Origin of the sequence: Pseudomonas sp. RIT-PI-AD (assembly GCF_025642785.1) — a bacterium.
Lineage (GTDB): Bacteria > Pseudomonadota > Gammaproteobacteria > Pseudomonadales > Pseudomonadaceae > Pseudomonas_T.
This window is the reverse complement of record NZ_JANZKU010000006.1, coordinates 1-114,167: the sequence shown is the minus strand read 5'-3', so window position 1 is coordinate 114,167 and position 114,167 is coordinate 1. Positions and strand designations below refer to the sequence as shown.

The following is a 114,167-nucleotide window of genomic DNA, read 5'->3' as shown; positions in this document are numbered from 1 at the left end:
CCGGCGTGCCCTCCCCGGGCAACGCTGGCATCTCGCCACGGCGCGAGGCCAGGCGATCCGCCAGGCGCGTCGGCTCCGGCAGGCGGTAGCCCCTGCCACAGGCCAGGACCAGCTCCGCCGCGGTTTCCAGGCTGACCCGGTGACCGGGCGAAACGATCAATGGATTGACCTTGTCCCTGCTGCGCAACACCCAGCCGATGGTTTCGCCGTTGTGCACCAAGGGCACCCGCGCGCCTCGCTGCAAGGGCAATTCGGCATGCTCGCCGACGAGGATTTTCTTCGCCACGCCGATGGTGGGCAGGCCGGTGACCACGCCCAGGTGCGACGCGATGCCGAGGCGCCGCGGGTGGGCGATGCCTTGGCCGTCGCAATAGATCAGGTCGGGCACCTGGGGCAGCTCGCGCACTACCTGCAGCAGCGCGGGCAGTTCGCGAAACGATAGGAGGCCCGGGACGTAGGGCATGCTGGTGGGAATGCGCGCCACGCTATGGGCCAGTGGCGCCAGGGTGACGGCGTCGAGCAACACCGCGGCCGCCAGGGTCACCTGGCCGCCCTCCTCGAAGCCGACATCGACGCCCGCCACCACGCGCAGTGGCGGGAAATCGTCCAGCAGGCTCACCCGCTTCGCCAGCGTGCGTTGCAGTTGGCGCGCCTGGGACACGGAGCCGTCCCAATCCTCGAATGGGCTATCAGCCATCGGTCCGTCCTTTTCCATGCAGGGAACAGGTAGACCGACAGCGTGGAAGCAAGGTTCGCCCCGCTGGACGTCGCGCGATGGCGGAGCGATACCCTCGACCCCGACAGGCGTGACGGCGCCTGATCGCCGGCGCGCCCTATCCCGGCGCCCGTCGAGTGCGCCAGGGCGGCTCCGAGAAACGATGGATGGCCCGGGCGCGACGGTTCCGAGCGGATGCGCTCCGGTACGTCGACCTAGATCAGCGAACGCGCGATGATTTCCTTCATGATCTCGTTGGTGCCGGCGTAGATGCGCTGCACCCGTGCATCCGCCCAGGCGCGCGCCACCGGGTACTCCCACATGAAGCCGTAGCCGCCATGCAGTTGCACGCACTCGTCGAGGACCTTGCATTGCAGGTCGGTGCTCCAGTACTTGAGCATCGCGGCGGTGGGCACGTCGAGCTGGCCCTGGACGTGCAGCTCGAGGCAACGGTCGATGAATACCCGGCCGATCTGCACCTCGCTGGCGATCTCGGCCAGCTTGAAACGGGTGTTCTGGAACTCCGCGATGGCCTTGCCGAAGGCCTTGCGTTCGCGGGTGTAGTCCAGGGTCCAGCGCAGGGCCGCCTCGGCCGAAGCCAAGGCGCCGATGCCGACGGTGAGGCGCTCCTGCGGCAGCTCCTGCATCAGGTAAGCGAAGCCGGCACCGGCCTGGCCGAGCAGGTTCTCCTTGGGTACGCGCACGTCCTGGAAAAACAGTTCGGCGGTGTCCTGGGCCTTCATGCCGACCTTTTCCAATCGCTTGCCCTTGGCGAACCCGGGGGTGCCGGCCTCCACCAGGAACAGGCTGGTGCCCTTGGCGCCCGCCTTGGGGTCGGTCTTGGCGACCACGATCACCAGGTTGGCGAGCAGGCCGTTGGTGATGAAGGTCTTGGAACCGTTGATCACGTAGTGATCGCCATCCAGCACGGCCGTGGTCTTCACGCCTTGCAGATCAGAACCGGCGCCCGGTTCGGTCATCGCGATGGCGGTGATCGCATCGCCACTGGCCATGCGCGGCAGGTAGCGCCGCTTCTGCGCCTCCGAGCCGTAGTGGAGGATATAGGGCGCAACGATGTCCGAATGCAGCGAGAAGCCGATGCCGGTCAATCCCAGGCGGCCGATCTCCTCGATCACCACCGCGCTGTAGAGGAAGTCGGCCCCCATGCCGCCGTACGCCTCGGGCACGTGAGAACAGAGCAGACCCGCCTCGCCGGCCTTGCGCCACAGCTCGCGATCCACATGACCGTCCTTTTCCCACTGGGCGTGATGAGGAACCGCTTCCTGCTCGAGGAATTTCCGCACGCTGTCGCGAAAGAGTTCATGGTCGGAGCCGAACACCGTTCTGGGGATCATGGTTTCACCTGGGTCTGGGGAGCGAGTGGGAGGCGGGTTTCGACTGTAGGCCAGAACCCCGCCGCCCCACACTGGACAGTCAGGACAAAAAATAAGACGATCCCGCCACGGATTGACCGCTTTCCCCTATAAGAACAAGACATGACTCTTCAGATAGCCCCGCTCCGCCGGGTCAGCATCCTCGCCACCGAGGGCGTGTTCGCCTCCACGCTGATGCAGGCCAAGGACTTCTTCCACATGGCCAGCCTGCGCCACGGGAAACTCCAGGGCCTCGGCCTGACGCCTTCGTTCGTGACCCGCCTGGTCAGCCCGGACGGCGAACCGGTGCGCAGCTTCAGCGACGTCCGCATCCCCGTGGACGGCGCGCTGGACGAAGCCGACGTGATCATCCTGCCGGCCTTCTGGGACGACTTCGACGCGCTGAGCGCGCGCCACCCGCAGGTGTTCGACTGGCTGCGCGCCCACCACGCCGCCGGCGGCACCATCTGCGGCGAGGCCACCGGGGTCTTCTGGATGGCCGGCGCCGGGCTGCTGGACGGCAAGGAGGCGACCACCTATTGGCGCTTCTTCCGCGAGTTCGCCGAGCGCTTCCCGCAGGTCCTGCTGAACACCGAGAAGCACCTGTCGGACGCCGACAACCTGTACTGCGCGGGCGGCGTCACCTCGGCCTGCGACCTGTACATCTACCTGATCGAACGCTTCTGCGGCGCCGACGTCGCCCAGGCGGTGGCCAGGGACATCCTCCACGAGGTGCAGCGCAGCTACACGCCGGGGCGCATCGGCTTCGGTGGGCAGAAACTGCACCGGGACCTGACCATCCTGCAGATCCAACACTGGCTCGAAGAACATTTCGCCGAAAAATTCCGCTTCGAGGACGTGGCCCGCGACCACGGCATGAGCATCCGCAACTTCATGCGCCGCTTCCAGGCGGCCACCGGCGACAAGCCGTTGCACTACCTGCAACGGCTGCGCATCGAGACCGCCAAGGGACTGCTCTCTGCGACCCGCAAGAGCATCAAGACCATCAGCTACGAGGTCGGCTACGACGATGCGAGTTTCTTCGCACGGCTGTTCCGCCAGCACACCGGCCTGTCGCCGAACCCCTATCGGCACCAGTTCCAGCACAAGGTCGAGTGAGGGCAGGAACGCCACGGCCTGAGGGGCGGGGTCGCCACGGCGCGGAAGACGCGCCGGCACCGGGCCGGATGTCGCGGCGCGGGACGCGTAAAGTCCCGCGGGGCGTTTCGATCAGGGACGATGGGCGCGCGAGAGGAATTCGTGGGACTGCATTTCCAGCAGGCGGCTGAGGGTGCGCTGGAACTCGAACTCCAGGCGACCGCCGGTATAGAGATCCTTCAGTTCCACCTCGGCGGACAGGATCAGCTTGACGTTACGGTCGTAGAACTCATCCACCAGGTTGATGAAACGCCGCGCCATGTCGTCCTTGGAGGCGTTCATCTGCTCGACGCCGGAAATCAGCACCGCGTGGAAGATCTTCGCCAGCTCGATGTAGTCGTTCTGGCTGCGCGGGCCGTCGCAGAGCTCGCGGAATTCGAACCAGGCGACGTCGTCGCAGGTGCGGCGGGCACGGATTTCGCGGTTCTCGATGGTCAGCACATCGTTTTCCGACGCCTGGGTGCAGTCCGGGGTCAGCGCCTTGAAACTCTTGCGCAGGCTGTCCTCGGCGTTCTGGTCGAGCGGCCAGTGGTACAACTGCGCCTGCTCCAAGTGGCGCAAGCGGTAGTCGACGCCGCTGTCGACGTTGACCACCTCGGTGTGTTCCTTGAGCAGGGCGATCGCCGGCAGGAAGCGCGCGCGTTGCAGGCCGTCCTTGTACAGGCCGTCGGGAACGATGTTGGAGGTGGCCACCAGGCTCACGCCGTTGGCGAACAGTTCCTCCAGCAGGGTGGCGAGGATCATCGCGTCGGTGATGTCGGAGACGAAGAATTCGTCGAAGCAGATCACCCGCGCCTCGTCGGCGAAACGTTTGCCGATGATGGTCAGGGGGTTCTTCTCGCCCTTGAGGGTTTTCATTTCCTCGTGGACGCGCTTCATGAAGCGGTGGAAGTGGGTACGGACCTTTTCCTTGATGGGCAAGGATTCGAAGAAGGTGTCCACCAAGTAGGTCTTGCCGCGGCCGACCCCACCCCAGAAATACAGGCCCTTGACCGGTCGCTGCGGCTTGCCGCCGAACAGCTTGCCGAACAGGCCGGGCTTGTGCCGGTCATTGTGAACCAGGTCGTCGTACAAGCGTTGCAGATGGCGGACGGCGTTCTCTTGCGCGGCATCGCGGAAGAAGTCCGGGCGTTGAAGATCGGCCTGATAGCGTTCTAGGGGGGTCATATCGATAGCAAGGCAACGAAAACGGGGCGGTCACTTTAGCGACGGCCCCGCAGATTGGCAATCGACCCGCAGGCCGGGAGGCGGCGGCGAAGGCCCTCGCCCGCCGCCGCATCAGGTACAGCGCCTCAGGCGCCCAAGGCGTCGCGCAAGCGCTGGATGGCCGACTCGCGGCTTTCGGCGTCGGCGAACTCCGGGCTCCGGGCGACGCATTCGTCGTCCAGCCACAGGCCGAAACTCTGGCCCTGCTCGCGCAGGTCGAGGCTCTCGCCACTCTGCAGGCGCTTGCTCGCCTGGCCGGCCGCCTTGCCGTCGGCGAAGCCCTTGGAGAGCAGCAATTGCTCGCCCGCTGCATCCAGCAGGCGGAAACGGAAGCTGCCGTCGTCCTCGCGGAAGCTGACGAAACGTGCGGTTTTCGCGGCCTTTTTCTTGTCCGTCGCGCCGGCCTGGACCTGGGCGCGGAAGGTGCGCAGGCCGACCGCCTCGCGTAGCTCGCCGAGGAAGGGCGTGGCGATGCGCCGGGCCTTTTCCGCACCGGCCAGGAGAATGTCCTCAAGGTCGGCGGGCTTTTCGATCAGGGCGTGATAGCGCTCGCGGGCCTCGCCCAATTCCGCGTCGAGCAACTCGAACAGGCGCTGCTTGGCCTCGCCCCAGCCGAGGCCGGCGAGCAGGTCGGCACGGAAGGTGGCCAGGTCGGCCGGGGTGGCGAAGGCCTGGTAGAGGGTGAACAGGTGCGACGCGTCCGGGTCCTTCGCCTCGCCGGGCAGCCTGGAGTCGGTGACGATACGGGCGACCGCGTCCTTGAGCTGCTTGGCGCTGCCGAACAGCGGAATGGTGTTGTCGTAGCTCTTCGACATCTTGCGGCCGTCCAGGCCCGGCAAAGTGGCGACATCCGCCTCGACCACCGCCTCGGGCAGGGTGAACAGTTCCCGACCCTGGCCGAACAGGTGGTTGAAGCGCTGGCCGATGTCGCGGGCCATTTCCACGTGCTGGATCTGGTCGCGCCCCACCGGCACCTTGTGGGCGTTGAACATGAGAATGTCCGCGGCCATCAGCACCGGGTAGCTGAACAGCCCCATGGTCACTCCGGCGTCCGGGTCCTCGCCGGCCTCGACGTTCTTGTCCACCGAGGCCTTGTAGGCGTGGGCGCGGTTGAGCAGCCCCTTGCCCGCCACGCAGGTGAGCAACCAGGTCAGCTCGGGGATTTCCGGAATGTCGGACTGCCGGTAGAAGGTCGCCTTGTTCACGTCCAACCCGCAGGCCAGCCAGGTGGCGGCGATTTCCAGCCGCGAACGCTGGATCCGCGCCGGGTCGTCGCATTTGATCAGGGCGTGGTAGTCGGCGAGGAAGTAGAACGAATCGGTGTCGGCGTTGCGGCTCGCGAGGATCGCCGGGCGGATCGCCCCCGCGTAGTTGCCGAGGTGGGGAGTGCCCGTGGTGGTGATGCCGGTGAGAATGCGCGTGGTCATGGTCTTCGCTTGTGGAAACGGTCAGAGACGGGGCAGGACCAGCTCTTTCAGGTCGGTCAGCTTGCCGTGAAAAAAGTGGCCGCATTCTGCCACTTTCAGCAGGGTATGGGGACGTTCGAGCGCCTCGGACCAGGCGAACACCTGGTTCGGGTCGATCACCTCGTCGTCCTCGGGCTGGATCAGCGTCAGCGGGCAACCTTCCGGCAGCGGGTGCTCGGCGCCCAGCCGCATGACCGCCGGCGCCACCATGAACAGTTGCGCGAGCGGAACACCCTGGCGCTCCAGGCGACCGCCGAGGCTGGCGGCGACGAACCCGCCGAAGGAAAAACCGAAAAGGGTCAGGGGCCGCTCGGGCCGCTGCCCGTGCAGCCAGCCGGCGACGGCTTCGGCGTCGTCGATTTCGCCGCTGCCCATGTCGCTGCTACCGGCGCTGGCGCCGACTCCCCGGTAGTTGAAGCGCAGCGTCGAGTAGCCGGCGTCGCGGGCGCAACGCTGCAGCATGGAGACCACTTTGTTCAGCATGGTGCCGCCCTGCACCGGGTTGGGATGGCAGATCAACGCCAGGCCACGGGGCTCGGGCGCCTCCAGGTAGAGGGCTTCCAGGGGACCGCTCGGGCCTTCCAGCATCAGGGGGGATTCGCGGGTGGACAACGGGAACTCCGTGACCTCGTACAGGGTCGACTCGTCTAGGTTGGGTGCGAGCGCTACCATTCGGGTTCGCTCGACGGATACCGCTTCCCACACGGGCGGAAAGGGTTGGCAGCGGGTTCGCCGCCTGGCGATTCCATCGCCGACCATCGAGGCTTGCATCGCGGTATACAGCGCGGTTTCGAGCCGTTAACGTAAAGCAAAGCCGCTTATAGAGGAAGGATTCGTGGAAGAGTCGCTCACGGCCTGGTTGTTACCGGCCCTCGCCCTGCTCGCCGGTCTCGCGATCGGTTTCCTGTTCGCCCGCCTGGTGCCCAAGGCCGCCCCGGGCCGCACCCAGCGCCAGCTGGACGACCTGCAGGAGCGCTTCGATAGCTACCAGAGCGAGGTGGTCACCCACTTCAACACCACCGCCAATCTGGTGAAGAAACTCACCCAAAGTTACCAGGACGTGCAGGAACACCTGTCCAGCGGCGTCGACCGCCTGGCCCTCGACGAACTGACCCGCCAGCGCCTGCTCGCCGCGCTGCATACCGAGGAGACTGGCAACGGCGTTCGCGAACGCCTGACCCCGCCGAAAGACCAGGAAGCCCCCAAAGACTACGCGCCGAAGGCCCCCAACGCCCCCGGCACCCTGGACAAGAGCTACGGCCTGAAAGGCAAGTACTGATCGGTCGCCGCTCCCCGCTATGAAAAAGCCCCGCCATGCGGGGCTTTTTCGTTTGCGGCCGATGCGCCTAGATCAACCCGCGACCGCGCAGCAGCTCCAGCACCTGCTTGACGCCCTCCTCCAGGCTGCCGGTCTGGGTGTCCACTACCAGGTCGGCATCCAGCGGCACGTCGTAGGGGAAGGACTCGCCGGGAATGTTATCGCCATTCGCCGCGTACAGCCCCTGGGGGTCACGTTCGCGGCATACCTGCGGCGACGCCTGCACGTAGACGGTGAGCATGCGTTCCTTGCCGATCAGCGCCTTGGCCTGCTGGCGTCCCTCCGCATCCGGGGCGACGAAGGCGGCCAGGGTGATGAGGCCGGCTTCGTTGAACTGGCGCGCCACCTGGGCGGCGCGGCGCCAGTTCTCGGTACGGCCGGCACGGTCCTGGGCCAGGCCCTTGTTCAGGTCGTGGCGCAGGTTCTGTCCGTCGAGCACATAGACCGCGCGGCCCATGTCGAACAGCTTGCGCTCCACCGCATAGGCCAGGGTGCTCTTGCCGGCCCCGGACAGGCCGCTGAACAGCACGGTCGCCGGTCGCTGGCCGAAGCGCGCCGCGCGCTCCTCGGTGGTGAGGTGGGCCGAGGCACCCGGCTGGCGCAGCGCCGCCGTCGCCGGCTCGGCGATGATCATCCCGGCGCCGACGGTGCCGTTGGTCAACCGGTCGACTACGATGAAGGCGCCGGTGGTGCGGTTGCTGTCGTAGCCGTCGAGCGCGATGGGTGCGTCCAGGCTCACCTTCACCCGGGCGATCTCGTTGAGCTGCAAGGCACTGGCGCTGGCATGCTCCAGGGTGTTCACGTCCACCTTGTGCAGGATGCTCGCGACGGTTCCCGGGATGTAGCTGGTGGCGCGCTTGATGTCGTATTTCTTGCCGGGCAGCAAGGGCTCCTCGGCCATCCAGACCAGCATCGCCTCGAAGGTGTCGTGGATCTGCGGACGGTTGCCGGCGTGGACCAGCATGTCGCCACGGGACACGTCGATTTCGTCTTCCAGGGTCAGGGTGATGGCCTGGCCGGGGCCGGCCTGCTCCAGCTCGCCCTCGAAGGTGACGATCGACTTGACCCGGCTGCCCTTGCCGGAGGGCAGGACCACCACCTCGTCGCCCTTGTGCACGACGCCACTGGCCAGGGTGCCGGCGAAGCCGCGGAAGTTCAGGTTCGGTCGGTTGACATACTGCACCGGGAAGCGCAGGTCGACCAGGTTGCGGTCGCCGGCGATTTCCACGGTCTCGAGGATCTCCATCAGCGACTGTCCGTGGTACCAGGGCGAGCGCTCGCTCTTGTTCACCACATTGTCGCCCTTGAGCGCGGACATGGGGACGAAGCGGATCGCGGCCGGATCGAGCGCGATCCGCTCGGCGAACTGCAGGTAGTCGGCCTTGATCGCCTCGAACACGCCTTGGTCGAAGTCCTTCAGGTCCATCTTGTTGACCGCGACGACGATGTGCTTGATGCCCAGCAGCGAGGCGATGAAGCTGTGCCGGCGGGTCTGGGTCTGCACACCGTAGCGGGCGTCGATCAGGATGATCGCCAGGTCGCAGGTGGACGCCCCAGTGGCCATGTTGCGGGTGTACTGCTCGTGGCCGGGGGTGTCGGCGATGATGAACTTGCGTTTGGCGGTGCTGAAATAGCGGTAGGCCACGTCGATGGTGATGCCCTGCTCCCGCTCGGCCTGCAGGCCGTCCACCAGCAGCGCCAGGTCGACGTCCTCGCCGGTGGTGCCGACCTTCTTCGAGTCGCGGGTGATGGCTTCGAGGTGATCCTCATAGATCATCTTCGAGTCGTGCAGCAGGCGCCCGATCAGGGTGCTCTTACCGTCATCGACGTTGCCGCAGGTAAGGAAGCGCAGCAGCTCTTTACGTTCGTGCTGGGCCAGGTAGGCGAGGATATCCTCGCTGATCAGTTCGGATTGGTGGCTCATGATGCGGAATCCTCAGAAATAGCCCTGGCGTTTCTTCTCTTCCATGGAGCCGGCGCCGTCGTGATCGATCACGCGACCCTGGCGCTCGGACGTCCGGGTCAGGAGCATTTCCTGGATGATGTCGGTGAGGCTGGTCGCCTCGGACTCCACCGCGCCGGTCAGCGGGTAACAGCCGAGGGTACGGAAGCGCACCGTTCTCTTCTGGATGCGGGCCTTCTCCTCGTCCGACAGGTGCTCGAGGATGCGCTCGTCGTCGATCATGATCAGCGTGCCGTTCTTCTCGATGACGTCGCGCTCGGCGGCGAAGTACAGCGGCACGATGGGGATCTGCTCCAGGTAGATGTATTGCCAGATGTCCAGCTCGGTCCAGTTGGAAAGGGGGAACACGCGGATCGACTCGCCCTTCTTCACCTTGCCGTTATAGAGGTTCCAGAGTTCCGGGCGCTGGTTCTTCGGGTCCCAGCGGTGCTTGCTGTCGCGGAAGGAATAGACCCGCTCCTTGGCCCGCGACTTCTCCTCGTCGCGCCGCGCGCCGCCGAAGGCGGCGTCGAAACCGTACTTGTCCAGGGCCTGCTTGAGGCCCTCGGTCTTCATGATGTCCGTGTGTTTGGCGCTGCCGTGGGTGAAGGGGTTGATGCCCTGGGCCACGCCGTCCGGATTGACGTGGACGATCAGGTCGAGGCCCAGCTCGGCGACCATCTTGTCGCGGAAGCGGTACATTTCCTGGAATTTCCACTGGGTATCCACGTGCATCACCGGAAACGGCAGCTTGCCCGGGAAGAAGGCCTTGCGCGCCAGGTGCAGCATCACGGCAGAGTCCTTGCCGATCGAGTAGAGCATCACCGGGTTGTCGAACTCGGCGGCCACCTCGCGGATGATGTGGATGCTTTCCGCCTCCAGCTGTTTCAGGTGGGTCATTTTATCGAGCATGGCGACTCACGTATTTCTCGTATCGAGAGCGTAGTGGACGGCCGGCGGGCCGTGGACGAACCGGCACTCTAGCACAGCGTCCTATTCTAATCAGGAAGCGGCTTAGATCGAAACGATCTAGATTTATAGCCCGTCATCGGCGCGATTCCGCTCAGATCGGATTCGGGCAATCGATGAACAAATGCTCGACGGCGAAGCGCCGCGCCAGGTAATCGCCCAGGGCCTGCACGCCATAGCGCTCGGTAGCGTGGTGGCCGGCGGCGATGAAGCTGATGCCGTTTTCCCGCGCGCTGTGGAAGGTCTGCTCGGAGGCCTCGCCGGTCAGGTACAGGTCCACCCCGGCCGCGATGGCGGTGTCGATGTAGCCCTGGCCGCCGCCGGTGCACCAGCCGATCCGCCGGATCAGCCCATCGCCCTCCACCAGCAATGGCTCGCGCCCCAATACGTCTTGCACGCGACGGGCGAAATCCCGCGGGCTGAGGGGCTCGGCGAGGGAGCCGATCAAGCCCACCGTGCGCGGGTCCCCGGGGTCAAGCGGCCCCTCGATGTCGATGTCCAACTGCCGCGCCAATTGCACGTTGTTGCCCACCTCGGGGTGCAGGTCCAGCGGCAGGTGATAGGCGAGCAGGCTGATGTCGTGGGTGAGCAATGTCCTCAGGCGCTTCTGCTTCATACCCAGGATGCAGGGGTTCTCGCCCTTCCAGAAATAGCCGTGGTGCACCAGCACCGCGTCGGCGTCCGCCTCCACCGCGGCATCCAGCAATGCCTGGCTGGCGGTGACCCCGCTGACGATGCGCCGTACCTGGGGCCGCCCCTCCACCTGCAACCCGTTCGGGCAGTAATCGGCGATGCGCGCGGCGTTCAGGTAGCGCTCGGCTTCTTCCACCAGGGTGGTCAGGGCAATGGCCATTTCGATCCTCACAAGCTGCTGTGGGCGGCTCCTTTATTGGACGGCGCCCTCGTATAATGGCGCACCTTAAGGGGCCTCCCGCGCCCCGGCAACCCTCCAGGATTTTCCAGAATGTTCAAGGCCCTGCGTTTCTTCGGCTGGCCCCTGCTGGTCGGCGTGCTGATCGCGCTGCTGATTATCGAACGCTTTCCCCAATGGGTCGGCCTGCCCCGCCAGGACGTCAACCTGAAGGTGGCACCGGACTACGACCAGGCCCGCCAGGGCCCCGCTTCCTATGCCGACGCGGTGAACCACGCCTCGCCGGCGGTGGCCAATCTCTATACCACCAAGGTGGTGAGCAAGCCGTCGCATCCGCTCTTCGAAGACCCGCAGTTCCGCAAGTTCTTCGGCGACAACCTGCCGCGCCAGCGCCGCATGGAGTCCAGCCTGGGGTCGGCGGTGATCATGAGCCCCGAAGGCTACCTGCTGACCAACAACCACGTGACCTCCGGCGCGGACCAGATCGTGGTGGCGCTCAAGGACGGCCGGGAAACCCTGGCGCGCCTGGTGGGCAGCGATCCGGAGACCGACCTGGCGGTGCTGAAGATCGACCTCGACAACCTGCCGGCCATCACCCTGGGCCACTCCGAGACCATCCAGATCGGCGACGTCGCCCTGGCCATCGGCAACCCTTTCGGGCTGCAGCAGACGGTGACCATGGGCATCATCAGCGCCACCGGGCGCAACCAACTCGGCCTCAATACCTACGAGGACTTCATCCAGACCGACGCGGCGATCAACCCGGGCAACTCGGGCGGCGCCCTGGTGGACGCCTACGGCAACCTGATCGGAATCAACACGGCGATCTTCTCCAAGTCGGGCGGCTCCCAGGGCATCGGCTTCGCCATCCCGACCAAGCTGGCCATGGACGTGATGAAGGCGATCATCGAGCACGGCCAGGTGATCCGCGGCTGGCTGGGCATCGAAGTGCAGCCGATGACCGCCGAACTGGCCGAATCCTTCGGGCTGCGCGATCGTGCCGGCATCGTGGTGGCCGGCATCTACCGCGACGGCCCCGCGCAACGCGCCGGGCTGCAACCGGGCGACATCATCCTGAACATCGCCGGCGAACAGGCGGGCGACGGCCGCCGCTCGATGAACCAGGTGGCGCGCACCAAGCCCGGCGAAAAGATCGATATCGAAATCCTGCGCAACGGCGAAAAACTCAAGTTGAGCGCCGAAGTGGGGATGCGCCCGCCCCCCAGCACCACGCCCAACTGAGCGCAGCGCCCGGCGCGCCGGGACGAACCGGAAGAAAAGAGGGAAGGGTCGGGTTCAGAGAGCCGGGCATCGCCGCTGACCAGGGGACGCCGCCCCGCAATCGGGCGGCCTCCGCCGGTGCTACTTGGCGCCGGAAGCCCGGGCGGCGCCTCCGGCAGGGCTTCCACCGCGTGCTAGCCCAGGTGAAATCCTTGCAGCGCGTCGAGTAGTGCCCGGTTCTGTTCGGGCAGGCCGACCGATATCCGCAGGAACTGGGCGATGCGCGCCTGCTTGAAGTGCCGCACGACCACGCCTTGCTCGCGCAGCGCCGCCGCCAGCTCGCCGGCATCGCGCCGCGGGTGGCGGGCGAAGACGAAGTTGGCCGCCGACGGCAGCACCTCGAAGCCCAGCCCCTGCAACTCGCCCACCAGGTGTTCGCGGTGGGCGATCACCGCCTGGCAGGTCCGCTCGAAGTGCACCCGGTCCTCGAAGGACGCGGCCGCGCCGGCCAGGGCGATACGATCGAGCGGATAGGAGTTGAAGCTGTTCTTGATCCGCTCCAGCGCCTCGATCAAGTCGGGTTGCCCGATCGCCAGGCCGACCCGTAGGCCGGCCAGGGAGCGCGACTTGGACAGCGTCTGGGTCACCAGCAGGTTCGGATAGCGGTCCACCAGCGTCACCGCGCTTTCGCCGCCGAAGTCGATGTAGGCCTCGTCCACCACCACCACCGAGTCCGGGCTGCCCTGCAACAGGCGCTCGATCTCCGCCAGGCTCAGCAGGCAGCCGGTCGGCGCGTTGGGGTTGGCGAGGATGATGCCGCCGTTCGGCCGTGCGTAGTCCTCCACGCGGATCCTGAAGCGCTCGTCGAGCGCCACGGTCTCGTGGGGAATGCCATAGAGCCCGCAGTAGACCGGATAGAAGCTGTAGCTGATGTCCGGGAACAGCAGCGGTCTGCCGTTCTTGAAGAAACCGTAGAAGGCGTGGGCCAGCACTTCGTCGGAGCCGTTGCCGACGAACACCTGTTCCGGCCGTACGCCGTAGTAAGCCGCGGCGGCCCGTTTCAGGCGCTCGCCGGTGGGATCGGGATACAGGCGCAGGCTGTCGCCGATCTCGTCGCGCATCGCCGCGACCGCCAGCGGCGAAGGCCCATAGGGGTTTTCGTTGGTGTTCAGTTTCACCAGCCGGCTCAGCTTCGGCTGTTCGCCCGGTACGTAGGGCACCAGGTCTTTGACGAAGGGACTCCAGAATTTGCTCATTGCCCTTCTCTCCTCGAATTCGTGGGTGTGCGTCGGGCGGAGGCCGTGAAGCTCCCGCCGGACAAAGCGGTGGGCAGCGGTGCCCACCCTGCGAGACAGCCGTCAGTTCTTGATCCGGTACTCGGCGCTGCGCGCATGGGCGGTCAGCGACTCGCCGCGCGCCAGCACCGAGGCGCTCTTGCCCAGTTCGGAAGCGCCTTCCGCCGAGCAGAAGATGATCGAGGAGCGCTTCTGGAAGTCGTACACCCCCAGGGGCGACGAGAAACGCGCCGTGCCGGAGGTGGGCAGGACGTGGTTCGGCCCGGCGCAATAATCGCCCAGCGCCTCGGCGGTGTAGCGGCCCATGAAGATCGCGCCGGCGTGGCGGATCCGCGGCAGCCAGGCCTCCGGGTCGGCGACGGACAGCTCCAGGTGCTCCGGGGCGATGCGGTTGGCCACGTCGATGGCCTGATCCATGTCGGCGACCTGGATCAACGCACCGCGGCCCTCCAGGGAGGCCCCGATGATCTCGGCGCGCTCCAGGGTCGGCAGTAGGCGGGCGATGCTCTCGGCGACCCGATCGAGGAAGGCGGCGTCCGGGCTGACCAGGATCGATTGCGCGTCCTCGTCGTGCTCGGCCTGGGAGAACAGGTCCATGGCGATCCAGTCCGGGTCGGTCTGGCCGTCGCAGACCACCAGGATCTCCGAAGGCCCGGCGATCATGTCGATGCCGACTTTGCCGAACACGTGACGCTTGGCGGTGGCGACATAAATGTTGCCCGGGCCGACGATCTTGTCCACCGGCGGCACGCTTTCGGTGCCGTAGGCCAGCGCCGCCACGGCCTGGGCGCCGCCGATAGTGAAGACCCGGTCGACCCCGGCGATGGCGGCGGCCGCCAGTACCAGTTCGTTGATCTCGCCGCGCGGGGTCGGAACCACCATCACCACTTCGGCGACACCGGCAACCTTGGCGGGAATGGCGTTCATCAGCACGGACGAGGGATAGGAAGCCTTGCCGCCCGGCACGTAGAGGCCGGCGCGATCCAGCGGCACCACCTGCTGGCCGAGCACCGTGCCGTCGGCCTCGGTGTAGCGCCAGGAATCCTGCTTCTGTTTCTCGTGGTAGCGACGCACGCGGCTGGCGGCGACCTCCAGGGCCTCGCGCTGCACCTCGCTGATGCGCGTGAGGGCCAGCTCCAGGCGTTCGCGCGGCAGGATCAGGTCGGCCATGCCGGCGACGTCCAGGCCATCGAAGCGCCGGGTGAACTCCACCAGCGCCGCGTCGCCCCGCTCGCGCACCGCCGCGATGATGTCCAGCACGCGCTGGTTGACCGAGTCGTCGGACACGCTTTCCCAGCTCAACAGATGATCCAGATGGCGCGCGAATTGCGGATCGGCGGCATTGAGTCGGCGGATGGCGATGGGACGGGTCATGGCGGGCCTCTCGTAGGGCAGGTGCTCGGGCGTCGCTAGCCTATCAAAGCCCGCCCTGCGGACACCCGAGAAAATTGGCCAGGGCAAGCATCGGCGGCGCGGCGAAAGCCGCGCCTCACGGATTCAGAGGCGGTGCGGGGATGCGCCGGGCGGCGAGCCGCGGCGCGAGACGGAAAGGCGACTGCCGCGCTCATCGGGCGGCGACCGCCTGGCGCAGGGTCTCGATCAGCGCCTGGACGCGGTCGTGCTGCATCTTCATCGAGGCCTTGTTGACGATCAGCCGCGAGCTGACGTGGGCGATCAACTCCTGGGGTTCCAGGCCGTTGGCGCGCAGGGTGTTGCCGGTATCCACCACGTCGATGATCTTGTCCGCCAAGCCGACCAGGGGAGCCAGTTCCATGGACCCGTACAGCTTGATCACGTCCACCTGGCGGCCCTGCTCGGCGTAGTAGCGCTTGGCGACGTTGACGAACTTGGTGGCCACGCGCAAACGGCCCTTGGGCTCCGGCACGCCAATGGCGCCGGCGGTCATCAGCTTGCAATTGGCGATTTTCAGGTCGAGCGGCTCGTAGAGCCCCTGGCCGCCGTACTCCATCAGCACGTCCTTGCCGGCGACGCCGAGGTCGGCGGCGCCATGCTCGACGTAGGTCGGCACGTCGGTGGCCCGTACGATCAGCAGGCGTACGTCGTCCTGGCTGGTGGGAATGATCAGTTTGCGGCTCTTGTCCGGATTCTCGCTGGGGACGATCCCGGCCGCGGCGAGCAGCGGCAGGGTGTCGTCGAGAATACGACCTTTGGACAGCGCGATGGTGAGCATGAACGGGAATCCTTCGATACGTGCCTGGCGGGCGGTCGAACGCGGGAGCGCCAGGCTCCCGCGGTGAACGCCCTAGCCCGGGACCCGGCGGATCTTGGCGCCGAGCAACTGCAGTTTTTCCTCGATGCACTCGTAGCCACGGTCGATGTGGTAGATGCGGTCGATCAGGGTCTCGCCTTCCGCCACCAGCGCGGCGATCACCAGGCTGGCGGAGGCGCGCAGGTCGGTGGCCATCACCGGGGCGCCCTTCAGGCTCGGCACGCCGGTGACGATCGCGGTGTTGCCCTCGACGAGGATCTGCGCGCCCATGCGATTCATTTCATAGACGTGCATGAAGCGGTTCTCGAACACCGTTTCGATCACCGTGCCGGTGCCCTCGGCGACCGCGTTCATCGAGATGAACTGGGCCTGCATGTCGGTGGGGAACGCCGGATACGGCGCGGTGCGCACGTTGACCGCCTTCGGTCGCCGGCCCTTCATGTCCAGCTCGATCCAGTCGATGCCGGTGGCGATCTCGGCGCCGGCTTCCTGCAGCTTGGCCAGCACCGCCTCGAGGATGCTCGGATCGGTGTCCTTGAGCTTGATCCGCCCACCGGTGGCCGCGGCGGCCACCAGATAGGTGCCGGTCTCGATGCGGTCGGGCATCACGCTGTAGCGGCCGCCGCCCAGGCGCTTCACGCCGTCGATGACGATGGTGTCGGTGCCTGCGCCCTGGATGCGCGCACCCATGGCGTTGAGGAAGTTGGCCAGGTCGACCACCTCGGGCTCGCGGGCGGCGTTTTCCAGTACGGTGCGGCCGTTGGCCAGGGAGGCCGCCATCATGATGTTCTCGGTACCGGTGACGCTGACGATATCGAAGAAGAAATGCGCGCCGCGCAAGCCACCGGCCGGGGCACGGGCCTTGATGTAGCCACCGTCCACGTCGATCTGCGCGCCCATGGCTTCGAGGCCGCGGATGTGCAGGTCGACCGGGCGCGAGCCGATGGCGCAGCCGCCGGGCAGCGCCACTTCGGCTTCGCCGAAGCGCGCGACCATCGGCCCGAGCACCAGGATCGAAGCGCGCATGGTCTTGACCAGCTCATAGGGCGCCACCAGCGTCTTGATGCTGCTGGCGTCCACCTCGACGCTGAGCTTCTCGTCGATCACCGGCTGGACGCCCATGCGGCCGAACAGCTCGATCATGGTGGTGATGTCATGCAGGTGCGGCAGGTTGCACACGGTGACCGGGGTGTCCGCCAGCAGGGTGGCGGCGAGGATCGGCAGCGCGGAGTTCTTCGCCCCGGAAATGCGGATTTCGCCGTTGAGGCGATGACCGCCGGTGATGATCAGTTTGTCCATAGCTGTCTCGTTGCCCGTCGACGCAGGGGTCGCCCGGGTCATGATTCGTGAGTCGGAGCGCCGCCAACGGCGGCGCCCGCCTTGGTCGCCCCGGCGGGGCGCGATACCTTCAGACGCGCTCGGCCCAGGCGGCGCGGCTGTAGAACTTCATCGTCACTGCATGGATGCTGCCGTCGGCGATCCAGGGGTTCAGGTGGGCATACACCTGCTGCTGACGCTTGACCGGGCTGAGGGCGGCCAGCTCGTCGCTGATCAGGTTCAATTGAAAGTTGCAGCCTTCGCCTTCCACCTCGACCCGGGTGTCGGGCAGATGGCTTTCCAGGAGGTTCTTCACTTCTACGGCCTGCATGCTCGACCTCGCTCGGGGTATTCGTGGGGGCTCCCGGATGACTCGCCGCGGTGGCCACATTCGCACCGGGGCGCCGGATGGGCGAAGGGAAAAGGGCGGGCATGTCCGGAAGAGGAATCAAATGTAAGAGGAGCCCTGGGCTCGCGGGCCGGTCATCATACAAAAAAGCTCTCCGCCTGCGAACCCCGCAGGACAGAGGGCCTTCGCCGCGATCCGCTCAGGGCTGCAACGGCAACAGCTCGACCAGGCCGGACACCTGGGCGATGTCGTGCATTTCCGCGGGTAGTCCGCGGATGCTCAGGGTCTTGCCGGCGCGATTGGCATCGCGCATGAACGCCAGCAGCAGGGACAGGCCGACGCTGCTGGATTTCTCCACCCCACTGCAATCCAGCACCAGCGCTTGCTCCGCGCTGGCCCGGATCAGTTCGCGACCGTCCTCGCGCAACTGCGGGCCACTGCGGTAATCGAGCACCCCGCGCAACGCCAGGGCGCCGCCCGCGCCAGCGACCACACTGGCCTCGGTCATTTCGCGCCGGCCTCCTCGGCCTGCGCGGTTTCCTTGGCCTTGGCGACTACACCGGCCCAGTTGGCGATGGTCTTCTCCAGATCGTTGCCATTCTTCTGCATGGTGTCGGCGAACTGGTCGCGGAACAGCTTGCCGAGGTTGATGCCGTTGATGATCACGTTACGCACTTTCCAGGCGCCGTCGATGTTGACCATGGTGTAGGACACCGGATAGAGGGTGCCCTTCTTGTCCTTGATCTCCATGCTGACGCTGGTGCGGTCGGGGTCCTGCTGCTTGCCGGCACCCGGCAGGACGCGGACGTTCTGGTTGTCGTATTCCAGCAGGGCGTTGCCGTAGAACTGCATCAAGCTGCGCTTGAATTCTTCCTCGAAACGCTTCACCTGCTCGGGGGTGGCCTTGCGGCTGTATTTCACCGTCATCACGCCACGGGCGATACCCTCGCCGTCCACCGCCGGCCCGAGGATCCGGTTCAGTGCGTCGTAGAAGGCGTTGGGGTCGGCCTGGTATTGGGCCTTATGGGCCTGCAGGTCGGCGAGCAATTCGTCGGTGGCTTGCTGCACCACCTGCTGCGCGCTAGGTGCCGCTGTCGCGACCAGGGGAAGGGCGGCCAGCAAAACCAGCAGGCCGCGTCGCAGGGCTTGGATCATGGTGACTCTCCTCATTTGGACTCCTTGCTCACCGAATTGAGCAGGAATTTGCCGATCAGGTCTTCCAGCACCAGCGACGACTGCGTATCGCGAATGGTGCCGCCCTCTTTCAACAGTTCTTCGTCGCCGCCGACGCTGATCCCGATGTACTTCTCGCCCAGCAGGCCCGCGGTGAGGATGGAGGCGGTGGAGTCGACGGGCAGGTTATCCACCTGTTTCTCCAGCTCCAGGGTCACCCGGCCGGTGTAGCTGTCGCGGTCCAGGTCGATGGCGGTGACCTTGCCGATGGTCACCCCGGCCATGGTCACCTTGGCTCTGACCGTGAGCCCGGCGATATTGTCGAAATGCGCGTACAGCTTGTAGGTCTCGCCCGTCCCGCTGAAGGACAGACCGCTGACACGCAGTGCCAGCAGCATCAGGGCGAGCAGCCCGGCCAGGAGAAACAGGCCGACGCCGATTTCCAGGGTGCGGATTTGCATCAGAAATCTCCAAACATCAAAGCGGTCAGAATGAAATCGAGGCCCAGAACGGCCAGTGAGGCGTAGACGACGGTACGGGTGGTGGCGCGACCTATGCCTTCCGAGGTGGGATCGCAATCGTAGCCCTGGAATACCGCGATCCAGGTCACCACGAAGGCGAACACCAGGCTCTTGATCACGCCGTTGAGCACGTCACTGGTGAATTCGACGCTGTTCTGCATGTTGGCCCAGAACGAGCCGTCGTAGACGCCGAGCCAATCCACCGCGACCATCGCCCCGCCCCAGATGCCCACCACGCTGAAAATCGTGGCGAGGATCGGCAGCGAGATGAAACCCGCCCACAGGCGAGGCGCGACGATGTACTTCAGCGGGTCCACGCCGATCATCTCCAGGCTGGAGAGCTGCTCGGTGGATTTCATGTTGCCGATCTCGGCGGTCAGCGCGGAACCGGCGCGACCGGCGAACAGCAGCGCGGTGACCACCGGACCCAACTCACGCAGCAGGGTGAGCGCGACCATCTGCCCGACGGCCTGCTCGGAACCGTATTGATTGAGGATGCTGTAGCCCTGCAGCGACAGCACCATGCCGATGAACACGCCGGACACGACGATGATCGGCAAGGACAGCACCCCCACCGAATAGAGCTGGCGGGTCAGCAGGTGCATGCCGTTGCCCAGGGCGCTGCGGCCGAACAACGCGCGTAGCAGGAAAATCGTCGAACGGCCCAACGCGGCCACCACGCCGATCCCGGAAGCGCCGAGCAGGCGAATGCGTTCGAGCAGGGACTTCTTGCGCATCAGCGCTCTCCCAGGAGATCGGCGCGATAATCCGGCGCGGGGTAATGGAAAGGTACCGGGCCATCGGGGATGCCCTTCATGAATTGCCGAATGCGTGGATTATCGGAGTCCATCAGTTCCGCCGGCGTTCCCTGGCCGAGCACCTGGCTATCGCCCACGACATAGAGGTAATCGGCGATGCTGGCGGTCTCCGCGAGGTCATGGGATACCACGATGCTGGTGATGCCCAGGGCGTCGTTGAGCAAACGGATCAGCCGTACCAGCATGCCCATGGAAATCGGGTCCTGGCCGACGAAGGGTTCGTCGTACATCAGGATCTGCGGATCGAGGGCGATGGCCCGGGCCAGGGCGACGCGGCGTTTCATCCCGCCGGACAGCTCGTCCGGCATCAGCTCGATGGCGCCACGCAGGCCGACCGCCTGCAACTTCATCAGCACGATGTCGCGGATCATTTCGTCGGGCAGCTTGGTGTGCACGCGCAACGGGAAGGCCACGTTCTCGAACACGTCCAGGTCGGTGAACAGCGCGCCGCTCTGGAACAGCACGCCGAACTCCTTGCGCATGTCGAACAGCTCGGAGCGCGACAGGGTCGGCAGATTGCGGCCGTTAACCCACACCTCGCCGCGATCGGGCTTCAACTGAGCGGCGATCAGGCGCAACAGGGTGGTCTTGCCGGAGCCGGAAGGTCCCATGATGCCGGTGACCTTGCCACGGGGAATGCGGATATCGACGTTGTTGAAGATGCTCCGCGCGCCGCGCTTGAAGGTCACCCCCTTCAGCTCGACCGCGTAGGCGTTTTCGGCGCTCATCTGGACTCCTTGCATACAGCGATTCCCGGCAGACGACGCCCCTTGCGACGGGGACACTGCGGCGATCGGGGGCGGGTCGAACGGGGCGCGCAATATAGCATCGACCGCTTGCGGCGCCCAAGGTTGCCCACGGTTTCGTTCAGCCGGATGACAGCTTTGCCGCCTCGCTCACATTGTCCATGGGTGAGCAGTGCCCGCTTTCTGTCTATAATCTCCCCCTTTTAGCCCAGCGACCGCCCCATTGCCCATGACGTCGACAAGCCATCCGATCCAGTCCGCCCAACGCACCATCCGCCTGGAAATCGAAGCCATCGAGGCCCTCCTCGGGCGCATCGGCGACGACTTCGTGAAGGCCTGCGAGTTGATCCTGCGCGGCCAGGGCCGTGTCGTGGTGGTGGGGATGGGCAAATCGGGGCATATCGGCAACAAGATCGCCGCGACCCTCGCCAGCACCGGGACGCCGTCTTTCTTCGTGCACCCGGCGGAAGCCAGCCACGGCGACATGGGCATGATCACCCGCGACGACGTGGTACTGGCCCTGTCCAACTCCGGCGCGACGGCGGAAATCGTCACCCTGCTGCCGCTGATCAAGCGCCTGGGCATCACCCTCATCAGCATGACCGGCAATCCCGACTCCCCCCTGGCCAAGGCCGCCGAGGTCAATCTCGACGCCCGCGTGGCCCAGGAAGCCTGCCCGCTCAACCTCGCCCCGACTTCCTCCACCACCGCCTCGCTGGTGCTGGGCGACGCGCTGGCCATCGCCCTGCTCGAAGCCCGCGGCTTCACCGCCGAGGACTTCGCCTTTTCCCACCCGGGCGGCGCCCTCGGTCGGCGGCTGCTGCTCAAGGTCGAACACATCATGCACGCGGGCAGCCAGTTGCCTCAGGTGAAGCGTGGCACGCCGCTCAAGGACGCCCTGCTGGAGATGACCCGCAAGGGCCTCGGCATGACCGTGGTGCTGGAGGACGACGGCCGCCTGGCCGGCGTTTTCACCGATGGCGACCTGCGCCGCACCCTGGATCGCGGGATCGACGTCCGCAATGCCAGCATCGACGAGGTGATGACCCGCCATGGCAAGACGGCCCGCGCCGACATGCTGGCCGCCGAGGCCCTGAAGATCATGGACGATCACAAGATTAATGCCCTGGTGGTGATCGATAGCGAGGATCGCCCGATAGGCGCCCTGCACATCCACGACCTCACCCGCGCCGGAGTGCTCTGAATGAACGAAGAAGACCTGCTGCACCGTGCCCGGGCGATCCGCCTGGCGATCTTCGACGTGGATGGCGTCCTGACCGACGGCAAGCTGTACTTCCTCGTCGACGGCAGCGAATTCAAGACCTTCAATACCCTCGACGGCCACGGCATCAAGATGCTGATCAACAGTGGCGTGCGCACCGCGATCATCAGCGGGCGGGAAACCCCGGTGGTCGAGCGGCGCGCCCGCAACCTGGGGATCCAGCATCTCTACCAAGGCCGCGAGGACAAGCTCGCGGTGCTCGACGAACTGCTCGGGCAACTCGGGCTGAACCACGCCCAGGTCGCCTACCTGGGCGACGACCTGCCCGATCTGCCGGTGATCCGCCGCGTGGGCCTGGGCATGGCGGTGGCCAGCGCCGACGGGTTCGTCCGCGAGCACGCCCATGGCGTGACCCGGGCACGGGGCGGCGAAGGCGCGGCCCGTGAGTTCTGCGAGTTGATCCTGCGCGCCCAGGGCAACCTGGACGCCGCCCAAGCCGCTTACCTATAGGCCATCGCATGCCGAAGAACCTGCGTCTCGCCCTGATCTTCCTGCCCATCGCCGCGCTGCTGATCGCGCTCGGCTACTGGAACATCCGCCCCGAAAGCTTCATGGATTCGACCCCGGCGACCACCGACGACAATGCCATCGACTACTACATCATCAACGGCAAGAGCGTTCAGTACCTGGCCGACGGCAAGATGCAGTACGAAATGACCACGGACAAACTGGAACACATCCAGGCCAGCGACGTCACATTGCTGACCAAGCCGGACCTGCTGATGTATCGCGGAACCGAGTATCCCTGGCACGTGCAGAGCGCACGCGGCGAAGTCGGGCCGAAAGGCAAGCAGGTGGAGCTGATCGACGATGTGCGGGTCGCCCGCACCGATGCGCGCAACCGCCCGGTCATCCTCAATACCACACGCCTGACGGTATTCCCTGACCAGGAATATGCGCAAACCGAGCAAGCCGTTAGAATCGACGCCGCCAACGGAGTCACGACGGCCACAGGAATGAAAGCGTACTTGAATGACAGCCGGATGCTCCTGCTGTCCAACGTAAGAGGCCAGCATGAGGTTCGTTAACTTTTTCTCCCTCCGGACCCTTTCCCTGTTGCTCAGCCTGGGAACGGCGCTGGGCAGTACCGGCGCCTGGGCCCTGCCCTCGGACCGCGACCAGCCGATTCGCGTGCAGGCCGACAGCGCCGAGCTCGACGACAAGCAAGGCGTCGCGGTCTACCACGGCGGCGTGGTGATCACCCAAGGCACCATGAAGATCACTGGCGACACCGTCACCATCACGCAGAACGCCCAGGGTGAAATCGAGATGTTCACCTCTCAGGGCAAGCCGGCCTACTACGAGCAGAAGCCTTCGCCGGACAAGCAGATCGTCCAAGCCTACGGCCTGACCATCCAATACTTCGCGTCCAAGGACCGTATCGTCCTGATCGACCAGGCTAAGGTGATCCAGGAAGGCAACACCTTCGAGGGCGAGAAGATCGTCTACGACACCAAGCGTCAGATCGTCAACGCCGGCCGCGCCAAGGGCTCCTCGGTGACCACCCCGAGACCGCGTATCGACATGGTCATCCAGCCGAAGAAAAAAGAAGGATCGGCGCAGTAATGGCGACTCTGAAAGCCCAGCATCTGGCGAAAAGCTACAAGGGTCGCCAGGTCGTCCGCGACGTCAGCCTGTCCATCGACAGCGGTCAGATCGTCGGCCTGCTTGGCCCCAACGGGGCGGGCAAGACCACCTGCTTCTACATGATCGTCGGGCTGGTGGCGGCGGATCAGGGCCGGGTGCTGATCGACGAGCTGGACGTCAGCTACCAGCCGATGCATGGGCGCGCGCGCGCCGGCATCGGCTATTTGCCGCAGGAAGCGTCGATCTTCCGCAAGCTCAGCGTCGCCGACAACATCATGGCCATCCTCGAGACCCGCAAGGACCTCGACAAGGCCGGCCGCGGCAAGGAACTGGAAAGCCTGCTCCAGGAATTCCACATCAGCCACATCCGCGACAACCTCGGCATGAGCCTTTCCGGCGGCGAGCGGCGCCGGGTGGAGATCGCCCGCGCCCTGGCCACCTCCCCGAAATTCATCCTGCTCGACGAGCCCTTCGCCGGGGTTGACCCGATCTCGGTGGGCGACATCAAGCAAATCATCCATCACCTCAAGGACAAGGGCATCGGCGTCCTGATCACCGACCACAATGTCCGCGAGACGCTGGATATCTGCGAGACCGCCTACATCGTCAGCGACGGACGCCTGATCGCCGAAGGCGATTCCGCCGCCATCCTGTCCAATGAACTGGTGAAAGAGGTCTACCTGGGGCACGAGTTTCGCCTGTAGGCGGACGACCTCTCTCGTGGAGGTTGCGTGCGCTGGAAAAATAAGCCAAATTCAGGCATATAATTTGCTTCCTGGTGGCGCTTCGGCGTCCTGTTGTGGATGGCGCGTGTGCGCCGGCGAATCAAGGTGCTAAGCCCTCTGCCATGAAACCATCGCTAGTCCTCAAGATGGGCCAGCAGCTGACGATGACCCCGCAGCTGCAACAGGCCATCCGCCTTCTCCAATTGTCGACCCTGGACCTGCAACAGGAAATCCAGGAGGCGCTGGAGTCCAACCCGATGCTGGAACGCCAGGAAGAAGGGGAAGACTTCGACAACTCGGACCCGATGGCGGACGGCGAGGAGCAAAGCGCTCCGAGCAATACGCCGATCCAGGAAACCCCGTACCAGGAAAGCACGCCGAACGCCGATACCATGGAAGACGGCGAGTGGAATGATCGCATCCCCAGCGAACTGCCGGTGGACACCGCCTGGGAAGATGTCTACCAGACCAGCGCCAGCAGCCTGCCGAGCAATGACGACGACGAGTGGGACTTCACCTCCCGCACCTCGGTCGGCGAGAGCCTGCAAAGCCATCTGCTGTGGCAGCTCAACCTGGCCCCCATGTCCGATACCGATCGGCTGATCGCCGTCACCCTCATCGACTGCATCAACAACCAGGGCTATCTGGAAGAGTCGCTGGAGGAGATCGTCGAGGCCTTCGATCCCGAACTGGACGTCGAGCTGGACGAGGTGGAAGCGGTGCTGCATCGCATCCAGCAGTTCGAGCCGGCCGGAATCGCCGCCCGCGACTTGCGCGAGTGTCTGCTGCTGCAACTGCGCCAGTTGCCCGTGTCGACACCCTGGCTGAGCGAAGCGCAGAAGCTGGTGAGCGATCATCTGGAGCTGCTGGGCAGCCGCGACTACGGCCAGTTGATTCGACGCATGCGTCTCAAGGAAGACGACCTGCGGCAGATCATCGAACTGATCCAGAGCCTCAACCCGCGACCCGGCTCGCAGATCGAGTCGAGCGAGCCGGAATACGTGGTCCCGGACGTGATCGTGCGCAAGCACAACGAACGCTGGCTGGTGGAATTGAACCAGGAATCGGTGCCGCGCCTGCGGGTCAATCCCCACTACGCCGGCTTCGTCAAGCGTGCCGATTCCAGTGCCGACAACACCTTCATGCGCAATCAGTTGCAGGAAGCACGCTGGTTCATCAAGAGCCTGCAAAGCCGCAACGAAACCCTGATGAAGGTCGCGACCCAGATCGTCGAACACCAGCGCGGTTTCCTCGATTACGGCGACGAAGCGATGAAACCGCTGGTTCTGCACGACATCGCCGAAGCGGTGGGCATGCACGAATCGACCATCTCGCGCGTCACCACGCAGAAGTACATGCATACGCCGCGTGGCATCTACGAGCTGAAATACTTCTTCTCCAGCCACGTCAGTACGTCCGAAGGCGGCGAATGCTCGTCCACCGCGATCCGCGCCATCATCAAAAAACTGGTGGCGGCGGAAAATCCGAAAAAGCCGTTGAGCGACAGCAAGATCGCTGGTTTACTGGAAGCACAAGGCATTCAAGTGGCCCGTCGCACAGTCGCTAAGTACCGGGAATCTCTGGGTATAGCGCCCTCCAGCGAACGCAAGCGACTGATGTGAGGCGCACGTAGTGTTCCAGTGACAGGTTCATGCCTGTTTCTAATACACGGGCAACAAGGAGAAAGCGGTATGCAAGTCAACATCAGTGGACACCAGCTGGATGTGACCGACGCCCTGCGCGAGTACATCGCCGAGAAACTCGGCCGATTGGAGCGCCATTTCGACCGGATCACCAACGTGCAGGTGATCATGGAGGTCGAGAAACTCAAACAGAAAATCGAGGCCACCCTGCATATCTCCGGCGGCGAAATCGTGGCCAATGCCGAACACGAGGACATGTATGCCGCCATCGACCTGCTCACCGACAAGCTGGACCGCCAATTGATCAAGCACAAAGAAAAACAACTCAATCGCCAGCAGGGCGCGACCGCTCGCTGACCACTCCCCTATGATCCGACTTGAGCAAATCCTGACCCCCGGCCGTTCCTTGGTGAACGTGCCGGGAGGCAGCAAGAAACGTGTCCTCGAACAGATCGCCCATCTGATCGCTCGCGAACTTCCTGGCCTCGACGCCCAGGATATCTTCGAAAGCCTCATCGCCCGCGAAAAACTCGGCTCGACCGGGTTCGGCAACGGGATCGCCATTCCCCACTGCCGGTTGCCTGGCTGCGACTCGCCGATCAGCGCGGTTCTGCGCCTGGACGCTCCGGTGGACTTCGATGCCATCGACGGAGCGCCTGTCGATTTGCTGTTCGTGCTTCTAGTGCCCCCGGCAGCGACGGACGAGCACCTGGAACTGCTCAGACAGATCGCCAGCATGCTCGACCGCAGCGATGTGCGTGAACGCCTGCGCCGTGCGCCCGATAACGAAGCGCTCTACGCAGTGGTCGTGGACGTGCAGAACAGTCGATAATCATGCGCCTCATCATCGTCAGCGGACGTTCCGGCTCGGGAAAAAGTACCGCCCTCGATGTGCTTGAGGACAACGGCTTCTATTGCATCGATAACCTGCCCGCCGGCCTGCTTCCCGAGCTCGCCGAAAGGACCCTGTTGCAAACCGAAATGATGCAGCCCCAGGTCGCGGTATCCATCGACGCGCGCAACCTGCCCAGCCAACTGGTGCGTTTCCCCCAGCTACTGAACGAAGTGCGCGCACGGCACATTCAATGCGACGTGCTTTACCTGGATGCCGACGAGGAAACGCTGCTGAAGCGGTTTTCCGAAACCCGTCGGCGCCATCCGCTCACCAACGAACATCGCTCGCTGGCCGAGGCCATCAAAGACGAGGCCGCCCTGCTCGGCCCCATCGCCGACCTCGCGGACCTGAAGATAGACACCGCGCGCCTCAATCTTCATCAATTGCGCGACACCCTGAAACTGCGCCTGCTCGACAAGCCCGAACCCGGCACCGCATTTCTGATTCAGTCCTTCGGGTTCAAGCGGGGCATACCGGTGGACGCCGATATGGTCTTCGACGTGCGCTGCCTGCCGAACCCCTATTGGAAGCCGGAACTACGCGACCATTCGGGAAAGACCGACCAGGTGATCGCCTACCTCGCGGCGCAACCCGAGGTGGACGACATGTACCAGGATATCTTCGCCTACCTGAACAAATGGTTGCCGCGCTTCGCCGCGAGCAACCGCGCCTATGTCACCATAGCCATCGGCTGCACCGGCGGACATCATCGTTCGGTGTACCTCGCCGAGCGCCTGGGCGAGGCGCTGAAAATCAACTTGAAGAATGTCCAGGTCCGCCACCGCGACCTCGGCTAGAAGGATTGACGCCGCAATGCCTGCCTGCGAAATCGTGATCATCAATAAGCTGGGATTGCATGCCCGCGCCGCTGCCAAATTCGTCGGCGTGGCCGGGCGTTATCCCTGTCAGGTGCGGGTCGGTCGGTCACCGGAAAGCCTGGTGGACGGCAAGAGCATCATGGCTGTCATGATGCTGGCCGCCGGTAAAGGCACGACCATCCACCTGCAAACCGAAGGCGAGCAAGGCGACGACGCCCTGGCCGCCCTGGTCGAGTTGATCAACAACCGCTTCGACGAAGGCGAGTGACCGCCTCCCGCGCTTGTCGTTTGCGACCTCATCCCAGCGCGGTATCCAGCACCATCATCAGACAGAACCCCACCGCCAGCCCCATGCTCGCCTCGGTGCCGTGCCCCTTGCGGTGGGATTCCGGTATGAGCTCGTGAGTCACGGCGAACAGCATCGCGCCGGCCGCGAATGCAAGGCCCCAGGGCAACAGCAGCGCCGACACGCCCATCAGCCAGGCGCAGACCACCGCGGCCAGAGGCTCCACCAGACCCGAGGCGGCTCCGATCAGCAAGGCCCTGCCGCGCGACATGCCCGCACCGGCGAGCACCAGCGAAATGATCAAGCCTTCCGGCAGATCCTGCAGCGCGATGCCCATCGCCAGGCTTTCCGAACCGGGCAACCCGGCACCGGCCGATACCCCGACAGCCATGCCTTCGGGAATGTTATGCAGGACGATCGCGACGACGAACAGCAGGATGCGTGGCGCCAGGACATGGGCATCGGGCCCACTGCCTATTTCCAGGGACTGCTGCGGCAGCAATCGGCCCAGGCCGAACAGGGCGCTGGCACCGATCAGCAGGCCGAGGCTCGCCAGGAACCCCGCGCCCCACGCGGAAAAACCCAGGTCACGGGCCGCCCCCAGCGCAGGCATCAACAAGGAAAAGACGGTCGCCGCCAGCATCACGCCGCCGCCGAAGCCCAGCAAGGCATCGGATACGCGTTCGGAAATCCGGTGCAGGCAGAGGACCGGCAATGCCCCCAGGGCGGTGCCCAAGGCACACAGCCCCCCGCCGCGAAGCGCATTCCAGATTCGTGGATCGAGCGCCTGGGACACGGTATGAGTGGCCTGCATCAGCAGCAGGGAAAACCCCAGCAGCACCAGGCAGAGACCGAATGCATAACGTCCGGTACGACTATTCGAGGAACGGAGTGATGTCAGGTTACGCATGGGGCCCTTCTATGCAGCGGCCGGCATGGAGCCGGCACGCGGGCTAATGGATCGCGACCTCAGGTCAGCGCCTGACGATAACGCTTGTTCACTTCTTCCCAGTCGATGACGTTGTAGAAGGCGCCAATGTATTCCGGCCGACGGTTCTGGTACCTCAGATAATAGGCGTGTTCCCACACGTCCAGGCCAAGAATCGGCACGTTGCCTTGCATCAGCGGGCTGTCCTGGTTACCGCTGCTTTCGACCACGAGTTTCTTCGCGGGCGTCACGCTGAGCCAGGCCCAGCCACTGCCGAAACGTGTCAGCGCGGCCTTGGTGAATAACTCTTTGAAGGTGGCGAAGCCTCCGAGTTCGGTCGCGATGGCGGCCGCCACCTCGCCGACCGGCTCGCCGCCGCCCGTGGGCGACATGACGGTCCAGAACAGAGAATGGTTGGCATGCCCGCCGCCGTTGTTGATCACCGCACCACGCTGGGCCTCGGGCACCTCGTTCAGGCGGGTGAGCAGCACCTCGACCGGCAGTTCGGCCAGGGCCTGGCCTTCCAGCGCCGCGTTGAGGTTGTTGACGTAGGTCTGGTGATGCTTGCTGTGGTGGATTTCCATGGTCTGCGCATCGATGTGCGGTTCCAGGGCGTCGTAGGCGTAGGGCAATGCAGGCAAGACGTAAGGCATGTTGGTGTCCTCAGTGATGGCGGTCGGCCAGGGCGGGCGACCGGGGGTGGCGCGGCTGATCATCGGCGGCATGACCCAGCAGCCGGTCGGTGCGGGGATACGCCCCGTGCTCGCTGATGAAATGCAAAAGCTCCATGTAGGTGGCACGGCTGTGGCGCAAGGCCGCGTCACGCAATGGCTGGGGCAAGGTCTCGTCGGCCATGGCCTGCAAAAGTCGCTCGTGACCGGCACACAGGTTTTCTGCGGTTTCCTCGGGCTGACCAAGCATCAGGTGCAGATCGGCCAGGTTGTGATGGGAAATGACGAACGCCGCGACGGCGGCGTCGGCATCCATCCAACGCTGGAACAGGACCTGGGCCAGGGCCAGCGCCTGCAGGTAATGTTCGCGGGCCTCCACCCAATCCCCAGCTTTGAAACAACGGTTTCCCGCTTCGATGGTGCGTTTCCACTGCTCCATATTCGAGCTCCTGCCCTGACGGGCTTCATGGAAAGATCGCCGGGCCAGAACCTGCCCGGCGCAAAATGCGATCGTTAAAGCCCGCCCGCGGTCAGGGCTTCCGGATTAAGCAGACGCTCGAGCTCCTCACGGCTCAGCGAGGTGTTCTCGGCAGCCACGTCGATGATCGGACGCCCTTCCCGATAGGCCTGCTTGGCGATTTCCGCAGCCTTCAGGTAGCCGATGATCGGGTTGAGAGCGGTCACCAGAATCGGGTTGCGTTCGAGTGCCTCCTGCAATTTGGGGCCATTGACCTTGAAGCCGGCGATGGCCCGGTCGGCGAGCAGGCGGCTGGATGTGCTGAGCAGCCCGATGCTGCCCAGCAGGTTGTCGGCGATCACCGGCAGCATCACGTTCAGCTCGAAATTGCCGGACTGGCCGGCAATGGCGATGGTGGCGTCGTTGCCGATCACTTGGGCGGCGACCATGGCGGTGGCCTCGGGGATCACCGGATTGACCTTGCCCGGCATGATCGAAGAGCCCGGCTGCAGGGCCTCCAGCTCGATCTCGGCGAGCCCGGCCAGAGGCCCGGAGTTCATCCAGCGCAGGTCGTTGGCGATCTTCATCAGCGAGACGGCGACGGTCTTCAACTGGCCGGAAAGAGCCACGGCGGTGTCCTGCGAGCCGATCAGGGCGAAGAAATTCGCCCCCGGCACGAAGCGCAACCCGGTGAGCCCGTTCAGCTCGACGCAGAACCGTTCGGCGAAGCGCGGATGGGCATTGATCCCCGTGCCGACCGCCGTACCGCCCTGGGCCAGGGCCTGCAAGCTGGGCAGCAGCGCCCGGAGGTGCTCGATATTCGCCTGGATCTGCTGCGCCCAACCGTCCAGCACCTGGCTCATGCGCACGGGCATGGCATCCATCAGGTGGGTGCGGCCGGTCTTCACGTAAGGCTGCACCTCCAGGGACTTCTCGCAGAGCACGGTCAGCAGGTGCCCGAGCGCCGGTAACAGGCGCTCGCTGACCTCGAGGGCCGCGCTGACATGGATGGTGGTGGGAATGATGTCGTTGCTGCTCTGCCCGCAATTCACATGGTCGTTGGGGCTGACGGCGTCGCCAAGGATCCGGCTGGCCAGGGTGGCGATCACTTCGTTGGCATTCATGTTGGAACTGGTGCCGGACCCGGTCTGGAACACGTCGACCGGGAAGTGCGCCATGAAATCTTCGGCGAGCAATTGCTGGCAGGCCGCGACGATGGCGTCGCCGACGGCCGGCGCGATTTGCTCCAGGTCGACGTTGGCTCGCGCCGCGGCTGCCTTCGCCAGCAGCAGGGAGCGAATGAAGGGGGTCGGCATGCGCTGCCCGCTGATCGGGAAGTTGTCCACCGCGCGTTGCGTCTGGGCGCCGTAGAGCGCCTCCGCCGGCACCGCCAGCTCGCCCATGCTGTCGCGCTCGATACGGGTCGAGGTCATGAGATGTTCCTTTCGAGGTAGGTGTAGGAAGGCGCCAGCTCGGTCATCGCCAACTGGCGGCTCAACAGGCCCAGGCGCATGCGCCGCTCGGGCGCGTCGGCGATACGCTCCAGATCGTTCAGCGGTCGGTAGGCGTGATCCAGGCACAGGCAGCGCCAGTGCCAGGGCAGCGCGCGGTCGTTGGCCGTATCCATCAGCAGGCGGAAGGTCGTCTCGCCCGCGCGCCAGGACGGCAACAGGCCGCAATGCACCATGGCTTCGCTCTCCACCATGAACCGGCGAATCAGGCGCGGTTCATCGGCGGCGAGGGCGCAGCGTATTTTGGCTTTCAGCCAATGCCAGTGGTCGAGCGAAGGTAGCTTGCGCATGAGAAAACTCCCGAAGCCGGAAACTGATAATTATTAGCATATAGAAATGATAATCAAGAATCGATTCGTCATTTCGCGTTCCGATGACGACGCGCGACTGCAGCGACCGCACCTAACGATCGCTGGCTAGGCATGTTCGGGAGAATGGCCGTGATCGTGATCGCTGAGCGCACGCAATTCGGGCAGCCGGACACTCGGCGACGGGCATTCGCCAGAGGAATAGAAGGAAAATTCAGAGGGGTGGGCCCGAGCGGTCACCCAGGATCGACAGGCTCGTTGCGAGCGCTCATGTCATCCATGTCCAATCGCGGCGGCAGGATCGCCATGGCCGCTTCACCATGGCGAATCCCGCCTTTCATCCGGGGTGCAAACCGCTCGTTACGGGCGGCTCGCCGGTCAGCGGCCCGCCACGGTCATGCGCTCGATCAGGATCGAGCCGGTGCGGATGTTGCTGCGCACCTCCAGGTCGCGGCCCACCGCGACGATCTGCCGGAACATGTCCCGCAGGTTGCCCGCGATGGTGACTTCCTGCACGGGGAACTGGATTTCGCCGTTCTCGACCCAGTACCCCCCGGCCCCGCGGGAATAATCCCCGGTCACCAGGTTGAGGCCGTGCCCCATCAGTTCGGTGACCAGCAGACCACGCCCCATGCGCTTGAGCAGGGCGGCCTGATCGTCGTCGCCGTGGCTAACGAACAGGTTGTGCACGCCTCCGGAGTTGGCGGTGCTGGGCATGCCGAGCTTGCGTCCCGAATAGGTGCCGAGGATATAGGAAACCAACTCGCCCTTATCGACGAAAGGCTTGGCGTAGGTTGCCAGGCCGTCGCCGTCGAACGCCGCGCTCCCGAGCGCCCGGGGAAGATGCGGGCGTTCGTCGATGCTCATCCAGTCGGGGAACAGCTGCTGGCCCAGAGAGCCTTCGAGGAACGAAGACTTGCGGTACAGGCTGCCGCCGGACACCGCGGTGAGGAAATGCCCGATCAGCCCGGTGGCCAGTTCCGCGGCGAACAGCACCGGTACCTCGCAGGTGGGCACCGGTCGGGCGCCGAGGCGGCTGACGCTGCGCTGCGCCGCATGGCGGCCGATGCTCGCCGCGTCGGCCAGCGCCTCGCCCTGGCGGCTGATGTCGTACCAGTAGTCTCGCTGCATCTGGCCGTCCTGCTCGGCGATCATCACGCAACTGAGGCTGTGCCGGGTACTGGCATAACCGGCAATGAAGCCGTGGCTGTTGCCGTACACGCGGCACCCCTGGTGGGTGCTCAGGCTGGTGCCGTCCGCCTTGGTGATGCGCGGGTCGGTGGCGAAAGCCGCCGCCTCGCACTCCAGCGCCTTCTCGATGGCGCCCTCCGGCGAAATCGCCCAAGGATGGTAGAGGTCCAGTTCCGGCAATTCGCGCGCCATCAAGGCGGCGTCCGCCAGGCCGGCGCAATCGTCCTCGGAGGTGTGCCGGGCGATCGCCAGGGCGGCGGCGACCGTCTCGCGGATGGCCGCTTCGCCGCTGGCCGACGTGCTGGCTGAACCCTTGCGTTGACCGAGGTACAGGGTGATGCCAAAACCCTCGTCGCGATTGAACTCCACCGTTTCCACTTCGCGCTGGCGCACCGTGGTGGACAGACCCTGCTCCAGCGATACCGCCACTTCGCAGGCACTGGCGCCCTGGCGGGCGGCTTCAGCGATGATCCGTTCCACCTGTTCCTGCAACGCCGGTAACGCCTGCGGCCCGATACTTTCGACTGAACTCATACGAACTCCCGTGTGCGGCCACGTCGGCGGGGCGTCTGCGCCTCCTGCGGTCCGTGACCTGCTGCTATCATGGCGGCGTTTTCCATTGGACCGCCCCCATGTCTGATTACCTCGACGACGACTTCTCCGGCGAGAAGAGCAAATCCCAGGTCAAGCGCGAGCTGCACGCCTTGCAGGACCTCGGTGAACGCCTGACCACCCTCAAGCCGGATCTCCTGGCCAAATTGCCGCTGAGCGACGCCTTGCGCCGGGCGCTGGCCGACGCCCCGAAACACACCGCGCACATCGCGCGGAAACGCCATATCCAATACATCGGCAAGCTGATGCGCGACCAGGACATCGAGGGCATCCTCGCCCTGGTCGACCAGCTCGATGCCTCGACCCGGCAATACAACGAGCGCTTCCATGCCCTGGAACGTTGGCGCGACCGCCTGCTCGACAGCGGCGATGCCGCCCTGGACGCCTTCTGCGTCGAGTATCCCGAAGCGGATCGCCAGCACCTGCGGCAACTGTCGCGCCAGGCGCAACACGAAGCCGCCCAGGAAAAACCGCCCACCGCCTCGCGCAAAATCTTCAAGTACATCCGCGAACTGGACGAAGCCAAACGCGGCCTGCGCTGATCCCTTTTCCTCTACAGCCGGGCGACGCACGCCCTGGCCCTGGACGGCGACCGATGACGCGCCGTTCCAGCGGCAGCGGGTGAGGCGCTCGCCGCCTCAGGCGCCGGTGCCGCCGACGGTGATGGCGTCGATCTTCAGGGTCGGCTGACCCACGCCCACCGGGACCGACTGGCCGTCCTTGCCGCAGGTGCCCACGCCGCTGTCCAGCGCCAGGTCGTTGCCGACCATGGACACCTGGCTCATCGCCTCGGGACCGTTGCCGATCAGAGTCGCGCCCTTGACCGGCGCGGTGATCTTGCCGTTCTCGATCAGGTAGGCCTCGCTGGTGGAGAACACGAACTTGCCGCTGGTGATGTCCACCTGACCGCCGCCGAGGTTGGCGCAGTAGATGCCGCGCTGCACCGAGGCGATGATCTCTTCGGGGTCGCTCTCGCCCGCGAGCATGTAGGTATTGGTCATCCTCGGCATCGGCAGGTGCGCATAGGACTCGCGACGACCGTTGCCGGTGGGGGCCACGCCCATCAGGCGCGCGTTCAGCTTGTCCTGCATGTAGCCCTTGAGCACACCCTTCTCGATCAGGGTGGTGCACTGGGTGGGCGTGCCTTCGTCGTCCATGCTCAGCGAACCGCGGCGGCCCGCGAGGGTGCCGTCGTCGACGATGGTGCACAGGCTGGACGCCACCTGCTGGCCGACGCGCCCGCTGTAGGCCGAACTGCCCTTGCGGTTGAAGTCGCCTTCCAGGCCATGGCCCACCGCTTCGTGCAGCAGTACGCCGGACCAGCCCGCCCCCATTACCACCGGCAGGGTGCCGGCCGGCGCCGGGATGGCTTCGAGGTTGACCAGGGCCTGGCGCAGCGCCTCGCGGGCGTAGCCCATGGCGCGTTCCTCGCCCTGGCCGTCGGTCTCCAGGAAATAGCGATAGTCGGTTCGCGCGCCGCCGCCGTGGCCGCCGCGTTCGCGACGACCGTTCTGCTCGACGATCACGCTGACGTTGAAGCGCACCAAGGGACGAATGTCGGCGCCCAGGCTACCGTCTACCGCCGCGACCAGAATCCGTTCCCAGACCCCGGCGAGGCTCACGGTGACCTGCTGGATGCGGGCATCCAGGGCTCGGGTGGCGGCGTCGATCCGCTTGAGCAGCTCGACCTTTTCCGCGCGCTCGAGCACCTCCAGCGGATTGCCCGGTGCATACAGGGCGGTGAACGAAGGGCTGACGAACGCCTGCACGCGGCCACGCTGGCCCGAGCGGGCGATGGAGCGCGCGGCCCGCGCCGCCTGGCTCAGGGCTTCCGCGGTGATCGCATTGCTGTAGGCGAAGCCGGTCTTTTCACCCGACTGCGCACGCACGCCCACCCCTTGGTCGAGATTGAAACTGCCTTCCTTGACGATGCCGTCCTCGAGCACCCAGGTTTCGGATACGTGGCTCTGGAAATACAGGTCGGCGGCGTCGATGCCGGGACCGGCCAGTTCGCCGAGCACCGCGGGTAACCGCTCGATGCTCAGGTCGCCGGGGGTCAGCAGATGCTCGCCGACGGTTAACAACAGATCGCTCATGACTAATCCAGATCCTGTCTCGTTACCATCGGCCGGGGATCGGCCGATGCCAGAAATCGTCGGTGACTGGCGATCGGCATGCGCTGCCGGATCGCCGCCAGTTCCGTCGCGTCGACGGTGGCCAGCAGCACCGCTTCGCCTTGCTCGCGCTCGGCGAGCACCCGGCCCCAGGGATCGACGATCGCCGAATGGCCGAAGGTCTCGCGCCCGCCGGGATGTCGCCCGCCCTGCCCGGCCGCCAGCAGGTAGCACTGGGTTTCGATGGCCCGGGCACGCACCAGGACGTGCCAGTGCGCCGCGCCGGTGACCGCGGTGAACGCCGAAGGGGCGGTGATCAGCTCGGCGCCGGCCTCGCGCAATGCCGTGTAGAGCTCGGGGAAACGCAAGTCGTAGCAGACCGACAACCCGAGGTTCCCCACTGGGGTCGGCGCCACCACCACCCGGCTACCGAAAGCATAGTCGTCGGATTCGCGGTAGCGCCCACGGTTGTCGGCCACGTCCACGTCGAACAGATGCAGCTTGTCGTAGCGCGCCACGCATTCGCCTTGGTCATCGATCAGCAGCGAACAGGCGCATGCGCGGCCGTCCGGCTGCCCATCCGGGGGCAGCGGCAGCGTGCCGGCGACTATCCATAATCTGAGGTCGCGGGCACGCCGTTTCAACCAGGGCAGGATGGGCCCCTCGCCGCGGGCCTCGGCGCGACCCACCGCCGCCAGGTCGCGGCGACCCATGGCGGCGAAGTTCTCCGGCAACACCGCGAGGCGCGCGCCCTGCGCCGCGGCCTGCTCCAGCAGGCGCCCGGCGCTGGCGAGGTTGGCGGCGATATCGTCCTGGCTGACCATTTGGATCACGGCAATGGACATGGCTGCTCTCCGAGGGAAAGGGGCGGCCGCGACGCGGCGCCGGCGGTTCGACGGCGACCGCTCAATCGGCGCTTTCGAAGGGTTTGGCGAACTTGATCTGCGGGCTCTGCCACGGCCCTTCGACACGGTACTGCACGCTGGCGAAACGAGCCACCTTGTCGCCCAGCAACTTATCCACCACGAACAGCGCACCGCCGATGGCCGGTGCCCCGACGATCAGCGCCGCGATCGGCAGGTTGTTGGTCACCGGCAGGCTCACCCGCAGCCGCGCATCGATGCGATCGTTGGCCATGTCCAGGGTGCCCTCCAGTTCGAGTCCGCTGGAGGGCCCTTCGAGCACGATGGGCTTGCGGGTGACGTAGACGCCTTCGCTCCCCACCAGCAGCCCCTTGACCCGATCATAGGCCAGGCCCTTGCTCAGCAGGTCGGAGAAGTCCAGGCGCAGGCGACGGCCGATGGAATTGAAGTTCAGCAGGCCGAACACCCTCAGCGCCTGGGCGCCACCCTCCACCTCGACGAAACGCCCGTTGTGCAGGCTGGCGTCCAGGGAGCCGGAAAACCGCTTCAGGCTCACCCAGGCGGGCGAACCCGGCCAGCGGCCGTCAAGGTCCAGGCGGAAACGCTCGCTGGTCGCGGTGGGTGCGAACTTCCAGGCCAGCAGCACATCGGCGAGGTTGTCGCCCTCCATGCGCCCCTGGAACCAGGAAGAACCGGCGGCCGGTGTGGCTTCCCAGCCGGCGCTGCCGGTCAGGGTGACACCTTTCAGCGCCAGGCTGATGTCGCTGAACAGGCTGCCCTTGGCCACCGGCCGCGCCTTGAAGGACCAGGCGCCAAGGGGCTCGTCGCCCAGCGATACCTGGCCGATGCGCACATTCAACGGCGGCAGGCTGCGCGGGTCGAAGTGGGCCAGCGGATCGGGCGCCGCGTCGGCCGTCGCGTCGTCGCTGGGCGGTTTCGGCAGGCGCAGGCGGCTGAGGTCGAGATCGACGGGCGCGTCGCGGGCATCCGGGATGAGCACGCGCCCTTGCAGGAACGCGCTGTCGATGCCCAGGCGCCAGCCGGCCTGGGCGCGGGTCAGGTCGATGCCGAGGTTCTCCAGGTCCTCGCCGAAGCCTTCGAAGCGGGCCACCTGCACCTGCACGCCTGCCAGGGATTGCGCGCCGCCATCGCCTTCGCCACCGCCCAGGTAGCGTTGGCGCGCCTCTTGCCAGGCATCCAGATCGAATTCGCTGAGCTGGCCGCGCAGCCATATGCCCTGGCCCGAACTCGGCAGACGCGCGGGATCGCCGCCCAGGCGCAGCTCGCCTCGGGCAGCGGCGAAGTCGTTGCCCGGCACGGCCAGAGCCAGGCTGGCGAGCCCCTGGTAGGTGGCGGCGTAATGCGCCTCGGAACCACCGAGGCTCATGCGCCACTGGCTACCGCGACGCTCTTGCGCGCTCTTGCCATAGGGGGCCGGCAGGTCGATCGCCACACCGTTCAGGTCGGAGTCGACTTGCAGTTGGCTGTTGGCGCCGATGGCGAGGTCCAGCCGGTAAGGCAGCTCGCCGGACACCGGCAGGGCGCGCTTCGGATCGACGCCCAGCCAGGCGCCGAGGGTGCTGACCGGCACCGAGCCGTCCGCCTGTATCCGGGTGACCGCTTGCCCGTTGCGACCTTCCGCCAGGGCCTTGCCGCGCACGTCGCGGCCGAACACCTTGGCGCGGATGTCCGCGGCGCTCAGCCCGGTGGCCAGGTCGTAGCGGAAGGCGCCTTTCACCTGGCGCAGGTCCAGGTCCGGCTTGTCCAGCTTGAGGTGGGCGTCCTGGGCCTTGAAGTCCACCACCACGCTCGGGGCCTCGCCCTTGCCCAACGGGATGTCCAGACGCAGGCGGCCGTCGAGCGCCCCCTCGCCCTGCCAGCCGCCGAAGGTCTCGGCGAGGCCCAGCGGGGCACCCTGGAGGATTTTCAAACCATCGCCGACGCTGCTGTCCAGGCCGGCGTCCAGCAGCAGGTGCGGCGTGGCGCCGACCGCGACGTGGGGCACATCGGCACGTCCCTCGCGGACCCGGCTGTCGAGAATCCGCCCGTCGCTGAGGCGCACCCGCACGCCGCTGTCTTCGACGAACACTTCGCCACGACCTTCCTGCAATGCAGGCCAGCCGGGCTGATAGGCCAGCTCGGCATCGTGCACCTTGAAGAACAGGCTCAGGCTGCGCGCGGTCTCGGCGGCGCCCTTGTTCAGCGACCCCTGGTACTGGAAGAACCCCTGCTCCACCACGCCGCCCTTGATGGCCCCCTTGAGCCAGTCGGCCAGGGCCGGGCTGAGGGCGCCGGACACCGTCGGCAGGTATTTTTCCGTATAGCGCGCATCGCCTTCGCGCAGACCGACCCGCAGGTCCATGTAGTCCTCCGCCTGAGGATCGAACATCAGCCGGATGAGAAAATCGCCGGCGACCTTGCCCTCGTCGCCGACCACCTGCAGGTAGGGGCTGACCAGGGTGACGGCCTCCGAGTCGAGCCGCCAGCCCAACCGGGCGTGGGCCTCCCGGTAGCGCCAGAGGCCCGGGAACAATTGGTCCAGGTGCAGGCCGAAATCCCGGGTGTCGAGGCGCAGCTCGCCCTGGCCAAGGTCGCCCGCGACGCTGCCACTGACGTTTTCCGCCGCCGGCGCGCCGTGGTAGGCGGCAAAGGCGACCCGCTCCAGATTGGCGGAGAAGGTCAGCCGTTGATCGCCTTCGCGCTGCGGCCGGAAGCCGAGGTTGAGGTTACGCACGGCGCCGCGCGGACGCAGCGCGACCAGCGCCTCTTCCGCCGCCTTGGGCAAGGGCGCCCAGGCCCGGACCAGGGTCGCCAGGGGGTGCAGGTCGAGGCGATCGGCGGCCACCCGCCACTCGCCCTGGACGTCGTCGGTTTCGCGCTGTCGATACACCGAGAGCTTCACCGGCCCCCAGCGGGTGTCGCCCACCGTCGCGGCCAGGGAGTCGAGCAGCAGCCGGTAATCATCGCCCTCGCGGCTCAGGTACGCGGTCACCGCCAGGTCCTGTAGCCCTTCCGCGGGCCGTTCGGCATAAGCACCGCGGATTTCCGGCGCGTGCAGACGCCCCACGCCCCGCTGCACCGCGCCCTGCGCCCAGGACAACCAGAATTCGCCGCCCAGGCGCAAACGCTCGACGTGCCAGTCGCGGGTCAGGCTGGCCGGCAACAGCGTCGCCCAGTCGCTCTGCGGCAGGCTCAGGTAGAGCTCGGCCTCGCTGTCGCGCCAGGCCTGCGCGTGCAACCGCGTTTGCAGGCGCAGCGCCAGCGGCTGTCCGTCGGGCAGGGTCAGACGCCCGTCCAGGCGCTGGCGGTCGGCGCCGCCCCGCAGGGTCAGGTCGATGTAGTTGAGGGCGACGGGATCGCCGCCGAAGGGCTGCAGAGTCACCTGGCTATCCAGCAGCGACGCCTCGCCCACCTGCCCCATTAGTTCGATCGCCCGGGCCGGGTCCAGGGGCGGACGGTCGGCGTGCAGCGGCCAGCCTTCCAGCGCCCAATGGCCCTCGGCGTCCTCGCGCAGGATCAGGCGCAGGCCTTCGACCTCGACCGAAGCCAGGCGCGGGGCGCGCGCTAGCAGGCTGTCCCACAGCGCCGGCACCAGGCGCACCCGGTCCAGATGGATGGCGCTGTCGCCTTCGCCGACCTCGATGTCACGGGCGATCACCCGCGGGGCGAAGCCGCTCCATTCGCCCTCCAGGCGGCCGACGGACACCGGCTGGCCGATAGCCTCGCGTACCCGCGCCTCCAACTCGCCGCGGTACTCCGCCACCAGGGGCACCAGTTCGCGGCCGACGGCGACGTAGAGCGCGAGCAGGACCAACGCCAATGCGCCCAGCTCGATACCCAGGCGAAAGACGCGCAGCGACAGCGTGGCGAAGCGGCCCATCAGCTCCGACCCCGGCGCCGAGGCGCGGCGCCGGCGTCAGAGCAGAACGACGTCATACTGCTCCTGGGAATACATGCCCTCGACCTGGAACTTGATGGTGCGGCCGATGAAGGCCTCGAGGTCGGCGACGTTGCCCGACTCTTCGTCGAGCAGGCGGTCGATCACCTTCTGGTTGGCCAGCACCAGGTAGCCCAGCGCCTGGTAGGCGCGCGCCTCGCGGAGAATCTCGCGGAAGATTTCGTAGCACACGGTTTCGGCGGTCTTCAGCATGCCGCGGCCCTGGCAGCTCGGGCAGGGCTCGCAGAGGTTCTGCATCAAGCTTTCGCGGGTACGCTTGCGGGTCATCTGCACCAGGCCGAGCTCGGTGATGCCGATGATGTTGGTTTTCGCGTGGTCGCGCTCCAACTGCTTTTCCAGGGTGCGCAGGACCTGCCGCTGGTGCTCCTCGTCCTCCATGTCGATGAAGTCGATGATGATGATGCCGCCGAGGTTGCGCAGGCGCAGCTGGCGGGCAATGGAGGTGGCCGCCTCGAGGTTGGTCTTGAAGATGGTTTCCTCGAGGTTGCGGTGCCCGACGAAGGCACCGGTGTTGACGTCGATGGTGGTCATCGCCTCGGTCGGGTCGATGATCAGGTAGCCGCCGGACTTCAGCAGCACCTTGCGCTCCAGCGCTTTCTGGATTTCGTCCTCGACGCCATAGAGGTCGAAGATCGGCCGCTCGCCGGGATAGTGTTCCAGGCGATCGGCGATCTCCGGCATCAGTTCGTCGACGAACTGCGTGACCTTCTGGAAGGTTTCCCGGGAATCGATGCGGATCTTCTCGATCTTCGGATGCACCAGGTCGCGCAGGGTGCGCAGGGCCAGGAACAGGTCCTCGTAGATCACCGAAGGCGCGCCGGCGGTCTGCATCTGCGCGGCGATCTGATCCCAGAGGCGGCGCAGGTAGCGGATGTCGGCAAGAATCTCCTCCGCCCGCGCGCCATCGGCGGCGGTGCGCAGGATGAAACCGCCGGATTCGACGATGCCCTCGGCGACGATGCAATCGGCGACCACCTTCTTCAGACGCTCGCGCTCGGCTTCGTCCTCGATCTTCAGGGAAATCCCCACGTGGGCGGTGCGCGGCATGTACACCAGGTAGCGCGAGGGAATCGATAACTGGGTGGTCAAGCGCGCGCCCTTGCTGCCGATCGGGTCCTTGGTCACCTGCACCACCAGGGCCTGGCCCTCGTGGACCAGGGCGCCGATGCTTTCCACCGCGCTGCCTTCGCGGCTGGAGATTTCCGATGCGTGGATGAAGGCGGCACGCTCCAGGCCGATATCGACGAAGGCCGCCTGCATCCCCGGCAGTACCCGCACCACCTTGCCCTTATAGATGTTGCCGACGATGCCGCGGCGCTGGGTGCGCTCGACGTGGACCTCCTGCAACACCCCGTTTTCCACCACCGCCACACGCGATTCCATCGGCGTGATATTGATCAGGATTTCTTCGCTCATGGTTTTTCCCTGGGTACGGCTGGAGGGGACGGGCGGCTCATGCCGGGCCCGCCGACCCGGCGTCCCAACAACGGATGCCGAAGTCCGCGAGCAGTTCCGCCGTTTCGCACAACGGCAGGCCCACCACCGAAGAATAACTGCCCAGGAGGCGCTCGACGAAAATCGCGGCGAAACCCTGGATGCCGTAGCCGCCGGCCTTGTCGCAGGGCTCGCCGGTGGCCCAGTAGGCCTCGGCCTCGCCGGGACGCAGGGGGCGGAAGGTCACCCGGCTGCTCACCACCCGCGCCACGCAGCGCCTGCCGTCCGCCAGCGCCACGGCGGTGAGCACCTCGTGCTCGCGACCGGACAATGCGGCCAGCATCGCCAGGCCGTCGCTGCGGTCGAGGGGCTTGCCGAGGATGCGCCCATCCAGCACCACCGCCGTGTCGGCGCCGAGCACGCAGGCCAGGACCGGCTCGGCGAGCGCCTCGAGGCCGGCCAGGGCCTTGCCACGGGCCAGCCGCTCGACGTACACCGCGGGAGCCTCACCGGGCAGGGGCGTTTCGTCGATGGCGGCGGACACCCGGGTGCAGGGGACGCCGATCTGCGCCAATAACTCGCGTCGGCGCGGTGAAGCAGAGGCCAGATAGAGCGTGGCCATGCGGACATCTCCCTGTCGAGGTCGCAGGCCGGCGGCGCGCCGCCACCCGCTCAGTTGACGTTCAGGCGCAGCCGGATGCTGCGCAATACCGCGAAGACCCACGGCCAGAGCAAGGCGCTCACCAGGGCCGGGAGGAGGAATACCAGGGTGGGCGGACGATTGCCGGTCAGCGCGTTGAGCCACAGTTGCACCAACTGGGCGATGCCGAACACCACCATCAGCACCAGACATTGCTGCCAGATCGGGAACAGACGCAAGCGCTGATGCAGGGCCAGGACCAGAAAGGTGATGAGGGTCAGCACGATCGCGTTCTGGCCCAGCAGCGAACCGTAGAGCACGTCCTCGGCGAGCCCCAGCAGCCAGGCGCCGGTCATGCCGATGCGTTGCGGCAGGGCCAGGACCCAGTAGGTGAGGATCAGCGCCGGCCACAGCGGCCGGCCGATTTCCATGAAGCTCGGCAGCGGCGCCACGCTCAACAACAGGGCGAGGACCAGGGTGAACCAGATGACCCAGGCATTGCGCGGACGAAAACCGACCATCAGCGGCTCCCCGGTTTCTTCGCCGGCGCGGCGGCGGGAGTGGGCTTGGGTGTGGGCGTTGGCGCCGGAGTCGGAGTCGGCGCGGCCGGCGGGCTGGCAGGGGTCGCGGCGGCAGGCTCCGGCGCGGCCTGCCCGGCGGCCTGGCGATCGGCTTCTTCCTGGGCCTGGGCGGCATCGTTGGCGCGCTGCTCCGGCGAGCGGCTGTCGCTGAACACCAGCAACAGGTAACGGCTGCGGTTCAGTGCCGCGGTGGGCACCGCGCGGACGATGGCGAAGGGCTGGCCGGAATCGTGGATCACTTCCTTCACCGTGGCCACCGGATAGCCCGCGGGGAAGCGCTGACCGAGGCCGGAGCTGACCAGCAGGTCGCCCTCCTTGATGTCGGCGGTGTCGGCGACGTGCCGCAATTCGAGGCGCTCGGGGTTGCCGGTGCCGCTGGCGATGGCGCGCAGGCCGTTGCGGTTGACCTGCACCGGAATGCTGTGGGTGGTGTCGGTGAGCAACAGGACGCGGGAGGTATAGGGCATGACTTCGACCACCTGGCCCATCAGGCCACGGGCATCGAGCACCGGCTGGCCGAGGAACACCCCATCCTTGCCGCCCTTGTCGATCAGGATACGGTGGGTGAAGGGGTTGGGGTCGACGCCGATCAGCTCACCCACCAGCACCTTCTCGTCCACCAGCGCCGAGGAATTGAGCAGCTCGCGCAAGCGCACGTTCTGTTCGGTGAGGGTCGCGAGCTTCTGCAGGCGGCGTTGCAGCAGCAGTGCCTCGGCCTTGAGCTTCTCGTTCTCGGCGATCAGCACGCTGCGGCTGTTGAACTGATCGCTGATCCCCTCCCAGGCGCGGACCGGCAAGTCCGCCAGCCAATAGAAGGGGGTCAGCACCAGGCCCATCTGGCTGCGCACCGGCTTGAGGGTCTCGAAACGCGCGTCCACGACCATCAGCACGACCGACAATACGGTCAGCACCAGCAGACGGACGCTGAGCGAGGGGCCTTTGGTGAAGAGCGGTTTGATGGTGGGTTCCTCACGGCTGCAAGCCGGGGACTTCGAGCCGCGCGCACGGCGAGCCGGGCGCGGCGGTCATCCCATGATCGAAGCCTAAGCGGCTCTTATTCCGTCGACAGCAGGTCCATCGCGTGACGGTCCATCATTTCCAGGGCACGGCCACCGCCGCGCGCCACGCAGGTGAGCGGGTCTTCGGCGACGATCACCGGCAGGCCGGTTTCCTGAGACAGCAGCTTATCGAGGTCGCGCAGCAGTGCGCCACCGCCGGTCAGCACCAGGCCGCGCTCGGCGATGTCCGAAGCCAGTTCGGGGGGGGATTGCTCCAGGCAGCTCTTCACCGCCTGAACGATGGTCGCCAGGGACTCCTGCAGCGCCTCGAGCACCTCGTTGGAGCTGAGGGTGAAGCTGCGCGGTACGCCCTCGGCCAGGTTGCGGCCGCGCACGTCGATCTCGCGCACTTCGCCGCCGGGGAAGGCGGTGCCGATTTCCTGCTTGATGCGCTCGGCGGTGGATTCGCCGATCAGGCTGCCGTAGTTGCGGCGCACGTAGGTCACGATGGATTCGTCGAAACGGTCGCCGCCGACCCGGACCGACTCGGCGTAGACCACGCCGTTGAGGGAGATCAGCGCGATCTCGGTGGTGCCGCCGCCGATGTCGACGACCATCGAGCCACGGGCTTCCTCGACCGGCAGGCCGGCGCCGATGGCGGCCGCCATCGGCTCTTCGATCAGGAACACTTCGCGGGCACCGGCGCCTAGGGCCGACTCGCGGATCGCCCGGCGCTCCACCTGGGTCGATTTGCAGGGCACGCAGATCAGCACGCGGGGGCTGGGCTGCAGGAAGCTGTTTTCGTGAACCTTGTTGATGAAGTACTGCAACATCTTCTCGCATACGCTGAAGTCGGCGATCACGCCATCCTTCATCGGGCGGATGGCGGCGATGTTGCCAGGGGTCCGGCCGAGCATGCGCTTGGCTTCGGTACCGACCGCGACGACACTCTTCTGGGTGCCGTGGGTACGAATGGCGACCACGGAGGGCTCGTTCAGCACTATGCCGCGCTCGCGCACATAAATCAGGGTATTGGCAGTACCCAGGTCGATCGACAGATCGCTGGAGAACATGCCACGCAGTTTCTTGAACATGGGGAAAAAAACCCTAGGACAGAGCGTGGGGAAAAACGCTGGGTAAAAAGTGCGGCAAACTCTAACAACGACGGTGCCTTTGGGCAAGGCAAAGGGCGGCTTTCCCGGTGGATGGCGCCCGCCCGCCTGGGCCGCGTCGCGCCCGCGCCCCGTGCGCCGGGCCGTCGGGGCGGATGCGCCGCGGGACATGGCCCACGGCCATCTACCGAGAGCGGCCGCCGGCGTGCTAAATTGCCGGTTTTCCCGGGCCCCAGGGCCTTTCGTCGCGGACCTCACGACTCGCTGCCCCGGCGCCTTCCGGACCGCCTTCCGCCCAGCCGGGGCGGCCGTCCCAGGTAACCCGCGCACCGTCGCGTCGCGGCCAGTCATCCGCCCCGCTATCCGCAGGAGAATCCCGATGGCGCTTGAACGCTCCGACGTGGAGAAGATCGCCCATCTGGCCCGCCTGGGCCTGAATGAAGCCGACATTCCCCGCACCACCGACACCCTCAACAGCATCCTCGGCCTGGTCGACGCGATGCAGGCGCTGGACACCGACGGCATCGAGCCGCTGGCCCACCCGCTGGAGGCCACCCAGCGCCTGCGCGCGGACGTGGTCACCGAGGAAAACCGCCGCGACGCCTACCAGGCCATCGCCCCGGCGGTGGAAAACGGCCTCTACCTCGTGCCGAAAGTAATCGAATAAGGAAAGGGTTCCCCATGCATCGACTGACCCTGGCCGAGATCGCCCGCGGCCTCGCCGCCAAAGAATTCTCCGCCGAAGAGCTGACCGGCGCCTTGCTGGCGCGCATCCAGCGCCTCGATCCGCAATTGAACAGCTTCATCAGCGTGACGCCGGAGCTGGCGCTGAGCCAGGCCAAGGCCGCCGACGCCCGCCGCGCGGCGGGCGAGACCGGCGCGCTGCTCGGCGCGCCCATCGGCCACAAGGACCTGTTCTGCACCGAGGGCGTGCTGACCAGCTGCGGCTCGAAGATCCTGCACAACTTCAAGGCGCCCTACGACGCCACCGTGGTCGCGCGTCTCAAGGCGGCCGGCACGGTCACCCTCGGCAAGCTGAACATGGACGAGTTCGCCATGGGCTCATCCAACGAATCCAGCCACTACGGCGCGGTGAAGAACCCCTGGGACCCGCAGCGGGTGCCAGGCGGATCGTCCGGCGGTTCCGCCGCGGCGGTGGCCGCGCGCCTGCTGCCGGCCGCCACCGGCACCGACACGGGCGGCTCCATCCGCCAGCCGGCGGCCTTCACCAACCTCACCGGGATCAAGCCCACCTACGGCCGCGTCTCGCGCTGGGGCATGATCGCCTACGCCTCCAGCCTCGACCAGGGCGGACCCCTGGCGCGCAGCGCGGAAGACTGCGCCCTGCTGCTGGGCGGCATGGCCGGCTTCGATCCCAAGGACTCCACCTGCGTCGACCAGCCGGTGGACGACTACCTGGCCGCCTTGCAGCGGCCGCTGAGCGGGCTGCGCGTCGGCCTGCCGAAGGAGTACTTCGGCGCCGGCCTGGATGCGCGCATCGCCGATGCCACCCTGGCGGTCGTCGAGGTCCTGAAGACCCTCGGCGCCACGGTCAAGGACATCAGCCTGCCGAACATGCAGCACGCGATCCCCGCCTATTACGTGATCGCCCCGGCCGAGGCCTCCTCCAACCTGTCGCGCTTCGACGGCGTGCGCTTCGGCTACCGCTGCGAGAACCCGCATAACCTCGAGGACCTGTACAAGCGTTCGCGCAGCGAGGGGTTCGGCGCGGAAGTGCAGCGGCGCATCATGGTCGGCACCTATGCCCTGTCGGCCGGCTACTACGACGCCTACTACTTGAAGGCGCAGAAGATCCGCCGGCTGATCAAGAACGACTTCGTCGCCGCCTTCGCCGAGGTGGACGTGATCCTCGGCCCGACCACGCCCAACCCGGCCTGGAAACTCGGCGAGAAGAACGACGACCCGGTTGCCCAGTACCTGGAAGACATCTACACCATCACCGCCAACCTCGCCGGCATCCCGGGCCTGTCGATGCCGGCCGGTTTCGTCGACGGCCTGCCGGTCGGCGTGCAACTGCTCGCGCCTTATTTCCAGGAAGGCCGCCTGCTCAACGTCGCGCACCAGTACCAACTGGCCAGCGACTGGCACACCCAAGCTCCGGCTGGTTTCTGAGGACGATGCGCATGCAATGGGAAACCGTGATCGGGCTGGAAATCCACGCCCAGCTCGCCACCCGCTCGAAGATTTTCTCCGCCAGCGCCACCACCTTCGGCGCCGAACCCAACACCCAGGCGAGCCTGGTCGACCTGGGCATGCCCGGGGTGCTGCCGGTGCTCAACGAGGAAGCGGTGCGCATGGCGGTCAAGTTCGGCCTGGCCATCGACGCCGAGATCGCCGACCGCAACGTCTTCGCGCGCAAGAACTACTTCTACCCCGACCTGCCGAAGGGCTACCAGACCAGCCAGATGGACCTGCCCATCGTCGGCAAGGGCTACCTGGACATCGCCCTCGACGACGGCAGCGTCAAGCGCGTGGGCATCACCCGCGCACACCTGGAAGAGGACGCCGGCAAGAGCCTGCACGAAGACTTCCACGGCATGAGCGGGATCGACCTGAACCGCGCCGGCACGCCGCTGCTGGAGATCGTCTCGGAACCGGACATCCGCAGCGCCAAGGAAGCCGTCGCCTACGTCAAGGCGATCCACGCCCTGGTGCGCTACCTGGGCATCTGCGACGGCAACATGGCCGAGGGTTCGCTGCGCTGCGACTGCAACGTTTCGGTGCGGCCCAAGGGCCAGGCCGAATTCGGCACCCGCGCGGAGATCAAGAACGTCAACTCCTTCCGCTTCATCGAGAAGGCGATCAACCACGAGGTGCAGCGGCAGATCGAGCTGATCGAGGACGGCGGCAAGGTGGTGCAGGAAACCCGCCTGTACGACCCGAACAAGGACGAGACCCGTTCCATGCGCAGCAAGGAAGAAGCCAACGACTACCGCTACTTCCCCTGCCCCGACCTGCTGCCGGTGGTGATCGAGCCGGCTTTCCTCGATCAGGTCCGCGCCAGCCTGCCGGAACTGCCGCCACAGAAGCGCGAGCGCTTCGAGCGGCAGTTCGGCCTCTCCGCCTACGACGCCGGCGTGCTCTCGTCCAGCCGTGAGCTGGCCGACTACTTCGAGGCGGTGCAGCAGGTCAGCGGCGACGCCAAGCTGGCCGCCAACTGGGTGATGGGCGAGCTGTCGAGCCTGCTCAACAAGGACAACCTGGACATCGAACAGTCGCCGGTATCCGCCGAGCAACTGGGCGGGATGATCCTGCGGATCAAGGACGACACCATCTCCGGCAAGATCGCCAAGATGGTCTTCGAGGCCCTGGCCGCCGGCGAAGGCGCCAGCGCCGACGAGATCATCGAGAAGAAAGGCCTCAAACAGGTCACCGACTCCGGCGCCATCGAGTCGATGCTCGACGAAGTGCTGGCGGCCAACGCCGAGCAGGTCGAACAGTATCGCGCCGCCGACGAAGCCAAGCGCGGCAAGATGTTCGGCTTCTTCGTCGGCCAGGCGATGAAGGCCTCGAAAGGCAAGGCCAACCCCGGCCAGGTCAACCAGTTGCTGAAGAAGAAACTGGAAGGCTAGAAACCTGCGCACCCCGCCGTGGCGCCCTCGGCGTCCCGCGCGGCGGTGCGAGGCCCGCTCGCCGCGAAAGCGGCCCTGGCCCAAGGCGAATGGCCCGGCCATTAGGCCGCTCTCGCCCCGCCACGGCGTACCTCCTGCTCCAAACGCCTCCGCACCCGTGCCTGACGGCGATGCGCAGGCCTTCGCGTCAGATCAACCCCGTCGACTTCAGCACGAACAGCCCCAGGTTGGTGGTGACCACCGCCGCCAGGGTGGTGAGCACGATGATGGTGGCGGCCAACTGGTGGTTGCCGTTGACCGCCCGCGCCATGACGAAGCTGGCGGCGGCGGTGGGGCTGCCGAAGTAGAGGAAGAGGATCGCCAGCTCGGCGTTGCGGAACCCGCAGAGCCAGGCGCCGAAGGTACACAGCAGCGGCAGCCAGACCATTTTCATCAGGCTGGCGCTGATCGCCAGGCCGCTGCTCTCGCGCAGGGAGGACAGCGACAGGGTGCCGCCGATGCAGATCAACGCCAGCGGCAGGCTCATCTGGGCGAAATATTCGCCGGAGGTGTTCAGCCAGGCCGGCAGGCCGATCTGCCAATAGGCGAAGGGGATCGCGCTCACCACGCCGATGATCAGCGGATTCTTCACCACACTCTTGAAGATGCTCCAGACGTCGGACTTCACGCTCGGGCTGTAGATCGCCAGGACGATGGAGGACAGCGTGTTGTAGGCGAGGATCACCACGCCGGCGAGGACCCCGCCGAGGGACAGGCCATAGTCGCCGTACATGCTGGTGGCCAGCGCCAGCCCGATGATGCCGTTGTTGCCGCGGAAAGCGCCCTGGGTGTAGATGCCGCGATCGGCATGGGGGCAGCGCCAGATCGCCCAACCCCAGACCAGCAGGAAGCCCGCCAGGGTGGCCAGCGCGAAGTAGCCGATCACCGCCGGCTGCAAGGCCGCGTTCAGGTCGGCGTGGACGATGCCGAGGAACAGCATGGTCGGCATGGTGGCATTGAACACCAGGGCCGAGGCGGTGTTGATGAAGGCGGTGTCGATCCAGCCGACCCGCTTGAGGGCGACGCCGAGGAACAGCATGGCGAAGACCGGCGCGGTGATATCCAGGCTTTGCAGGAAGAGAGGGAACATGCCACCGCCGCCGTTATGCGTAGGAGGCTAATGATAACCAGGTCGCCTCCCCGCTGGGTATGCCCGCGCGAATCTTCGAGGTCGACCGGGTCATCGGGGCCCGGAGAACCGCCTCGACCTGAAGGACGCTCGCCAGGCGGGAGGGGCGAGGTCGCCGCGTCCAAGGGACACCTGGCCTCGCCGATCCCAGAGAGACGCGGCCCTTTCCGGGCTATCCGGCGTCCCGGGGCGAGGCCCTGGGCGTCAGCGGCGTACCGGGCGCTTCTGCAGCTTGCGCTGCAAGGTGCGCCGGTGCATGCCCAGCGCCCGCGCGGTGGCGGAGATGTTGCCGTCGTGCTCAGCCAGCACGCGCTGGATGTGCTCCCATTGCAGGCGATCCACCGACATGGGGTTTTCCGGGACCAGGCTGTCCAGGTCGGCATGCTCGGAGAGCAATGCGGTGAGAACGTCATCGGCGTCCGCCGGCTTGCACAGGTAGTTGCAGGCGCCGCGCTTGATCGCCTCCACCGCGGTGGCGATGCTCGAGTAGCCGGTGAGGATCACCACGCGCATTTCCGCATCCAGCTCCAGCAGCTTGGGCAGCAGCACCAAGCCGGAATCGCCGTCCATCTTCAGGTCGACCACCGCATAGTCCGGCAGGTCTTCCTTGGCCAGGCGCAGGCCTTCGTCCGCCGAGCCGGCGACCGACACGCGCAGGCCGCGGCGGCTCATGGCGCGCGCCATGACACGGGTGAAGGTGGCGTCGTCGTCCACCAGCAACAGGTGGGGATGCTCTTCGCCTTCGAACAGCGGCTCTTCGCTCATAGGGACTCCTTGCGGGGCGAACGCATCAACGCACGCCGTAGGCTCGCGGCAGGCGCAGCTCGGTGAGCGTGCCGCCGTCTTCGTGGTTATACAGCTTAACCGTACCGCCGGCACGGGTGACGCTGGCCTGGCTGAGGAACAGGCCGAGGCCGAAGCCCTTGCCCTTGGTGGTGAAGAACGGCCGGCCGAGCTGCTCGGCGATAGCCAGCGGCACCCCGGCGCCATGGTCGCGGATGCTCAGGATCAGCCACTGATGATCCCAGTCGAGGCGGATGTCCAGTTCGTCCGGGCAGGCATCGGCGGCGTTGTTCAACAGGTTGAGCAGCGCCTGGGTCAGGTCCGCCGGCGGCATCAGCCGCGGCGGCGCGCCACGGCCCAGGCACTGGTAGCGATAGGTGGCCTCGGGGCGCATCAGGTGCCAGCGGTTGAGGGTGATCTCCAGCCACTCCACCGAGGTCTGCTCCTCCACCGCCTGGCGCCGGTCGGCCTCGGCGGCGCGCACCAGTTGCTGCAAGGTGTCCTTGCACAACTTGACCTGTTCCTGGAGCAGCGCCAGGTCGTCCTGCAGCGCGGGTGTTTCCCGGTATTCCTGGCGCAGTTCCTTGAGCAGCACGCTCATGGTCGCCAGCGGCGTCCCCAGTTCGTGGGCGGCGCCGGCGGCCTGGGTGGCCACGGCCAGCAGTTGCTGGTCGCGCATGTCTTCCTCGCGGCGCTGGGCCCGCAACTGTTCCTGGCGCCGCAGTTCCTCGGCCATTTTCGCGGCGAAGAAGGTGATCAGCGCGGCGGCCATGGCGAAGCTCAGCCACATGCCGTAGATCAGCAGGGTCTCGCGCGGCCGGGTATGCATTTCCAGGGGATGGAACCACACCAGCAGCAAGGTGTAGCTGGCCAGGGCGAGCCCGGACAGGATCATCGAGTAGAACCACGGCAGGGTCGCCGCGGCGATGGTCAGCGGCACCAGGTAATAGGACACGAAGGGGTTGGTGGAGCCGCCGGAGTAGTACAGCAGGGCGCTGTGGATGATCAGGTCGCAGCCCAGTTGCGCCGCGTACTCCAGTTCGGTGACCGGCCAGGGCCCGCGCAGGCGCAAGGCCGTCAGCAGGCAGAACACCGCGGAAATGCCGAGGGTGACGCTTAGTTGCAGCCACGGCAGCGGCAGCAGATCGGCGCGGTAGGCGATCCCCACCGAGCCGGCCTGGGCGGCCAGGACCAGCACGCGGATCAGGGTCAGGCGCCAGAGGTTCTGCCGGCTCGCCGAGAGCAATTGGACGGGTGTGTGCATAGGACTCCGAAGACGCCACCGCAGCGCCCGGCGAGTATAACCAGAGGCCGCCGGTGCCAGTGCCGCTGCGGCAACTCGCCGCACGGTGCGCGGGCCGCGATTGCGCGCCGGGCTGAACAGGCGGCCCGCCCCGAGGGTCAGATACGCAGGTAATCCGCCGCCTCCGGGCCGGCCCGAACCGCCCCTCCGTCACCCACAGGAGTTCCCATGCGCCCCTCCCTCCGTCTCGCCACCGCCCTCACCCTCGTCGCCACCGCCCTCGGCGGCATGCGCGCCATGGCCGACGAACAGCGCTACAACCAGATCGCGCTGAACGCCAAGGTCAGCCAGGACGTCGCCCACGACCTGATGAACGTCACCCTCTACAGCGAGGACCAGGACAGCGATCCGGCCAAGCTGGCCGCCCGCATCACCACCACCCTGAACGCCGCCATCGAGCGCGCGCGCAAGGCCGAAGGCGTCAAGGTCAGCCAGGGCAGCCGCAACAGCTATCCGATCTACGACGACAAGGGCCAGCGCATCTCCGGCTGGCGCGAGCGTGCGGAATTGCGCCTGGAAAGCGCCGACTTCGCCAGCCTCTCGCAGCTCACGGCGGAGCTTCTTCAGCAGATGAAGATGGGCGGGATGAACTTCGAGGTATCCGACCCCGCGCGCAAGCAAACCGAGGACGCGCTGATCAAGGACGCCGTGGCCGCCTTCAAGGCCCGCGCGCAACTGACCACGGAAGCCCTGGGCGGCAGCGGCTACCGCCTGGTTAGCCTGAACCTCAACAGCAGCGGGTTCGAACCGCCGATTCGCATGCGGATGATGGCGATGAAGGCCATGGGGGGCGCCGATGCCGCGCCTTCGCCGGAAATCGAGGCCGGTACCAGCCAGGTTTCGGTGAACGCCGACGGCATCATCGAGGTGCAGATGCCCTGACACAGGGCAGCGCCGTCATGCTCCTGTGGCGGCGCTTTGCCAGCTTTTAGAAACATTTTTTCATAAATGCGACACGCTCGTACAACATCCCCACAGTCGCCCGGCCCGGCATCGCATATCGCTTGCGCGCGGCATATGGCCTGCATAGTTTCTCGCAAGGCACCCCCACGAGGGGGCCCCTCAAGATGACAACCACAACAAAACTGAGGTCCACATGCGAAAGAACGCCGTCATCCAGATCCTGCTGGCTGCGGGGCTGATCGCCAGCACCCCGCTCGCCCACGCCGCTACCAACCTCGTTTACTGTTCAGAAGGCAGCCCTGCGGGCTTCGATCCGGGCCAATACACCACCGGCACCGACTTCGATGCCTCGGCGGAGACCCTGTTCAATCGCCTGACTCAGTTCGAACGCGGCGGCACCGCAGTGATTCCGGGCCTGGCGGAGCGCTGGGACGTTTCGGAAGACGGCCTCACCTACACCTTCCACCTGCGCGACGGCGTCAAGTTCCACACCACCGAATACTTCAAGCCCACCCGCGACTTCAATGCCGACGACGTGCTGTTCACCTTCCAGCGCATGCTGGATAAGCAGCACCCGTTCCGCAAAGCCTACCCCACCGAATTCCCCTACTTCACCGACATGAGCATGGACAGCAACATCGCCAAGGTGGAGAAGATCGACGCGAAGACCGTGCGCTTCGTGCTCAATGAAGTGGACGCCGCGTTCATCCAGAACCTGGCCATGAGCTTCGCCTCGATCCAGTCGGCCGAGTACGCCGACGAGCTGCTGAAGAAAGGCAAGCCGCAGGAAATCAACCAGAAGCCGATCGGCACCGGCCCCTTCGTCTTCAGCCGCTACCAGAAGGACTCGCAGATCCGCTTCAAGGGCAACAAGGACTACTGGAAGCCCGAGGACGTGAAGATCGACAACCTGATCTTCTCGATCAACGCCGACGCCTCGGTGCGCATGCAGAAGCTCAAGGCCGGCGAGTGCCAGGTCACCCTCTTCCCGCGCCCGGCCGACCTGGAGTCGCTGAAGAAGGACGCCAACCTGAACATGCCGTCCCAGGCCGGCTTCAACCTCGGCTACATCGCCTACAACGTCACCCACAAGCCGTTCGACAAGCTGGAAGTGCGCCAGGCGCTGGACATGGCGGTGAACAAGCAGGCGATCATCGACGCCGTCTACCAAGGCGCCGGCCAGCTGGCGGTGAACGCCATGCCGCCGACCGAGTGGTCCTACGACGACACCATCAAAGGCACCGAGTACGACCCGGAGAAAGCCAAGGCCCTGCTCAAGGCCGCCGGCATCGCCGAAGGCACCGAGATCACCCTGTGGGCCATGCCGGTGCAACGCCCGTACAACCCCAACGCCAAGCTGATGGCCGAGATGCTGCAGAGCGACTGGGCGAAGATCGGCATCAAGGCGAAGATCGTCAGCTACGAATGGGGCGAGTACATGAAGCGCTCCAAGGCCGGCGAACACGACGCCATGCTGATCGGCTGGAGCGGCGACAACGGCGACCCGGACAACTGGCTGGGCACCCTGTACGGCTGCGACGCGGTCAACGGCAACAACTTCTCCAAGTGGTGCGACAAGCCCTACGACAAGCTGATCAAGGCCGCCAAGCGCACCACCGATCAGGCGCAACGCACCGAGCTGTACAAGCAGGCGCAGCAGATCATCAAGCGTGAAGTGCCGATCACCCCGATCGCCCACTCCACCGTCTACCAACCGATGCGCAAGAACGTGCAGGACTTCAAGATCAGTCCCTTCGCGCTCAACTCGTTCTACGGCGTGGGCATCGGCCAGTAACCGCTTTTACCGCTTGAAGCCACAGAGCGCCGGACGTGACCCGTCCGGCTCGGTCTGCGGCTACCTGTATCCGCGTGCCGCCGGGCCACGAACCCGGCGAGCGCGCGAAACCGGATGCGGTGACACCCACCGCCTCCACGGCATGAAGGGATGCAATCGTGCGAGCACATACACCACCCTACCTCCCGTATTCCCCGCAGGCTCCAGCCGGAGCCAGCGAATGCGCCGGCATGCCTGACGACCGCCCGAGCCACCCGGCGTAGCGGCCTCTCCCGACACACACAATCCCTAACAACCCGTCCGATGAGCAGTCGCGCCTCCATGTGCGGCCTTGGGCCTGGATCGCAGCCGGACATAACCAAGGAAGGAGCAACAATGAGAAAAACCAGCCTGACCCTCGCCATTGCGCTCGCCAACCTCGCGCTGGGCGTCTGCGCCCATGCCGAAGACGCGCCGACCCCGTCGCCGCAGGCCGATGATCCGAACTACACCAATCAGTTGCAGAGCATTCCCAGCGTGGAGAAACCGGTGACCGGCCAGGACGGCGCCAAGGGGTTCTTCGAGGACGATCACCTCACCTTCACCACGCGCAACTTCTTCGCTCGCGAGACCGGCTACCGGGGCAATGGCTTCAAGATCAGGAAGGACGGCGGCGTCATCGAACCGACGCGCCGTCGCTACACCTGGGTCGAGGGTAACGTGCTCAAGTACAGCTCGGGCTACACCCAGGGCCCGGTCGGCTTCGGCGTGGACATCGCCGGCTTCGCCGAGGTCGCCTTGGAGCGCGGCCATGGCCGGATCGCCGGCGGCGGCAACCGGACCCTGGCCGACAGCGACGGCGACGCCATCCCGACCTGGTCCAAGCTGGGCGTCGCCGACGTGCGTCTGCGCGTCTCCAACACCGAGCTCAAGGCCGGCCGCTTCCTGGTCGATACGCCGGTGTTCAGCTACTTCGACAACCGCGCCATGCCCTCCAGCTTCACCGGTTTCGGCCTGACCAGCGAGGAACTCAAGGACCTGCAGGTGCAGGCCGGGACCTTCACCCGGGCCAGCCCGCGGACCGGCGCCGGCGACGAACACTTCACCACCGAGTACGGCACGCGCGAGGTCGACGCCGACCGCCTCAGCTACCTGGGGGGGAACTACCGCTTCCTCGACAGCCTGCAGGCCAGCGCCTACTACTCGCGTTTCGAGGACGTCTGGAACCAGTACTACCTGAGCCTCTCCCACGAGGCCGGCGACGCCAAGACCCTGGCGTTCAAGACCAGCGCCAACTACTACCACACCGACGACGAGGGCAGCCGCAAGTCTGGCTACATCGACAACGATGCCTGGAGCCTGGCGCTCACCGCCACCCACGACGCCCATAGCCTGACCCTGGCCTGGCAGCAGATCGACGGCAACGAATACTTCGACTACGTCCACGAGACCGCGGCCATCTACCTGGCCAACTCGTTGTTCTCCGACTACAACGGTCCCAACGAGAAGTCCTGGCAGATCCGCTACGAAACCGACTGGAGCCAGTTCGGCGTGCCGGGCCTTTCCACGTCGCTGTGGTACGCGCGCGGCTGGGACATCGACGGGACCCATTACGACGGCGGGCGCAACGGCAAGTACGCGAACTACGCCGAAGTGCTGCAACAGGATGGCGAAAAGCACCACGAGTACGCGCTCGTGACGGTCTACAAGGTCCCCGAGGGCACCTTGAAGAACAGCCAGTTCAAGGTGGGCTACTTCTCCCACCGGGCGACGCAGAACCAGGTCGACGGCAGCTTCGACGAGATCCGCCTGACCACCACGCTGCCCTTCGAACTGCTGTGAAGCCCGATCACGCCGCCCCGCGCGGCCGACCAAGGAGGTCATCCATGCAATCCGGATTTCTGCGCAACGCCTTGAGCGTGGCCCTGCTCGCCGGCACCGCCTGCGTCGCCCAGGCCAAGCCCCTGGTGGTCTGCACCGAAGCCTCGCCTGACGGCTTCGACATCGTCCAATCCACCACCGCGGTGACCGCTGACGCCTCGGCGGAAACCCTCTACGACCGCCTGGTACGCTTCAACCGCGGCACCACCCAGGTGGAACCGGCCCTGGCCGAAAGCTGGGAGATCAGCCCGGACGGGCTGACCTATACCTTTCACCTGCGCAAGGGCGTGAAGTTCCACAGCACCGACTGGTTCAAGCCGACCCGCGAGTTGAACGCCGACGACGTGCTGTGGAGCTTCGAGCGCCAGCGCGATCCCAAGCACCCCTGGCACGACAAGAGCAGCCGGGGCTTCCCCTACTTCGAGGCCATGGAGTTCAGCACGCTGATCGGCAACATCGAGAAGCTCGACCCCTATACCCTGCGCTTCACCCTGACCAAGCCGCAGGCGCCGTTCCTCGCCGACCTGGCGATGGGCTTCACCTCGATCTATTCCGCCGAGTACGCCGACCAGCTGCTCAAGGCGGGCACCACCGAGAAGCTCAACAGCCAGCCCATCGGCACCGGTCCGTTCGTCTTCCAGCGCTATGCCAAGGACGCGCAGATCCGCTTCAAGAGCAACCCGGACTACTGGGACGGCGAGCCGCCGAGCGAGAAGTTGCTGTTCTCGATCACCCCGGACTCCAACGTGCGCCTGCAGCAGCTGCGCGCCGGCGCCTGCCAGATCGCGCTCTACCCACGGCCGTTCGACGTGCCGGCGCTGAAGGCCGACGCCAAGCTGAAGGTCCTGGAAATGGACTCGCTGCTCACCTCCTACGTCGCCCTCAACACCCGCCACGCGCCCCTGGACGACGTGCGGGTGCGCCAGGCGATCAACCTGGCGGTGGACAACAACGCCTACATCCAGGCGGTCTTCGGCCCCGACGCGGCGAGCCAGGCGATCAACCCCTACCCGTCCACTCTGCTGGGCTACGACGAGAGCATCGCCGCCTGGCCCCACGATCCCGCGCGGGCACGGAAACTGCTGGAGGAAGCGGGCCACAAGGACGACATCAAATTGACCATCTTCACCCGCCCCGGCGGCGGCCCGACCAACCCCAACCCGGCCCTCGGCGCGCAGCTCCTGCAAGCCGACCTCGCGGCGGTGGGCATCCAGTCGGAAATCCGCGTGTTCGAGTGGGGCGAGATGATCAAGCGGGCGAAGAACGGCGAGCACGACCTGGTGTTCATGGGCTGGGCCGGCGACAACGGCGACCCGGACAACTTCATTTCGCCCAACCTGACCTGCGCCGCGGCGAAGAGCGGCGAGAACCAGGCCGGCTGGTGCGACAAGGCGTTCGATGAACTGATCATCCAGGCCCGCGAGAACAACGACCCGGAGCAGCGCGCCGCGCTCTATCGCAAGGCACTGGCGATCTTCCACGAGCAGGCGCCCTGGATTCCCCAGGCGCATCCCAAGCAGTTCACCGCCATGAGCAAGGACGTCGAAGGCTTCGTGCAGAGCCCGCTGGGTTCGAACAACTTCGCCAAGACGACGCGCAAACCATAAGAAGAGTACGCCCCCCCGGCGGGGGCGCCAGGCCGCGACGCCTGGCGCCCTTCCCGGGACGCCATGAAACCGATGATGCGGAGTACCCCTAAGCAATGTTGTCCTTTATCGCTCGACGCCTCGGATTGCTGATCCCGACGTTCTTCGGCGTCACCCTGCTGACCTTCGCGCTGATCCGCCTGATCCCCGGCGACCCGGTGGAAGTCATGATGGGCGAACGCCGCGTGGACCCCCAGATGCACGCCGAAGCCATGCACCGCCTGGGCCTGGATAAACCCCTGACCCAACAATACCTGGACTACATCGGCAAGCTCGCCCACGGCGACCTCGGCGAATCGCTGCGCACCCGCGAAAGCGTCTGGCACGAGTTCCTCACCCTCTTCCCGGCCACCCTCGAACTGTCCCTGGCGGCGCTGCTGTTCGCCGGCACCCTCGGCCTGCTGGCCGGGGTGATCGCCGCGCTCAAGCGCGGCTCGCTGTTCGATCACGGCGTGATGGGCCTGTCCCTGGCCGGCTACTCCATGCCGATCTTCTGGTGGGGGCTGATCCTCATCATGTTCTTCTCGGTCAACCTCGCCTGGACCCCGGTGTCGGGCCGCATCGACCTGCTCTACGACATCCAGCCGGTGACCGGCTTCATGCTGGTCGACACCCTGCTCGGCGACGAGGAAGGCGCCTTCCTCGATGCCCTGCGCCACCTGATCCTGCCGGCTATCGTGCTCGGCACCATTCCACTGGCGGTGATCGCCCGGATGACCCGCTCGGCGATGCTCGAAGTGCTGCGCGAGGATTACGTGCGCACCGCGCGGGCCAAGGGCCTGTCGCCGGCGCGGGTGGTCTTCGTCCACGGCCTGCGCAATGCGCTGATCCCGGTGCTCACGGTGTTCGGCCTGCAGGTCGGCACGCTGCTGGCCGGCGCGGTGCTCACCGAGACGATCTTCTCCTGGCCCGGCGTGGGCAAATGGCTGATCGAGTCGATCGGCGCCCGGGACTACCCGGTGGTGCAGAACGGCATCCTGCTGATCGCCTGCCTGGTGATCCTGGTCAACTTCGCGGTGGACATCCTCTATGGATTGGCCAACCCGCGCATCCGCCACCAGCGCTGAGGACCCCGCCCATGAGCCTGCCTCTTCAGCCCCGGCCGCATCCGGCCATCGTCATCAGCGTTTTCCGCGAGGTCCGTCCATGACCAGCCTGACCACACCCCTACCCCTCGACCAGAGCCTGCTCTACCCGTCCCCGCTGAAGGAATTCTGGCGCGCCTTCGCCCATAACAAGGGTGCCGTCTGCGGCCTGCTGTTCATGATCCTGGTGGTGATCTGCGCGCTGTTCGCCCCCTGGGTGGCGCCCTACAACCCCAGCGAACAGTTCCGCGAGTTCCTGCTGACGCCTCCCTCCTGGCTCGACGGCGGTCAGGCGCGCTTCCTCCTCGGCACCGACGAGCTGGGCCGCGACCTGCTCTCGCGACTGATCCATGGCGCGCGCCTGTCGCTGATCATCGGCATGTCCTCGGTGGTGATGTCGTTGATCCCGGGGGTCGTGCTGGGCCTGCTCGCCGGGTTCTTCCCGCGCCTGGTGGGCTCCGCGATCATGCGCCTGATGGACATCATGCTGGCGCTGCCGTCGCTGCTGCTGGCGGTGGCCATCGTCGCCATCCTCGGCCCAGGCCTGATCAACACCGTGATCGCCATCGCCATCGTCTCGCTGCCGTCCTACGTGCGGCTGACCCGCGCCGCGGTGATGGGCGAATTGAACCGCGACTACGTCACCGCCGCGCGCCTGGCCGGCGCCGGCCTGCCGCGGCTGATGTTCATCACCGTGCTGCCCAACTGCATGGCGCCGCTGATCGTCCAGGCCACCCTGAGCTTCTCCTCGGCGATCCTCGACGCTGCGGCGCTGGGCTTCCTCGGCCTCGGCGTGCAACCGCCGACCCCCGAGTGGGGCACCATGCTCGCGTCGGCCCGCGACTACATCGAGCGCGCCTGGTGGGTGGTCTCGCTGCCCGGCCTGACCATCCTGCTCAGCGTGGTGGCGATCAACCTGATGGGCGACGGCTTGCGCGATGCCCTCGACCCCAAACTCAAGAACGCCGTTTAAGGAGACGCCGATGAACAGTCCCGCAACCGTGCTCGCCCGTCCCCACGCGGCGGAACGCCACCCCCTGCCCGGCACTCAACCGGATGACGCCACCCGCAAGGAGCCCGGCATGAGCCTGCTCGACATCAAGAACCTGTCCGTCCGCTTCGGCGACGCCCATGCCGTGCCGGTGGTCGACGGCCTCGACCTGTCGGTGAACGAGGGCGAAGTGCTGGCCATCGTCGGCGAATCCGGCTCCGGCAAATCGGTGACCATGATGGCCCTGATGGGCCTGGTCGAGGCGCCCGGCATCGTCACCGCGGACCGCCTGTGCTTCGACGGCACCGACATGCTGCGCCTGAAGGGCCGCCAGCGCCGGCACATCGTCGGCAAGGACCTGGCGATGATCTTCCAGGACCCGATGACTGCCCTCAACCCGAGCTTCACCGTCGGTTACCAGATCGAGGAAGTGCTGCACCAGCATCTCGGCCTGCGCGGCCGGGCCGCCCGCCAGCGCGCCCTGGAGCTGCTCGAGCGGGTGGAAATCCCCGGCGCCGCGAGCCGCCTCAACGCCTACCCGCACCAGCTCTCCGGCGGCATGAGCCAGCGGGTGGCGATCGCCATGGCCATCGCCGCCGAACCCAAGCTGCTGATCGCCGACGAGCCCACCACCGCCCTCGACGTGACCATCCAGGCGCAGATCATGGACCTGCTGCTGGACCTCCAGCGCGACCACAACATGGGCCTGGTGCTGATCACCCACGACCTCGCGGTGGTCGCCGAAACCGCCAACCGGGTCTGCGTGATGTACGCCGGCGAAGCGGTGGAACTGGGCGAGGTGCCGCGGCTGTTCGACGCGCCCACCCACCCCTACACCGAGGCGCTGCTCAAGGCGATCCCCGAGCACAGCCAGGGCGCGCGCCGCCTGGCGACCCTGCCGGGCATCGTGCCGGGGCGCTACGACCGGCCCCAGGGCTGCCTGCTGTCACCGCGCTGCCCCTACGCCACCGACCATTGCCGCGCCCAGCGTCCGAGCCTGGACCCGCATCCCTTCGGCGCCGTGCGCTGCTTCTATCCGCTGAACCTGCCGGAGGTGGCGTGATGAGTACCGTCCTCAATGCCCGCGACTTGACCCGCCACTACTACGTGTCCCAGGGCCTGTTCAAGAGCCCCGCCACGGTGCAGGCGCTGAACGGAGTGTCCTTCGAGCTGGAGGCCGGCAAGACCCTCGCCGTGGTCGGCGAGTCCGGCTGCGGCAAGTCGACCCTGGCGCGTGCCCTGACCCTGATCGAGGAGCCCACCACCGGCTCCCTGCAGATCGCCGGCCAGGAAGTCACCGGCGCCGACCGCCGCGAACGCAAGCAACTGCGCCGCGACGTGCAGATGGTGTTCCAGAACCCCTACGCGTCGCTCAACCCGCGGCAGAAGATCGGCGACCAACTGGCCGAGCCGCTGACCATCAACACCTCGCTGTCCCGCGGCGAACGCCGGGAGAAGGTACAGGCGATGATGCAGCAGGTGGGCCTGCGTCCCGAGCACTACCAGCGCTATCCGCATATGTTTTCCGGCGGCCAGCGGCAACGCATCGCCCTCGCCCGGGCGATGATGCTCAACCCCAAGGTGCTGGTGGCGGACGAACCCACCTCGGCGCTGGACGTGTCGATCCAGGCGCAGGTGCTCAACCTGTTCATGGACCTGCAGGAAACCTTCAACACCGGCTACGTGTTCATCTCCCACAACCTGGCGGTGGTCCAGCACGTGGCCGACGACGTCCTGGTGATGTACCTCGGGCGGCCCGCCGAGATGGGCCCGAGCGAGCTGATCTACGAGCGTCCGCTGCATCCCTACACCAAGGCCTTGCTTTCCGCGACGCCGACCATCCGCCCGAACCCGGCCAAGCCGAAGATCAAGATCGCCGGCGAGCTGCCCAACCCCCTCAACCCACCCAGCGGCTGCGCCTTCCACAAGCGCTGCCCCTACGCCACCGAACGCTGCGCCGTGGAAATCCCCCTCCTGCGTGCCCTGGATGGCCGCCAGGTCGCCTGCCACCACGCGGAACAGATCAACGCCTGACCCTCTCGGGGCGGTTCCAGCCGCCCCGCGTGACGCCCCCGTGGCGTAGCGGTGGCGCCCGCGACGTCCAGCATGGGCGCCGCGCGGGCCGCCCACCCTTCGATCCTCGCAAACCAGGGTTCCCCGAAGCCTCCGCTTCGGGGCGTCCTCGGCTCGCCCGAAGAGACGCATCCCGCCACCCCGTGAATCGACCGTCCCTCCGGATACCCACGAAAACTATCAGAAATGACAGGCACGACCGGTCGAGGGCCTATCTAGTCTGTTCTCGTGCAGGCCGCTGCAAGGTCGCGCGCCCTATTTGGAAGGCAGCTTCCAGCATCCGGCATGCCGACGACCGCACTGAGTCCGCCCGGGTACGCCGGAACGGCCCCCCGGGGGAGTGATGTTCGGAGATGGACTTGTCTTTCGCGCGAAGTCCATCTCCGAACATGAAGCGCGAGTCCCTTCCCGGTTCGTCCTTTCACGCTTCGGCGCGCAGGGGCCTACCGGGAAGCGATGAAACGGTCGTGTTCCGACAGATACCCACTCAAGGAGTAATACCCATGACCCAGGCCAAGAAAACCATCACCAAAGAAGAGATCCTCGATCAGCTCAAGAAAGAGGGCGTGACCGATCTGAATCAGTTCGCCGAATTCCTGATCAAGAAAGTCCACCGCGATGGCGATCCGAGCCAACCCATCGTGGCCAGCGCCATCGTCTATGGGCACGGCTTCGTTTCCCACTGATTAGTTCCAACGCTTGAGCGTCCGTAAGGAGTGGCGGTATCGAACGCGCAATCGCTCTTTGCGGATAACCATGGACATCCTCTCAGGCCCTCCCATGCAAAGCGTATTTCGTAGTGCCGATGACCGGAATCAGATCGCGCAGCGGCTCCTCGCGTGGCTGACGGACAATCTCTCGTTCTTCGATCCGCCCCAGGAGGACCTGCTGTTCGATCAATTGCCCGAGCAGATCGAAGGCGGGCGCGTGCGCAAGGCCTTCGGCGAACTGGGCGTGGCGCTGCGTATCGTGCAGCGTGTCCCGCAGTTGCGGGCCATGGAGGACGCCGTTCGCCTGCGCAGCTTCTGGCTGGAAAAGGTGAAGCAACGCAACATCTTCTTCGACGCCCGCCGCCGGGTGCAGTTGTTCCCCCTGCTGGCCGTCGCCCTGGCCGTGCTGGAAGACCTCGGCGACGAACCGGTCGAGGCGAAACGCGTGCTGCAGAACGTGTTGGACCGCGGCATGCTGGACCGCATCGAACGCAGCCCCTGGCACAAACTGGACCTCAAGTACTACTTCGACGTCGCCCGCCTGCGCTACCGGATGCCCGACGACGCCGCGCTCTATGCCCAGAGCAGCCTCCGCCATCCGCCGTCCCTGTCCTACGCCAGCACCATGGACCTCTACGGCATCACCCACCTGATCTTCCATTTCTCCGATTTCGGCCGCAGCGACCTCGCGCGCCTGGCCGGCGACCCGCTCGACGCCATCCGCGACTACGTGTCCCTGGCGCTCCGGGTCTGCCTGTTCGAGCGGGACTTCGACCTCTCCGCCGAACTGCTGATGAACCTCATCTGCCTGCGCTCCCACGACCGGGACCTGCACTGGGCGGTGACCGACGAACTGCAGAAGATCCAGCAGCCCGGCGGCTTCATCCCCGACCGCATGTGGCTGAACGAGGCCCAGGCCGAGGGCAAGCGCCCATCGCGGGAAGACGAGTTCTTCGCCGTCTACCACCCCACCCTAGTGATGCTGCTGCTCGTGGCCTGCGACATCGACACCTCGAGCCAGGCCGTCCTTGGCCATGGCTGACGCACCGATCACCTCCAGCACGAACGAGCTCAAGGAAGGACCTATGGATGTTCATGCCGGCGAGAGCCCCCTGACCGAAACGATGGTTTTCGGCACCTTCCAGGCGACGCGCGAGGCCGCCGCGCGCGCGCTCGACTGGCTGGCCGCGGCGGCGGGCGCCGGGCGCCTCGACAGCGATCGCCTCGCCATCGACGGGCTGGCCATCGCCCGGGTCTGCTCGCTGATCAACGACGACCTGACGGACGCCGCGCAGGCCGTCATACCGCGCATCCTGAAGGGGCGCACCGCGCTGAACTGGGCCGCCTCCGACCTGTTCGCCGCCCTGCTGGCGATCTCCGGCGTCATCCGTGGCGAGGCTGCCATCGGCGGCGACGCGGCGAACTACCTGGCCCTGTTGCGGGAAGTGAACGCCGAACGTCAGGGCCGGCGGGACGCCCTGCTGAACCAGGCGCTGGATGGAACCGCCGGTGCATTCGATTCCAGCCAGCCGGTGGCGCTGGAGCAGGCCCTGCCGCTGCGCTTCGATCGCCTGGACGCGCTCAAGGGCGTGCTGTCCTTCATCGAGCAATGGTCCGCCTTCGGCCTCCGGGCCTGGCCGACCGACTCGCTGCATTTCGCCCGGTTGCTCGAGGGGGCGGCGGTGGCCACCTTGCGCGGTTATGAGCTGCCCTTCGGCATGCGTCTGCTGCGCGCGGTCCGCTACCTGGACAAGGGCCACTCCGCGGGCCTGGCCACCGGGTTCGAATTCCTCCGCCTGAGCCAGGGCGAAGAGGGCGGGTTCGGCGACTACGACGCGGTCATTGCGCGAATGGCCGCGCAAACGCCGGGCCAGGATGTCGACCTCCCCTTGAGACTGCCGGTGACCCTTCAGGCGTTGTGGACCATGGCCGAGCTGGAACGCCCCGCGCTCCACCTGCTGAGCCGCGCGTTCGGAACCGCCGGCCTGCTGCGGGAAGGAGGCCGGCCAGGATGCTGACCCCGGGACAGATCGAACGCTTCAAAGCCGACGGGGTGCTGATCCTGCGGGACTTCTTCGACCGCGAGGAAATCCTTCGCGGTCGCGAAGAGGTGCTGGCCTACTTCGGCCGCCCCGACTCCGGCGACGACTGGCAACTCGCCCTGGGCCGGCACAGCAGCAGCCAGTTCCACTTCCAGGTCCCGCTGTCGCCAGGGGTCCACCCCCGGCTCACCGCGCTCTACCGGTCGCTCCACGCGGGCCTCGAGTGGCACGGCGAGGACGACCTGATGATCCGCCCGGGGGAGCGCAGCCCCTATGGCCTGGGCATGCCCGCACACCTCGACTTCCCCGTGGCGAGCCCGCTGCGCACCCTGGCGAACAACGTCATCTACTACACCGACGTGCGCCAGGGCGGCGGCGAGTTCCTCTACTGGCCGGGCAGCCATCGCAACGCCTGGGACTACTTCCGCCGCAATCCCCGTGACTACATGGCACGGGGCGAGCGCAGCCAGGACCAGACCTTCGCCCTGCTTCTGCGGGAACTGCCAAGCGAGCCCACGGCCTTCCTGGGCAAGGCCGGCGACCTGCTGATCTGGCATTCGCTGCTGATGCATTCCGGCTCGGTCAATTCGCGGCGGGAAACCCGCATCGCCACCGTCGGGCGTTGGGGCATGCCGCTGGACGAAGCCGCCACCTACGACTTCGAGCGTGACATGTGGGAGCACTGGCAGTTCGCCCCGCGACCCGAGGCCATCGCGAAAACCAGCCGGGTGGCGCACGGCGAAATGGCCGGAGAGGAAGGGCCGGGCTGACCGGCCGTCGCAGCCGGCACTTTCGTATGGGCCCTAGTACACGTCCCGGCGGTAACGCCCGCTCTCGCTGAGGCTGTCCACCGCCGCGGCGCCCAGCAGTTCCACCAGGACCTGGTCGACGCCCTCGGCCATGCCGACCAGGCTGCCGCAGACGTACAGGGCGGCGCCGTCGTGCAGCCAGCGACGCAGTTCCCCGGCAGCCTCGCGCAAGCGATCCTGCACGTAGACCCTGGTCGCCTGGTCGCGCGAGAACGCCAGGTCCAGGCGCGCCAGTTCGCCGCGGGCGAGGCAACCCTCCAGTTCGTCCCGGTAATAGAAGTCACGGGCGGCGTTGCGCTCGCCGAACAGCAGCCAATTGCGGGTTTCGCCGGCGGCGATCCGCGCCCTGAGCAGGCTGCGCAAACCGGCGAGGCCGGTGCCGCTGCCGATCAGGATCAACGGCACCGGCTGTTCCGGCAGATGAAAGGCACTGTTGCGCCGCACCCGCGCCAGCAGCCGCCCCTCCAGCGGCGCGTGGGCAGTCAGCCAGCCGGAGCCGATACCCAGGGAGCCGTCGGGCAGGATGGCCTGGCGGACGATCAGCTCCAGCACCCCGTCCTGGGGCAGCGAGGCGATGGAGTATTCGCGGGTGCCCAACGGCGCCAGGGCGTCGAACAGCGCCTGGGCGTGCAGGCCGACCAGGTGGGCGAATCCGTCCGGCAACTGGCGGCTGGTCAGGGCCTGGTGCAGCGGCTGCGCCAGTTCGCCGACCTGTACCCACAGGGAAGGCTCGAGCCCCAGGCGTTGCAGCCAGGCCCGGACCCGGCCCTCGTCCTGGCGGGGCAACACCTCGAGGATGTCGCCGGCGCTCCAGTCGACGGCTTCGCCGGGTTCCAGGGCGACCCGGTAGGTGGGTTCGCCCTGACTGCCCGGATTGAGGCAGAGCCGTTCGGCCAGACGCCAGGCGAGGAACGGCGCCTCGGCCTGGTGCAGCGGCTGTGCACCGGTGAGGTCGGCCAACTGGTGCTGCCAGCGGGTCAACGCCAACTCGTCGCCGTTATCCACCTCCACCGGTTCGAACAGGCTGCGGGCGCCGCTGCTGCCGAGCCAGTCGTGCAGGCGCCGGGCGAAGGCACAGAACTGCTCGTATTGGCGGTCGCCGAGGGCCAGCACGGCGTAGCGCAGATGGCCGAGGTCGAGGCGTTGGGCGAGCAACCGACGTTCGAAGCCGCGCGCGCTGTCGGGGGCCTCGCCCTCGCCGAAGGTACTGACCACGAACAGGGCCCGCTGGACGTCGCGCAGGCGCTGGGCGTCCAGCCCAGAGAGCGCCTGCACGCGCACCGGCAGGCCGGCCGCCTGCAGTTGCCGCGCCGTTTGCCAGGCCAGTTGCTCGGCGAAGCCGCTCTGGCTGGCGAAGCCCACCAGCCAGGCCTCGCCGTCGCCCTGGCCGAAGCCATCCTCCGAGCCGCGGGCCAGGCGCACCGCCCGCTGCTTGCGGCGGCGGTCGAGATAGAGCAGCCAGCCGGTGACGAAGAACAGTGGCATGCCCAGGCTCGCCAGCATGTACAGGAGCCGCCCCGGCAGGCCGAAGTACTCGCCGGTGTGCAGCGCATAGACGCTGGCCAGCCATTGTGCCGGCAGGGACTTCTCGACGTAGCGCGCCTGATGCCGCACCTTGCCGTCCGCCGGGTCCAGTTCGAGTTCGTTGAAGGCCCGCGGATGCGCGGCATCACGCAGCAGATAGAAGGCTTCCGCCGACTCCCCGGCCACGGCGGGCAGGCGCAGGCTGTAGAACTTCAGGTCCGCGCCGGCGACCTCCCGCAGGCTACGCCAGAGCGCATCGAAATCCACCTGGGGCGGTCCGCCGCCCGGCGCGGATTCGCCGCCCCCGGCCTGCGCCTGGCGCACCTCCGGTTCGTCGCCCAGCCACCGGGTGAGGCCCTCGCGGTACCAGCCATAGGACCAATACAGGCCGGTGAGCGCCGCCAGCAGGTAGATCGCCAGGCACCAGGTCCCGGCCACCGCGTGCAGGTCCCAGTTGAAACCCCGGCCGGTCTTCGACCAGTCCAGGGTCAGCCAGGTCCGCCAGTTCAGCGCCCGTCGCGGCCAGCGCAGGTAAAGCCCGGACAGGCAGAAGAAGATCAGTGCCAGGGTACTCGCCGCGGTGAGCTGCTTGCCGGTCTCGCCCAGGGCGAGTGTCCGGTGCAGCAGCAGCACGAACTCGAAGAACGCCGTGCCGCGCCATTCGGCGACGCGCTCGCCGGTATAAGGGTCCATCAGCAACAGCGCGCCACGCCGCTGGCCCGGTGGCGGGGTGAGGTACACCCGCGCCGGGTTGCCGCTGCCGATTTCCACCCAGAGGATGGCGACGCCCTTGCCTTCCAGTGCCGTGGCCTTGGCCACCAGTTGAGCGGGCGGCAGCACCTCGGCGTCGCGGCGCTCGATGCGGCTTTGCGGATTGAGTGCCTGGAGGATTTCCGCCTGGAACGCGTAAAGCGCGCCGGTCACGCCCATCAGCGCCAGCACCAGGCCGGCGCTGATCCCGAAGAACCAGTGCAACTGGAAGATCGTTTTCTTGAACACCACGTTTTCCCATCGCTGGAGCGCGCCCGCAGGGTTGCGCTCCGGTTTCAACCGCGGCCGTTGTGCGGCCATGAATCCGAAAGCCTCCGGCCTGGCGTCGGCGTCCCAAGGTCCGCAGGTAGCGTTCGGAAGTGACCTGGAAGGTCCTGGGCGGGGGCGAATGCCCGCCAGTCGCGCTGAACGAGCCGGCCCTGAAAAAGCCGGGAAGGCTCTGGCTCGGCACTCCGGGACCGGCGGGCAGGCTGTCGCGAGTACCGACTGTAACCGATTCTGCTTCGCATCGCGAAGCGAAGGGTCCTCGTCGGGGAAAGACTCCGTTGCGGCGAACCCGCGCCGATCGCCGCCTGCTCCGCGGCCCTATGGGCCCCTATGGAGGCATGGGCTCGCCGTCGACGGCCGCTTGCGGTTTCCCGCGCCCATGAAAAAGCCCCGCCTGGGCGGGGCTTCGAAACGCGGGAAAGGCTTACAGATAGAACGCCTTCAGCGGCGGAAACCCATTGAACTCCACCGCGCTGTAGCTGGTGGTGTAGGCCCCGGTGGACAACCAGTACAGGCGGTCGCCGATGGCCAGGTTCAGCGGCAGGCCGTACTTGTAGTTCTCGTACATGATGTCGGCGCTGTCGCAGGTGGGGCCGGCGATGACCACTTCCTCCATCTCGCCTTTCTTCTCGGTCCAGATCGGGAACTTGATGGCTTCGTCCATGGTTTCGATCAGGCCGGAGAACTTGCCCACGTCGGTGTACACCCAGCGCTCGACGGCGGTGCGCGACTTGCGCGCCACCAGCACCACTTCGCTGACCAGGATGCCGGCGTTGGCGATCAGCGAGCGGCCCGGCTCGAGGATGATTTCCGGCAGTTCGTCGCCGAAATCTTCCTTGAGGAAGCGGATGATTTCCTCCGCATAGGTTTCCAGGCTGTTGGTGCGGGTGATGTAGTTGGCCGGGAAGCCGCCGCCCATGTTGATCAGCTTGAGGTGGATGCCGTCCTCTTCCTTCAGGCGCTCGAAGATCACCTTGACCTTGGCGATGGCCGCGTCCCACACGCTGATGTCGCGCTGTTGCGAACCGACGTGGAAGGAAATGCCGTAGGGCACCAGGCCCAGGTCGCGGGCGAGGATCAGCAGGTCCATGGCCATGTCGGTCTGGCAGCCGAACTTGCGCGACAGCGGCCAGTCGGCGGTGGTGGAACCTTCGGTGAGGATGCGCACGTAGACCTTGGAGCCCGGCGCGGCCTTGGCGATGTTGCGCAGGTCGGCTTCGGAATCGGTGGCGTAGAGGCGCACGCCCTTGTCGTAGAAGTAGCGGATGTCGCGGGATTTCTTGATGGTATTGCCGTAGCTGATGCGCTCGGGACCGACGCCCTGGTTCATCACCTTGTCCAGCTCGTAGATCGAGGCGATGTCGAAGTTCGAGCCCTTATCGCGCAGCAGGTCGATGATCTCCACGGCCGGGTTGGCCTTGACCGCGTAGTACACCTTGGCGAATTCGAAACCGGCGCGCAGGTCGTCGTAGGCCTTGCCGATCATCGCGGTATCGATGAGCACGAACGGGGTTTCTTGCTGATCGGCGAACGCCTTCATGCGTTGGAAGGTTTCGCGCGCGAAATAGTCTTCTACCTGGATCGGCATGCGGGGAACTCCATATGGCAAAACAAAGGAAATGAAAGGGGTGAAAGTGAACGTCTAATCCGTTTCCCCACTTTGGTTCGCCTACTTCCCAAGGCATGTCGCCGAGGATTACCGGGGGCAACCTCTCGTCGTCAGTACTTGAGCCGGATGGATCGTTTCCAGCATGGACGTTCGGGCGCGAACTGTAGGACCAAGGGGAGCGCAGATCAATCAAAAATTTGCCGACGATCCACCCCGTTTTTCCACGGGCGTTCGCTCAACCTCTGGATAACCGACCGGCATGACAAATCAACGTTCCCGAACCAGGCCGACGGCCTGATCGAAGGCGCTCCAATACCCTCACTTTTAGTATTGCAATTGGCTTGGCGACTGCTTAAATCCAGGCATAAGGAAGTTCTCACCCACGCAAGGACGTCGACATGCGCACTCCCTCTGCCGCACTCCAGGCGGGCCTGCTGGCCTGCGCCATTTCCACCGGACTCCGGGCCGCGCCACCCGAACCCATCCAGGTCGACCAGGGTTCCCATTGGGGCGAGCACAATCGCCAGGAGTACTACACCTACGACCAGGGTGCGCGGATCATGCCGGCGAGCTGGATCATCGCCCTCAAGCAAGCCGACGGCACGCCCTTCACCGCCGACAACCTGAGCCGCTACGGCTATCTGCCCAACCCGAACGGACCGGTGGAGAACCTGCCGGTCGGGTTCACCCTGACCAACGACCACACCGGGCAGAACATCGGCATGAACTGCTCGGCCTGCCACACCCGGCAGATCGAAGTGGGCGGCCAGGCCTACCGCATCGACGGCGGGCCGGCGATCGTCGACTTCCAGCACCTGCTCTCCGACCTGGACGCCGCCATGGGCCGGGTAGTCAACCAGGACGAGGTGTTCGACGCCTTCGCCCTGAACGTCCTCGGCTCCGGCGCCACCCAGATGCAACGCCTGCAACTGCAACAAGAGGTGAAGGACTGGTACCTGCCCTATCACACCCTGATGCAGCGCGCGCTGCCCGACCCGCCCTGGGGTCCGGCGCGCCTGGACGCGGTGTCGATGATCTTCAACCGGCTGGCCGGACTGGACATCGGGCCTCCGCCACACTTCATGATTCCCGACAACATCCAGCCGGCCGATGCCCCGGTGCGCTATCCCTTCCTGTGGAACGCCTCGAAACAGGACTACACCCAATGGCCGGGCTTTTCCCAGAACGGCAACGAAGTGTTTTCCCTGGCGCGCAATCTGGGCGAGGTGTACGGCGTCTTCGCCATCTTCCATCCGAAGAAGGACAAATCCCTGCTGAAGATCAACTACCTGGGCGACAACTCGGCGAATTTCCATGGCCTGGAGAAATTCGAGGAACTGATCCGCCGCATCGGCCCGCCGAAGTGGCCGTGGAAGGTGGACCTCGGCCTCGCCGAACAGGGCAAGGCCATCTACAACCGCAGCACCGCCGACGGCGGCTGCGTCGAATGCCACGGCATCCGCAAGGGCGAATTCCGCGGCATCGGCGACGAGACCTGGGCCACCAAGCTGGTGGACGTCGGCACGGATAGCCGGGAATACAGCATCCTCAAGCGCGAGGTGAACACCGGCGTGCTGTCCGGCGCCAAGGTCCTGATCAAGCCGGCGCTGAAACCGCAGGACACCGCGTTCAACACCCTCGCCACGGCGGTGCTGGGCTCGATCCTGCAGCACACCTTCAAACCCTCCTCCCAGGGCCAGAAGGCCTTCGCCCAGTTGAACGTCGCCCATACCGCGCAGTTGAAGGATGCCTACCGCACCGAGGCCGTGGCCGCGGAACCCCAGTTCCCCTACGAGTCCCGCGTGCTGGAAGGCATCTGGGCGGCGGCGCCCTACCTGCACAACGGCTCGGTACCGACGCTGGCCGAGTTGCTCAAGCCGGCTTCCGAGCGGGTCGCATCCTTCGCCGTGGGTCCCGCCTACGACATCGACGCGATCGGCCTGGCGGCGAAGCAGGATCGCTTCGGCTACAGCCTGCAAACCACCGATTGCAGCCAACGCGATTCCGGCAACAGCCGCTGCGGCCATGAGTTCGGCACCCAGTTGCCGGCCGCCGAGAAAACCGCGCTGCTGGAATACCTGAAGCTGCTCTGACCTAACCGGCCCGACCACGGCGATCCCTCGCCGTGGTCGGTTTCCCGCGACCCCCTCCCCCCGATCGCCACAGGCACGTCAGTCCCGAGCCCTTCATTTCAAAACACACGCGACATCTAATATGTCAGTTGAATGTTGACAATCTTTTACCGCTGTACGAAGGTAGGTCCATAACGACAAGCACGAGTGACACCCCCCATGAGCGCTCCCCTTCCGCATCCCAGCGATGCACGGCCGGTGACCCTGCTGCATACCGATGTCCTGATCGTCGGGGGCGGCGCCGCCGGCGTCGCCACGGCGATCACCGCCGCGCGCCGTGGCTGCGCGGTGACCCTGGTGGAAAAGTACGGGTTCTGCGGCGGAGGCGCCGTCGCGGGGCTCTCCGGCACCCTCTGCGGCTTGTACGAGGCCGCCGAAGGCGACGCCCCGCCGCGGCAACTGGTGCACGGCTTCGTCGACGAGTTCGTCGCCGCCCTGGAGCGCCGCCAGGGCCTCACCGAGCCGCTCAGGTACGGCAAGACCTATACCCGCGTGCACGACCCGCTGGTCTGGCGCGAGGTCGCCGACGCCCTGTTGCGCGAGGCCGGCGTGCGCATCCTCTACCACGCCCTGGTGACCGAGGTGATCCGCGAGGGCGAGCGCACCCTGGGCGCCCAGGTCTACACCAAGCAAGGCAAGCTGCGCATCCTGGCGCCGGTGACGGTGGACGCCAGCGGCGATGCCGACCTGATCGCCATGGCGGGGCTGCCCGACACCATCGGCGACCACGGCCGGGTGCAGAACCCGACCATGATCTTCAAGCTCTCCGGGGTCGACGTCGCGCGCTTCTCGCGCACCTATGGCGCGGACACCATCATGCCGCCGGCGGTCTCGGCGATGATCGCCGAGGCCAACGGCCAGGGCTATCGCCTACCACGCAGCAAGATCTGGCTGTTCCCCACGCCGCGCCCGGACGAACTGCTGTGCAACTGCACGCGGGTCACCGGGGCCGACGGCCGCGAACTCAATCCGCTGAACTATCAGGATTTCACCGAGGCCGAGCTGGAAGGCCGCCTGCAGGTCCGCGAATACGCGCGCTTCTTCAAGGCCTACATCGCCGGCTGCGAAGCCAGTTGGGTGAACGACACCGCGCCCCAGGTCGGGGTGCGCCAGACCCGGCAGCTCGTCGGCCGCGACACCCTGAGCAACGCCGCCATCCTCGCCGGGCGCAAGTCCGCCGACGGCATCGCCCGCAGCCCCTGGCCGATCGAGCTGCACAGCGGCGAACGGCCGAAGGTGGAGTGGTTGCTCAACGACTTCTACGAAATCCCCCTGGGGTGTTTCATCCCGCGCCAGGGCGAAGGCCTGCTGGCCGCCGGCCGCTGCCTGTCGGCCGAGCACGAGGCGGTGGCCTCGGCGCGGGTCACCGCCCAATGCTTTTCCTACGGCCATGCGCTCGGCCACGCCGCAGCGCTGATGGCCCGGGAAGGGCTCGACGCAGGCGACCTGCAAGGCAGCGCCATCCGCGCGCTGCTCAACCGTGACGGCGCCCGGCTCGATTGAGCCGGAGAACGAGGAAAACCCGATGACACGCAAACTGCGCAGTAACTTCACCCCCGGCACCACCCGCTGGGCGGTCCGCCGCTCGCAATGGATCGCCATGGGCATCCCGGAAGCGGATTTCGAGAAGCCGAAGATCGCGGTGGTCAACTCGTCGAGCAAGCTGTCGGTCTGCTACCAGCACCTCGACGACGTCTCGCAACGGGTGCAGGCGGCGATCCGTGCCGCCGGCGCGCTGCCCTTCGAGATCCGCACGGTGGCACCCTCGGACTTCGTCACCAGCGCCGGCAAGCAGGGCCGCTACCTGATGCCGACCCGCGACCTGCTGGTCAACGACGTCGAGGTGCAGGTGGAAGGTGCCGAACTCGACGGCATGATCCTGCTGGCCTCCTGCGACAAGACCACGCCCGCGCAACTGATGGCCGCCGGCCGCCTCGACGTGCCCAGCCTGGTGCTTACCTGCGGCTACCAACTGGGCTCCCAGTGCGGCGGCCGCGACGTGGACATCGAGGAAGTCTACAAGGCGGTCGGCGCGCTGAAGGCCAACCGCATCGAACTGGCCAACCTCACCGAAATGACCCGCCATGCGATCAAGGGCCCGGGCGTATGCGCCGGCATGGCCACCGCCAACTCCATGCACTGCATGGCCGAGGCGCTGGGCATGAGCCTGACCGGCAACGCGCCGATCCGCGCCGGCAGCGACGCCCTCTACGCCCTCGCCGAACGCGCCGGCCAGGCCATCGTCAGGCTGGTGGAGGACGACCTGCGCCCGCGCCGGATCATGACCCCCGCGGCGTTCCGCAACGCGGTGCGTACCGCGGTGGCCATCGGCGCCTCGGTGAACGTGGTGCGCCATCTCACCGCTATCGCCCTGGAAAGCGAGTGCGCGGTGGACATCATCGGCGAGTTCGAGGCCGCCGCCCGGCAACTCGGGCAGATCACCCAGGTGCGCCCCAACGGCCCCGACCGGATCGAAGACTTCGCCGCCGCCGGCGGCTGCGCCGGGGCGATGAAGCGCCTGTTACCGGTGCTGGACGCCGAGGTGCTGACCGTTTCCGGGCGCACCCTCGGCGAGAACCTCGCCGAATGCGCCGAACCCGACCCGGCGGTGATCGCGCCGCTGGACCGTCCCCTGCGCCCGGAGCCGGGGTTGATCGTGATCCGCGGCAACCTCGCCCCCGACGGGGCGGTGGTGAAACTCTCCGCGGTGCCGGCCCACGTGCGCCAGTTCAGCGGTCGCGCGGTGGTCTTCGAGGACGAGAACCTGGCCATCGCCGGCCTGGAGAACGACGGCATCCGCAACGGCGACGTGGTGGTATTGCGCATGCTCGGGCCGAAGGGCGGGCCGGGTACGGTGTTCGCCGCCAGCTTCATGGCGGCCCTGGTCGGCGCCGGCTTCGGCAGCGAAGTGGCGGTGGTGACCGACGGCGAGCTGTCCGGGCTGAACAGCGGCATCACCATCGGCCAGGTGATGCCGGAAGCGGCGGAAGGCGGCCCGCTGGCGGCGGTGCGCAACGGCGATCGCATCCTCATCGACCTGGAGCGCCGGCAGATCGCCCTGGACCTTCCGCCCGGAGAACTGGAGGTTCGCTTGGCAGCCCTTCCGCCGCGCCCGCCGACCACGGAGAAAGGCTGGCTGGCGATGTACCAGCAACTCGTGCAACCTTTGTCCCAGGGCGCGGTTCTGGGTGCGCGCTCATTCAATCAGGACGGATGACACACACATGAGTTCTCTCGCCTCCCCTCCCCGCCAACTCCTTCCGGCCGAGGAAAGCCTGGTGGATCAGGCCTACGCGCAGATCGAAGAGCGCATCGTGACCCTGCAATTGGCGCCGGGTCAGGTGGTCTCGGAGAACATGCTCTCGGCGCTGCTCGGCCTCGGCCGCACGCCGGTGCGCGAGGCCCTGCAACAGCTGGCCCGGGAGGGTCTGGTGGTGATCATGCCGAAGCGCGGGATCATCGTCTCCGAGATCGACGTGCGCAAGCAGCTCAAACTGCTGGAAGTGCGCCGCGAGATCGAGCGTTACCTGGTCGGGTCGGCGGCGCGGCGCGCCGAGGCGGAAGAACGCCAAGCCTTCGACGACCTCGCCGAGCGCCTCGACGCCGCCGGCGCCAGCAGCGACGGCGAAGCCTTCCTGGCCCTCGACCGAAGCTTCAACCGTCTGTTGCTGCAAGCCGGGCGCAACGACTACGCGACGGCGGTGATGAAGCTGATGCAAGGGTTGTCGCGGCGTTTCTGGTTCGCCCACTACAAGCAGTCGGCCAACCTGCCGGAAGCGGCACAGTTGCACGCGCGGATCGCCCGGCACATCGCCGCCAACCAACCCGAGCTGGCCATGCAGGACCTCGATCGGCTGATCGACAACGTGGAGACCTTCACCCGCGCCACCCTGGACTGAAGCACCCGGCCAGGCACGCCGCCCGACCCGCCAGGGAGACGTGGGCGGGTCTTGCCCGAATGACTGATATGTCAGACGCATATCCTTGATATTCATAAACAAGAACAATAACGGAGATCGATGATGAAAGCGCTCATGCCCTACCGTTGGTGGATCGCCATCGTGCTGTTCGCCGCCTACAGCATCCAATACCTCGACCGCGTGAAGAGCAGCGTGCTGATGCCTTCGATGGCCCACGACATCGGCCTGACGACATCCGATATCGGCACCGGCGCCTTCCTCATGCTGCTGTTCTACGGCCCGTCCCAGTACGTGTCCGGCTTGCTCACCGACCGCTTCGGCGCCAGGCGCATCCTGATCTTCTCGGTGATCGCCTGGTCGGTCATGACGGTCTGGATGGGCCACATCCAAACCCGCGAGGAATACCTCTGGCGGATGGCCCTGTTCGGCATGATGGTGGGCACCGAATACGTACCCTCCGCGCGCATCCTGATGCGCTGGTTCAACAAGCAAGGGCGCGCCCGCGCCCAGGCTCTGCTGTCCTGGGCCTGGATCCTGACGCCGGCCTGGGCCAGCGTGCTGGCCACGCAACTGGCGGCCCATGCCGAAAGCTGGCGCCTGGTGTTCTACGTCACCGGCGCCCTGGGGATTCTCCCGCTGCTGATGATCCTGCGCTGGGTCTACGACCGTCCGGAACAGTACGCGCGGGTCACCGAGGCCGACCTGGACTACGCCTACCGCGACGAAATCGAGGCCGGCACCCTGAACCGGGGCGAATACGCCAACGCCCAGGGCGATATCCTCCGCCAGAGCAGCCTGCGCTTTCGCGACTTCTTCAAGAACCGCTCCTACGTGGCCGTGGTGTTCGTCGACATCGTCATGCAAATCACCCTCTACGGGGCGCTGACCTGGATTCCGCTGTACCTGTCCGACGTATTCGGCTTCAGCCTGGTGCAGATGGGCATGTGGAGCGCCGCTTATTTCATCGCCGGCGCGGTGGGCAGCTTCACCTCGTCCTACCTGTCCGACAAGGTGTTCCATGGCAACCGACGGGTGATGATCCTGGCCTGTTTCATCGGCCTGGTGCCCTTCATCGCGCTGCTGGCCAGCCTGCAGCACGCCGACCACAACTTGCTGCTGCTCGCACTGTGCGGCATGGGGTTCTTCGGCAACATGGCCTGGGGCCCGTTCCTCGCCGTGCCGGCGGAAATCTTCACCCCGGAGGTGTACGGCAAGGCAATGGGCTTCGTGAACGGCGTCGGCTACACCGTGGCAGCCTTCTCGGCGAAGATCTTCGCCGCCCTGGTGGTGGTCGACGGCGCCGGGCTCAAGGATTACTCCTATGGCTGGTACTTCATCGCCGCCTGCGTGATGCTCGGCATCGTCGCCGCCAGCCAGATCCGCCCCACTCCCGGCGCGGGCCAGAACGAAACCCGGATTCCGGCGCGGCCGCGCCTGAGCACCTGAACGCCGGGCGCCGCCGCTCGTTCGGCGGCGCCTGTCTCTCGCGTCGCCGGTGCTACACCTGCACCGAATAACCGAAATCGATATCGCAGGCCGCGATACCGCCGCGCATGCCCCAGTTTTCCGCGGGATGCTCGTCCAGCAGCACCAGGATGGCGGTGGTCGGCACGCCCAACTGTCGGGACAGGCGCTCGCTGAGCACCCGGTAGAGCCTGCGCTTGGTGGGCAGGGTACGCCCCTGGAACAGGGTGATGTGCACGTGCAGGTAATGCTCGCGGTCTCCCGGTGCGCGGAAGTCCTCGGCGGCGAAGCTCTGGTAGCGGGCCTGGAGTTCCTCGTCGCTGACGCCGAACACCTCCTTCAGGGCGGCATAGACGGTTTCGACGATGGCGCGCTTCTGCTCCGGCTCGCGCGGGCCGGACTCCTCGATACGAACGATGGGCATTGGGGCTTCCCTATGGGGTGACGGAGGACGGGGCGGTGAAATCCTTTAGCAGCTCCAGCAGGTCGCGGAGATCGTCGCGCCGCTTGTCGAGGAGCCAGTCGAGGGCCGAGGCGCTGTCTTCGCTGCGCTTGTCCTGGGACAGCTTGAAGCGCCCCTCGATGCTCGACGGGGTGATCGTCAGCCCGAGGATGTGCGGCAGGTTGGCGACCACCCGCGGGTCTTCCTCCTCCACCTGGAACGTCGAGCCGCAGTGCGCCAGCTGCTCGGCAGTGCGCTGCAGGATGGTCAGGACCTCGGGCCCGCTGTCGATCACCTCGACTCGCGCGTCCAGGTGCACCGCCAGGTAATTCCAGGTGGGCAGTTGCCGGTGCCGGTAGGCCTCCGGCGGGATGTAGCTCGACGGTCCGACGAACACGATGTGCGCATCGAAACCGGCGCCCGCCTCGAACTGCGGATTGCGCCGGTCCACGTGGCCGTAGAGGGTGCCGTCCGGGTTGCGCAGCAGGGGGATATGGCTGCTGTGGTAGCGCCCCTCGACGTAAGAGGTGATCAGCGCCAGCGGGAAGGCATCGATGAAACGGTCGATCAGATCCCGGCGCGTGCAGCGGTAGTCGCTGTAATGGAAGGGGCAGTGATTCATGGGGAGAGAACTCTCAGCGAACGAAAGTGGGAGTGACGGCCGGCGCCAGGCCGCGGCGGCGCCGGCGGCGGTCCAAGGCGATCGCCAGGCGCCCGAGCCAGCCCAACAGGGCGGTGCCCTGCCAGGGCTCGCGTGCGCTGGGCGGCAGCCCCAGGGCCGGGCCATCGAGCAGGCGCTCCACCAGCAGGCGCCCCATCAGGCTCGACAGGGCCAACCCGCGACCATTGCAACCGCTCCAGTGGATCAGCCGCTCGCCGCGGACATCCACCCGCGGCAGGCCGTTCAAGGTCAGGCCGACCCAGCCCGCCCAGAGGTGTTCGAGCGCGTCCGGCTCGACGCCGTATAGATGGCGGATGCGCTGGCCCAGCAAGGCCTCGCACTGGCGGCGCCCGCGCAGCGCGGGCAAGGCGAAGCAACCGGTCAGCAACCGCTGACCGGGCAGCGTGCGGAAGAACCACATGTCCTTGCGGTTATCCGAGAATGGCATGCGCGCGTCGCCAGGCGCCTGCGCCGGCATGCGGAAGGTCGCCAGGACCAGCGCCAGGGGGCTGATGGAACGCCGGGTACCGGCGCTGGCATCGGTCCCGTAGGCGTTGCCGGCCACCAACACCCGCGAGGCATGGACATCGCCTTGGGCCGTGCGCACGCGGTAGCCCGCCCCTTCGGCGCGGATGTCCAGGACCGCACAGCCTTCCCGCACCACTCCGCCGGCGGTCTCGACGCGCGCCGCCATGGCTTGCACCAGGGCATAGGGATCGACCTGCCCACCCTGCTCGAAGCACAGCCCGCCGGCATAGCACTCGGTGCCCAGCTCGCGGTGCAGCCGCTGCCGGTCGGCGACCTCCACCTCGACGCCCAACCGGCACCAGTCCCGCGCCAGGGTGTCCAGGGCGCGCGGGTCGTAGGGCGAGTCCCAGGGTTGCATCCAGCCGCGCAGCGGCGAGGCTCCGGGCAGGGCCAGCAGGCGCTCGCTGGCCTGTTGCAGGCCACGGGCGAACGGGCCGGCGGCCTCGCCCAGATGCCGCGCCAGGCTGTCGGGGGTATGCCGCGACGGCGCCGGCACGACGAACCCGGAATTACGCCCGCTGGCGCCGGCGCCGACGTGGCGCGCCTCCAGCAGGGTGACCGAGCAGCCGGCGTCGAGCCCGTGCAGGGCGGCCGACAGGCCGCCGAGGCCGGCGCCGACGATCAGCAGGTCGCTGTGTGCCGGCAGCGCGGGCACCCGCAAGGGCCGCTCCGTGGCCTGCAGTTGCCAGATCGACAGAGCCGCGAGCCACTCTTTCAACCCCGCCTCAGGCATAACGCGGGCACTCGAGCTTGTGCGTCACCTGTTGCACCAGGGAGTCGACGATGTGCTGCGAACGCAGCGCCAACAGGCTGAACGAGCCGGCATCGCCCATGCCGTGGCTCGACTCGCAGAGGCCATTGAAATAGACCGGCGCGGCGCTGCCCAGCTCGACCCGATAGTCGCGGGCGATGCTCAGGGGCAAGTCGCCGAGGCGCGCCGCTAGCGGCGCCAGCAGCGGCGGCCAGGGCTCCTGGCGCTCGCCGTTGCCCAGGTCGAGGAAGCCGGTGGCGAGGATCACCAGGTCGTAGCGCTCGCAACTCACCTCGCCGGTCAGGAAATGCCGGCTATGCAGCTCGATCCCGGCCTCCTCCGGACGGCAGTCGAGGATTTCCTGGCAGGTGCGCAGCTCGATCCGCTGCTGCTGGCGCAGCCCTTCCTCGTAGCGCCGGACATAGAGCTGGTTGAGCACGTCGATGTCGGAGGCGGAGTAGTTGGTGTAGACCAGTTCGCGGCGCAGCCGCGCCTTGTTCTCTTCGCTGGCGCCGTGGAAGGCGTCGACGAATCCCGGGAAATACACCTCGTCGGAGAACGGGCTGGTGTCCTTCTGCCGATAACCGAAGTTACGCGTATAGCCGACCAGCTTGGCCACGCCCGCCTGCTCGCTGGCATGCAGCAGGATCTCCACCGCGCTCTGGCTGCCGCCGATCACCGCCACGCGGCGTTCCCCGCCATCCTCCAGGGTCTTGGCCAGGCTTGGCAGGTAATGGTTCAGGTGCTGCACTCGGGGGTCGCGGATAGCCGCGAAGGGCGTCGGAACGTGCGGCGTCCGGCCCGGCGCGAACACCAGGCTGCGGGCGCGGTAGAGCCGGCCATCGGCGGTGCGTACCCGGTAGTGCGCCACCGGCGCGTCGACACCGGCCTCCACCGCCTCGATCGCGCTGGCTTCGCTGTGATAGTCGACCTGGCCGGCGAAGAACTGCGCGACCCATTTGACGTACTGCGCGTACTCCAGCCGCAAGGGGTAGTGCAGCGGCAGGTTCAGGTGTTCGTAGAGGCGCTTATTCTCGAACAGGAAGTTGGTGAAGCTGTAGCGGCTGCGCGGGTTGCGCGGGGTCACCAGGTCGCGCAGCGGGTGATTCTGGATATCCGAGCCGGGCAACAGCATCCCCGGTTGCCAATGGGGACCGTCGCGCCGCTCGATGAAGCGCACGCTCAATTCCGGCGCGAGTTCCTCCAGGGCGATGGCCAGGGCGATGTTGGCGGGGCCGAAGCCGACCCCCAGCACATCCAGCAAAGGTGTCGGTTTCATGCGGGCATCTCCCCGGCCGCGACCCGCGACACGGCACGCAACGCCGGCTGGTGGCAGGCGATGGCGTTGCCCAGGCGTTCGACCACCGCGTCGATTTCGGCGTCGGTGATCACCAGGGGCGGCAGGAAGCGCAGCACGGCGCCCTGGCGGCCACCGCTCTCGATGATCAGCCCTTCGTTCAGGCAGCTTTTCTTGATCGCCCGGGCCAGGTCGCCGGCCGCCGGGAGATGGCCCAGGGCGTCGCGCGGGCCGTCCGGCTCGATCAGTTCCATGCCCAGCATCAGGCCCCGGCCGCGCACGTCGCCGATGCAGCGGAAGCGCCGTTGCAGGTCGAGCAAGCCCTGGCGCAGGCGTTCGCCCTTGCGCCGCACCTGCTCCAGCAGGTTTTCCTGGCGCATGAACTCCAGGGTCGCCGCGCCGCTGACCAGGGCGATCTGGTTGCCGCGGAAGGTGCCGGCGTGGGCGCCGGGCTGCCAGCGGTCGTATTCCTCGCGGTAGACCAGCAGGGACAGCGGGTAGCCGCCGCCGATGGCCTTGGACAGCAGGACCGCGTCCGGAAGGATGCCGGCACGTTCGAAGGCGAACATGTCGCCGCTGCGGCCGATGCCGCTCTGCACTTCGTCGAGCACCATGGGCACGCCATGGCGCGCGGTGATTTCCCGCACGCCGCGCAGCCACTCGTCGCTGGCGGGTATGCAGCCGCCCTCGCCCTGGATCGGCTCCACCAGCAGCATCGCCGGCTTGTTCACCCCGCTTTCCGGGTCGCTCAGCAGGTTTTCCAGGCAAGCCAGGCTGAGCCGCTCGGTTTCGCGGGCATCTACCTGGGCGCCGAAGGGGCTGCGGTAGGTATAGGGATAGGGCAGGAAATGCACCTCGGCGGGCATGCCGCTGATGGCCTGTTTCGGCGCCAGGTTGCCCATCATGCCCAGGGTCGCGTGGGTCATGCCGTGATAGGCGCCCTGGAACACCACGACCGGGCGCCGCCCGGTGGCGGTCTTGAACAGCTTCAGCGCCGCCTCCACCGCGTCGGCGCCGGAAGGGCCGCAGAACTGCACCTTGGCCTGGGCGGCCAGGTTCTCCGGGAGGATCGCGAACAGCGCCTCCATGAAACGCAGCTTGGCCGGGGTCGCTAGGTCCAGCGCCTGCTGCAACTGGCCGGATTGGAGGAAATCGATCACCTGGCGCTGGACGAACGGGTGGTTGTGCCCCAGGGGCAGCGCACCGGCGCAGGCCAGGCAGTCGATGTAATGGCGCCCCTCGTCGTCCCGGACCTGGGCCAGGGAGCCCCAGTTGAGAACCCGCTGGACGTTCCGCGAATAGGTACGCGCGTTGGATTCCCGCCGATTGAGATACTCGAACTTCTCGCTGTTCATCGTTTACCTTCCTGGCTACAGGGATAGCGTGCGGATCGAATCGAGGCCGGCCAGGTCCTGGCGCTGCCGTTCCTCGCCCAGGGTGCGCAACCAGCGGCGGTACTCGAAGCCCATGCGGTCGCTGCTCACGTGCATTTCCGCCTTGGGATCGAGGGGCAGGCGCGCCGGGCGCTGGGATTCGACGATGTGCCGGTCCTGCTCGAACACCAGGTTCTGCCGCGACAGAATCTGCTCCAGGGTCAGCTCCGGACCGAAGTTGATCGCCACGATCAGCCAGATCACGCATTCGGCTTCGTCCACCGGGGTGGCATTGAAGAAGGTGCAGAAGCGCTCGGTCTCGCCGGTCTTCTTCTTGAAGTAGGCGGTGGTGGGGTTCAGCACCGAGTAGGTGTAGCGCGCGTTGACCGGAATGCCGCGGTGATCGCCGTAGGGCTGGAACACGCAGATTTCCGAGGAATGCAGGCCGCGCTCGTTCTCCTCGACCCGGTATTTCGGCAGCGGCTCGGGGGCGTCCGGCAGGCCGTTGAGGTTGGCGTGGACGAAGGGGAAGTGCGAGGCGTCGATGAAGTTTTCCAGGGCGCGCAGGGCATTCGCCTTGTAGCGGTAGGGCCCCGCGTGCACCTTGCGATAGCTGCCGTCGTCCCATTGCGGCAAGTGCGGGATCGGCCGCTGCGGCGCCTCCAGGCTGACCCAGATCAGCCCGTAGCGCTCTTCGGCGTAGTGCTTGAAGATCAACCGCTTCGACGAAGGCCGGGCGCGATCGGGATGCGCCGGCACCAGGGTGCACTCGCCCTCGGCGTCGTAGCGCCAGCCGTGGTAGGGGCATTCGATCTCGCCCTTCTTCACGCAGCCGAGCGACAGCCGCGCGCCGCGGTGACCGCAGTAGTCCTTCCAGGCCTGGATGCGGCCCTGGCCATCGCGCCAGAGCACCAGGTCCTCGCCCAGCAAGCGGACCGCCTTGGGCTGAGTGGGTTCGACCTCCTCGCTGGAGGCCACGACGTGCCACTGATTGACCAACGCCCGGTAGTCGAGCGCGTCACGATTCCATTCACCGTTGTATAACATCGGTCTCTCCCATTCTTCAGGCAAAGGGCAACGGGACGGCGGGTTCGCCGTCCTCTTGCGGGGATGACGTCGTCAGCGGGTTTCCGATTGGCCCGGCTCGAAGCGCCAGCCCGGATTCGCCCAGCCCTGCAGGTCGTAGTCGGCCAGGCACTGGTCCACCAGGCCGGTGCACTGCGCCAGTACCCCGGCGCTCTCGCAATGGCGCAGCATGTCCAGGCGTACCTGCTCGTTGTTACCGGCGTAGTTGTGCTCGTAGAGTTCGTGACGGCCGGCGAACTCGCTGCCGAGGGCATCCCAGAGCAGCTTGATCAGCTTCATGCGGTCCACCGCGCTCTGGTCGGTGCCCTGGTAATAGCAGTCGATCAGCGGGCGGACTTCGGGGTTTTCCATGTCCAGCCAGCTGGCCACCTGCATGATCGGCGAGCCGCCGAGGATGGTGTTGAACACCGGTTTGAGCTGACTCATCATCTGCGTGCCGAAATAACGCACGGTGGCGGCCGCCTCGAGGCGCGGCACCACCGAGCCGTCGCCGCGCACCTGCGGGTCCAGGCAGAGGTTCTCGGTCAGCGACCACATCAGGTTGCGCAGCGCGACGATGTCCGCCAGGCGCGTGCGGATCCCGCGGAATTCGGCCGAGCCGTTGGACTCGAGCACCTTGGCCAACAGGCCGCAGATGAAGTCCATCTTCACCGCCAGGCGGGTGCCCGACTGCAACGGATAGCGGTTGAGGAAGCCCGAGGCCGCATAGAAGCTGCGGGCGCGCTCGATGTCGCGGTAGATCAGCACGTTTTCCCAGGGCACCAGCACGCCGTCGAAGATCAGCACCGAATCGTTCTCGTCGAAGCGGCTCGACAGCGGGTGATCGAAGGGGCTCAGGGCGGACGCTTCAAAGGAGCGGCGGCACATGATCTTCAGGTTGGGTGCGTTCATCGGCAGGATGAAGCACAGGGCGAAGTCTTCCTCGGCGCCGGCCTGGTAGTGGGTGGCGCTGTTCTGCGCGACGAAGGTGGCGTTGGACAGGGCCGCGCTGGTGGCCACCATCTTCACGCCGCGCACGATGATCCCGGCGTCGGTCTCCTTCTCCACGTGCAGGTAGATGTCGCGCATGTCGGCGATCTGCCGGGCCTTGCCCACCGGCGGGTTGACCAGCACGTGGTTGAGGAACAGCACCTTGCGCGCACTCTTCTGGTACCAGGACATCGCGTTGTCGTGGTAAGGCGCGTAGAGGTTCGGGTCGGAACGCAAGGTGGCGGTGAAGCCGGCCTTGTAGTCGGGCGTGCGGCCCATGAAGCCATAGGACAGGCGCGACCAGTGGGCGATGGCGTCGCGGGCCTTGAGCAAGTCATCGGCCGAGCGCGCCGGAGTGAAATAACGGTGAGTGCGATAACCGTCGGGGTCCACGCAGGTCATCAGCTCCTGAGTCTCGGGCGCGTGCAACGCGTCATATAACCGCGATACCGAATACGCACTATTACGCAATGCGGGATGAGAAGTGACGTCCGCCACGCGCTCGCCATAAATATAAACTTCGCGTCCGTCGTTCAAACTTTCCAGGTATTCACGGCCGGTCATCATCTCATTGCGAGGTAAGTCGTTCATAAATCATCCCTGCTTTATTGTAGTTACGGGTGGATCAGGAGAAATAACGCACCAACACCATCACGCCCGAGCCCAGGACCACCACGTTGATCACCTTGAGGAATTGCTCACGGGACATGTTCAGCGTGATCCGGCGCCCCAGCGCGATGCCCAGCAACATGCCCGGCGCGAGGAACAGCGCCAGCCACAGGAGGCCGCTGTCCAGGTACACCCCCGCCAGGGCGAAGAGCACCACGCGGGTCAGGGTACTGAGGCCGATGAGGGTGGTCTGGGTGATGCGCATCGACTCCTTGTCCTGGATGCGGCCGCTGAGATAGATGGCGTAGATGAATCCGCCGCTGCCGAACAATGCGCTGAAAATACCGCCTATGGAGCCGAACGGAACCGAAGTCGCGGCGGAGAAGCGGCGATTCGGACGAAGCCCGCTGAGCGAGTAGAGGGCGTAGCCGGTGACGAACAGCCCCAGGGCCAGCAACAGGCTCTCGGGGCGGGTCTTGAGCAGGATGGCGGCGCCGACCAGGCTGCCGAGGATCATCAGCGGCACCAATCGGCGCAATTCGCGCCAGTCGGCCTTGCGCCCGTCGCGACTGACGTTGACCAGGGCCGCGCACATGTCCATCAACGCCAGCAGCGGAACGATCTTGGCGAGGGGTACGTAGAGGGCGAGGACGGGGCTGGCGACGAGCGCGGTGCCGAAGCCGGCGATACCGAAAATGACGTAGGCGAACAGCAGCGTGGCGAAAACGACTGCGTAGCCGGACAGGCCAAAAGCGAATACTTCGTTCATTACTGTCGAGTCCGTTCTTATTAATATCAGGCCTTACTTGGCCTGCTTCACACGCCGGATCACTGTATGAGATATCCAGCGCATTACAAATATACGAAGGTCGTATATACGCTCAGGAATCCGATGCGGCAAGCAAGTTTTCGCTGACATGTATTTGTCGTAATTGCGACAACCGGCTTCGTGTCCGGGATATATCGGCAACTTCGGCATGGTTCAGCGCCTGCTCCAAGGGCAGCGCGCTGATCAGGAACAACTGGCAACGCCTGTCGTAGAGCACGTCGATCAAGTTGATGAAGCGCTGCTGGGCCGCCGAGGACGCGCTGGAGATTCTCGGTAAATCTTCGAGTATCCAGCGGTCGTAGGTGGCGACCAGCGCCAGGTAATCCATGGTCGCGGTGGGCCCCTCGCAGAGGTGCTTGAAGGAAAACTGCAGGGTTTTGTCCTCCACGCTCAGCACCCGCAACAGCCGATTGCCGACCTTCAGGTCCTGCGCCGTGCCCGGACGCCTGGGCAACCCCAGCTTGCGGCGCTGCTCGTCGCTGCCCGGGCACAGGTAGGCGCCGGCGTGGAAAGGGTCCGGTTCGGCGTCGTCCAGGCCACGGTAATCGACGTCGCCGGCGATGGACAGGATGTCCATGCGCTCCTTGATCAGGGCAATGGTCGGCAGGAAGCGCTCGTGGAAGAGCGGGTTGGGCAGCAGGCCGTCGGGCGGATAGTTGGAGGTGGTGAGCAAGACCACCTGCCGCTCGAAAATGGCCTTGAACAGACGGCTGATGAGCATGGCGTCGCCGATGTCGTGCAGGTGGAACTCGTCGAAGCAAAGCAGGCGGCAGTCCCCGAGCATCAGCTCCAGGGCCGCCTCCATGGCGCGGCCGGTGTCGGCCTGCTCGAACATGCGCTGGTGGAGTTCGCGGAAGAATGCGTGGAAGTGCACCCGGCGCTTCTGCCTCAGGGGGATGGCGTCGAAGAAGCCGTCCAGCAGGAAGCTCTTGCCGCGCCCCACCGGCCCCCACAGATAGAGGCTTCGCGGCGCCCCGCGCGCGCGCCGGGCGCCGAGCAGTTCGTCGGTCAGCACCGCCAGCCGGTCGATGGCTGCGCGCTGGAAGGTGTCCAGGGTGTAGCCGCGGCTGGCGGCGTTGTGTTGCATCGCGGCGCTGACGGCCGCGCCCGGGGCGGGAATATTCATAGGCATTCGTTCCTTGGAGGCCTGCGGCGCACATCCTAGGGGCTAATGGCCGCCAGGGGAATCCCGTGATCGGCGCAGGGACATCGCGGCGTCGCGCGAGCGCCAGGGCGACGGCCCTGGCCGCCGCACTGGCTCAGGCCGCCGGCGCCGGGCTCGGCTGCGCCGGCGAGACGATGCCGCCCTTGCCCCGCGAACGGCCGGAGCTGAGGTAGTCGGCGATGGATTCCTGGGTCACCTCGCCGAGGAAAGTGCCTTCCGGGCTGAGCACCGGCAACCAGGAACTGTTGAACTCGTACATGCGCGACAGCAGGATGCGCAAATTCTCGTCGTGGGCCGAGGTGACGCGGAATTCCTGGAGGAAACGCGCGCAGGTGCCGTCCTGCTTGCGCAGGTCGCGGCGGCGCACGTAGCCGAGCGCCTTGTTGTCGCCATCGGTGACCACGATGTAGCGCCGGTCCTGATCCTCCAGGGCGTCCAGGGCCTGCTCCACCGGCGTCTCCGGGGCGATGGAGGGCGCGTTGTCGGCGGCGTCCTCGGCGCGGATCAGCAACAGCCGCTTCAGCGTGCTGTCCTGGCCGACGAACTGGCTGACGAAGTCGTCCGCCGGGTGCGCCAGCAGCGTGTCGGGATGGTCGAACTGGACCAGCCGCCCGCCGCGGAACACCGCGATCTTGTCGCCCAGCTTCAGCGCCTCGTCGATGTCGTGGCTGACCATGATCACCGTCTTGTTCAGCGCGCGCTGCATCTGGAAGAACTCGTTCTGGATGGCGTCGCGGTTGATCGGGTCGACCGCGCCGAAGGGCTCGTCCATCAGCAGCAGCGGCGCGTCGGCCGCCAGTGCGCGGATCACCCCGATGCGCTGCTGCTGGCCGCCGGACAGCTCGCGCGGGTAGCGCGACAGGTATTGCTTGGGATCGAGCTGGACCATGCTCATCAGCTCGGTGGCGCGCTCGCGGCACCGCTTCTTGTCCCAGCCGAGCAGCTTCGGCACCACGGTGATGTTTTCCTCGATGGTCATGTTGGGGAACAGGCCGATCTGCTGGATCACGTAGCCGATGCGCCGCCGCAGGGTCACCTCGTCGAGGTCGGCGGTGTCCTCGCCGTTGATCAGCACGCGTCCCGAGGTGGGCTGGATGAGCCGGTTGATCATCTTCAGCGTGGTGGTCTTGCCGCAGCCGGAGGGACCGAGGAAGACGCAGATCTGCCCCTCCTCCACGGTCAGGCTCACGGCGTCCACGGCGGTCACGTCCTTGCCGTTCTGCTTGAAGGTCTTGCTCAGTCTGTCGAGTTCGATCATCGGGGAATCCTTAGGGAATGCGCAGGCCGCGCGGCGTGAGAACGCGTTGCAGCCACTGCAGCCACAGGTCGGCGACGATGGCCAGCAGGCTGACCAGCAGGGCGCCGACGATCAGCGTGGCCATGTCGCTGCGGCTGATGGAGGTGAGGATGAGCACGCCGAGGCCGCCGGCGCCGATGGTCGCGGCGATGGTCATCACGCCGATGTTCATCACCACCGCGGTGCGCACGCCGGCGAGGATCACCGGCACCGCGAGGGGCAGGTCGACCATCCGCAGGCGCTGCCAGAAGGTCATGCCGATGCCGCTGCCGGCCTCGCGGATGCCCGGTTCGACGCTGCTCAGCGCCAGGTAGGTGTTGCGCAGGATCGGCAACAGCGAATAGAGGAACACCGCGGTAATCGCCGGCAGCGGCCCCAGGCCCTGGCCGAAACGCGAGTAGAACGGCATCAGCAGACCGAACAGGGCGATCGACGGGACCGTCAGCAGCACCGTGGCAACGCCCTGCAAGGGCCCGGCGAGCCAGCGGAAACGGGTCATCAGGATGCCCAGGGGCACGCCGAAGAGGATCGCCAGCCCGACGGCGACGCCCACCAGCAGGACGTGCTGCCCGGTGAGGTGGAGGATGTTCAGCCAGTTCAGGTGGGTGAAGGCGCTCATGAAATCCATGTCAGTGCCCTCCCGCCAGCAAGCCCTGCCGCTTCAGGTAATCCGCCGCCACCGCCGAGGCCGGCTCATGGCCGACGTCCACCCGCGCGTTGAGGCGACGCATGGTGTCGTCGTCCAGGCCCTGGGCCAGGGGCGCCAACAGGGCTTCGAGCTCGGGGTGGGCATCCAGGTAGGCCCGGTTGGCCACCGGCGCCGCGGTGTAGTCGGGAAAATAGCGGCGGTCGTCCTCCAGCAATTTCAGCTTGAAGGCCTCCAGGCGGCCGTCGGTGGTGTACACCAGGCCGGCGAACACCTGGCCGTTGCGCAGCGCGGTATAGACCAGCCCCGGGTCCATTTGCCGTACTTCGTCGCGGGATAGGTGCAGGCCGTAGGTTTGCGCCAGGCCGGCGAGGCCGTCTGAGCGATTGGCGAACTCGATGTCCAGGGCCAGCAGGTGGTTGCCGTCCGAGGACGCCTCGAGGGCCTTCGCCAGGTCGCTGATGCTGTCGATCTGCGGGTATTCGGCGACGACCTGCTCCGGCAGGGCCAGGGCATAGGTGGTGCTGAACCGGCTCGGCGTCAGCCAGACCAGGCCCTTTTCCCCATCCAGTTGCTTGACCCGTTGGTAGGAAGCCTGCCGGTCGAGCTTCTCGCTGACGTGGTTGTAGGCCACCAGCGAGGTCCCGGTGTACTCCCACATCAGGTCGAGTTGCGCGGTGCGCACCGCGTTCCAGGCGATGGTGCTGCCGAGGTTGCCGGTGATCCGCGCGTCGTAGCCATGCCCGCGCAGGTATTGCGCGGTGAGCTGGGCGAGGATCGCCTGTTCGGTGAAGACCTTGGCGCCGATGCGGATCGTGCCCTTGTCGGCCGCGCCGGCCACGGCGCAGGCCGCCAGGGCGAGAATGCCCAGTAGTATTCGAATCGATTTCACGGTCTCTCCTTAGCGGGCCGGGGCCAGCCCGCGTTCCAGCCAGCAGCGGCTGAACAGCAGCACCAGGGCATCGAGGGACAGCGCCAGCAAGGCGGTGCAGGACGCGCCGAGCAGCAGTTGCGGTTGGTTGTCCAGGGCGATGGCGGGGAAGATCAGGCTGCCCAGGCTGTTCGCGCCGATGAGGAACGCCAGGGGCGCGGTGCCGACGTTGATCGCCAGCGCCACCCGTACCCCGCCGACGATGATCGGCACCGCATTGGGCAACTCCACCCGCAGCAGCGTCTGCGCCGGAGTCATGCCGATGCCGGTGGCGGCTTCCTTGAGGGCGGCCGGTACGTTCTTCAGCCCCTCGTAGGTGTTGCGCACGATGGGCAGCAACGAGGTGAGGAACAACGCGAGCAGCGCCGGCCCGTTGCCGATGCCGACGATACCCAGGGCGATGGCCAGCACCGCCAGGGGCGGCACGGTGTTGCCGACGTTGAACGCCTGCATGAAGCGTTCGGCGCGCCCGGCCATGCGCGGCCGGCTGAGCAGGATGCCGGCGGGCAGGCCGACGAGCAGCGCCGCGAGCATGGACACCAGGACCAGGAACAGATGCGCTTGCAGGTAGAACAGCAGGTCGGCGCGGTAGTGACGGATGACAGGCGGACCTATCCAGTGGATCAGCAGGGCCAGAAGCACGGCGACGGCCAGCGTCGCGAGCAGGCCCTTGCCATAGCGTTGGGCCATGGTGGACTCCCTTCGTACAGCGGCGAAGCCGACCCCGAGGGGCACGGCGTTCGCGAATGAACGACCCGCGCGCCGGCCGAACAGGCGTGGCGGAGGCGGATCATGAGCGCGGCATCGGCATGCCGACCAGCGGTGTGAAACCGTCCCTGGCGATACGATGGCACAGGGGTGTGGACGTCTCCACGGCGACCAAGGTTCCCGCAAAAGCAGGCCAAAGGCCAGCCGCGCGTGCCGCCATCGGCCGGATCGGCGCTCATTCGGCGGGCACCTTGGGCTATAATCGCCGGCTTTTTCCGGATCGCCATTCCAGCAGGACCCCCATGACCAACCAGGCCGCCGAAGTCGCGAAACGCCGCACGTTCGCCATCATTTCCCACCCCGATGCGGGCAAGACCACCATCACCGAAAAGCTGTTGCTGATGGGCAAGGCCATCGCCGTGGCGGGCACGGTGAAATCGCGCAAGTCCGACCGCCACGCGACCTCGGACTGGATGGAAATGGAGAAGCAGCGCGGCATCTCCATCACCACCTCGGTGATGCAGTTCCCCTACCGCGAGCACATGATCAACCTGCTCGACACCCCCGGCCACGAAGACTTCTCGGAAGACACCTACCGCACCCTGACCGCGGTGGACTCGGCGCTGATGGTGCTCGACGGCGGCAAGGGCGTCGAACCCCGCACCATCGCCCTGATGGATGTCTGCCGGCTGCGCGACACGCCCATCGTCAGCTTCATCAACAAGCTCGACCGCGACATCCGCGATCCCATCGAGCTGCTCGACGAGATCGAGGCGGTGCTGAAGATCAAGGCCGCGCCCATCACCTGGCCGATCGGCTGCTACCGCGACTTCAAGGGCGTGTACCACCTGGCCGACGACTACATCATCGTTTACACCCCGGGCCACGGCCACGAACGCACCGCGGTGAAGATCATCGAGAAGCTCGACTCCGACGAAGCCCGCGCCCACCTGGGCGACGAGTACGCACGCTTCGTCGAGCAACTGGAACTGGTGCAGGGCGCCTGCCACGTCTTCGACCGGCAGGAATTCCTCGACGGCAAGCTGACCCCGGTGTTCTTCGGTACCGCGCTGGGCAACTTCGGCGTCGATCACGTGCTGGACGCCGTCGTCGACTGGGCGCCGAAGCCGCTGGCGCGGGTCGCCAACGAACGCAGCGTGGAACCGGTCGAGGAGAAATTCAGCGGCTTCGTGTTCAAGATCCAGGCGAACATGGACCCCAAGCACCGCGATCGCATCGCCTTCATGCGCATCTGCTCGGGCAAGTACGAACAGGGCATGAAGCTGCGCCACGTGCGGATCAAGAAAGACCTGCGGATCGCCGACGCGCTGACCTTCTTCTCCTCCGAGCGGGAAATGCTCGAAGAAGCCTACGCCGGCGACATCATCGGCCTGCACAACCACGGCACCATCCAGATCGGCGACACCTTCAGCGAGGGCGAGGCCCTGTCCTTCACCGGCATCCCTCACTTCGCCCCGGAACTGTTCCGCCGCGTGCGCCTGAAGGACCCGCTGAAATCCAAGCAGTTGCGCCAGGGCCTGCAGGAACTGGCCGAGGAAGGCGCGACCCAGGTGTTCTTCCCCGAGCGCAACAACGACATCATCCTCGGCGCGGTGGGTGTGCTGCAGTTCGACGTGGTGGCCAGCCGGCTGAAGGAGGAATACAAGGTCGAGTGCGCCTACGAGGCGATCACCGTCTGGTCGGCGCGCTGGATCGAGTGCGACGACAAGAAGAAGCTGGAAGACTTCAAGGCCAAGGCCCACGAGAACCTGGCGATCGACGGCGGCGGGCACCTCACCTACCTAGCGCCGACCCGGGTCAACCTGTCGTTGATGGAAGAGCGCTGGCCCGAAGTGAAATTCCGCGCCACCCGCGAACACCACTGATCGACGCACGAAGAAAAACCGCCGGGACCCGTCCCGGCGGTTTCGTTTCGAGCCGGCGCCCGGGCTCGCGCGCCGGAAGAGCCGCCCGGGCGGGCGAGGGACCAGGGCCGCTGCGCGACTCTCGGGCGGCGCGGCCTCAGGGCCGCGCGAGGTCCAGCCCCACCACCAGGGGATCGTGGTCCGACGCGCGGAACGGATCGGCGTTGTACAGCGTGTCCCGCTGGCGCGCCGTCTTGAACTCCAGGTTGTAGTCCAGCACTCGCGGCTCGTCGGCGTTGATGTGCCATTCCGCGGCACCGCTGACCTGGCCGAGCAGGCTGGCGCTGGCCAGGGCATGGTCGAGGGCGCCGGACTGGCCGCCGAACACGAAGGAATAGGCCTTGCCCACGCCGACGAAACGGGACGCCAGGTCGGCGTAGCCGGCGGCGCGGATCTGGCTCACCGGGTCCTCCTGGGTGTAGGCGTTGAGATCGCCGAGGATCAGGTAATCCGGGTCGCCGGAGGCGGTGGGGTCGCGGCCCAACCAGTCCACCAGGGCCTGGGCGGCGCGGGCGCGGGTCAGGTTGCAATTGCCCTGGCCGTCACCGGTGTCCGGATCGCCATCGCAGGCCGAGCCTTTCGACTTCAGGTGGTTGATCGCCAGGGTGAGCACTTCGCCGCTGTCCAGCTCGCGGAAGCTCTGCGCCAGGCTCGGCCGATTCTTGCTGTCGTCGAAACGCGGATCGACGCGTGCGTCGAGAATCGCCGCCGCCTTCACCGGCTGCACCAGGTCGCTGCGATACACCAGGCCGACGGCGATGGCGTCGCCACCCAGCTTGGCCACCCCCGGGTCGACGAAGGCGTAGCGTTCGCCGCGCGCCGCACCGGCATTCAGGCCTTTGACCAGGTCGGCGATGGCGCTGTCCGCCCCGTAGCCGTCGTTCTCGATTTCCATCAGGCCGACGATCGCCGCGCGCGAGGCGAGGATCGCTGCCAGCACCTTGGCGCGCTGGCGCTGGAATTCTTCGGCGGTACTGGCGCCGCGGGCGGTGGGGAAACCGGCCCCGCGCCCATCGCCGTTGAAGTAATTGAGCACGTTGAAACTGGCCACCCGCAGACGCCCCTCCACCTGCGGCTGGGCCGGCCGGGGGTTGACCGCCTCGATGCGCGGGGTGGCGCCCGGTTGCACCCGGTAGCCCTCGCTGGACTGGTCGAGCACGCCTTCCACGCCGGTGACCCGGTCGCCGACGCGCAAGCTGGAGAAAGCGCTCAACTCCGGCGCCGGATAGCGGATCGGATCCGGGTTCTGCTGGCTGCGGCCGTCGTCGAGGAGGATGCGGTCGCGATCGTTGCGGGCCTGCAACTTCTGCGCCGGCGCGCCGGGCGCCGCCACTTCGGTCGGTATCATCAGCCGCGCCGAGGACAACAACACTTCGCCGTAACGGCCGAGGTCGTATACCTCACTCACGGTCAGCGCCTGGGGCAGACGCACGCGCATGCCCTCGTAGCGCTCCAGGTCGGCGCCGGCCGCCAGCGGCAGGCGCAGGGTGACCGCCTTGGGCAGCGGCGCGCCGCTGCCGAGCAGGGTCACCCGCAGCGGCGCCACCAGCTCGGTCAGCCCGTTGTATTCGCGCACCACGCCGGCCACCCGCACGCGATCGCCCGCCTTCACCGCCGTGCCGGAGCCGCCGTCGTAGACGAACAGGCCCTCGGAGGTCAGCGGGTCCTTATCCACGCTGTCGTCGCTCTGCTGGAGGAAGAACCCCTTGAGCCCGCCTGCGCCCTGGTAGTCGCCCACCACGATGCCTTCGACGGTGACGCTCTGCCCCAGCAGGGGGCTGCTGGGACCGCTGCCCTGGACTTCATGGATGGCCCGCAGCCCCGCGTCGGCGGCCGGCGTGGCCAGCGGCGCGGCCAGGGTTTGCAAGGTGAACAGCGTGGCGGCACCGAACAGGGCGACGGCGGACGAAGCGGCAGCGGAAAAACGGAAACGACGGTAGGTACAGGTCATCGGACTCTCCTGTCTCGACCGGAGCGCGAGGCGCTCCGGGGCCTGTGGATGCGAAGGTGGGAGATGCGCGGGACAACGCCGGGAGGCGACGGCAGTCTTCGACGAGGCGCGCGGCGAAACCGCTGCGCTCGTGCAGGCAAACTCACGGGGAACCGGTTTAACCGGCGCAGTTGACAGGTTGATGACAGACCCGCCGCGCGCGCCGGACGGTGGCGACGGGGGATGCCGGCGCGGCGGCTTCACGCGTCCATCGGCGCCGCCGCACGGGCGCGGCGGCGGACAGCGTGCACGACCGCTGACGCCGCCCGCCCCTGGTCGCCCGGCTAGGTCATTTGCGCTTGGCCGGCTGCGCCTGGGCGCGCTCGCGGTTGGATGCCTGCATCTGCTTGAGCAGCGGCTCGCACTGGCTGGCCTGTTCCTCGCTGGGCGCGACCAGCGCCAGCAGCCCGGCGGCCGGCGCGACGAAAGCGCCCAAGGCCAGCAGGCCGGCGCCACGGGCCAGCAACGGACCGGTCTTCACCCCGGCGTCGGGCTTCTTGAAGGTACCGCGCACGTACAGCGGCGAGCGCAGCGAGAACACCCGGAACCCCTTGGATTCGGGGTCGATGTCCAGGTCCATCTGCTCGTTGGCGAAGTTGACCTTGCCGTCGATGCGCACGATGGCGTTCTCGGTGTCGAAGACCACCAGCCGCGTGCCCAGCAGGCCATTGGTGATACCCACGTCGGCGGCCGCGCAATTGATCTTCACGTCCTTGTCGCCGAACAGTTCGCCGATCAGGTAGTTGCCCACGTTGAGGCCGGCGATCTCCATCAGCTTGCGGCTCACCGCGCCGTCGTTGACCAGCATTTTCACCTGGCCGTTGGCGCTGCCCAGCAATGCCGCCACCGAGTTGCCGGCACCGCGGATATCGGCGTCGCCGTTCAGTTCGCCGAAGCTGGTCTGCATCGGCGCGAAGCCGGGGAACAGTTGCTTGAGCTTCAACCCCCGGGCGCTGATCTGCGCGCGCCCGAGCAAGGGCGTGACCCGCCCGTTGAGGCCGAGATGGGTCTCCAGGGCGCCGCCGGCGACACCGAAGCGCAGCGGCTCCAGGGTGAGATCGCCGTCGTTGAGCACCACGTGGGTGAACAGGTCGTTGATCGGCAGCTTGTCGCTCTGCACGATGCGCTTGCCGGTGAAACTGACGTCGGCGTCCATGCTGCGCCAGCGCTCGGTGCGGAATGCCTCCACCGGCAAGGCCTTGTCCGCCGGCTGGTTGCTCGGCGCGCCGCGGGCCTTCTTCTCCGCGTTGGAGTCCGCGCCGATCAACGGCGCGAGGTCGGCGAAGAGCAACTGCTCGGAAGTCAGCGAGCCGGACAGTTTAGGCCGCGGTTGGCGGGCGACGAAGGTCAGTTCGCCGTGGATGTCGCTGTCGCCGATGCGGCCGTTGAAGTCTTCGTAGCGATAGGTGGCGCCGTCCGGGTCATGGAGGCGCGCCACCAGCCGACCGTCGGTGGAGTAGGCCGGCGTGTCCGGCAGGGTCACGCCGGTGAGCGGATAGAGGTTGCCCAGGCTGCTGCCGGCCAGGCGCAGGCGCAGGTCGAGGGCGCCAAGGTTCTTCGGGTCGGTCAGGGTGCCGGCGACGGCGACGCGGGTGCTGCCGACACTGACCTCGGCCTGCACCGGGAACGGCCGCTGGGCGTCCTGCAAGGCCAGCAGCCCACCGACCTTGCCGCTGCCCGTGAGGCGTTGCTCGCGGTAGACGCCTTTCAGGCGCCAGCCGAAGGCGTAGTCCTGGGGCGCGGCCTTGGGCTCCGCGCCAGTCTCCGGGGCCGGCTTGCCGACGATTTCGTTGAAGGGAATGGGCTTGCCCAGGGGATCCACCTGCAACTCCAGGTGGGTCTTCAGGCTCTGGTCGTCGAGCACCACCTGGCCCTGGTCGAAGCCGATGGCGCCGATCTCCAGCTTCCACGGCGAGGGCTCGTCCTGGTCCGTGGACTGCTCGCCGAGGTCGAAGGTCCAGTTGTTGCGGCCATCGGCCAAGCGCTCCAGGCCGGCGCTCGGCCCGGTCAACTGGATGTGCGGGATCACCACGCGCTTCCACAGCAGCGGCAACGGCGACAGGCTGGCTTCCACCTTGTCCAGGCCGACGAACCGCGGCCCCTTGGCCCAGTCGGGGTTGCCCAGCGTGAGGCGTTCGGCGGACACATGGGGCCAGGGTACCCAGGCCCGCCATCCGGGTTCGTCGGTCTGGCGTTGCCAGGCCACCGCCAGGTTGCCTTCGATGGCGAAGGGCCGGTTCAGGGCGGCGGACACCTTTTCGTTGAGGGTGGGCTTGATGCGATTCCAGTCGAAGGTGGCGACGAACACCACCAGGGCCAGGATCGCCAGCAGCAGGCAGGCGAGAATCCAGATGAATAGTTTTCGTCCGCGTGTCATGGGCATCCGCACTCTCCTCCGCAGCGGCTTTTCCGCACCGGCCTGGACCGGCGATCGGGTGCCGCATTGATATCGTTTCGCATCGATCGCGTTCGTCGACCTGTCTCTATCGACTGGCAAAAGGCCGCGATGACTCCCCTGGTCGCTCCCGCGGGGTGGAAAGCGTCGGCGAAAAGGCCGATTCTGCGAGGGTTTCCGCGCCTGACTACCCCCTTGTCGAGACCTCGCCATGCACCTGGTGGATACCCACACGCATCTGGATTTCCCGGACTTCGACGCCGACCGCCCGCAGGTCTTCGCCCGCTGCGAGGCGCTGGGCGTGCGGCGGCTGGTGGTGCTCGGGGTATACCGGGAGAACTGGCAACGGGTGTGGGACCTGGCCTGCGCGCAGCCGCGAGTGAGCGCCGCCCTGGGGTTGCACCCGCTGTACCTCGATAGGCACCAGCCCGAACACCTGGAGGCGCTGCGCGCGTGGCTGGAGCGGCTGCGCGGCGATCCGCGGCTCTGCGCCCTCGGCGAATTCGGCCTGGATTACTTCGTCCCGCACCTCGACCCGCAACGTCAGCAGGGCCTGTTCGAGGCGCAGCTGCGTCTCGCCGCGGAATTCCATCTGCCGCCCTTGCTGCACGTGCGCCGCGCCCACGCCGCCTGCATCGCCACCCTGAAACGCCTGCGCCTGGAGCGTCCGGGTATCGTCCACGCCTTCGCCGGCAGCTACGAGGAAGCCCGCGAGTACCTCAAGCTAGGGTTCAAGCTGGGCCTGGGCGGCGCGCCCACCTGGCCGCAGGCCAACCGCCTGCGCGCGGTCGTCGCACGCCTGCCGCTGGAAGCGCTGGTGCTGGAAACCGACGCCCCGGACATGGCGCCCTCGATGTACCCGAAGCAACGCAACAGCCCGGAACACCTGCCGGACATCTGCGCCCACCTCGCCGCGCTCAAGGGCATCGATGCCGAGGCGCTGGCCGCCGCCAGCACCGCCAACGCTTGTGCGGTGTTCGGCTGGGACCCGCCGGCCGATCCGCGCTGAGCCGGTCAGGGCCGTCGCGCCCGGCGAAGCCGCGACCCGCGCGCCTTCAGAAAGCGTCCAGCAGGGCCCGCACCTCGACCGCGCTGCCCAGGGCCAGGGCGCGCTCCACCAGGGCCCGCGCGGCCTGCATGTCCAGCTCGCGTATTCCCGCCTTGACCTGGGCGACGCTGCGCACCGACACGCTCATTTCATCCACCTCCAGGCCCACCAGCAGAGGCAACGCCTGGGGGTCGGCCGCCAGCTCGCCGCAGACGCCGACCCATTTGCCCTGGGCGTGGGCCGCGCGCACGGTCATGTCGATCAGCCGCAAGATCGCCGGGTGCAGCCCGTCGGCCTGGGCCGAAAGGGTCGGATGATCGCGGTCGATGGCCAACACGTACTGGGTCAGGTCGTTGGTGCCGATGCTGAAGAAATCCACCTCCCGCGCCAGCACCGGGGCGATCAGGGCCGCAGACGGCACCTCCACCATGATGCCCAGGCTCAGGTCGCCATGGGCGATCTCCGCGCTCACCCGCAGCGTCATGTCCCGCGCCGCGCGCCATTCCTCCAGGGTGCCGACCATGGGAAACATGATCCGCAGGGGACGGCCGGCGGCGGCCAGCAGCAACGCGCGCAACTGGGTCTCCATGACCTCCGGGCGTTGCAGGCTGAGGCGGATACCGCGCAGGCCGAGGCCGGGATTGTCCTCGGCCGGCACCGGCCAGTAGGGCAACGGCTTGTCGCCGCCCACGTCCAGGGTGCGCACCACCAAAGGCCGGCCTGCGAGGTCGTCCATCACCTGCCGGTACGCCGTCGCCTGGGTGTCCAGATCCGGCAGGCGTGGATGGGCCATGAACACCAGTTCGGTGCGCAGCAGGCCGACCCCTTCGGCGCCCTGCTCCACCGCCGCCGCGCCACCCGCGGTATCGCCCAGGTTGGCGTGCACCGCCACGGCGTGGCCGTCGCGGGTCAGCGCCGGCTGGTGGCGCTGGGCCTCCGCCAGGCGCCGGCGAGCGGCGCGGCGGTCCCGTTCGCGCTCGGCGCTGGCGCAGGTATCCGGCGCCGGCGTCACATGCAATTGGCCGCGCTCGCCATCGAGCAGCAGCGCTGTGCCCGGCTTCAAGGCCAGGACCCCGGCACCGGCGCCGGCCAACGCCGGAATGCCCAGGGCCCGCGCGATGATGGCGCTGTGGGCGGTGGCGCCGCCCCGCGCGGTGAGGATGCCCAAAACCCGCGCGGGGTCGAGGCGCGCCACCTCGGAGGGGGTCACCTCGTCCATCACCAGAATGTAGGGCTCGTCGGGTTCGCGCTCCAGCGCCACCCCGCACAGGCAGGCGAGGACCCGGCGGCCGACATCGCGCAAATCCACCGCGCGCTCCGCCAGCAGCGCGTCGCGCAGGCTCTCCAGTTGCCGCGCGCCCTCCTCGATGGCCTCGTGCCAGGCCGCCTCGGCGCTTTCGCCGCGCGCCAGGCGGACTTCCACGGTTTCGATCAGGCCGGGATCGGCGAGCATCTCCCGGTGGGTGGCGAAGATTTCACGGATCGCCGGCGAACGGCTGTCGCCGACCAGGCCGTCGAGATCGCCGTGGGCCTCGGCCAGGGCGGCTTGCAGCCGCTCGCGCTCGCGGGCCGGAGAGTCGGCCCGTGGCGGATAGTCGAAGCGCAGCGGCGCGCGGACATGCGCGGGACCGCTGGCCAGCCCGGGCGCGGCGGCGATCGCCTTGAGCAGGCTGCCCGGGGCGGGCGGCTCCGCCTGCGTGGCGTCCGGCTCGCGCTCCCGCAGCGCGTCCTGGAGCAGCACCAGGACCGTCGCGGCGTCGGTGGCTCCGCGCAGCGCCGCTTCCAGGCAGTCACCCTCGAAGGCGCCGCTCAGGGAGCGCAACCGTTGCGCATGTTCGTCCGACGCGGCCACGGCGCCGATGATCAGATAGACCTGCCGCCCGCTTTCCCACTCGATGCCGCCGGGGAATTGCAACACCCGCAAACCAGGGCTGAGCACCCGTGGCTGGATTTCGGGTACGCCCTGGAAGAGTGCGATGCCACGGCCCAGGTGGGCGGCGTCCAGGGCTTCGTGGGCGAGCAGCGCATCGAGATAATCCCCGGCGACCAGGCCTTCCTCCACCAGCACCCGGGCCAGGGCTTGCAGGGCCGTGCGCTTGTCGGTCGCTGCCTGGCCCATGCGGATGTGGCTCTCGTCGAACTCGAGCATAAGCTTCTCCCGGCAGGCGATCGGACGCACACCCGCTGAATGGGGTGATGTACAGCTTAGGTGGCGGCCGGGAGCGGGAGTGCCCGCCGCGCGTCGAACGGTCGCAGCGGGCCTATCGGGCGCGCAGGATTCGCCGCCCCCGGCGGCCTGCGCCGATGAAGCCCGGCAGGCCGCGGCGGCGCCGGCTAGACGCGGAAGGTGCCGATAAGTTGCTTCAGGCGCAGCACTAGGGTCGAAAGTTCGCGGCTGGCCTGCTCGGTCTGCTCGGCGCCGCTGGCGGTGCGTTCGCCGGCTTCGTTGATCGCCACGATGTTGCGGTCGATGTCCTGGGCGACCGCGGTCTGCTGCTCCGCCGCAGCGGCGATCTGCTGGTTCTGGTCGACGATGGTGCCGACCGCCGCAAGGATGTTCTCCAAGGCCTGCTGCACCTGGGCGGACTGACCGACGGTGGCGTCGGCCATCTGGTGGCTGAGGCTCATGGTCTTCACCGCCGCCCCGACCCCGCCCTGCAGCTTGGCGATCATCTGCTCGATTTCCTCGGTGGACTGCTGGGTGCGCTTGGCCAGGGTGCGCACCTCATCGGCCACCACGGCGAAGCCGCGCCCCTGTTCGCCGGCGCGCGCAGCCTCGATGGCGGCGTTCAGGGCGAGCAGGTTGGTCTGCTCGGCGATCCCCTTGATCACCTCCAGCACGCGGCTGATGGACGCGCTGTCGGTCGCCAACTGGTCGATGACCCGCACTGACTCGTTGAGCTCCCCGGCCAGCCGCTCGATGCCGCTCACCTGCGACGCCACCAGGGAGCGCCCGCTGGCGCTCTCGCGGTTCACGCTCTGCGCCCCGTCCACCGCCGCTGCGGCGCTGCGCGCCACCTCCTGGGCAGTCGCCGCCATCTGGTTCATCGCCGTGGCGACCTGCTCGATCTGGCTGCGCTGCCCGGCGACCGAGCGGTTGCTCTCGGCGGACACCGCCTCGACCTGCTGCGCCTGGGCCTCCACCTCCACCACGGTCTGACCGACTCGCTCAATGAGGTGATGGATCTTCTGCACCGTTTCATTGAAGGCCCGGCCCAGTTCGCCGACTTCGTCGCGGCTGGCTATTTCCACGCTGGCGGTCATGTCGCCCGCCGCCACCCGGCCCATCACTTCGCCGAGACGCTGCAGGGTGGCGCGGGTGGACACGTAGAAGCCGCCGTAGAGATAGACGATGGCGAGGAAGATCGCCAGCAGCGACACCACCAGCAGCGCGGTCTGCGTGCGCTTCTCGCCCAGGCGTTTCTCCAGGCGGCCCTTGACGAAGCCCAGCGCGGCATCGTCCAGCGCATAGGTCTTGCCCATGTCGTCGCTGAGCTGCCCGTAGAACTGCGCCCATGGGGTGTCGAGGGTATCGGCGACGATGACCTTTTCTTCCAGCAGCGCGGCGGCGGACTTCAACGTCTCGCGACTGGCATCGGCCGGGGCCTGCAACGCCTGCTGGGCACCCGGGCTGCCTTCCAGCGCGTCCTGGATGCGCAGCGCATATTCCGCCTGGAGTTTCTCCAGTTCCAGCAACAGGTCGTCGAGCTGGTTGCTCGACGCCGAGTTGAGAAAACCCTGACCCAGGGAATAACTGCCGATGGCACGTGCGCGGCTGAGGCCCGCGGTGACCTGGGCCGTAGCCGTGGTGATCAGGTCGGTGAGCTGGCGTACGTCGCGCTGGCCGTCCTGGCTCAGGCCGGCCTGGGTGGCGATGAAGCGGCTGAATATCTGCGCGTCGCCCACCAGCTTCGCCACCCGTGGACTCTTGCCCTGCAACGAGGTGTCCGCCTGGGTCGCCTTCAACGCGGCGAGCAGTTCGTCGCGCTTGGCGACGAATTCCTGCACCGCCTGGGGATCGCTGGCCACCGGCGCCATCTCGGCCAGGGAGGCGATCAGGCGCTCCTCCAGGGCCGTGGCCTGCCGCTCCAAGTCCGCCGCCTGGCCGGACTGGCCGAGCACCGAGTTGATCAGCACCAGGTCGTTGAGCGTCTCGATGTCCCGACGCTGGTGCAGGCTCGCGCCAAGCAGATCGATGCTCTCCAGCTCGGTGCGGGTGTCGAGGAATTGTCGGTACGAATCGCGCACCAGGTAATAGTCGGTGACGATCATCGGCAGGAAAAACAAGACGCTGATCAAGCTGAACTTCATGCCGAAGCTCAGGCGGTTCATCAGCGCGATGGCTGGATACAGCATGGTCTTCACGAGACGCCTCCGTTCCTACTTATTGTTATGTATGCGTAGGCGGCGCGATGACGCCCCGCCCGTCCCATCCCTAGCGAGCGCGAGCCGTCGCATGGACGGCCCATCGGTGATTGGCACAAGGCCATCTCCGACGATCTATGTAACCGATCTCGTCGAAGCGTTCTGTAAATTAAGGTTAAGACGCGTGGCGGCGCACGCCGGCGTGACGGATGGCCAGGCGGCCAATAACAAGGGAAACGGCTTCGGAGCCCTGCCTCAGAGCAGCAGGACCCAGACGGCGAAGGCCACGTACCAGAGCAGAGCCGCGCGGACCAGCAGTTGCCAGAGCGCATCCAGCCCCGCGACGCCGCTTTCCCCCAGCACCGGCTGCGCCACGTCGGCCGCAGCCCGCCCGGAAAGGGTCACGAACCGCGCGGCGGGAACGTCCCAGGCCAGGACGTCATGAAGCAGCACCCGACTCACCGCGACGAAATCCCCGACCAGGGCGAAGCTGGCCGCCAGCACCCGCACCGGCAGCCAGTCGAGGGCATGCCGCCATTGCTGGGCGCGCGCCTGCAAGGCCGGCTCCGTGGCATGTTCGACGGTGAGGGCGAGCAACCGATAGCCGAGGGCGACCGTCGGCCCGAGCAGCGCATACCAGAAGATCACCGCGAAGAACCGCTGGTAACCGTGCCAAAGCAGGTAAGCCTGGGCGCCGCCGAGCAGGTCGGCCTGATCCTCGGCCTGCAACCCCAGGTCGCGCTCGGCCACCCGGTAGGCCGCCTCGCCGTCGCCACGGCGCCAGGCGTCGCGAAAGGCGCCAAGTTCGGCGAGCACGTCGCCGCGCCCCAGGCTGTAGATCATCACCAGCAGGTGCACCGGTAGCGCCAGCCAGCCGTAGGCCAAGGGTTGCAGGACCAGCAGCAATGCAGCCAGCAGCAAGACCGGTAGCAGGACCGATACCGCGAGGATCAGGCCGGGCCGGGCGGCCAAGCGTGGCCGGGCCTGAAGCCCGGCCAATTGGCGCAGCCAGGGCCCATCGTTCTGGACGCGGCGGCGCCAGGCGGAAAACTTCTCCACCCAGACCAGCAGCAACAGGACCAGAAAGCTCATGAAGGTTCTCCTCGTTCGCGCAGCCCTTCCAGTAGGCGCGGCCAGTCGAAAGCGGGACCCGGATCGGTCTTGCGTCCGGGCGCGATGTCGCTGTGCCCGCGGATACGGTTTGCTCCGATCGCTGGGTAGGCACGCAACAACCGACGGCTCAATCCGATGAGCGCGGTGTACTGCGCGTCACTGTAAGGCAAGGTATCGGTGCCTTCCAGTTCGATGCCCAGGGAAAAGTCGTTGCAGTTCTCCCGCCCTTCGAAGCACGACTGCCCGGCGTGCCAGGCGCGGTCGCGGCAGGAAACGAATTGCACGATGCCGCCGTCCCGCTCGATGAGGAAATGCGCCGAGACCCTCAGGTCGGCGATACCGGCGAAGTAAGGATGAGCCGTGGGGTCCAGGCGATTCTCGAACAGCGCCTGCACCTGGCCGGTGCCGAACTGGCCCGGTGGCAGGCTGATGTTGTGGATCACCAGCAGGGATATTTCAGCGCTGGGACGGGCATTGAAGTTCGGCGAGGGGCAATGACGGATGCCGTCGAACCAGCCATTGGAATCCAGCAACATGCGCGCTCCTGAGGTGTACGTCAGGACGGATCGATGAACGTCCGTCATGAAAGTCGGCCCGGCGAAAGGTCGTTCATCCGATTGGAACGAATTCGCCGGGGCTGTTTTAACACGACGTGACGGTAGGGCCCATCGCGCCGGCGGCAAAGCCCCGAACGAAAACGCCCGGCATCGGCCGGGCGTTTCGAGTGTCGCTTGCGAGGATCAGGCGCCTTTCAGACGCCGCAGATTGCCGATCACCGACTCCAGTGCCCGGTCGAACAGCAATGCGTCGTCCAGCAGGCGTACCGCTCCACGGCGGAACTCCACGGCCAGCCCCATGCGGGTCTTCTCCAGCACCTTCATACCGGTGCGATTGACGAAGATGTACTTCCCGGTGGGCTTGATCACCGCGGCCAGCTTGCAGCGCAGCTTGTGCTCGTCGTCCTCCTGGAACTCCACCCAGCTCCCGACCCGCAGGCTATCCACCTGTTCGAAGGCCGCATCGCCTTCCGGCACGCCGGTTTCGGCCTCCTGTATGCGGCTCTCGCCGGGGGCCAGCAGGACGATTTCCTCGACCACCTCGACCATCGCGGGCGGCTCGGCGGGAAGATCCAGGCTCAGAGGCAGGTCGAGAATCGGCAAACCGTTACCGGCAGCCGCGTCCTCGCTTTCCTGGACGTCGGGCTCCGCAGCGACAGTCTCGTCCAAGGGCCGTTTGAAGCGCTGGAAGGCCTGCACGTGCAGAGCTTCCAGTTGGCTGAAGAACTCGCCGGTGGAGAACGGATCGAAGGCGGCGCTGGCCAACCCCTCGCGCAGGGCCTTGAGCAGGCCCGGCACCAGTTCCAGCAGGCGCAGGCGGTCTTCCGGCTCGTCGTGGGATTCGGCGCTCCAGATCAGATCGTCCATCGTGGCCAGGGCAGCGCGCCACTCCTCGGACTGCACGCCGTGCTTCAGGCAGGTCAGCAGCAGGACCTTGCTCCAGGCTTCCTCCAGGAGCCGTACCACCACCTCGGGCATGGTCTTGCCGAGCAGGCGCTGGTTCAGCGCGTGCTCCACCTGCTGGCGGGCGAGAATGGCCTTGGCGCGCCCCTCTTCGGCATCGCGGGTGCGCTGCTCCAGCAGGTCGCTGCGGCGACGCTCGTCGCCGGTGAAGGCGAGGAAATCGGCGAGCAGCTCGGAGAAGATCGCCGGATCGTCGACGAAATCGTTGAGCAGCCGTTGAACCACTTGCTCGATCTTCTGATACAGGCTGTCGCGCTGCGCGTCATCCTGATCGCCCCAGCCCAGAGCCGCGGAGGCGATTTCGTTGAGCAGTCGGCGGGCCGGATGACTGCCGCGGCTGAAGAAGGTCTTGTCCAGCACCGCCACTTTCAGCATCGGAATCTGCAGGCGGCCGATCAACGCTTTCAGCGAATCCGGCAGGGTGCGGTCGTCGAGGATGAACTCGAAGAGCATCGATACCAGGTTGATGACGTCGTCATCAACCTGGCCGACCACCCGCGATTTGCCGCTCTTGGCGCTGGCACGTACCAGCAGGGTCTCCAGCTTATCGCGCACGTCGAACTCATCGAAGTTCTGCACCGGCAGATGCTGCTGGAGGTGGGAGAGCAGGCGCATCAGGTCATTGCTGGAAATCGGAATGGCGTCGGCGGGCAGCTCACGGCGCGGCAAGCCGCTCCCACGCACCTGGGACAGCAGGTCCTGAAGGGCACCGAACACTTCCTGCATACCTTCGTCCACATACCCCGGCGCCAAGCCGCCCTCGACGCCGGCCGCCGTGGAAGTACCCTGCCGGGTGGCGGGGCCGCGCGGCGAGGGCCGGCGAGCGGGCGCGGCGGATTTCAGTTCGGGCAGGACACCAGCGGCGATCAAGACCTGATTGGCTTCGGCATAGAGTTGCTCGAACTCGCCCAGCACGTATTTTTCGAACAGTTTGAGGATGATCAGCTTGACCCGGATCTCCACCCCGAGGCTGCGGCAGGCGTCGAGGAAGGACTCGCAGAGCGCCCGGGGTCCGAGGGGATTGCTGCGGTCCTCGACCTTCTTGCTGACGAGGGTATTCAAGCGCGTGGTGAGGTAACCGAGCGCGAGGCCATCGCGGCTCATCACCTTGGCGACCATGGCATCCACCGCCACCGACTCTTCCAACTCGTCGTTCTGAACCAACGACAGATTGTCGAAGGAGACGGCATCCAGTTGCGGAGGCTTGCCGATCTCGTATTGATTGAGTACGGCGAAGGCTTCGAACACCTTCTGCAGGAAGGTGCGCTCGATGCTCTTTCGCTTCAGGCGCAGATCGCGCATCGCCTCGAAGAACGTATTCTGCTCGGCGTTGCTGGTCGCGCGGTCGGCCATCTCGAACAGGGTATCATCCGCGTTGTCGAACAGCGCCTGCAGCGCCTGTTTCAGCTGCTGAGCAGCCTTGTCGCGCACCTGAATAAGCGCCACGGGCAGCCTTCCTACCGGCGAAGTTGGCGTTTGCTCTTGGGTGCCCGTATTGAGGTGCACCACATTCGCGTCGGTCATTGCGAGTCTCCCGCAGACGGTCTGATACAACCCTCGTTCTACAGCAATCCGCGAGGCATCACCCGTAGCGTCAGCCTTCTGGCGTCAAATTAGAAATTTCCACATCCATTATAGGGACAGTGCCGCGCTTACAAAGTTGGCATGTCTCCAGACATGACGTGCGTCACAGATTGGTGAAGGCCGCTGTGGGGACAAACGGACTGTATCAGTTCGGCGAATCGCTGCCAGCAGGATTCCACGTCGATGTGTCATCCGTATAATCGCAGTTCTCTTCCTGGAGCCGACCATGCCGAACCTCAGCCTCGCCGATCTCACCGCCGAAATCGAATCCAACGTCCGCCGCGCCCTGGCCGAAGACGTCGGCAGCGGAGACATCACCGCGCAGCTCATACCGGCGGAGCGCCTGGCCCACGCCAGCGTGATCACCCGGGAAGACGCGGTGATCTGCGGAACGGCCTGGGTCGATGCGGTATTCCGCCAGGTCGATCCGCGGGTCGCGGTGCACTGGCAGGTGAAGGATGGCGAGCGGGTGTCGGCCAATCAGACGCTCTTTCATCTCGAAGGCCCCGCGCGAGCGCTGTTGACCGGCGAACGCACCGCGCTCAACTTCCTCCAATCGTTATCCGGCGTCGCCACCCGCTGCCGTCACTACGCCGATCTGGTGGCGGATACTCAGGTGAAACTGCTGGACACCCGCAAAACGCTTCCGGGCCTTCGCCTGGCCCAAAAATATGCAGTCACCTGCGGCGGTTGCCACAATCACCGCATCGGCCTGTACGACGCCTTCCTCATCAAGGAAAACCACATCGCCGCCTGTGGCGGAATCGCCCAGGCCATCGCCACCGCCCATACCGTCGCCCCTGGCAAGCCGGTGGAGGTGGAAGTGGAGAACCTGGAAGAACTCGAGGAAGCGCTGGAAGCGGGAGCGGATATCGTCATGCTGGACGAATTGAGCCTGGGGGATATGCGGGTCGCGGTGGAGCTGACGGCGGGACGCGCCAAGCTGGAAGCGTCGGGGGGGATCAACGAGAGCACATTACAATGCATCGCCGCCACCGGCGTTGACTTCATCTCCCTCGGGATTTTGACCAAGGACGTCAAGGCGGCGGATTTGTCGATGCGATTAAAAGCTTAGCTTGAATAGATTATCTATTGCCAAGGCCTTAAATCGACAACACCTAACACATATGGCTGACGCTTCTGTAAAAGAACAGTCAAAGCACCCGTTTTCCCCATCATAGGGAGAAATGAGTTAGCTGTTGGCCAATTTTTCAAAAGAGAATCCACCTTATCAGAATTATTAAAATCTTTAAGAGTACTTATAGGCTGGGAATTTTTCAACATGATAGCGCCCGCCTCATTCAAAGGACGGTAATATTCAGGATGTTGAGAAAAATCCTTTCCACCCGATAGTGACTCAAACAGAATACTATCTCTCTCAGAAGCATTGGTTGGAATTTTCGTATACGCCCATTTAGGACCGAAGAACTGATAAGAACTGAACTCTAGACCACCAACCGATTTTTCACTAGAAGCTAACTCATAAGCTTGAATCACATCAAAACGATCCACTGTATACACCAGCCAAATAGGACGCCCATCCCAAATGCTGAAAAGTCCAAAAAGGTAAAAAAGCACCTGAACCAAAACAATCACAGAAACATCAAAAACAAGACTTTTCTTTAATGGTTTAGCAATAAAAAATGTCAGCAACGGCCCAATAAGCAAATCAACCAAGATCATCATAAAGAAGATATCTATAACGCCAACCACTTTATAAAGTGGATCTACATACCAGACCTGCAGCACTAACAAAAAAGCAATAAACGTCAAACAAACAGAAAACGTCAGATGAATAAAAAAAGCTCTTGAACGAAAAGACATAACCAAATCTTCCAAAAAAGAAGACCGCCAAAGCGGTCTTCTCTATCAAGCAAGGAATTACAACCCGCCCAGAACCGCCTGACGGCACGAAGCCGGGAAAAACTTGTAGTTAGCTGCAACTGCATCAGTGCCGCAAGACCAGCCCTGAATTGCCTCAGTGGCAGCTTTAAGCGCAGTCTTACGATCAGCATCAGATGTTGGTTGAAGGATAAGGTGTTTAGTATCAGCACCAGCGGCAACGTTTTGTATAGCCCCAGAGGTTACTTTCGCCGTTGCAGCATCAACTGCAATACCAGCCTTCATGTATTTTGTTTCTGCAGTTGTGCTACAACCGGCGGCATTAGCGTCGGCAGGAAAGGACGAGTTAGCTTGAAGAAATTCGGCTACAGCTCCCTTACATGAGTCCACTTGCAGCATTACTTCGCTGACTTTAGCACGCGCAGTATAATCTTGATAAGCTGGCAAAGCCACCGCAGCTAGAATCCCGATAATCGCTACAACGATCATCAATTCGATTAGCGTAAAACCTTTTTGCATTTTCATCTGTAGCTCCTTTGAAGTTGGCAGGCCAATGACCCGCCACGATCTAGCAGATACCGTGCCAAGAGTAAAAACCCTCTCGAGGTGTCATAACAAAGCATCTATCCACTCAACCGAATACCCACTATAGGTCTTATAGTGACGTTTTTTGCCAGTCAAATCAGAGTGCGTTGGCAGCTGTAACGGTCTGAGCTATAAGGCATGCAATAAATGCAGAGGCACTCCATGAACGACTCCATATCTTTGTCCGGGCTCGCACGCCAGATGGTATTGGCCAACCTGCTGGATGAAAAAACGGCCCAGCAGGCCCAACAGCAGGCCCAGCGTAATCAGCTTTCGCTGATCACCTACGTCGTCCAGAACAAGCTGGCCAAAGGCCGTGCGGTCGCGGAACTGGCGTCCGAGCAGTTCGGAATTTCATTCCTCGACTTGAACGCTCTGGACATCGAAAACCAGACGAAAGACCTGATCAGCGAAAAGCTTCTGCGTCAGCACCGCATGCTTCCATTATGGAAACGCGGCAACAAGCTATTCATCGCTGTGTCCGACCCCTCCAACCACCAAGCCGTAACCGACGTTCAGTTCAGTACCGGCCTCACCACCGAGGCGATCCTGGTGGAGGATGACAAGCTCGGTCCCGCACTCGACAAGCTGTTCGAAGCCGCCGAAAGCGCGATGGATGGTTTGTCGGATTCGGATCTGGACGGGCTGGATATAGAGTCGGCAGGCGAGGACAAGCCGGTAACCGAAGGTGGAGACGCCGATGACGCCCCCGTGGTGCGTTTCGTCAACAAAATGCTTTTGGATGCGATCAAGGGCGGCTCCTCCGACCTGCACTTCGAGCCCTACGAAAAGACGTACCGGGTGCGCCTGCGTACCGACGGTATCCTGCACGAAGCCGCCCGGCCGCCGATCCAACTGGCCAGCCGGATTTCCGCCCGTCTCAAGGTCATGGCCGCATTGGATATTTCCGAGCGCCGCAAGCCACAGGACGGCCGGATCAAGATGAAGATATCCAAAACCAAGTCCATCGATTTCAGGGTCAACACGCTGCCCACGTTGTGGGGCGAGAAGATCGTAATGCGGATCCTCGACCCCACCAGCGCCCAGATGGGCATCGATGCGCTGGGCTACGAAGAAGCCCAGAAAGATTTGTACATGACCGCGCTCAAGCAACCCCAGGGGATGATCCTGGTCACGGGCCCCACCGGTTCGGGTAAGACGGTCTCCCTGTACACCGGCCTGAACATACTCAACACCGTGGATATCAATATTTCCACCGCTGAAGACCCAGTGGAAATCAACCTGGAGGGCATCAACCAGGTCAACGTCAACCCGCGCCAGGGCATGGACTTCGCCCAGGCGTTGCGCGCTTTCCTGCGGCAGGATCCCGATGTGATCATGGTCGGGGAGATCCGCGACCTGGAAACCGCGGAAATCGCCATCAAGGCCGCTCAGACCGGCCACATGGTGATGTCGACGCTACACACCAACAGCGCCGCGGAAACCTTGACCCGGCTGCGCAACATGGGCGTGCCGGCGTTCAACATTGCCACATCGGTCAACCTGATCATCGCCCAGCGCTTGGCGCGCAAGCTGTGCCCCTCATGCAAAAAAGAGGTAGCCGTGCCTCGCGAAACCCTGCTCAGCGAAGGATTTCCAGAAGACCAGATCGGCAGCTTCAAGATTTACGCCCCAGTGGGTTGTGAAAATTGCAAAGGCGGATACAAGGGAAGAGTCGGGATTTATGAAGTGGTTAAAAACACCCCGGCCCTGCAACGCATTATCATGGAGGAAGGCAACTCAATCGATATCGCGGCGCAGATGCGCAAAGATGGCTTCAACGATCTGCGCACCTCAGGCTTGCTCAAGGCCATGCAAGGGGTGACCAGCCTTGCGGAAGTCAACCGCGTGACCAAGGATTAACCATGGCGCAGAAAGCTCTGAAAAATACCCTTTTCGTCTGGGAAGGAACGGATAGGAAAGGCACCCGGACCAAGGGCGAAATCAGCGGACAAAATCCCGCGCTGGTCAAGGCACAGTTACGCAAGCAGGGCATTAACCCCACGAAGGTACGCAAGAAGGGCTTCTCCCTGAGTAAAGGGAAGAAAATCAAACCACTAGATATTGCGCTTTTTACCCGCCAAATGGCGACGATGATGAAAGCAGGCGTGCCACTATTAGCCTCATTCGACATCATCGGCGAGGGGTTCGAAAATCCGAACATGCGTAAGCTGGTTGACGAGATCAAACAAGAAGTGGCGGCGGGTAATAGCTTAGCGAACGCGCTACGCAAAAAGCCCCAGTATTTCGATGACCTTTACTGCAACTTGGTAGATTCCGGAGAGCAATCTGGCGCACTAGAAACCTTGCTTGACCGAGTAGCAACTTATAAAGAAAAAACCGAGCTACTGAAAAAGAAAATTAAAAAGGCCATGAATTATCCCATCGCCGTTGTATTGGTAGCGATCATCGTATCAGCGATCCTATTGATCAAAGTGGTGCCGCAATTCCAATCCGTATTTAGCAATTTCGGTGCAGAACTGCCAGCTTTCACACTATTTGTGATTGCCATATCGGAATTTCTCCAAGAATGGTGGATTATAGTTTTTTTAGCACTAATAGCCCTTGGCTTTGCTTTTAAAGAAACCCATAGACGCTCACAGAAATTCCATGATGCAGTGGATCGTTCGATTTTGAAGTTCCCCATAGTAGGCGATATCCTGTACAAATCCTCTCTAGCACGTTATGCCCGCACCTTGGCTACTACATTTGCTGCAGGCGTCCCTTTGGTCGACGCCTTGGACTCCGTCGCGGGGGCAACTGGAAATGTGGTGTTCAAAAACGCAGTAAATAAAGTCAAGCAAGACGTCTCGACGGGTATGCAATTGAATTTTTCCATGCGTACGACCGGTGTATTCCCGGCTATGGCGGTCCAAATGACCGCGATCGGAGAAGAGTCAGGTGCGCTGGACGCCATGCTCGACAAAGTCGCGACCTTCTATGAAGAAGAAGTGGATAACAAGGTAGACGGCCTCACCGCTTTGATGGAACCCATGATCATGGCAGTGCTTGGGGTTCTGGTCGGCGGCCTGATCATCGCCATGTACCTGCCCATCTTCCAACTCGGCTCCGTCGTCTAACTCATGTCGATCTTTGACTTCCTGGCCAGCACTCCGCTGGCCTTTGTTTTTGTCATGCTGTTAATCGGGTTATTGGTCGGCAGTTTCCTCAACGTGGCGGTGTATCGATTGCCGTTGATGATGCAGGCGGATTGGAAGCGGCAGGCCCATGAGTTTCTCGAACTGCCGGCGCCGGCGCGCGGAGAGACCTTCAATCTGATCCTGCCCAATTCCAGCTGCCCGCATTGCGGCCATGAGATCAGGCCGTGGGAAAACATTCCGATCTTCAGTTGGCTGGCACTGCGCGGGAGGTGCTCGGCGTGCAAGGCGCGCATCAGTACCCGTTATCCGCTGGTGGAGCTGGCCTGCGGTTTGTTGTCGGCCTATGTCGCCTGGCATTTCGGCTTCGGCTGGGAGGCCGGTGCGATGCTGGTGCTGACTTGGGGGCTGCTGGCGATGAGCCTGATCGACGCCGACCACCAGTTGCTGCCGGATGCCTTGGTCCTGCCGCTGTTGTGGCTCGGCCTGATCGTCAACCACTACGAGCTCTTCGCCAGCCTGGACGACGCGCTCTGGGGCGCGGTCGCCGGCTACCTGAGCCTGTGGTCGGTGTACTGGGTGTTCAGGCTGGTCACCGGCAAGGAGGGCATGGGCTACGGCGACTTCAAGTTGCTGGCGATGCTCGGCGCCTGGGGCGGATGGCAGTTGCTGCCGCTGACCATCCTGCTGTCCTCACTGGTCGGCGCCGTCATCGGAACCCTGCTGCTGCGCCGACGCGATGCCGGGACCAGCACCCCCATCCCCTTCGGCCCCTATCTGGCGATCGCGGGCTGGATCGCATTGCTCTGGGGTGATCAAATAACCGGCACCTATCTTCAATTCGCCGGATTCAAATGAGTTCACCCTGGGTATTGGGCCTTACCGGCGGCATTGGCAGCGGTAAGACCGCTGCCGCCGCTCACTTCGCTTCGCTGGGTGTCCATGTGGTGGACGCCGACCTCGCCGCGCGCTGGGTGGTCGAGCCGGGGCGCCCCGCCCTGGCGCGCATCGCCGAGCATTTCGGCCCCACAGTGCTGCGCGCCGACGGAAGCCTGGACCGCGCGGCGCTGCGCGAGCGGATCTTCGACGTCCCGGACGAGCGCCGCTGGCTGGAAGCCCTGCTGCATCCGCTGATCGGCGATGAGTTGATGGCGGATCTGGGCCGTGCCGAATCCGCCTATGCGATCCTGGTTTCGCCGCTGCTCATCGAGTCCGGGCAGTATCGCCTGACCCAGCGCATTCTCCTGGTGGATGTCCCCGAGCAGATGCAGATTCAGCGCACCGTGGCGCGGGACCGGGTCCCCGAGGAGCAGGTGCATGCCATCCTCAAGGCCCAGGCGCGCCGCGAAGACCGCCTCGTCCATGCGGACGACGTATTGATCAACGATCGCGACCTCGACTGGCTGCACCGGGAAGTCGAGCGCTTGCATCGTTTCTACCTGACCCTGAAGGGAGGCCAATCGTGAGCAAGCCGTTGAACGTTGAATGCCCGACCTGCGGCGCGCCCGTGGAATGGACGCAAGCCAGCCTGTACCGTCCGTTCTGCTCGGAGCGCTGCAAGCTGATCGATCTGGGCGCCTGGGCCGCCGAGGACCATGCGATCCCGGGCGACGAGGTGGAGAACGACCTGTTTTCCGGCGACCTGCCGTCGCGGGAACAT

At 66.0% G+C, this 114,167-nt stretch carries 101 protein-coding genes (1 of these 101 running past the window's edge); 42 read left to right on the top strand and 59 right to left on the bottom strand.

The genetic code is table 11. The features are described 5' to 3' along the window. Positions 1-697, bottom strand: the 5' portion of a protein-coding gene (gene nfi / locus OGL92_RS07510) for a deoxyribonuclease V (RefSeq protein WP_263142313.1). The gene continues 14 nt to the left of window position 1, outside the view; the window shows 697 of its 711 coding nt (coding positions 1-697); its start codon is at positions 695-697; the stop codon falls past the left edge of the window. 233 nt (positions 698-930) lie between these two features. Then, positions 931-2,070, bottom strand: a complete 1,140-nt coding sequence (locus tag OGL92_RS07505; RefSeq protein ID WP_263142310.1) for an acyl-CoA dehydrogenase family protein — start codon at positions 2,068-2,070, stop codon at positions 931-933. 237 nt (positions 2,071-2,307) lie between these two features. Between OGL92_RS07505 and OGL92_RS07500 the strand changes: the two genes are divergently transcribed. Next, positions 2,308-3,207: a GlxA family transcriptional regulator gene (locus OGL92_RS07500; protein WP_263142579.1), complete on the top strand. Its 900-nt coding sequence runs from the start codon at positions 2,308-2,310 to the stop codon at positions 3,205-3,207. Positions 3,208-3,318: 111 nt separating this feature from the next. Here the strand turns inward: OGL92_RS07500 and zapE (OGL92_RS07495) are convergent, their stop codons facing one another. The 3 genes from zapE (OGL92_RS07495) to OGL92_RS07485 form a co-directional block, all read right to left on the bottom strand. Beyond that, entirely contained in the window at positions 3,319-4,413 is a 1,095-nt protein-coding gene (gene zapE / locus OGL92_RS07495) for a cell division protein ZapE (RefSeq protein WP_263142306.1), read from the bottom strand. 125 nt (positions 4,414-4,538) lie between these two features. After that, positions 4,539-5,879 (bottom strand): tryptophan--tRNA ligase, encoded by a 1,341-nt coding sequence (locus OGL92_RS07490; RefSeq protein WP_263142305.1) that lies wholly within the window; start codon positions 5,877-5,879, stop codon positions 4,539-4,541. A 21-nt stretch (positions 5,880-5,900) separates the two neighbouring features. Further along, the gene (locus tag OGL92_RS07485; RefSeq protein WP_263142577.1) at positions 5,901-6,530 is read right to left on the bottom strand and encodes a thioesterase domain-containing protein; all 630 of its coding nucleotides are present in this window, start codon (positions 6,528-6,530) and stop codon (positions 5,901-5,903) included. Positions 6,531-6,753: 223 nt separating this feature from the next. Between OGL92_RS07485 and OGL92_RS07480 the strand changes: the two genes are divergently transcribed. After that, the gene (locus OGL92_RS07480) at positions 6,754-7,197 is read left to right on the top strand and encodes a DUF1043 family protein (RefSeq protein ID WP_263142304.1); all 444 of its coding nucleotides are present in this window, start codon (positions 6,754-6,756) and stop codon (positions 7,195-7,197) included. 67 nt (positions 7,198-7,264) lie between these two features. Here the strand turns inward: OGL92_RS07480 and cysN are convergent, their stop codons facing one another. From cysN to OGL92_RS07465, 3 genes are all read right to left on the bottom strand, one after another. After that, positions 7,265-9,160, bottom strand: a complete 1,896-nt coding sequence (gene cysN, locus OGL92_RS07475) for a sulfate adenylyltransferase subunit CysN (protein ID WP_263142302.1) — start codon at positions 9,158-9,160, stop codon at positions 7,265-7,267. Between the two features lie 12 nt (positions 9,161-9,172). Beyond that, a complete protein-coding gene (cysD, locus tag OGL92_RS07470; RefSeq protein ID WP_263142300.1) occupies positions 9,173-10,090 on the bottom strand; it encodes a sulfate adenylyltransferase subunit CysD in 918 nt (305 codons plus the stop codon). Positions 10,091-10,241: 151 nt separating this feature from the next. Further along, entirely contained in the window at positions 10,242-11,000 is a 759-nt protein-coding gene (locus OGL92_RS07465; protein WP_263142299.1) for a Nif3-like dinuclear metal center hexameric protein, read from the bottom strand. Positions 11,001-11,111: 111 nt separating this feature from the next. Here OGL92_RS07465 and algW point away from each other — a divergent pair, with 111 nt between their 5' ends. Beyond that, a complete protein-coding gene (algW, locus tag OGL92_RS07460) occupies positions 11,112-12,260 on the top strand; it encodes a Do family serine endopeptidase AlgW (RefSeq protein ID WP_263142297.1) in 1,149 nt (382 codons plus the stop codon). A gap of 173 nt (positions 12,261-12,433) precedes the next feature. On the opposite strand, the gene hisC is transcribed toward algW, so the two are convergent. The 10 genes from hisC to OGL92_RS07410 all read right to left on the bottom strand — a co-directional run bounded on the left by hisC (position 12,434) and on the right by OGL92_RS07410 (position 20,670). After that, a complete protein-coding gene (hisC, locus tag OGL92_RS07455) occupies positions 12,434-13,495 on the bottom strand; it encodes a histidinol-phosphate transaminase (RefSeq protein ID WP_263142296.1) in 1,062 nt (353 codons plus the stop codon). A 102-nt stretch (positions 13,496-13,597) separates the two neighbouring features. Further along, positions 13,598-14,908: a histidinol dehydrogenase gene (gene hisD / locus OGL92_RS07450; RefSeq protein ID WP_263142295.1), complete on the bottom strand. Its 1,311-nt coding sequence runs from the start codon at positions 14,906-14,908 to the stop codon at positions 13,598-13,600. Positions 14,909-15,098: 190 nt separating this feature from the next. Next, positions 15,099-15,725: an ATP phosphoribosyltransferase gene (gene hisG, locus OGL92_RS07445; RefSeq protein WP_263142293.1), complete on the bottom strand. Its 627-nt coding sequence runs from the start codon at positions 15,723-15,725 to the stop codon at positions 15,099-15,101. A gap of 72 nt (positions 15,726-15,797) precedes the next feature. Beyond that, positions 15,798-17,063: a UDP-N-acetylglucosamine 1-carboxyvinyltransferase gene (gene murA, locus OGL92_RS07440; protein WP_263142287.1), complete on the bottom strand. Its 1,266-nt coding sequence runs from the start codon at positions 17,061-17,063 to the stop codon at positions 15,798-15,800. A gap of 109 nt (positions 17,064-17,172) precedes the next feature. Further along, a complete protein-coding gene (locus tag OGL92_RS07435; protein WP_263142284.1) occupies positions 17,173-17,412 on the bottom strand; it encodes a BolA family protein in 240 nt (79 codons plus the stop codon). A gap of 217 nt (positions 17,413-17,629) precedes the next feature. Beyond that, a complete protein-coding gene (locus OGL92_RS07430; protein ID WP_263142282.1) occupies positions 17,630-17,938 on the bottom strand; it encodes an STAS domain-containing protein in 309 nt (102 codons plus the stop codon). Further along, complete coding sequence (locus OGL92_RS07425; RefSeq protein ID WP_263142280.1) at positions 17,935-18,585, bottom strand: ABC transporter substrate-binding protein; 651 nt, start codon at positions 18,583-18,585, stop codon at positions 17,935-17,937. Before OGL92_RS07425 ends, OGL92_RS07430 begins: the two co-directional genes overlap by 4 nt. 11 nt (positions 18,586-18,596) lie before the next feature. Continuing rightward, positions 18,597-19,064 (bottom strand): outer membrane lipid asymmetry maintenance protein MlaD, encoded by a 468-nt coding sequence (mlaD, locus tag OGL92_RS07420; RefSeq protein ID WP_263142279.1) that lies wholly within the window; start codon positions 19,062-19,064, stop codon positions 18,597-18,599. Beyond that, positions 19,064-19,861, bottom strand: a complete 798-nt coding sequence (mlaE, locus tag OGL92_RS07415) for a lipid asymmetry maintenance ABC transporter permease subunit MlaE (RefSeq protein ID WP_263142277.1) — start codon at positions 19,859-19,861, stop codon at positions 19,064-19,066. The genes mlaD and mlaE overlap by 1 nt, the downstream gene beginning before the upstream one ends. After that, complete coding sequence (locus tag OGL92_RS07410; protein WP_263142276.1) at positions 19,861-20,670, bottom strand: ATP-binding cassette domain-containing protein; 810 nt, start codon at positions 20,668-20,670, stop codon at positions 19,861-19,863. The genes mlaE and OGL92_RS07410 overlap by 1 nt, the downstream gene beginning before the upstream one ends. A gap of 247 nt (positions 20,671-20,917) precedes the next feature. Here OGL92_RS07410 and OGL92_RS07405 point away from each other — a divergent pair, with 247 nt between their 5' ends. From OGL92_RS07405 to OGL92_RS07360, 10 genes are all read left to right on the top strand, one after another. Continuing rightward, entirely contained in the window at positions 20,918-21,892 is a 975-nt protein-coding gene (locus OGL92_RS07405) for a KpsF/GutQ family sugar-phosphate isomerase (RefSeq protein ID WP_263142275.1), read from the top strand. After that, the gene (locus tag OGL92_RS07400; RefSeq protein WP_263142274.1) at positions 21,893-22,420 is read left to right on the top strand and encodes an HAD family hydrolase; all 528 of its coding nucleotides are present in this window, start codon (positions 21,893-21,895) and stop codon (positions 22,418-22,420) included. It begins immediately after the preceding gene. Positions 22,421-22,428: 8 nt separating this feature from the next. Further along, positions 22,429-22,998 (top strand): LPS export ABC transporter periplasmic protein LptC, encoded by a 570-nt coding sequence (gene lptC / locus OGL92_RS07395; protein WP_263142273.1) that lies wholly within the window; start codon positions 22,429-22,431, stop codon positions 22,996-22,998. Then, positions 22,985-23,536 carry a lipopolysaccharide transport periplasmic protein LptA gene (gene lptA / locus OGL92_RS07390; protein ID WP_263142272.1) on the top strand — a complete coding sequence of 184 codons (552 nt, stop codon included), beginning with the start codon at positions 22,985-22,987 and terminating at the stop codon, positions 23,534-23,536. The genes lptC and lptA overlap by 14 nt, the downstream gene beginning before the upstream one ends. Beyond that, complete coding sequence (gene lptB / locus OGL92_RS07385; RefSeq protein WP_263142271.1) at positions 23,536-24,261, top strand: LPS export ABC transporter ATP-binding protein; 726 nt, start codon at positions 23,536-23,538, stop codon at positions 24,259-24,261. Before lptA ends, lptB begins: the two co-directional genes overlap by 1 nt. Positions 24,262-24,404: 143 nt before the next feature. Continuing rightward, entirely contained in the window at positions 24,405-25,904 is a 1,500-nt protein-coding gene (locus OGL92_RS07380; RefSeq protein ID WP_263142270.1) for an RNA polymerase factor sigma-54, read from the top strand. Positions 25,905-25,973: 69 nt separating this feature from the next. Beyond that, entirely contained in the window at positions 25,974-26,282 is a 309-nt protein-coding gene (gene raiA, locus OGL92_RS07375; RefSeq protein ID WP_263142269.1) for a ribosome-associated translation inhibitor RaiA, read from the top strand. Positions 26,283-26,292: 10 nt separating this feature from the next. Next, the gene (gene ptsN, locus OGL92_RS07370; RefSeq protein WP_263142268.1) at positions 26,293-26,757 is read left to right on the top strand and encodes a PTS IIA-like nitrogen regulatory protein PtsN; all 465 of its coding nucleotides are present in this window, start codon (positions 26,293-26,295) and stop codon (positions 26,755-26,757) included. Positions 26,758-26,759: 2 nt separating this feature from the next. Then, positions 26,760-27,617: an RNase adapter RapZ gene (rapZ, locus tag OGL92_RS07365; RefSeq protein WP_263142264.1), complete on the top strand. Its 858-nt coding sequence runs from the start codon at positions 26,760-26,762 to the stop codon at positions 27,615-27,617. A 16-nt stretch (positions 27,618-27,633) separates the two neighbouring features. Next, positions 27,634-27,906 carry an HPr family phosphocarrier protein gene (locus OGL92_RS07360; protein ID WP_263142260.1) on the top strand — a complete coding sequence of 91 codons (273 nt, stop codon included), beginning with the start codon at positions 27,634-27,636 and terminating at the stop codon, positions 27,904-27,906. 28 nt (positions 27,907-27,934) lie between these two features. Here OGL92_RS07360 and OGL92_RS07355 read toward each other — a convergent pair whose 3' ends face one another. The 6 genes from OGL92_RS07355 to pmbA form a co-directional block, all read right to left on the bottom strand. Then, positions 27,935-28,738 carry a ZIP family metal transporter gene (locus OGL92_RS07355; protein ID WP_263142576.1) on the bottom strand — a complete coding sequence of 268 codons (804 nt, stop codon included), beginning with the start codon at positions 28,736-28,738 and terminating at the stop codon, positions 27,935-27,937. Between the two features lie 155 nt (positions 28,739-28,893). Continuing rightward, positions 28,894-29,505 (bottom strand): superoxide dismutase, encoded by a 612-nt coding sequence (locus OGL92_RS07350; protein WP_263142258.1) that lies wholly within the window; start codon positions 29,503-29,505, stop codon positions 28,894-28,896. A 10-nt stretch (positions 29,506-29,515) separates the two neighbouring features. Continuing rightward, a complete protein-coding gene (locus OGL92_RS07345; protein WP_263142255.1) occupies positions 29,516-29,962 on the bottom strand; it encodes a hypothetical protein in 447 nt (148 codons plus the stop codon). Positions 29,963-30,036: 74 nt separating this feature from the next. Continuing rightward, positions 30,037-31,413: a class II fumarate hydratase FumC gene (fumC, locus tag OGL92_RS07340; RefSeq protein ID WP_263142253.1), complete on the bottom strand. Its 1,377-nt coding sequence runs from the start codon at positions 31,411-31,413 to the stop codon at positions 30,037-30,039. Next, positions 31,410-31,781 (bottom strand): FagA protein, encoded by a 372-nt coding sequence (locus OGL92_RS07335; protein WP_263142251.1) that lies wholly within the window; start codon positions 31,779-31,781, stop codon positions 31,410-31,412. Before OGL92_RS07335 ends, fumC begins: the two co-directional genes overlap by 4 nt. 396 nt (positions 31,782-32,177) lie before the next feature. Beyond that, a complete protein-coding gene (pmbA, locus tag OGL92_RS07330; protein WP_263142249.1) occupies positions 32,178-33,524 on the bottom strand; it encodes a metalloprotease PmbA in 1,347 nt (448 codons plus the stop codon). Positions 33,525-33,622: 98 nt separating this feature from the next. On the opposite strand from pmbA, the gene yjgA reads away from it, so the two are divergent. Further along, positions 33,623-34,144 (top strand): ribosome biogenesis factor YjgA, encoded by a 522-nt coding sequence (gene yjgA / locus OGL92_RS07325; protein ID WP_263142247.1) that lies wholly within the window; start codon positions 33,623-33,625, stop codon positions 34,142-34,144. A gap of 96 nt (positions 34,145-34,240) precedes the next feature. Here yjgA and tldD read toward each other — a convergent pair whose 3' ends face one another. From tldD to mreB, 8 genes are all read right to left on the bottom strand, one after another. After that, a complete protein-coding gene (gene tldD / locus OGL92_RS07320; protein WP_263142246.1) occupies positions 34,241-35,698 on the bottom strand; it encodes a metalloprotease TldD in 1,458 nt (485 codons plus the stop codon). Positions 35,699-35,700: 2 nt separating this feature from the next. Further along, a complete protein-coding gene (locus tag OGL92_RS07315; protein WP_263142244.1) occupies positions 35,701-36,561 on the bottom strand; it encodes a carbon-nitrogen hydrolase family protein in 861 nt (286 codons plus the stop codon). A 61-nt stretch (positions 36,562-36,622) separates the two neighbouring features. Further along, positions 36,623-40,459, bottom strand: a complete 3,837-nt coding sequence (locus tag OGL92_RS07310) for a YhdP family protein (RefSeq protein ID WP_263142242.1) — start codon at positions 40,457-40,459, stop codon at positions 36,623-36,625. A gap of 36 nt (positions 40,460-40,495) precedes the next feature. Continuing rightward, positions 40,496-41,953 (bottom strand): ribonuclease G, encoded by a 1,458-nt coding sequence (gene rng / locus OGL92_RS07305; RefSeq protein ID WP_263142240.1) that lies wholly within the window; start codon positions 41,951-41,953, stop codon positions 40,496-40,498. 37 nt (positions 41,954-41,990) lie between these two features. Further along, entirely contained in the window at positions 41,991-42,593 is a 603-nt protein-coding gene (locus OGL92_RS07300) for a Maf family protein (RefSeq protein ID WP_263142237.1), read from the bottom strand. A gap of 50 nt (positions 42,594-42,643) precedes the next feature. Beyond that, positions 42,644-43,132: a rod shape-determining protein MreD gene (gene mreD / locus OGL92_RS07295; protein WP_263142234.1), complete on the bottom strand. Its 489-nt coding sequence runs from the start codon at positions 43,130-43,132 to the stop codon at positions 42,644-42,646. Beyond that, positions 43,132-44,151: a rod shape-determining protein MreC gene (gene mreC, locus OGL92_RS07290; RefSeq protein WP_263142574.1), complete on the bottom strand. Its 1,020-nt coding sequence runs from the start codon at positions 44,149-44,151 to the stop codon at positions 43,132-43,134. Before mreC ends, mreD begins: the two co-directional genes overlap by 1 nt. Positions 44,152-44,246: 95 nt before the next feature. After that, positions 44,247-45,284 carry a rod shape-determining protein MreB gene (mreB, locus tag OGL92_RS07285; protein ID WP_263142232.1) on the bottom strand — a complete coding sequence of 346 codons (1,038 nt, stop codon included), beginning with the start codon at positions 45,282-45,284 and terminating at the stop codon, positions 44,247-44,249. 397 nt (positions 45,285-45,681) lie between these two features. Here mreB and gatC point away from each other — a divergent pair, with 397 nt between their 5' ends. From gatC to gatB, 3 genes are read left to right on the top strand one after another with little or no spacing between them, the layout of a single operon-like run. After that, complete coding sequence (gene gatC, locus OGL92_RS07280) at positions 45,682-45,969, top strand: Asp-tRNA(Asn)/Glu-tRNA(Gln) amidotransferase subunit GatC (RefSeq protein ID WP_263142231.1); 288 nt, start codon at positions 45,682-45,684, stop codon at positions 45,967-45,969. Positions 45,970-45,983: 14 nt separating this feature from the next. Continuing rightward, entirely contained in the window at positions 45,984-47,435 is a 1,452-nt protein-coding gene (gatA, locus tag OGL92_RS07275) for an Asp-tRNA(Asn)/Glu-tRNA(Gln) amidotransferase subunit GatA (protein ID WP_263142229.1), read from the top strand. Between the two features lie 11 nt (positions 47,436-47,446). Next, positions 47,447-48,895, top strand: coding sequence for an Asp-tRNA(Asn)/Glu-tRNA(Gln) amidotransferase subunit GatB (gene gatB / locus OGL92_RS07270; RefSeq protein WP_263142227.1), 1,449 nt, complete (start codon positions 47,447-47,449; stop codon positions 48,893-48,895). A gap of 187 nt (positions 48,896-49,082) precedes the next feature. On the opposite strand, the gene OGL92_RS07265 is transcribed toward gatB, so the two are convergent. The 3 genes from OGL92_RS07265 to OGL92_RS07255 all read right to left on the bottom strand — a co-directional run bounded on the left by OGL92_RS07265 (position 49,083) and on the right by OGL92_RS07255 (position 52,110). Then, positions 49,083-50,024 (bottom strand): AEC family transporter, encoded by a 942-nt coding sequence (locus tag OGL92_RS07265; protein WP_263142226.1) that lies wholly within the window; start codon positions 50,022-50,024, stop codon positions 49,083-49,085. A gap of 243 nt (positions 50,025-50,267) precedes the next feature. Then, positions 50,268-50,828, bottom strand: coding sequence for a response regulator transcription factor (locus OGL92_RS07260; protein ID WP_263142225.1), 561 nt, complete (start codon positions 50,826-50,828; stop codon positions 50,268-50,270). Positions 50,829-50,853: 25 nt separating this feature from the next. After that, complete coding sequence (locus OGL92_RS07255) at positions 50,854-52,110, bottom strand: ATP-binding protein (RefSeq protein WP_263142223.1); 1,257 nt, start codon at positions 52,108-52,110, stop codon at positions 50,854-50,856. Positions 52,111-52,317: 207 nt separating this feature from the next. Here OGL92_RS07255 and OGL92_RS07250 point away from each other — a divergent pair, with 207 nt between their 5' ends. The 12 genes from OGL92_RS07250 to OGL92_RS07195 all read left to right on the top strand — a co-directional run bounded on the left by OGL92_RS07250 (position 52,318) and on the right by OGL92_RS07195 (position 66,024). Beyond that, a complete protein-coding gene (locus tag OGL92_RS07250) occupies positions 52,318-53,031 on the top strand; it encodes an SIMPL domain-containing protein (protein WP_263142221.1) in 714 nt (237 codons plus the stop codon). A gap of 214 nt (positions 53,032-53,245) precedes the next feature. Next, complete coding sequence (locus OGL92_RS07245; protein WP_263142219.1) at positions 53,246-54,847, top strand: ABC transporter substrate-binding protein; 1,602 nt, start codon at positions 53,246-53,248, stop codon at positions 54,845-54,847. Positions 54,848-55,222: 375 nt separating this feature from the next. Beyond that, positions 55,223-56,668 (top strand): OprD family porin, encoded by a 1,446-nt coding sequence (locus tag OGL92_RS07240; protein ID WP_263142218.1) that lies wholly within the window; start codon positions 55,223-55,225, stop codon positions 56,666-56,668. Between the two features lie 44 nt (positions 56,669-56,712). Beyond that, positions 56,713-58,314, top strand: a complete 1,602-nt coding sequence (locus tag OGL92_RS07235) for an ABC transporter substrate-binding protein (RefSeq protein WP_263142216.1) — start codon at positions 56,713-56,715, stop codon at positions 58,312-58,314. Positions 58,315-58,409: 95 nt separating this feature from the next. Further along, a complete protein-coding gene (locus OGL92_RS07230; RefSeq protein WP_263142213.1) occupies positions 58,410-59,420 on the top strand; it encodes an ABC transporter permease subunit in 1,011 nt (336 codons plus the stop codon). A gap of 79 nt (positions 59,421-59,499) precedes the next feature. Then, complete coding sequence (locus OGL92_RS07225; RefSeq protein ID WP_263142211.1) at positions 59,500-60,411, top strand: ABC transporter permease subunit; 912 nt, start codon at positions 59,500-59,502, stop codon at positions 60,409-60,411. A gap of 109 nt (positions 60,412-60,520) precedes the next feature. After that, positions 60,521-61,492, top strand: coding sequence for an oligopeptide/dipeptide ABC transporter ATP-binding protein (locus OGL92_RS07220; RefSeq protein ID WP_263142572.1), 972 nt, complete (start codon positions 60,521-60,523; stop codon positions 61,490-61,492). Then, positions 61,492-62,463, top strand: a complete 972-nt coding sequence (locus OGL92_RS07215) for a peptide ABC transporter ATP-binding protein (protein WP_263142209.1) — start codon at positions 61,492-61,494, stop codon at positions 62,461-62,463. Before OGL92_RS07220 ends, OGL92_RS07215 begins: the two co-directional genes overlap by 1 nt. Positions 62,464-63,005: 542 nt before the next feature. After that, positions 63,006-63,188 carry a hypothetical protein gene (locus OGL92_RS07210; protein WP_263142208.1) on the top strand — a complete coding sequence of 61 codons (183 nt, stop codon included), beginning with the start codon at positions 63,006-63,008 and terminating at the stop codon, positions 63,186-63,188. A gap of 94 nt (positions 63,189-63,282) precedes the next feature. Further along, complete coding sequence (locus OGL92_RS07205; protein ID WP_263142206.1) at positions 63,283-64,254, top strand: hypothetical protein; 972 nt, start codon at positions 63,283-63,285, stop codon at positions 64,252-64,254. 43 nt (positions 64,255-64,297) lie between these two features. Beyond that, positions 64,298-65,230 carry a hypothetical protein gene (locus tag OGL92_RS07200; protein ID WP_263142204.1) on the top strand — a complete coding sequence of 311 codons (933 nt, stop codon included), beginning with the start codon at positions 64,298-64,300 and terminating at the stop codon, positions 65,228-65,230. Continuing rightward, positions 65,224-66,024, top strand: a complete 801-nt coding sequence (locus tag OGL92_RS07195; protein ID WP_263142202.1) for a phytanoyl-CoA dioxygenase family protein — start codon at positions 65,224-65,226, stop codon at positions 66,022-66,024. The genes OGL92_RS07200 and OGL92_RS07195 overlap by 7 nt, the downstream gene beginning before the upstream one ends. Positions 66,025-66,057: 33 nt before the next feature. Here the strand turns inward: OGL92_RS07195 and OGL92_RS07190 are convergent, their stop codons facing one another. Both OGL92_RS07190 and OGL92_RS07185 read right to left on the bottom strand, forming a co-directional pair. Next, positions 66,058-68,586 carry a sulfite reductase flavoprotein subunit alpha gene (locus tag OGL92_RS07190; protein ID WP_263142200.1) on the bottom strand — a complete coding sequence of 843 codons (2,529 nt, stop codon included), beginning with the start codon at positions 68,584-68,586 and terminating at the stop codon, positions 66,058-66,060. 463 nt (positions 68,587-69,049) lie between these two features. Beyond that, positions 69,050-70,213: a type III PLP-dependent enzyme gene (locus OGL92_RS07185; protein WP_263142197.1), complete on the bottom strand. Its 1,164-nt coding sequence runs from the start codon at positions 70,211-70,213 to the stop codon at positions 69,050-69,052. A gap of 419 nt (positions 70,214-70,632) precedes the next feature. Here OGL92_RS07185 and OGL92_RS07180 point away from each other — a divergent pair, with 419 nt between their 5' ends. From OGL92_RS07180 to OGL92_RS07160, 5 genes are all read left to right on the top strand, one after another. Beyond that, positions 70,633-72,327, top strand: coding sequence for a di-heme-cytochrome C peroxidase (locus tag OGL92_RS07180; protein WP_263142195.1), 1,695 nt, complete (start codon positions 70,633-70,635; stop codon positions 72,325-72,327). 198 nt (positions 72,328-72,525) lie between these two features. Next, on the top strand, positions 72,526-73,869 hold the full coding sequence (locus OGL92_RS07175; RefSeq protein WP_263142193.1) for an FAD-dependent oxidoreductase: 1,344 nt from the start codon (positions 72,526-72,528) through the stop codon (positions 73,867-73,869). Between the two features lie 22 nt (positions 73,870-73,891). Continuing rightward, complete coding sequence (ilvD, locus tag OGL92_RS07170) at positions 73,892-75,583, top strand: dihydroxy-acid dehydratase (RefSeq protein ID WP_263142191.1); 1,692 nt, start codon at positions 73,892-73,894, stop codon at positions 75,581-75,583. A 7-nt stretch (positions 75,584-75,590) separates the two neighbouring features. Beyond that, positions 75,591-76,265: a GntR family transcriptional regulator gene (locus OGL92_RS07165; protein WP_263142185.1), complete on the top strand. Its 675-nt coding sequence runs from the start codon at positions 75,591-75,593 to the stop codon at positions 76,263-76,265. 123 nt (positions 76,266-76,388) lie between these two features. After that, entirely contained in the window at positions 76,389-77,732 is a 1,344-nt protein-coding gene (locus tag OGL92_RS07160) for an MFS transporter (protein WP_263142183.1), read from the top strand. A 52-nt stretch (positions 77,733-77,784) separates the two neighbouring features. Here the strand turns inward: OGL92_RS07160 and OGL92_RS07155 are convergent, their stop codons facing one another. The 13 genes from OGL92_RS07155 to OGL92_RS07095 all read right to left on the bottom strand — a co-directional run bounded on the left by OGL92_RS07155 (position 77,785) and on the right by OGL92_RS07095 (position 91,024). Continuing rightward, positions 77,785-78,174: a tautomerase family protein gene (locus OGL92_RS07155; RefSeq protein WP_263142182.1), complete on the bottom strand. Its 390-nt coding sequence runs from the start codon at positions 78,172-78,174 to the stop codon at positions 77,785-77,787. A gap of 10 nt (positions 78,175-78,184) precedes the next feature. Next, complete coding sequence (locus OGL92_RS07150; protein WP_263142181.1) at positions 78,185-78,814, bottom strand: FMN-binding negative transcriptional regulator; 630 nt, start codon at positions 78,812-78,814, stop codon at positions 78,185-78,187. 13 nt (positions 78,815-78,827) lie between these two features. Further along, entirely contained in the window at positions 78,828-80,099 is a 1,272-nt protein-coding gene (locus tag OGL92_RS07145; RefSeq protein WP_263142180.1) for an FAD-binding oxidoreductase, read from the bottom strand. A 7-nt stretch (positions 80,100-80,106) separates the two neighbouring features. After that, positions 80,107-81,411: a SidA/IucD/PvdA family monooxygenase gene (locus tag OGL92_RS07140; RefSeq protein WP_263142179.1), complete on the bottom strand. Its 1,305-nt coding sequence runs from the start codon at positions 81,409-81,411 to the stop codon at positions 80,107-80,109. Then, positions 81,408-82,784, bottom strand: coding sequence for a diaminobutyrate--2-oxoglutarate transaminase family protein (locus OGL92_RS07135; RefSeq protein WP_263142177.1), 1,377 nt, complete (start codon positions 82,782-82,784; stop codon positions 81,408-81,410). Before OGL92_RS07135 ends, OGL92_RS07140 begins: the two co-directional genes overlap by 4 nt. 15 nt (positions 82,785-82,799) lie before the next feature. After that, positions 82,800-83,849, bottom strand: a complete 1,050-nt coding sequence (locus OGL92_RS07130; protein WP_263142176.1) for an aromatic ring-hydroxylating dioxygenase subunit alpha — start codon at positions 83,847-83,849, stop codon at positions 82,800-82,802. A 72-nt stretch (positions 83,850-83,921) separates the two neighbouring features. Then, a complete protein-coding gene (locus tag OGL92_RS07125; protein WP_263142174.1) occupies positions 83,922-85,448 on the bottom strand; it encodes a 4-hydroxyphenylacetate 3-hydroxylase N-terminal domain-containing protein in 1,527 nt (508 codons plus the stop codon). A 34-nt stretch (positions 85,449-85,482) separates the two neighbouring features. Then, positions 85,483-86,235, bottom strand: coding sequence for a sulfite exporter TauE/SafE family protein (locus OGL92_RS07120; protein ID WP_263142173.1), 753 nt, complete (start codon positions 86,233-86,235; stop codon positions 85,483-85,485). A 112-nt stretch (positions 86,236-86,347) separates the two neighbouring features. Next, a complete protein-coding gene (gene zapE / locus OGL92_RS07115; RefSeq protein WP_263142172.1) occupies positions 86,348-87,421 on the bottom strand; it encodes a cell division protein ZapE in 1,074 nt (357 codons plus the stop codon). A gap of 133 nt (positions 87,422-87,554) precedes the next feature. Next, entirely contained in the window at positions 87,555-88,718 is a 1,164-nt protein-coding gene (locus OGL92_RS07110) for an ABC transporter ATP-binding protein (protein ID WP_263142168.1), read from the bottom strand. A 10-nt stretch (positions 88,719-88,728) separates the two neighbouring features. After that, positions 88,729-89,385: an ABC transporter permease gene (locus OGL92_RS07105; protein WP_263142163.1), complete on the bottom strand. Its 657-nt coding sequence runs from the start codon at positions 89,383-89,385 to the stop codon at positions 88,729-88,731. A 1-nt stretch (position 89,386) separates the two neighbouring features. Then, positions 89,387-90,295, bottom strand: a complete 909-nt coding sequence (locus tag OGL92_RS07100; RefSeq protein ID WP_263142161.1) for a glycine betaine ABC transporter substrate-binding protein — start codon at positions 90,293-90,295, stop codon at positions 89,387-89,389. A gap of 9 nt (positions 90,296-90,304) precedes the next feature. Further along, a complete protein-coding gene (locus OGL92_RS07095; protein WP_263142159.1) occupies positions 90,305-91,024 on the bottom strand; it encodes an ABC transporter permease in 720 nt (239 codons plus the stop codon). 320 nt (positions 91,025-91,344) lie between these two features. On the opposite strand from OGL92_RS07095, the gene OGL92_RS07090 reads away from it, so the two are divergent. Continuing rightward, entirely contained in the window at positions 91,345-92,928 is a 1,584-nt protein-coding gene (locus OGL92_RS07090; RefSeq protein ID WP_263142157.1) for a peptide chain release factor 3, read from the top strand. A gap of 136 nt (positions 92,929-93,064) precedes the next feature. On the opposite strand, the gene OGL92_RS07085 is transcribed toward OGL92_RS07090, so the two are convergent. Next, positions 93,065-94,918 (bottom strand): ExeM/NucH family extracellular endonuclease, encoded by a 1,854-nt coding sequence (locus tag OGL92_RS07085; protein WP_263142155.1) that lies wholly within the window; start codon positions 94,916-94,918, stop codon positions 93,065-93,067. A gap of 328 nt (positions 94,919-95,246) precedes the next feature. Continuing rightward, a complete protein-coding gene (locus OGL92_RS07080; RefSeq protein WP_263142570.1) occupies positions 95,247-97,334 on the bottom strand; it encodes an AsmA family protein in 2,088 nt (695 codons plus the stop codon). A gap of 229 nt (positions 97,335-97,563) precedes the next feature. Here OGL92_RS07080 and OGL92_RS07075 point away from each other — a divergent pair, with 229 nt between their 5' ends. Then, complete coding sequence (locus OGL92_RS07075; RefSeq protein WP_263142154.1) at positions 97,564-98,361, top strand: TatD family hydrolase; 798 nt, start codon at positions 97,564-97,566, stop codon at positions 98,359-98,361. Between the two features lie 46 nt (positions 98,362-98,407). On the opposite strand, the gene ptsP is transcribed toward OGL92_RS07075, so the two are convergent. From ptsP to OGL92_RS07050, 5 genes are all read right to left on the bottom strand, one after another. After that, positions 98,408-100,549 carry a phosphoenolpyruvate--protein phosphotransferase gene (gene ptsP, locus OGL92_RS07070; RefSeq protein WP_263142152.1) on the bottom strand — a complete coding sequence of 714 codons (2,142 nt, stop codon included), beginning with the start codon at positions 100,547-100,549 and terminating at the stop codon, positions 98,408-98,410. Positions 100,550-100,734: 185 nt separating this feature from the next. Further along, positions 100,735-102,765 (bottom strand): methyl-accepting chemotaxis protein, encoded by a 2,031-nt coding sequence (locus OGL92_RS07065; RefSeq protein WP_263142150.1) that lies wholly within the window; start codon positions 102,763-102,765, stop codon positions 100,735-100,737. 255 nt (positions 102,766-103,020) lie between these two features. Then, positions 103,021-103,857, bottom strand: coding sequence for a regulatory signaling modulator protein AmpE (ampE, locus tag OGL92_RS07060; protein ID WP_263142147.1), 837 nt, complete (start codon positions 103,855-103,857; stop codon positions 103,021-103,023). Beyond that, positions 103,854-104,414, bottom strand: coding sequence for a 1,6-anhydro-N-acetylmuramyl-L-alanine amidase AmpD (gene ampD, locus OGL92_RS07055; RefSeq protein WP_263142145.1), 561 nt, complete (start codon positions 104,412-104,414; stop codon positions 103,854-103,856). The genes ampE and ampD overlap by 4 nt, the downstream gene beginning before the upstream one ends. Positions 104,415-104,618: 204 nt before the next feature. Beyond that, positions 104,619-106,922, bottom strand: coding sequence for a DUF1631 domain-containing protein (locus tag OGL92_RS07050; RefSeq protein ID WP_263142144.1), 2,304 nt, complete (start codon positions 106,920-106,922; stop codon positions 104,619-104,621). A 286-nt stretch (positions 106,923-107,208) separates the two neighbouring features. Between OGL92_RS07050 and nadC the strand changes: the two genes are divergently transcribed. Beyond that, positions 107,209-108,057, top strand: coding sequence for a carboxylating nicotinate-nucleotide diphosphorylase (gene nadC, locus OGL92_RS07045; protein ID WP_263142142.1), 849 nt, complete (start codon positions 107,209-107,211; stop codon positions 108,055-108,057). A gap of 14 nt (positions 108,058-108,071) precedes the next feature. On the opposite strand, the gene tfpZ is transcribed toward nadC, so the two are convergent. Together tfpZ and OGL92_RS07035 are read right to left on the bottom strand one after the other, a co-directional pair. Next, positions 108,072-108,806 (bottom strand): TfpX/TfpZ family type IV pilin accessory protein, encoded by a 735-nt coding sequence (gene tfpZ / locus OGL92_RS07040; protein ID WP_263142140.1) that lies wholly within the window; start codon positions 108,804-108,806, stop codon positions 108,072-108,074. A 57-nt stretch (positions 108,807-108,863) separates the two neighbouring features. After that, positions 108,864-109,349: a pilin gene (locus tag OGL92_RS07035; protein WP_276583812.1), complete on the bottom strand. Its 486-nt coding sequence runs from the start codon at positions 109,347-109,349 to the stop codon at positions 108,864-108,866. Positions 109,350-109,571: 222 nt separating this feature from the next. On the opposite strand from OGL92_RS07035, the gene pilB reads away from it, so the two are divergent. From pilB to yacG, 5 genes are all read left to right on the top strand, one after another. Beyond that, positions 109,572-111,272 carry a type IV-A pilus assembly ATPase PilB gene (gene pilB / locus OGL92_RS07025; protein ID WP_263142139.1) on the top strand — a complete coding sequence of 567 codons (1,701 nt, stop codon included), beginning with the start codon at positions 109,572-109,574 and terminating at the stop codon, positions 111,270-111,272. 2 nt (positions 111,273-111,274) lie between these two features. After that, a complete protein-coding gene (locus OGL92_RS07020) occupies positions 111,275-112,489 on the top strand; it encodes a type II secretion system F family protein (RefSeq protein ID WP_263142133.1) in 1,215 nt (404 codons plus the stop codon). Between the two features lie 3 nt (positions 112,490-112,492). Beyond that, positions 112,493-113,365 carry an A24 family peptidase gene (locus OGL92_RS07015; protein WP_263142131.1) on the top strand — a complete coding sequence of 291 codons (873 nt, stop codon included), beginning with the start codon at positions 112,493-112,495 and terminating at the stop codon, positions 113,363-113,365. After that, positions 113,362-113,973, top strand: coding sequence for a dephospho-CoA kinase (coaE, locus tag OGL92_RS07010; protein WP_263142129.1), 612 nt, complete (start codon positions 113,362-113,364; stop codon positions 113,971-113,973). Before OGL92_RS07015 ends, coaE begins: the two co-directional genes overlap by 4 nt. After that, on the top strand, positions 113,970-114,167 hold a 198-nt coding region (gene yacG, locus OGL92_RS07005; protein WP_263142127.1), incomplete at its 3' end, for a DNA gyrase inhibitor YacG. The genes coaE and yacG, both read left to right, overlap by 4 nt.

What these genes read in the sequence shown, in the direction of transcription:
- OGL92_RS07505 (WP_263142310.1), bottom strand. Translation starts at nt 2,070, where the DNA reads ATGATCCCCAGAACGGTGTTCGGCTCCGACCATGAACTCTTTCGCGAC.
- OGL92_RS07500 (WP_263142579.1), top strand. Translation starts at nt 2,308, where the DNA reads ATGGCCAGCCTGCGCCACGGGAAACTCCAGGGCCTCGGCCTGACGCCT.
- zapE (WP_263142306.1), bottom strand. Translation starts at nt 4,413, where the DNA reads ATGACCCCCCTAGAACGCTATCAGGCCGATCTTCAACGCCCGGACTTC.
- OGL92_RS07490 (WP_263142305.1), bottom strand. Translation starts at nt 5,879, where the DNA reads ATGACCACGCGCATTCTCACCGGCATCACCACCACGGGCACTCCCCAC.
- cysN (WP_263142302.1), bottom strand. Translation starts at nt 9,160, where the DNA reads ATGAGCCACCAATCCGAACTGATCAGCGAGGATATCCTCGCCTACCTG.
- cysD (WP_263142300.1), bottom strand. Translation starts at nt 10,090, where the DNA reads ATGCTCGATAAAATGACCCACCTGAAACAGCTGGAGGCGGAAAGCATC.
- OGL92_RS07465 (WP_263142299.1), bottom strand. Translation starts at nt 11,000, where the DNA reads ATGGCCATTGCCCTGACCACCCTGGTGGAAGAAGCCGAGCGCTACCTG.
- algW (WP_263142297.1), top strand. Translation starts at nt 11,112, where the DNA reads ATGTTCAAGGCCCTGCGTTTCTTCGGCTGGCCCCTGCTGGTCGGCGTG.
- hisC (WP_263142296.1), bottom strand. Translation starts at nt 13,495, where the DNA reads ATGAGCAAATTCTGGAGTCCCTTCGTCAAAGACCTGGTGCCCTACGTA.
- hisD (WP_263142295.1), bottom strand. Translation starts at nt 14,908, where the DNA reads ATGACCCGTCCCATCGCCATCCGCCGACTCAATGCCGCCGATCCGCAA.
- hisG (WP_263142293.1), bottom strand. Translation starts at nt 15,725, where the DNA reads ATGCTCACCATCGCGCTGTCCAAAGGTCGTATTCTCGACGACACCCTG.
- murA (WP_263142287.1), bottom strand. Translation starts at nt 17,063, where the DNA reads ATGGACAAACTGATCATCACCGGCGGTCATCGCCTCAACGGCGAAATC.
- OGL92_RS07435 (WP_263142284.1), bottom strand. Translation starts at nt 17,412, where the DNA reads ATGCAGGCCGTAGAAGTGAAGAACCTCCTGGAAAGCCATCTGCCCGAC.
- OGL92_RS07430 (WP_263142282.1), bottom strand. Translation starts at nt 17,938, where the DNA reads ATGACCGAGGCCAGTGTGGTCGCTGGCGCGGGCGGCGCCCTGGCGTTG.
- OGL92_RS07425 (WP_263142280.1), bottom strand. Translation starts at nt 18,585, where the DNA reads ATGATCCAAGCCCTGCGACGCGGCCTGCTGGTTTTGCTGGCCGCCCTT.
- mlaD (WP_263142279.1), bottom strand. Translation starts at nt 19,064, where the DNA reads ATGCAAATCCGCACCCTGGAAATCGGCGTCGGCCTGTTTCTCCTGGCC.
- mlaE (WP_263142277.1), bottom strand. Translation starts at nt 19,861, where the DNA reads ATGCGCAAGAAGTCCCTGCTCGAACGCATTCGCCTGCTCGGCGCTTCC.
- OGL92_RS07410 (WP_263142276.1), bottom strand. Translation starts at nt 20,670, where the DNA reads ATGAGCGCCGAAAACGCCTACGCGGTCGAGCTGAAGGGGGTGACCTTC.
- OGL92_RS07405 (WP_263142275.1), top strand. Translation starts at nt 20,918, where the DNA reads ATGACGTCGACAAGCCATCCGATCCAGTCCGCCCAACGCACCATCCGC.
- OGL92_RS07400 (WP_263142274.1), top strand. Translation starts at nt 21,893, where the DNA reads ATGAACGAAGAAGACCTGCTGCACCGTGCCCGGGCGATCCGCCTGGCG.
- lptC (WP_263142273.1), top strand. Translation starts at nt 22,429, where the DNA reads ATGCCGAAGAACCTGCGTCTCGCCCTGATCTTCCTGCCCATCGCCGCG.
- lptA (WP_263142272.1), top strand. Translation starts at nt 22,985, where the DNA reads ATGAGGTTCGTTAACTTTTTCTCCCTCCGGACCCTTTCCCTGTTGCTC.
- lptB (WP_263142271.1), top strand. Translation starts at nt 23,536, where the DNA reads ATGGCGACTCTGAAAGCCCAGCATCTGGCGAAAAGCTACAAGGGTCGC.
- OGL92_RS07380 (WP_263142270.1), top strand. Translation starts at nt 24,405, where the DNA reads ATGAAACCATCGCTAGTCCTCAAGATGGGCCAGCAGCTGACGATGACC.
- raiA (WP_263142269.1), top strand. Translation starts at nt 25,974, where the DNA reads ATGCAAGTCAACATCAGTGGACACCAGCTGGATGTGACCGACGCCCTG.
- ptsN (WP_263142268.1), top strand. Translation starts at nt 26,293, where the DNA reads ATGATCCGACTTGAGCAAATCCTGACCCCCGGCCGTTCCTTGGTGAAC.
- rapZ (WP_263142264.1), top strand. Translation starts at nt 26,760, where the DNA reads ATGCGCCTCATCATCGTCAGCGGACGTTCCGGCTCGGGAAAAAGTACC.
- OGL92_RS07360 (WP_263142260.1), top strand. Translation starts at nt 27,634, where the DNA reads ATGCCTGCCTGCGAAATCGTGATCATCAATAAGCTGGGATTGCATGCC.
- OGL92_RS07355 (WP_263142576.1), bottom strand. Translation starts at nt 28,738, where the DNA reads ATGCAGGCCACTCATACCGTGTCCCAGGCGCTCGATCCACGAATCTGG.
- OGL92_RS07350 (WP_263142258.1), bottom strand. Translation starts at nt 29,505, where the DNA reads ATGCCTTACGTCTTGCCTGCATTGCCCTACGCCTACGACGCCCTGGAA.
- OGL92_RS07345 (WP_263142255.1), bottom strand. Translation starts at nt 29,962, where the DNA reads ATGGAGCAGTGGAAACGCACCATCGAAGCGGGAAACCGTTGTTTCAAA.
- fumC (WP_263142253.1), bottom strand. Translation starts at nt 31,413, where the DNA reads ATGACCTCGACCCGTATCGAGCGCGACAGCATGGGCGAGCTGGCGGTG.
- OGL92_RS07335 (WP_263142251.1), bottom strand. Translation starts at nt 31,781, where the DNA reads ATGCGCAAGCTACCTTCGCTCGACCACTGGCATTGGCTGAAAGCCAAA.
- pmbA (WP_263142249.1), bottom strand. Translation starts at nt 33,524, where the DNA reads ATGAGTTCAGTCGAAAGTATCGGGCCGCAGGCGTTACCGGCGTTGCAG.
- yjgA (WP_263142247.1), top strand. Translation starts at nt 33,623, where the DNA reads ATGTCTGATTACCTCGACGACGACTTCTCCGGCGAGAAGAGCAAATCC.
- tldD (WP_263142246.1), bottom strand. Translation starts at nt 35,698, where the DNA reads ATGAGCGATCTGTTGTTAACCGTCGGCGAGCATCTGCTGACCCCCGGC.
- OGL92_RS07315 (WP_263142244.1), bottom strand. Translation starts at nt 36,561, where the DNA reads ATGTCCATTGCCGTGATCCAAATGGTCAGCCAGGACGATATCGCCGCC.
- OGL92_RS07310 (WP_263142242.1), bottom strand. Translation starts at nt 40,459, where the DNA reads ATGGGCCGCTTCGCCACGCTGTCGCTGCGCGTCTTTCGCCTGGGTATC.
- rng (WP_263142240.1), bottom strand. Translation starts at nt 41,953, where the DNA reads ATGAGCGAAGAAATCCTGATCAATATCACGCCGATGGAATCGCGTGTG.
- OGL92_RS07300 (WP_263142237.1), bottom strand. Translation starts at nt 42,593, where the DNA reads ATGGCCACGCTCTATCTGGCCTCTGCTTCACCGCGCCGACGCGAGTTA.
- mreD (WP_263142234.1), bottom strand. Translation starts at nt 43,132, where the DNA reads ATGGTCGGTTTTCGTCCGCGCAATGCCTGGGTCATCTGGTTCACCCTG.
- mreB (WP_263142232.1), bottom strand. Translation starts at nt 45,284, where the DNA reads ATGTTCAAGAAACTGCGTGGCATGTTCTCCAGCGATCTGTCGATCGAC.
- gatC (WP_263142231.1), top strand. Translation starts at nt 45,682, where the DNA reads ATGGCGCTTGAACGCTCCGACGTGGAGAAGATCGCCCATCTGGCCCGC.
- gatA (WP_263142229.1), top strand. Translation starts at nt 45,984, where the DNA reads ATGCATCGACTGACCCTGGCCGAGATCGCCCGCGGCCTCGCCGCCAAA.
- gatB (WP_263142227.1), top strand. Translation starts at nt 47,447, where the DNA reads ATGCAATGGGAAACCGTGATCGGGCTGGAAATCCACGCCCAGCTCGCC.
- OGL92_RS07265 (WP_263142226.1), bottom strand. Translation starts at nt 50,024, where the DNA reads ATGTTCCCTCTCTTCCTGCAAAGCCTGGATATCACCGCGCCGGTCTTC.
- OGL92_RS07260 (WP_263142225.1), bottom strand. Translation starts at nt 50,828, where the DNA reads ATGAGCGAAGAGCCGCTGTTCGAAGGCGAAGAGCATCCCCACCTGTTG.
- OGL92_RS07255 (WP_263142223.1), bottom strand. Translation starts at nt 52,110, where the DNA reads ATGCACACACCCGTCCAATTGCTCTCGGCGAGCCGGCAGAACCTCTGG.
- OGL92_RS07250 (WP_263142221.1), top strand. Translation starts at nt 52,318, where the DNA reads ATGCGCCCCTCCCTCCGTCTCGCCACCGCCCTCACCCTCGTCGCCACC.
- OGL92_RS07245 (WP_263142219.1), top strand. Translation starts at nt 53,246, where the DNA reads ATGCGAAAGAACGCCGTCATCCAGATCCTGCTGGCTGCGGGGCTGATC.
- OGL92_RS07240 (WP_263142218.1), top strand. Translation starts at nt 55,223, where the DNA reads ATGAGAAAAACCAGCCTGACCCTCGCCATTGCGCTCGCCAACCTCGCG.
- OGL92_RS07235 (WP_263142216.1), top strand. Translation starts at nt 56,713, where the DNA reads ATGCAATCCGGATTTCTGCGCAACGCCTTGAGCGTGGCCCTGCTCGCC.
- OGL92_RS07230 (WP_263142213.1), top strand. Translation starts at nt 58,410, where the DNA reads ATGTTGTCCTTTATCGCTCGACGCCTCGGATTGCTGATCCCGACGTTC.
- OGL92_RS07225 (WP_263142211.1), top strand. Translation starts at nt 59,500, where the DNA reads ATGACCAGCCTGACCACACCCCTACCCCTCGACCAGAGCCTGCTCTAC.
- OGL92_RS07220 (WP_263142572.1), top strand. Translation starts at nt 60,521, where the DNA reads ATGAGCCTGCTCGACATCAAGAACCTGTCCGTCCGCTTCGGCGACGCC.
- OGL92_RS07215 (WP_263142209.1), top strand. Translation starts at nt 61,492, where the DNA reads ATGAGTACCGTCCTCAATGCCCGCGACTTGACCCGCCACTACTACGTG.
- OGL92_RS07210 (WP_263142208.1), top strand. Translation starts at nt 63,006, where the DNA reads ATGACCCAGGCCAAGAAAACCATCACCAAAGAAGAGATCCTCGATCAG.
- OGL92_RS07205 (WP_263142206.1), top strand. Translation starts at nt 63,283, where the DNA reads ATGCAAAGCGTATTTCGTAGTGCCGATGACCGGAATCAGATCGCGCAG.
- OGL92_RS07200 (WP_263142204.1), top strand. Translation starts at nt 64,298, where the DNA reads ATGGATGTTCATGCCGGCGAGAGCCCCCTGACCGAAACGATGGTTTTC.
- OGL92_RS07195 (WP_263142202.1), top strand. Translation starts at nt 65,224, where the DNA reads ATGCTGACCCCGGGACAGATCGAACGCTTCAAAGCCGACGGGGTGCTG.
- OGL92_RS07185 (WP_263142197.1), bottom strand. Translation starts at nt 70,213, where the DNA reads ATGCCGATCCAGGTAGAAGACTATTTCGCGCGCGAAACCTTCCAACGC.
- OGL92_RS07180 (WP_263142195.1), top strand. Translation starts at nt 70,633, where the DNA reads ATGCGCACTCCCTCTGCCGCACTCCAGGCGGGCCTGCTGGCCTGCGCC.
- OGL92_RS07175 (WP_263142193.1), top strand. Translation starts at nt 72,526, where the DNA reads ATGAGCGCTCCCCTTCCGCATCCCAGCGATGCACGGCCGGTGACCCTG.
- ilvD (WP_263142191.1), top strand. Translation starts at nt 73,892, where the DNA reads ATGACACGCAAACTGCGCAGTAACTTCACCCCCGGCACCACCCGCTGG.
- OGL92_RS07165 (WP_263142185.1), top strand. Translation starts at nt 75,591, where the DNA reads ATGAGTTCTCTCGCCTCCCCTCCCCGCCAACTCCTTCCGGCCGAGGAA.
- OGL92_RS07160 (WP_263142183.1), top strand. Translation starts at nt 76,389, where the DNA reads ATGAAAGCGCTCATGCCCTACCGTTGGTGGATCGCCATCGTGCTGTTC.
- OGL92_RS07155 (WP_263142182.1), bottom strand. Translation starts at nt 78,174, where the DNA reads ATGCCCATCGTTCGTATCGAGGAGTCCGGCCCGCGCGAGCCGGAGCAG.
- OGL92_RS07150 (WP_263142181.1), bottom strand. Translation starts at nt 78,814, where the DNA reads ATGAATCACTGCCCCTTCCATTACAGCGACTACCGCTGCACGCGCCGG.
- OGL92_RS07140 (WP_263142179.1), bottom strand. Translation starts at nt 81,411, where the DNA reads ATGAAACCGACACCTTTGCTGGATGTGCTGGGGGTCGGCTTCGGCCCC.
- OGL92_RS07135 (WP_263142177.1), bottom strand. Translation starts at nt 82,784, where the DNA reads ATGAACAGCGAGAAGTTCGAGTATCTCAATCGGCGGGAATCCAACGCG.
- OGL92_RS07130 (WP_263142176.1), bottom strand. Translation starts at nt 83,849, where the DNA reads ATGTTATACAACGGTGAATGGAATCGTGACGCGCTCGACTACCGGGCG.
- OGL92_RS07125 (WP_263142174.1), bottom strand. Translation starts at nt 85,448, where the DNA reads ATGAACGACTTACCTCGCAATGAGATGATGACCGGCCGTGAATACCTG.
- OGL92_RS07120 (WP_263142173.1), bottom strand. Translation starts at nt 86,235, where the DNA reads ATGAACGAAGTATTCGCTTTTGGCCTGTCCGGCTACGCAGTCGTTTTC.
- zapE (WP_263142172.1), bottom strand. Translation starts at nt 87,421, where the DNA reads ATGAATATTCCCGCCCCGGGCGCGGCCGTCAGCGCCGCGATGCAACAC.
- OGL92_RS07110 (WP_263142168.1), bottom strand. Translation starts at nt 88,718, where the DNA reads ATGATCGAACTCGACAGACTGAGCAAGACCTTCAAGCAGAACGGCAAG.
- OGL92_RS07105 (WP_263142163.1), bottom strand. Translation starts at nt 89,385, where the DNA reads ATGGATTTCATGAGCGCCTTCACCCACCTGAACTGGCTGAACATCCTC.
- OGL92_RS07095 (WP_263142159.1), bottom strand. Translation starts at nt 91,024, where the DNA reads ATGGCCCAACGCTATGGCAAGGGCCTGCTCGCGACGCTGGCCGTCGCC.
- OGL92_RS07090 (WP_263142157.1), top strand. Translation starts at nt 91,345, where the DNA reads ATGACCAACCAGGCCGCCGAAGTCGCGAAACGCCGCACGTTCGCCATC.
- OGL92_RS07085 (WP_263142155.1), bottom strand. Translation starts at nt 94,918, where the DNA reads ATGACCTGTACCTACCGTCGTTTCCGTTTTTCCGCTGCCGCTTCGTCC.
- OGL92_RS07080 (WP_263142570.1), bottom strand. Translation starts at nt 97,334, where the DNA reads ATGACACGCGGACGAAAACTATTCATCTGGATTCTCGCCTGCCTGCTG.
- OGL92_RS07075 (WP_263142154.1), top strand. Translation starts at nt 97,564, where the DNA reads ATGCACCTGGTGGATACCCACACGCATCTGGATTTCCCGGACTTCGAC.
- ptsP (WP_263142152.1), bottom strand. Translation starts at nt 100,549, where the DNA reads ATGCTCGAGTTCGACGAGAGCCACATCCGCATGGGCCAGGCAGCGACC.
- ampE (WP_263142147.1), bottom strand. Translation starts at nt 103,857, where the DNA reads ATGAGCTTTCTGGTCCTGTTGCTGCTGGTCTGGGTGGAGAAGTTTTCC.
- ampD (WP_263142145.1), bottom strand. Translation starts at nt 104,414, where the DNA reads ATGTTGCTGGATTCCAATGGCTGGTTCGACGGCATCCGTCATTGCCCC.
- OGL92_RS07050 (WP_263142144.1), bottom strand. Translation starts at nt 106,922, where the DNA reads ATGACCGACGCGAATGTGGTGCACCTCAATACGGGCACCCAAGAGCAA.
- nadC (WP_263142142.1), top strand. Translation starts at nt 107,209, where the DNA reads ATGCCGAACCTCAGCCTCGCCGATCTCACCGCCGAAATCGAATCCAAC.
- tfpZ (WP_263142140.1), bottom strand. Translation starts at nt 108,806, where the DNA reads ATGTCTTTTCGTTCAAGAGCTTTTTTTATTCATCTGACGTTTTCTGTT.
- OGL92_RS07035 (WP_276583812.1), bottom strand. Translation starts at nt 109,349, where the DNA reads ATGAAAATGCAAAAAGGTTTTACGCTAATCGAATTGATGATCGTTGTA.
- pilB (WP_263142139.1), top strand. Translation starts at nt 109,572, where the DNA reads ATGAACGACTCCATATCTTTGTCCGGGCTCGCACGCCAGATGGTATTG.
- OGL92_RS07020 (WP_263142133.1), top strand. Translation starts at nt 111,275, where the DNA reads ATGGCGCAGAAAGCTCTGAAAAATACCCTTTTCGTCTGGGAAGGAACG.
- OGL92_RS07015 (WP_263142131.1), top strand. Translation starts at nt 112,493, where the DNA reads ATGTCGATCTTTGACTTCCTGGCCAGCACTCCGCTGGCCTTTGTTTTT.
- coaE (WP_263142129.1), top strand. Translation starts at nt 113,362, where the DNA reads ATGAGTTCACCCTGGGTATTGGGCCTTACCGGCGGCATTGGCAGCGGT.